The organism is Streptococcus sp. ELY_90 (assembly GCF_058314475.1).
The window spans coordinates 1-115,343 of sequence record NZ_JBZFUJ010000007.1 but is presented as its reverse complement, the minus strand read 5'-3'; the positions used below and the strand labels follow the sequence as shown (position 1 = coordinate 115,343).

The following is a 115,343-nucleotide window of genomic DNA, read 5'->3' as shown; positions in this document are numbered from 1 at the left end:
CCAATATTGTTCACCAGTCGGCGCAGACAAAAGTGTCTCTAGCTCTGGAAAAGTGACTGGCAAGACCTTGTGTAGACGGTTTTTAGCGCAGACAATATCCTCAGTAAGATTTTGATAGAAACGGCTGAGGTCACGTAATTCTTGATAAAGTGCTTCTTGGACATAGCTTGGTTTGCGATTGAGGATGAACTGAGACGCAGCTAGTTTTTCAGCGTCAATCTGGTCGGTTTTACGAACTCGTAAGCTATCCAACTGCTTTTTGGCCTCTAAGGGATTGAGGCGTGTATAAGCGTAGCTATTGGCCTCAAAGAAGGCCTGAAGACGACGAGAGTAGACACCAGTCGCCTCGAAGACAATTTCAGGCCTATGGACAGTCCTCAGATCTCCAAGTAGCCGATTAAATCCGATGGCATCATTGGGCATGGTATAGCTATGTACTTTCTCGCCATTGACCAAAATGGACACTTCTGAACTTGCTTTACTCACATCAATTCCAAAAACAGTACGCATGATAATTCCCTCTTTGTCTTGAATGATTCCTTGTTTTAGCGATGTCGTTTTCAATACGCGACGTCTTGTGTCCCACATACTTTGATAACATTCTGATAAAACAGGTGTCTTGCCAGTTTTAGTTACGACGTCTAGCGCCAAAGGACTCAGCGACTTAACAAGACACCTCTACTTTAACATAACGAAAAAGTAGTGAGTACTTTCTCCCGTCGCAGATTTCCTCACTACTAATCTTAGTATGTTTTGGTTTATACGCTTGTTGTATACGCCAATTTCATAATAAAAGCACCTCCACTTGTTAGAATTTTATCTAACTTTTGGAGATGCAGCTCATGCTCAGAGCTTTTTATACGAATTTTTCAATGATACCGTGAATAGTACGTCCGCAAGTAATTGACATTTCTTCGGGAGAAATGGAGCACTCAGGAGAAATATAGTAATAAATAAATTCTAGCAGCAGCGCAGAAATAGCACGTAATACTAAAGTTTTATTTTTAACTTTGATGTTATTGTTTAGTATAAGTTTATCGAAATAACGAACAATTATTTCTTTCCATTCAAGAACAAATCCCAAATCTCCATTACTAGATAATAAAGCTGAAATAGATTTTTTGTTCTGTTCTATCCAAATATAAGTTTCTAAGAAAAAAGGATAAGGATGATTAGGGTCAAGTGTATTGAACTTTAAAGTATCTAGATTTCGGTTAATTGCCTGCAATTCATCTAAAAGTCTCTTTTTTAGTTCTTCTAAAACTTGATATTTATCATCGAAATGAAGGTAAAAAGTACCTCTATTGATCTTTGCATGATTTGCAATTTCATTAATAGAAATTTTGTCAATACTTTTCCGTGCGAGGAGTTCAACAGTTGCTTCAATAATCAAATTTTCTTTTGTCAGATAATCTTTTCTTTTGTCTAATTTACTATCCAATTTTTTCTTCTCCTTCAATTACTGAAAAACTTTGGGCATAACTACCATCATGCGTTATAGAAAGATGAACTTTAGTATCCGAATATAAAGATAGCACATCAGATACTGGAGAAATTATAGAGACAATCGGTTGACCGGTTTCATTAGAGAGAATTTCTATTTTTCTGAAGTCTAAAAGAGTCTCCCGCAAGATTGGAGCAAGAGCCTTTAAAACAGCTTCTTTTGCGGCAAATCGTCCGCCGAAATATTCAATTCTCCTGTTTTCTGAATAATTTTCTGCTTGCTTGATTTCCTTAGACGTAAATGTTTGATGCATGAATGATTTTGTTTGAAAAATTTGTTTAAACTCTTCAAGATTAACTAAATCAGTGCCGATACCTAAAATCATATACTATTTCCAATGTCATATAATAAATTAAAAAAGAATTTTTTCTTTATTATAGCATATTTAAATTAACCAGATATGGAAATAGTGACATGTATTGGTTTAAATCTGAAGAATTACTTTTTATACATTGTAGTATAATGTCTCTGATCCAGCATAATCACTAAAAGTGCACTATTCAGGGGATCAGCGCCCCCAGAAATGGTATTACCAGCTTAGACGGGATGCATGGTTAAGTTCGCTATTGTAGCTTTTAAGCAAGTTTTTATTTCGGATAGAATTGGTTTTCAAAAACCGGACAAAACCTTTAATCGTTATATTGTTAGTAATATTATCCATTTTAATCCTAATAAAGGCGATATTCTCTTTGCTGATATCAAGGTGGTCATAATACTGACAATGACACTATTTGGTACAACCCTGCTTTTAAAATTAATGAAACTAGTATAAAACCCACTTATGAAGTTAGTGATTATAAACAACTACTTGCTTACATAAGATGAAAAAGCTGAATCTATCGGAAGATTCAGCTTTTATATCACCTATTTTAAGAAAAATCCCTGAGATTTTGGGTTGGATCGGGATGCGGGACATTGTGGCGCTCGCGTGAGCGATGGCGGTTGGCCATATTGATGCGCATCATCAGCCGGTTTTGCAGGAATAGAATAATTGCCAGGGCAATCAGATGCTGTCTTAGAAAGATCATAGCGATAGTGCCGATAAGAATTGTCAGTGCATACTCTATCCAAGCCTTCAGGTCAAAGCGGTAGAGGTCTTTATTGTAGCGAGAGGTGGCCAGAACTCCTGTGTAAAAGCTGAGAATACCGGCCAAAAAGAGGATAAAGCCGATAGTAACATGGTGTGAATCTGCTAAAAATTCAATGCCTACGGTGAAAATATTGATACCGATAAAGATAGGCAGGTGGGCATAAAAAAGGGTTGCAGCGGTGGTTTCCTGATGGTGATTGATATTTAGGAAAGTCTGTCCCATATAAAAGACAAAGAGTGTTGCCATCCCTAAAAATAAGGTAGCTCCGGTAAAGGGGCTTGACATAATCGGATAGGTTTTTATAATACCGATCACAGCCTCGCCAAAGCTGAGAATAGTCACCAAGTGCAGCCGTTCAATAACATGAGGGAAGTTAACCAGCTGACGATCGTAAAATTTAAGCCGGTAAACAGGCAGAATATTTGGCAGCAAGTAAACGAGAATGGTCCATCCGTTAATGGACAGAAGTCCCAGAGCAAAACCGGTTAAAGACAGGCTGTAAAGAAGCTGGGTAACGATATCCAGCTTGAAATTATGGGTGAATCCTAATTTCCGTCCCTTTAAAAAATACTGCAGGGCAATGATCGCATAAGCTATCATCAAAAGCAGATTAAAAAGCATGGCTTTAGGGCTTCCGGCATGGTATTGGCTGAGATCGAGGTTAAAATTGAGAGCGATATTGCCGACCACAAACATCAGTGCGATGACAGTATAGATGTCAATCAGCCGAGAGTCGCCGTACTTATTGAAATAAAAGACTTCATTGTGCCAAATGTTGAATATAATGATATTGGTCGTGATGAAGGCGACAATTTCCCAAAGACCGATATGATTGAGATGAATGGCTGATGTGAGCTGGCCCAGAGCCAGGACAACGGCTAAATCAAAAAACAATTCATAATTAGAGACGCGTTTGGCTAAAAACTGAGACATGTAATTTCCTTTCTGTCAAAAAGTCACATGATATTCTACCAAAAAGCTGGCGGAAAGAAAAGCAAAATCAACTGTAACAAAATTCAGAAAACCTCTCTTGTTTTTGTTATAATAACATTATGAATCAATTGATACAGCATAAATTAGAACTTTTGCCGGACAGTCCCGGCTGCTATCTCCATAAGGATAAAAAAGGAACGATTATTTATGTGGGGAAGGCTAAAAATTTAAAGAACCGCGTGCGCAGCTATTTTCACGGCAGCCATGACACTAAGACAGAGATGCTGGTGTCAGAAATCGCTGATTTTGAATACATCGTGACGGGTTCCAATATCGAAGCCCTGCTTTTAGAAATTAACCTCATTCAGGAAAATCATCCTAAATACAATATCAGGCTGAGAGATGATAAGTCTTATCCTTTCATTAAGATTACCAATGAACGCTATCCTCGTTTGTTGATTACCCGTCAGGTTAAAAAGGACAAGGGGCATTATTTCGGTCCTTATCCTGATGTCGGTGCTGCCAATGAAATTAAACGGCTGCTGGACAGGATTTTCCCTTTTAAGAAATGTACCAATCCTCCGGAAAAAGTCTGCTTTTACTATCATATCGGCCAGTGTTCGGCCCACACTGTCTGCCATACGGACAAGGCCTATTACGATAAGATGATAGAAGATGTCGGCAATTTTTTAAATGGCTATGACGATAAGATTGTCAACGGCCTCAAAGAGAAAATGCAGACCATGGCTGAAAACATGGAGTTTGAACGGGCTGCAGAGTACCGCGATTTGATCAGTGCTATCGGTGTTCTAAGAACCAAGCAGCGGGTGATGGCGCAGGATCTGATTGACCGGGATATTTTTGGTTATTATGTGGATAAGGGCTGGATGTGCGTGCAGGTCTTTTTTGTCCGTCAGGGCAAGCTCATTCAGCGTGATGTCAACATGTTTCCTTATTACAATGAACCTGAGGAAGATTTTTTGACCTATTTGGGACAGTTTTATCAGGACAGGCGCCATATTATCCCCAAGGAGATTTTTATTCCCAGCGATATTGATGAGGACTTCGTCAAAGCATTGGTGGATGCTAAGGTTATCAAGCCTAAGCGCGGTGAGAAAAAGCAGCTGGTTAATCTGGCTGTGAAAAATGCGCGGGTCAGCCTGCAGCAAAAATTTGATTTGCTGGAAAAGGATCTGAAAAAAACGCAAGGGGCAATTGACAATCTGGGAGAGCTGCTGGCTATTGACAAGCCTGTTCGAATCGAAGCTTTTGATAATTCCAATATTCAAGGGACCAGTCCGGTTGCGGCTATGGTGGTTTTTGAAAACGGCAAGCCCAACAAAAAGGAATACCGCAAATATAAGATCAAAACAGTTACCGGTCCCGATGACTATGCATCTATGCGCGAAGTCATTCGCCGCAGATACGGCCGTGTTAAACGCGATGGTCTCAGAGCTCCTGATCTGATTATCATTGATGGCGGTCAAGGACAGGTTAACATTGCTAAAGATGTTGTCAGAAAAGAGCTGGGGCTTGCGATTCCTATTGCCGGGCTCCAAAAAAATGACAAGCACCAAACGCAGGAGCTGCTGTTCGGTGATCCTTTAGAAGTGATTGATCTGCCCAGAAATTCAGAAGAATTTTTTCTTCTGCAGCGCATTCAAGACGAAGTGCACCGCTTTGCCATTACCTTTCACAGACAAGTCCGCAGCAAGAACAGTTTCAGCTCCAAGCTGGACGGTATTGCAGGTCTCGGGCCCAAACGCAAACAGCTGCTCTTGAAGCATTTTAAGAGTTTGACTAAGATTAAAGCAGCCGATTTAGATGAGCTGACAGCCTTAGGCATTCCGCAGAAGGTAGCAGAAAATGTGAAAGAAAAGCTGCAGGAAAAAGCATAAGAAACCGTGAAAATGAAACCCCGTTAAATGACAGTAAATAAGGAGACCGCTATGCCAACAAACATTTTTGACCAGCCAATTGGAGAACCAGTTTTTGATTTTAAGCCCGGTCAGCAGCCAACTATCAAGCAGCTGACAGGAAACTATACCATTGTTGAGCCTTTGAATGCTGATAAGCATTTTGAAGACGCCTATGCTTTTTACGGTCCTGACAGTCCCAAAGAGCAGTGGACCTATTTGCCGATTGAGCGTTTTGAAAATAAAGAAGATTTTAGAGCCTATTTTGAAGGGATGGTTGATTCCAAGGATCCTTATTATTTAGCTATTTTAGATAAGGAAAGCCATAGGGTCATCGGAACGTTTTCTCTCATGCGAATAGATCCTAAAAACCGTGTGGTGGAAATGGGCCGGGTTCTTTACGGGTCGGAGCTGAAACACTCACGAATAGCAACTGAGGCGCAATATCTGGTAATGAAATATGTTTTTGAGGAACTCCGTTACCGCCGCTATGAATGGAAGTGCGACAGCCTGAATGCGCCTTCTAATCATGCGGCTAAGCGTCTGGGCTTTACCTTTGAAGGCACCTTTCGGCGGGCAGTAGTTTATAAAAACCGCAGCCGTGATACCAATTGGTATTCCATGCTGGAAGAAGAGTACCAAACTATGAAAACTAAGTTTGACAACTGGCTGAATCCGGCAAATTTTGATGACCAAGGCCGTCAGATCACCTCTTTGAACACAAACTACTAATCTTGTGTGACCTCAAACCCTGAGATTGCCCGCAGGATGATAATCAAGGAAAAAGAAACCTCAAACAATAAAAAAGTGTGAGTTTTATTTTGGAAAAGTTTTCATTATATTTTTCCCTGTTTTTATGATAAACTGAAGGCAGTTTTTGAAAATACGATTTTCAAAGCCAATCATGCTGATGATTATCTTTCAGTGAAAGGGGCTCATGAATGACGAAAAAAAAAGCGATAGCGAAAAGCAAAAGCAAGTCATGACAGACTGCTACAATCTTTTGCTCAATCCGGATATTTATCCGGAAGAACGTGAGCTGCTGTTGGATTATAAGCAGGAAGTGGAGGCTGGAGGTGATTTTTCAAGACAGTCTTACCGTCTCTGCAGAGAGTTAGAGCGCTTGTCATTGAAGTATTTGCAGAGAAAAAAGGGCTTATCAGAACCTGTTAAAGCTTTTTATGGTTCGCTTAACGGTTTAGAGGCATCAGAATTGAGAAACAATGAAATTGCCAAAGGCATCATCGTGGCCTCGGGCACTTGGTTATAAATGCACGCAGCAGATTTTCAATCTGCTGTTTTAATGTCTCGAGTTTTTTATATATTTTAAAAAATGCTGAAAAAGCTGAAAACAGTTTCAAAAAGTGGTAAAATAAAAAAGTAACTATTAACACATTAGAAGGATTATTCGTTTATGAAATTTTTAGAGTTAAATAAAAAGCGGCATGCCACTAAGCACTTTAATAATCAGGCAGTTGATTTTAAAGATGTCAGAACAGCGATTGAAATTGCCCAGTTAGCTCCCAGTGCCAATAATATTCAGCCTTGGAAATTTGTGATTGTCAAGGATAGAAAAGCTGCTTTGGCTGAAGACCTGCCTGCTTTGAATAAGGCTCAAGTCGAAGGGGCGCAGTATGTTATTGCCTTGTTTACCGATACCGATTTGGTTCAGCGCTCCCGCAAGATTGCGCGGATTGGCAGCAAGAATCTTCCAGATGATATGATTGCCTACTATATGGAAACGCTGCCGGCTCGTTTTGCAGGATTTGATGATAAAAAAACAGGTGAATACCTGGCTTTGAATGCCGGTTTGGTGGCTATGAACCTGGTTTTAGCCCTGACAGATCAAGGCATTTCATCGAATATTATTCTTGGTTTTGATAAGACTAAGACCAATGCTGTTTTAGATATTGATGAGCGTTTCCGTCCTGAACTCCTGATTACCGTAGGATACACGGATGAAAAGATTGAACCAAGCTATCGTTTGCCGGTAGATACAATTATTGAAGAAAGATAGGAGCTGTGAGTAAGATGTTTGTAGATTTTCAAAAAGAAGTAGATAAACGCCGGGGAGATATTTTAGCGGATCTTTTTCGAATTTTACAGATCAATTCAGAGCGTGATGACAGCAAGGCTGATGCCAAACATCCTTTTGGTCCGGGTCCTGCTCAGGCTCTGCAGCATTTTTTAAAAATGGCAGAGCGAGATGGCTATGAAACTAAAAATATCAATAATTACGCCGGTCATTTTGAATACGGTCAGGGAGATGAAGTTTTAGGCATCTTTGCCCATTTGGATGTTGTGCCGGCTGGCAGCGGCTGGAAAACCGAGCCTTACCTGCCTGAAATTATCAACGGCAAGCTTTATGCGCGCGGCGCCAGTGATGATAAAGGACCGACTATTGCCTGCTACTATGGCTTAAAGATCATCAAGGATTTGGGTCTGCCGGTATCTAAAAAGGTTCGCTTTGTTGTCGGTACGGACGAAGAGTCCGGCTGGGCGGATATGGATTATTATTTTGAGCATGTCGGTCTGCCGGAACCTGATTTTGGTTTCTCACCGGATGCGTATTTCCCTATTATCAATGGTGAAAAGGGAAATATCACAGAGTATCTGCACTTTGGCAATAGCAACGGCGGCTCTTTCACGCTCAAATCTTTCAAAGGCGGCCTGCGTGAAAATATGGTGCCGGAGTCAGCAACGGCTGTTTTTAAAGGCAATAGTAGCTTAGAAGATCTGCAGCTGTCTTTAGATACCTTTGCTGAATCTCACAATCTTAAAGCCAGTCTGACTGAAAACGAAGGTCGTTTTCACTTGACGGTTCATGGAAAATCCGCTCACGGCTCAACGCCGGAAGCTGGTATCAATGGTGCTACTTATCTGGCTCTCTTTTTATCTCGTTTTGATTTTGCCGGTGATGCCAAAGCCTACCTTGATTTAGCAGGTAAGATATTGCTGAACGACCATGCGGGTGAAAAACTAGGTGTTGCTTTTGTCGATAAACAGATGGGAGCCCTATCTATGAATGCGGGTGTCTTTGATTTTGATGTAGAAGCAGAGGACAATACCATTGCTCTTAATTTCCGCTATCCGCAAGGAACGGATGCACAAACCATTAAAGCAAAACTGGAGCAGTTAGAGGGTGTCAAAGAAGTCACTCTGTCTGAACACGAGCACACGCCTCACTATGTACCTATGGATGATCCTTTGGTGTCAACACTTTTAGCTGTTTATGAAAAACATACCGGCGAAAAAGGCAAAGAATGGGTTATCGGCGGCGGTACTTTCGGACGTCTGCTGAAACGCGGTGTTGCTTACGGCGCCATGTTCCCTCATTCTGAGGATACCATGCATCAGGCCAACGAATTTGTCGAAGTAGACGATCTCTACAAGGCAGCAGCCATCTATGCTGAAGCTATTTATGAGTTAATCAAATAAGCCAACGCAGCTCCGTCATAACGGTTTACATAATTAAAAGGGAGTGGGAAAGAACCCAAAAATTGAAAATTTTGGTTCTCACCACTCCCTGATTTTAAGGTGGTGAGCTGAAACGGTCTCTCCGCAGACTGTTTCACTCCCAACCACTGCGCCAAGAGTTTATTCCAAAACAGGAATACTGGACGAGTTTTTGCCCGGCCTCTTTACCAAAGGAGAGAGACGATGACAAGTATTGAGGAAATTACCAAGTCCATTATGGCAGACAGCCAAAATAAAGCATTCACTGAACAAGGCATTGAACCTCTTTTTACAGCACCAAAAACAGCGCGTATTAATATTGTCGGTCAGGCACCGGGCATTAAGGCTCAGGAATCGCGTCTCTATTGGAATGATAAGAGCGGTGATCGCCTGCGTGAGTGGATGGGGGTTGATTATGACACCTTTTATCATTCGGGGTATTTTGCTGCCATTCCTATGGATTTTTACTATCCCGGTAAGGGAAAATCAGGCGATCTGCCGCCGCGTAAGGGCTTTGCCCAGAAGTGGCATCAGCCAATTTTGGATTTGTTGCCGGATATTGAGCTGACTGTTTTGATTGGCAATTATGCTCAAAAGTATTATTTAGAGCAAAAAGCTTCAGTCAAACTGACAGATACAGTTGAACACTACAAGGATTACCTGCCTGAATATTTCCCGCTTGTTCACCCCTCTCCCAGAAATCAAATCTGGATGGCTAAGCATCCTTGGTTTGAAGAGCAGGTCGTGCCGGATCTAAGAAAGATTGTTCAAGCTATTCTTAAATCGTAACAATAGGAGAAATCACAGAAAAACTCTTTGCCGCCCAAAAGCTGCAAAGAGTTTTTCTTTTTATAAGAGCTTCAATCGTTTGCCTGCCGGCAGCTGTCCCTAAAGGATTAGCTTATTTGCCCAAACAAAATTGGCTGAACAGCTGAGTAATCAGCTCATCGGGAGCAGCATCACCTGTGATTTCTCCCAAAATCTCCCAAGTGCGGGTCATATCAACCTGCAAGAGATCCACCGGCATGCCGAGTTCCAATCCTTCATTAACCGCATGGAGGCTTTCAAGGGCCTGCTCAATCAGCGTGATGTGCCGGGCATTGGAGAGGTAAGTAGCGTCTTTTTCAACAATGCCTGCATTGTCAAAGAAAATCTGGTTGATCCGCTCTTCGATAAGGTCGATGTTTTGATTTTTTAAAACGGAGATTTTAATAACATCGTCCGGCAGCTGATCGCTTTCGATTTGCTGCGGCAGATCAGTCTTATTGAGCAAGATAAGCCGGTTGGTATTTTGGCTGATTTCAAGCAGTGCGCGATCCTGATCGGTCAGCTTTTCGGCGCTGTTGAGAACCAGAAGAACCAGATCGGCTTCTTCAAGCGCCTTTTTGGAGCGTTCAACGCCGATTTTTTCAACCAGATCATCTGTTTCGCGAATACCTGCGGTGTCAATCAGTTTGAGAGGGACGCCTTTGATGTTAACGTATTCTTCGATGACATCACGGGTTGTGCCTTCAACATCGGTGACAATGGCTTTGTCTTCGCGCAACAGGTTGTTAAGGAGACTTGATTTACCGACATTGGGGCGGCCGATGATAGCAGTGGACAGGCCTTCGCGCAAAATCTTGCCGCGGCGGGCAGTTTTTAAGAGATTGGTCAGCAGGTTTTCAAATTCCTGCGTTTTTTCGCGCATGAGAGCTGTTGTCATTTCCTCAACGTCATCATACTCGGGATAGTCAATATTGACTTCGACCTGAGCCAGAGTGTTTAGGATTTCTTTGCGGATACTGTTGATAAGATCAGAAAGGGAGCCCTCCAGCTGTTTGACCGCTACCGCCATGGCCTTATCGGTTTTGGCACGAATCAAATCCATAACAGCCTCTGCCTGAGCTAAGTCAACCCGGCCATTTAAAAAGGCTCGCTTGGTAAATTCACCGGGCTCGGCCATCCGGGCACCCGAGCGAATGACCAGCTGCAAAATTTCATTAGTGACCGCCACACCGCCGTGGGTGTTGATCTCAATCACATCTTCGCGGGTGAAAGTCTTTGGCGCCCGCATGACTGAAACCATGACCTCATCGATGATTTCGTCACCTTCTGCGATATGGCCATAGTTAATCGTATGGGAAGCAGCTTTGCTTAGATCTTTGCCCTTGAAAATTTTTTGAGCGATGGCAAGTGCTTCAGAGCCCGAAAGCCGGACAATGCCAATAGCGCCTTCTCCCAGAGGGGTCGCGATAGCCGCAATAGTGTCAAATTCTTTAGTAATCATAGCTTAATTGTAGCGCAAAAAAAGGGAAGCTGCAAGATTTTGAGATAGCCAGAAAAGATTAACAAGTATGCGATTTCATGTTATAATAAGATGATTATGTGTGAAAGAGGAACCTTTATGGAAGAACTCAAAAAAATTGCTGGCGTCAAAGCAGCAGAATATGTCAAAGACGGCATGATTGTGGGACTGGGAACAGGGTCGACAGCCTATTATTTTGTGGAAGAAATCGGCCGCCGTGTTCAAGAAGAGGGACTGCAGGTTGTCGGGGTCACAACCTCAAGCCGAACAACTGCCCAGGCTGAGGGCCTCGGCATTCCGCTCAAGTCTATTGATGAGATTGACTCTATCGATGTGACCGTTGACGGTGCCGACGAGGTGGATTCGCAGTTCAACGGCATCAAAGGCGGCGGCGGTGCGTTGCTCATGGAAAAAGTTGTTGCAACCCCGACCAAAGATTATATCTGGGTTGTTGATGAGAGTAAGTTGGTGGAGACTCTGGGAGCCTTTAAACTGCCGGTTGAAGTTGTTCAGTACGGTGCTGAGCACTTGTTCAGAGAGTTTAAGAAAAAAGGCTATCGGCCTTCTTTTAGAGAATATGACGGTGTTCGTTTTATCACTGATATGGGCAATTTCATTATTGATTTAGATTTAGGAAGCATTCCCAATCCTCTTGAATTTGGCCGCAAAATGGATCACCAAGTCGGCCTTGTTGAGCACGGCCTTTTTTGCGGTATGGTTAACCGTGTGATTGTTGCCGGAAAAGACAGCGTCCGGATTTTAGAAGCCGATAATTTATAGTTGATAGCAGAGCTATCTTAGAGATGAGGAATATCATGTCAACATTTGATCGTATTCATTTAGTGGTTTTAGATTCTGTGGGAATCGGGGCAGCGCCCGATGCTAATAATTTCTCCAATGCCGGTGTGCCGGACGGTGCTTCGGACACACTGGGGCATATTGCAAAAACGGTTGGGCTTAATGTGCCAAATATGGCTAAAATTGGTTTAGGAAACATCCCGCGTCCGCAGGCCTTAAAAACGGTACCTGCCGAAAGCAGCCCGACTGGCTATGCGACAAAGCTGGAAGAAGTGTCACTGGGCAAGGATACTATGACCGGTCACTGGGAAATCATGGGGCTTAACATTACTGAACCTTTTGATACCTTTTGGGATGGCTTTCCAGAGGAAATTATCACAAAGATCGAAGAGTTTTCGGGACGTAAGGTTATTCGTGAAGCCAACAAGCCCTATTCCGGCACACAGGTGATTGCTGACTTTGGCCCCCGCCAAATGGAAACAGGCGAGCTGATTATCTATACGTCGGCCGATCCTGTTTTACAGATTGCGGCGCATGAAGATGTGATTCCGTTGGATGAACTCTACAAGATTTGCGAATATGCACGTTCGATTACCTTGGAACGTCCGGCTCTGCTCGGCCGCATTATCGCCCGTCCTTATGTGGGTGAGCCCGGTAACTTTACGCGGACGGCCAATCGCCGCGATTTAGCCGTTTCTCCCTTTGCCCCAACTGTTTTGAACAAACTGGATGAAGCAGGGATTGATACTTACGCGGTCGGTAAAATCAATGATATCTTCAACGGTTCCGGCATCAATCATGACATGGGCCACAATAAGTCTAACAGCCACGGAATAGACACTCTGCTGAAAACCATGAACCTGCCTGAATTTACCCGCGGTTTCTCCTTTACCAACTTAGTAGACTTTGACGCTCTTTACGGCCATCGCCGCAATGCGCATGGCTATCGCGACTGTCTCCATGAATTTGATGGACGTTTGCCTGAAATCACCGCTGCCATGCGTGAAAATGATTTGCTGTTAATCACAGCCGACCACGGCAATGACCCTACCTATGCCGGTACCGACCACACCCGTGAATACGTGCCGCTTCTGGCTTACAGCCCGGCCTTTAAGGGTCATGGCGTGATTCCAGTCGGCCACTATGCAGACATCTCAGCCACTGTTGCCGATAACTTCGGCGTGGAAACAGCCATGATTGGTGAAAGTTTCTTGAATCAGTTGGTGTAAAAAAATCTTAGCCTTCTTACAATCTTGACTAAAAGAAAAAATTAAAATTTGCAGAAAGGATTGTTCAGTTGGGGTGATATATCTAACTGAATATGGGCTACGGACTTCTGCAGAAAGATAAACAGACCTAGGCGCAAACGCCGTCGGTCTGTTTCCTATTTTGCTATTGTCCGTTTAACGCCCTTTATATCTTAATTTATGACACTACTAGAAAAAATTAACGAAACACGCGACTTTCTGACAGCACAAGGCGTCCAAGAGCCAGAGTTTGGTCTGATTTTAGGCTCTGGCCTCGGTGAGTTGGCAGAAGAGATCGAAAACGCCGTCCTATTGGACTACGCTGACATTCCCAATTGGGGACGCTCGACCGTTACTGGTCATGCTGGCAAGTTAGTCTATGGTGATTTGGCTGGCCGTAAGGTCTTAGCGCTTCAGGGCCGTTTTCATTTCTACGAAGGCAATCCTTTGGAAGTAGTGACCTTTCCTGTGCGAATCATGAAAGCTCTGGGCTGCCAGGGCGTTTTGGTCACCAATGCGGCCGGCGGTATCGGCTTTGGTCCAGGAACACTCATGGCTATTGCTGATCATATCAACCTGACAGGACAGAATCCTTTGATCGGTGCTAATATAGATGAGTTCGGTCCGCGCTTTCCGGATATGTCCAATGCCTACAGCAAGGACTATCGAGAGACAGCTCATCAAGTGGCTGATAAACTCGGTATCAAGCTGGATGAGGGCGTTTATATCGGCGTATCAGGCCCTTCCTATGAAACGCCGGCCGAAATCCGTGCCTTTAAGACGATGGGAGCTGATGCTGTTGGTATGTCAACAGTCCCAGAAGTTATTGTCGCGGCTCATTCAGGTTTGAAAGTCTTGGGGATTTCAGCCATCACCAACCATGCAGCCGGCTTCCAAGATGAACTCAATCACGATGAAGTTGTCGCTGTGACCGAACGCATCAAGGAAGATTTCAAGAGTTTGGTAAAAGCTGTCCTAGCAGAGCTGTAGGAGGCTTGGTGGTGAGAATTCATTTTGTCATTCAAGACTTTAATGACAGGGAAATGAATGACAAACTCTTTTCATTTCTGGATAGTTTCAATGCTTAAATCAGATAAATCTTATAGTCGTCAATTGTTGACCGCCTTTATTCTGACCAGTTTACTGACGGGCTGCGGCGGTATATTGCTGCATGAGCTGCAAAAGCTGGTGGAAAAGCTGGTTTTTGGACAAGCAGAAGCGTCTTCGCAGCTGCAGCTCTTTAATCATCTTCCTTCTGAACGGCGTTTTCTGGCAGTTTTTGGTGCGGGAGTCCTTTCAGCCCTGATGTGGTATTTCATACAAAGGAAAAACCGGCGGATTATTTCAGTCAGGTCTCAGATAGCACTTGATAATAAGGCTGACTTCAAACCAGTCATTTGGGTGCACCTCTGCAATATTTTCCTGCAGATTGCTTCTGTCGCAGCAGGCTCCCCTATTGGCAAAGAAGGAGCGCCTCGTGAGCTGGGGGCTTTGACAGCAGGGCGAATTTCAGATTATTTTCATCTGCGTCTGCCCGACCGTAAACTCTTGATTGCCTGCGGAGCGGCAGCAGGGCTGGCAGCGGTTTACCAAGTTCCTTTTGCCAGTGTTTTCTTTGTCTTTGAGACGCTGGCTGTCGGTTTTTCTTTGCGCAATGGTTTGCTTGCCCTTCTTTCTACGGTTTTAGCGGCAGCAGTCGCCCAGCTGGCTATTCCTGATGTTCCGCTCTATAGGACAGGACAGCTGACAACTGACTGGTCCACGCTTTTACTGGCTGTTGTAATGGGAGCTGCCATTGGGCCTGCGGCCGGACTCTTTCGTCAGCTGACCGCTTGGGCGCAATCTCATAAAGATAAAAGCAGAGCTGTCCTTTGGCAGCTGCCCTTGAGTTTTCTCATCTTGGCTGCGGTATCGGTTGTTTTTCCTGAGGTTTTGGGAAATGGCGGCGCTTTAGCACAGAAAGTCTTCTCTGCTATGTCACCGGTTCAGGCAATGGTGGTTTTGCCTATTAAAGCCTTCCTTGTTTTGCTTGTCTTAAAATCAGGAGCCTACGGCGGAACCCTGACACCATCGTTTTCGATGGGAGCTGTTTTAGCTTTCATCTTAGTTTCTGGTCTGCACGTTATTAGTCCCAATCTGCCAATAACAGCAGCTTCTCTATTGGGTGCAGCCGTATTTTTGGCGGTAACCATGAAGGCACCCCTGACTGCCGTTGGCTTGGTTATCTCTTTTACAGGACAGTCGTATCCGTCTTATTTACCGTTTTTATTGGCAGTCGCGACTGCTTATATTGTCAATACTTATTTATCAAAACTAAAGAAAGGCAGGGTATAGCTTGTACTCAGTGTAACTGAATACGGGCTAAGGACTGGGACAAAAAGATAAATCGCCAGCGAAAATCAGGATTTTCGAGCGATTTCCTATTTTGTCTGTGTCCTTTTAACGCCCTTTATATCTTAATTATGTCTATTCATATCGAAGCAAAACAAGGTCAAATTGCTGATAATATTCTTTTGCCGGGAGATCCGCTGCGCGCTAAATTCATTGCCGAAAACTTTTTAGAGGATGCCCGGTGTTTTAACAATGTCCGCGGTATGCTGGGTTATACGGGAACGTATAAGGGCCATCGCGTCTCCGTCATGGGAACTGGAATGGGGATGCCGTCCATCTCTATCTATGCTAGCGAATTAATCACCTCTTACGGCGTTAAAAAACTCATTCGTGTCGGAACCGCAGGCTCGCTCAATCAAGATGTTCATGTCCGTGATTTGGTATTGGCACAGGCTGCCGCCACCACATCCAGCATGATAAAAAACGAATGGCCGCAGTATGATTTCCCGCAAATTGCAGACTTCAGTATGTTAGATAAGGCCTACCATATTACTGAGGATATGGGGCTGACAGCGCATGTCGGAAGTGTTTTATCTATCGATGCCTTTTATTCTGATTTTGCCGAGAATAATATTAAACTGGGACAATTGGGTGTCAAGGCTGTTGAAATGGAAGCAGCAGCGCTTTATTACCTTGCGGCTAAACACGGCGTGCAGGCATTGGGCATTATGACCATTTCAGACAGTCTGGTCGCAGATGAAGACACGACAGCCCAAGAACGTGAAACAACCTTCACCGATATGATGAAGGTAGGCTTAGAAACATTGATTGCTTAACATGACAGAAAAAGAAACATTGGACATTCTGCTGAATGTTTACGCTTATCACCATGCTTATCAGATTGTAAAGGCCAGCCGGGAGTTTTCTGACGACATTGACTTTCTTTTGGAGCTCTTGAAGGAAAGACGCGAACTCAATGTTGATTTTCTCTTTGAGCACCAAGCGCGTCTGAAAGAACTGGAAAGTGCCCATCAGATTTCTCTTTTGGATAATGCTTACGAAGAAGAATTGCTGGCAAACTATATCATGGATTTGGAAGCAAAGCTGCGCAATGATAACATTATCGACTTTGTCAGGAGTGTCAGTCCGATTTTATATCGGCTGTTCATGCGTTTGCTGAACAGTCAGATTCCAGATATTGAGGATTATATCTATGATGCCAAAAATGACCAATATGATCTCTGGGAATTTGACAAGATGCATCAGTCTTCAAATCCCTTTGTTCAGGATTTTGTCGCTAAGAGAAGAGACAGCAAGGTAACTTCCAAAAGCTTGGTTGACTTTATCCAGCTGACTGATCTGCCTGAAGAAATTAAGGCTGCTGTTTTGCTCTTGCGGGACTTTGAAAAATCAGCCCGCAACCCTCTGGCTCACCTCATTAAGCCGTTTGATGAAGAGGAACTCCACCGGACAACAGGCTTTTCGTCCAAAACATTTTTAGAGAAGATAATTGCTTTGGCTGTTTTTTCAGGAGTCATTTATGACAGTCAGACCTTTTATTTTGACAAGGTCAATGCCTTAATTAAGAATCTTTATTAGGCCAGCTTATTTAAAAAACAGTCTGACAAAAAAGAACTTGCCGGCTCTCAGGCTGTAGACAAACCTCCGTTTGCTTACCCTGATAAGCAAAAAGAACTGCAGACTGCCATATAAATTGACACGAGCGCAAGCAAGCTAACTAAAGGATACTTCCGCCGTGATGAAAGTGGCAGAAATGGTGAATGTAAGCCGATTCTGCCACTCGGAAACTTTGAGACCACGGCTCAAAGTTTAGGCATGGAATTCCGCAGGAAGTCGCTGTGACGATTGCCGTTAGAAATCGATACTATTTCTAACGGCAATCTAATGCAAAACCTAGTCAAGAGCTATAGCGTTGGCGTTTGGTTTTGCCGTCCGACATCACCTAAGGAAGTATCAAAGAAAAGAGACTTTTTCTGCAAACTGAAAAGAGCCGTCAGGCTCTTTTTTACTTATTAAATTTAACTTCTTCAAGAAGGTAGTCGATGAATTTTTCGCCCATTTTGGAGAGATTGGCTTTTTCATGTTTGAGATAGATAATGTCAATCTCATCTTCAACATCAAGGGGAATGGAAACAATATTGTCGCCGTTGAGATTGCTGTTTAAGATACCGGTCGCGATGGTGTAGCCGTCCAGCCCGATCATGAGATTAAAGAGTGTAGCCCGGTCGGATACGACGATAGATTTTTTGTGGGAAATCTGCGACATGATTTCTTCTGAGAAGTAAAAGGAATTGTGAATCCCTTGATCATAGCTGAGATAGGGGAAATCTTCCAAATCGCTCATGGAAACCATTTTTCTATCGGCCAGAGGGTTGGACTTGCTGACAAAGATATGCGGATGGGCCTTGAAAAGATTGGTATAAGTCAAGTGATTGTCATCAAACATCTTGGTCAAAACATCATGATTATAGCTGTTTAAAAAGAGCACGCCGATTTCTGAACGAAAGTTTTTCACATCGTCAATGATTTCGTAGGTTCTGGTTTCACGCAGAAAAAGCTCATAGCGGGTCATGTCTGTTTCCTTCAGCAGACTGACAAAGGCATTGACAACAAAAGCGTAGTGCTGAGATGAAACACTGAAGAGTTCGCGCGTGTGCCCCTGGCTTTTGTAGCGCTCTTCCAGCAAGGCTGTCTGTTCAACCACCTGACGGGCATAAGATAAAAACTCTACACCGTCCTTAGTCAGCGTGATGCCTTTAGGATTGCGGATAAAGATTTCAATGCCCATTTCCCGTTCCAGATCACGAACTGCATTGGACAGCGACGGCTGAGTAATAAAGAGCTGTTTGGCAGCCTCGTTCATGCTGCCGGTTTCGACAATTTTGATAATGTAATGTAATTGTTGGATACGCATATGCTTATTGTAACACAAATGAGGCTGTTAATAAATACAGCCTGCTTACAGGCGGCTTTTTGCTTAAAGCTCATCATTGCAAAGGAGCTCTTGAAATGGTATAATGAACAGGTTAATATTACCTATCAAATAAATTATAGTTTTGGAGAAGAAAAGCATGGTTAGTCGCTCAAATAGAAGTCAACAGAGTCATTCTACAGGAAATCATAAAAAGCTAAGTGTTATTAACAGTATCCTCTTAGTTCTTTTTACCGTCCTGTCTGCTGTGACTCTCTTTTTTGTTTTTGCCTATGATTTCTTAGCTTTCAGAAGTCTGAATGTGATTGCAGCAGTGGTCTTGATTGCAATTGTTTTGCTGTCGCTGGTCTTGATTTTGAAAAAACGTGCCGTCAAATTCACCTTTGTTCTTCTTTTGCTGGGAAGCTTAGCGGCTTCAGGCGCTCTATACTTTCTGAAATCAGCCATTGATGTATCTGACAGGATGAATCAAACGGCTTCCTATTCAGAAGTTAAAATGAGCGTCGTTGTTCCTAAGGACAGCTCAGTGTCCAAGGTCTCTGATTTAAAGAGTGTTTTAGCACCAACCGGCAATGACGGAACTAACATTGCCTCTCTTATCAGTAAGATTCAAACTGATAAAGGTGTTGATTTGACCACAGAAGCGACTGATTCTTATCAGAGTGCTTATCAAAGCCTGCAGGAAGACTCCAGCAAGGCTATGGTTTTAAACAGCGCCTACAGTGATTTGCTGTCACAGACTGATGAAAATTATAAAGATAAGCTAAAGACAATTTACACTTACACGATTAAACAAAAGGTAGCCTCAGCTCGAAAGAAAACCAATAAAGATGTCTTTAATCTTTATATCAGCGGTATTGACAGCTATGGTTCTATCTCATCGGTTTCACGCTCAGATGTCAATATCATTATGACGGTCAACCGTAAGACCAATAAGATTCTTCTGACAACAACACCGCGTGATGCCTATGTTCCGATTGCTGACGGCGGCAACAACCAAAAAGATAAATTGACGCATGCAGGGATTTATGGTATTGATTCATCAATCCACACCCTAGAAAACCTCTATGACATTGATATTGATTACTATGCCAGAATTAACTTTACGTCTTTCCTGACCTTGGTCGATTTGCTGGGCGGCATTGAGGTCTACAATGACCAAGCCTTTACTAGCCATATCGGTCACTATGATTTTCCGGTTGGAAAGCTGAAATTGGATTCTGAAAAAGCCTTGGCTTTTGTCCGCGAACGCTATTCACTGGAAGCAGGGGACAATGACCGCGGCAAAAACCAAGAAAAAGTCATCGCAGCTATTGTTGACAAACTGTCTTCTATGAAAGCTGTATCCAATTACAACAGCATCATCAAAGGACTTGGCAAATCCATTCAAACCAACATGTCCTTAAATACCATGATGTCTCTGGTGAACTCACAGCTCGAGTCCGGTTCAAAATACACGGTCAAATCACAAGCACTCACCGGCACAGGCTCAACCGGAGAACTGACATCTTACGCCATGCCTAATGCCAGTCTTTATATGCTGTCTATTGATGAATCTAGTCTGACAAAGGCTAAAGATGCCATCAATGACACCATGGACGGGAAATAAACACTGAAACTTGAAGATAAAGCTATTTTTTCTAGACTATGTTTTGAAGTTCTAAAATGCCAATTTAAATAGCATTTATCTGTGAGCGGAGCGAGCTCTAACTGAGACTTTGTCTGCACTCTGAGCCGTTCCAAAGAATCGGCCAAACCCATGATTTATGAAAAAGCAAAGAAGGAGGGGATTATTTGACTGAGAATGACCTTGAGGAGGTTCATCGGTTTTATTTATATGTCAAGCGTCTGCTGGATATTATTATCGGTCTTTTGGGCGCCGTTTTTCTCCTGCTTCCGGTTTCGGTGATTATTGCTGTTTTCTATCTTTTTGGCAGAGACAAGGGCGGTATCTTTTTTACCCAGGAAAGAATGGGCAAGGGAAGAAAGGCCTTTAAAATCATAAAATTCCGCTCCATGGTTGTCAATGCTGAGGACGTTTTGAAAACAAATCCTGAACTCTACCAGCAATACCTTGATAACAGCTACAAACTGCTGCCTGAAGAAGATCCAAGACTAACCCGAATCGGCCATTTTATCCGAAAAACCAGTATTGATGAATTGCCGCAGTTTATCAACCTGATTAAGGGAGATATGAGCTTTATCGGTCCCAGACCTATTTTGGCTTCTGAGTTAGACGAGTACACACCGAGTGAACAGGCTGAACTTCTGTCTATCAAGCCCGGAGCAACAGGTTGGTGGCAGGTTTCCGGCAGAAGCGAGGTCTTATATCCCGAGCGCTGTCAGCTGGAGCTCTATTATGTCAGAAATTTCTCTTTTAAGTTGGATTTGAAAATTTTCTTTTTGACGATCAAAAAAGTTTTCACAGGTGAAGGAGCCCATTAGGCAGGAGTCTGAACCTTTGATAGCATTAAACCAGATTATCCGTAAATGGAGTAGTATATACAGTGAACCGCTATAATTCCGTCAGATTTAATTTCGTGATGAACTTTATTCTGACCATCTCAAACTTTATTTTTCCTCTGATAACCTTTCCCTATGCGTCCAGAGTTTTACAGGCTCAAGGGGTCGGAACGGTATCGTTTGCGACGTCCATCATCACTTACTTCACCATGGTAGGCATGATGGGGATTCCGACTTATGGGATCAGAGCCTGTGCCAAAATCAGAGATGATCAGGCAAAATTACGGAAAACCGTTCAGGAAATTTTTCTGCTCAATGCCATCGTCATGCTGATTGCTTTGGCGGGCCTGGGCATCTCGGTTTTAATGATTCCCAAACTGTCCCAGGAAAAATTGCTCTACTTGATCATGTCCTCAACATTGATTTTTAATGTTTTAGGCGTAGAGTGGCTCTATAAGGCTTTGGAAAAATATTCCTATATTACAGTTCGGTCCATTATTTTCAAATTTCTGTCGCTGATTTTACTGCTCCTTTTGGTGAAAAACAAAGAAGACTATGTCATTTACGGCGCCATAACCGTATTTGCAGGCGTAGGTTCCAACTTGATGAACTTCTTAAATTTAAGAAGACTGATCGACCTCAAACCTCTCAAAAATTTGGATTTAAAACAGCACATCAAGCCCTGTCTGACCTTTTTCCTCTTAACGGTATCAACAACCATTTATCTCAATGTCGATACTACTTTACTGGGATTTATCAAAGGGGACCATCAGGTCGGCTACTATACTGCCGCTGTAAAGATCAAGCAGATTCTTGTCAGCATCGTAACATCACTGGGAACGGTTTTGCTGCCCCGTTTGTCCTTTTACCATGAGCAGGAACGCCACACGGAATTCAGAACCCTTGTTGAGAAGGCTCTCAGTTTTGTTTTTGTCCTGGCAGTGCCTTTGACGGTGTTCTTTGTGCTTGATGCTAAGGAAAGCATTCTCTTTTTATCGGGAGACAATTTCCTGCCTGCGGTTCTTCCCATGCAGCTGATTATGCCGACGGTTATTTTTATCGGTATTTCCAATTTAATGGGCATCCAGATTTTGGTTCCCATGCAAAAAGAAATGCTGGTGGTGGTATCCACAATCATCGGAGCAGCAGCTGATGTTTTGATTAATGTCATCACCATTCCTTTATTCGGTGCTGCAGGGGCGGCCTTTGCCGGCAGCATTGCAGAGCTGACAGTTGTTTTGGTTCAGCTGTATTTCTTACGTGATTTGATTGTGCCCATGCTCAGGCGAATCGGTCTATGGAAGATCATCTTAAGCACACTGGCAGCAGTCTGTATCACCTTAGTTTTAAAAGGCTTCTTGTCGTTTGGAACCTTCTTAACCCTTGCTGTGACAGCGCTTGTCTTTTTTGCTGTTTATGGTCTGTTTTTGCTTATCACAAGAGAAAAGTTTACGTTAGATACCCTTCAATCATTATTGCTGCGGTTTAAATAGGAGATTCACATGTCACATTATGATTACTTAGTAGTAGGGGCAGGCTTATTCGGTGCCGTTTTTGCTCATGAGGCAGCCCTCAAGGGCAAAAAAATCAAGGTCATTGAAAAGCGCAGCCACATTGCCGGCAATATCTATACCAAAGAAATGCACGGCATTCAGGTTCATGAATACGGTGCCCATATTTTCCATACATCAGATAAAGAAATTTGGGATTATATCAATCAGTTTGCGGAGTTCAACCGCTATACCAACTCACCCATTGCCAACTATAAAGGGGAGATTTACAATCTTCCCTTCAATATGAATACCTTCAATAAGCTGTGGGGCGTTGTAACGCCTCAGGAGGCACAGGCAAAGATCGAAGAGCAGCGCGCCGTTTTGGGCGGCAAAAAGCCGGAAAATCTGGAAGAACAGGCTATCTCTCTTGTCGGCACGGACATCTATGAAAAGCTCATCAAAGATTATACCGAAAAGCAGTGGGGCAAGGCCTGCCGGGATCTGCCGGCTTTCATTATCCGCCGGCTGCCGGTCCGTCTGACCTATGATAATAATTATTTCAACGACACCTATCAAGGCATTCCTATCGGCGGCTACACACAGATTGTTGAGAAAATGCTGGCTCATGATAATATCGATGTTGAAGTGGGTGTGGACTTCTTTGCGGATAAGGAAGGCTATCTGGCAGATTTTCCTAAGATTGTCTTTACCGGGATGATCGATCAGTTCTTTGATTATCAGCTGGGAGAGCTGGAATACCGGAGCCTTCGTTTTGAGACGGAGACACTTGATATGGAAAATTATCAGGGCAATGCCGTGGTCAATTACACGGACAGTGAAACACCTTATACACGGATCATTGAGCACAAGCATTTTGAATTTGGCACTCAGGAAAAAACGATTATCACCAAAGAGTATTCCAAGACCTGGCAAAAGGGAGATGAGCCTTACTATCCTGTCAATAACGACCGCAACAACCATCTCTACAGTGCTTATAAAGCCATGGCGGATAAGGAAAGTAAGGTTATCTTCGGCGGCCGCTTGGGGCAGTACCGCTATTATGATATGCATCAGGTGATTGCTGCAGCTCTTCAATGTGTCAGAAAAGAAGTAAAGTAGAGGATTAGCGTGAAAGACATTAAATTAATTGTGGCAACACACAAGCAATTTAAAATGCCCAAGGATCAAAATCTTTATCTTCCCCTGCATGTCGGCCGGGAGGGTAAGGAAGATCTCGGTTATACAGGGGACAATACGGGCGATAATATTTCGCGCTTAAATCCCTATTACTGTGAGCTGACCGGCCTTTACTGGGCATGGAAAAATCTGGACTGTGACTATCTGGGTTTAGTCCACTATCGGCGCTATTTCACCAAAAAGAAACAGTCTTATAAAGAAGACCTAAAGATTGATGAGGTCATTCTTTCGCAGTCGGATACAGAAAAGCTCCTTGATGAGGTGGATATTGTGGTACCTAAGAAGCGCAAGTACTATATTGAGACCCTTTATTCCCACTATGCCCATACCCATGATGCCAAGCATCTGGATGTCACCAGAGAGATAATGGCAGAGCTGTATCCGGATTATCTCCCAGCTTTTGACAGCGTCATGAAGCAGCGCAGCGGCTATATGTTCAATATGTTCATCATGAAAAAAGAGCTGTCTGATGCCTACTGCACATGGCTGTTTGCCATTATTGACGAACTCTACAAACGTTTGGATCTGGCGGGCTATTCGAGCTTTGATGCGCGCTTGTTTGGCCGTGTCAGCGAGCGTCTCTTTAATGTCTGGCTAGCTCAGCAAAAAGAGCTTACCATCAAAGAAGTTCCTTTCATGTATATGGAAAAAATCGACCTTTTCCAAAAAGGGAAGTCCTTCTTAGCCGCTAAATTTTTAGGAAAGAAATACGGGAAAAGTTTTTAGGAGAGGAGAAGAAGGAGATGATGCTCTTTTTAATAATACTGATAGCATCAGTATCATTAGCAGTCAATTTCAGAATTTCAAATAAAGACTTCATGAATCCGGCTGTCATTTTTTCATTAATATTTTTAGCACAGGCTGTCATGTGTGTTCTGGCACTCACTTATATGCGGCTGACCTTTCATATCGAAACGGTTCTTATTTTAACGGTCGCTTTTGCCATATTTACGCTGTTTAATTTCTATTATTCAAGGTCGTCTTCGAAAAAACAAGCAGCTGCTGCAACGCAAATAAAAAACAGTGAGCTGAAGTATATTCATTTACCAATGCTGGTTTCACTTGCTTTTATTGGATTGCTGTTGGTTGTTATTTTCCTCAAATATCAGCATTTAACACAGCTGGCAAATGCTTTGGATCATTCGGACTATTCCCTGTCTCAAAAGATTTCTTTTTTCAACGATATGTCTAAATTTCATTCAGACCATTATCGTGAACTAGGAATTATACCGCCGCGATATTATAATATTTTTAAAACAGTATCCTTTTCTTTTGGCTACCTCACGCTATTTGTTGCTATCAACAACTTTGTAGCCTATAAAAAAATAAGGATTGAACAAGTAATAACACTTCTTTTAATGTGTTTTGCCATTTATCTTGCCGGAAGTAGATCTCCGCTTTTGCGTATGCTAACATTCGCAATTTGTGTTTATTATATTTTGTATCTCAAAAAAGATTCAGGCATTGGCATCAAAAAACAATTACTTAAAAGATTTCTGATTATCGGTGTTATCACTGTTGCTTTGTCCTTAGTAACCATGGGCATTTTTGGCCGTTCAAGTCATTACAACCTTTTTCATTACTTGTTCATTTATACAGGTGCTCCGCTTTATAATTTAGATGTCTTTATTCAAACCTATGCTTTGCCGATACCGCAAGAATATCTGGGACAGCAGACCTTCTCGACCTTATATAACTATGTGTTTGCCAAAGTCGGCAACGATGACCGTATTTATACCCTGGATATTCCTTTTGTCAGATACAGTGTGAAATACGGTCTCGGCAATGTCTACACAACTTTTTATCAGTTTATCTATGACTTTGGTCTGTTTTTCTGGCTGCCTGCCTTTGCAGTCATTCCATGGTACTATTCTAAATTTTATGATAAAATTGTTAACCATCCGGCTGCTCATTCCATAATTGATTTCAGACTGTTTATTTACGCGTATTTATTTAATGATTTGTGCATGCTGTTCTTTTCTAACCGTTTTTATGAAGCAGTTTTAAATATTACAAATTTGGAAATCTTTATTATTGCCTATGTATTAAGTTCTCTCATTTTCACGAGATCTTTAGGAATTGGAAAGTATAAGCTACAGTTTTAAATAAAAGAATTTCTACCGGTAGTATTACTGGTAAATATGAAAATTTTAGGAGTACAGAGTGCAAAAATTATTAACCATATCCATTGCAGCTTATAATGTTGAAGATTATATTAAAGAGACACTGGACTCGCTGGTGGCTTCCAAATATTGTGACCGTTTGGAAATCTTTGTTGTCGATGATGGCGGAAGCGACCGAACATATGAAATTGCCCAAAAATATCAAAAACAATATCCTTCTGTCATTCCTGTTCACAAAGAAAATGGGGGATACGGAACAACTGTTAATTACAGCATGGCGCATGCGACGGGCAAATACTTTAAGTTATTAGATGGTGATGATTGGTTTGATACTGAGAGCTTGGATCAGCTCATCGAATTATTAGATCACAGTCAGACGGATGTCCTGGTGACACCCTTTAACTGGGGTCCAAATAAAAATGAATTACAAAAGAAAAGTTTGACGGCTTATCCCCAAGAACCAACTCTGTTTTCTCATCTCAAAAACTACCAAACGATCAGTATGTGGAGTTTATGCTATCGAACGGATATTTTGCGGCAAGCCTCTTTTGAATTGCCGGGCAGAACCCTATATACCGATATTTTGTATGCAACCATTCCTTTTGCCTACATTAAAACTATTCAATATGTTGATTTGCCGGTCTATGGCTATCGTGTAGGACGTGATGGCCAAAGTGTCAGCCGTGAATCAAGGATTAAAAATGCGGAAATGATGCTGGGAATCAGTGAACGGTTAGCGCAATTCTACGCTAATAAGAAAACGAATGAGAATGCTTCTTATCTCTTGCATCGGGCAACATCGGCTTACCTGCAGGGAGTTAAAACCCTATTTCTCTTGGATGTCACGAAAGAAACCAAACAGCGTCTGAAAACCTTTGATCAGGCCATTCACTCGGCTTCTTCTGAAGTTTATGAAGGGATTTTGGCCTTGGGCAAACTGGGTAAATTTTTAAAATTAGTTCGCATGACAAACTATCAGGCTTATTACTTATTAAAAGTTTTATACCCTAAAGGATTTCCTAATTGGATTTAGTAAGGGACTGAGCATGACAGATAAAACATTACGAGATTTACAGCTGGCCGAAATTGAAATTTTCAAAGTGTTTCAAACCATCTGTGAAGCCCATCAGTTACATTATTTTATTATCGGGGGGACGCTGATCGGTGCTGTACGCCATGGCGGCTTTATTCCTTGGGATGATGATATTGATGTAGCTATGCCGCGTGAAGATTATGAAAAGTTTATCCGTATTTTTAAGGAACAAAATGTCCGGCCTATTGACATAGCGTATTATAAAGATAATCCTAGCTTGTATTTTTACCCTATTCGTTTGGTTAATACCCAAGTTCAGATTACTGACCCCAGAACTAACCGGCCTGCTCCGGTATGGATGGACATTTTACCTATTGACGGTTTGCCAAACCAAGCCATGAAGCGAAGACTTTTTAAATTAAAGATGGACAGCTACCGGCTGGCTCTTGGCCTGCATTATATTGATCAATTGCGTGATACCAAAAGAGATTGGAAGCAACGCTTTGCAATTACTTTTGGTAAAGTGACTAAAATTGGTAAACTTTTTAATCCGACCAAGGTAAAAAATCGCTTAGATGCCACTTTAAAATCACATTCAATTGAGCAGTGTGACGTCATTGGTACTTGTATGGGTGCCTACTATTTTAAAGAATTTGTACCGAAGGATTATTTTGGTTCAGGCACAACCATTGCATTTGAAGGGATGCAGGTAAAAGCACCTGAACAAGTTGATGCCTATTTGACTCATATGTATGGTGATTATATGAAATTGCCGCCGGAACATGAGCAGCTGGCACAGCATATTAACGTAAAAACAGAAATAGGAGAGCAGTGATTATGAAGAAGGTAATTACTTATGGAACATTTGATTTGCTGCATTATGGGCATATCGAATTATTGCGAAGAGCCAGCAAGTTAGGAGACTGTCTGATTGTTGCCTTATCAACTGATGAATTTAATTCACGTGAGAAAAATAAGAAAACGTATTTTTCCTACGAGGAACGTAAAAAAATGTTAGAGGCGATTCGTTATGTAGATAAGGTGATTCCTGAGGAAAATTGGGAACAAAAGCGTACGGATATAGTAGACTTTGACATTGATGTATTTGTTATCGGCAATGACTGGACCGGGCATTTTGATGATTTAAAAGATTTGTGCGAAGTGGTGTATTTGGAAAGAACGCCGGATATTTCGACCAGCCAAATCAAGGAGGATCTCAATGACAAAAAAACTGACGCTTAGGGAGATCCAGCTATTAGAGTTGGATATGCTGAAAGCTGTTGTTGCATTTTGTGATCGTCATCAATTAACCTATGTTTTATGCGGTGGTACTTTATTAGGAGCTGTCCGACATCAGGGATTTATTCCGTGGGATGATGATATTGATTTGTTGATGCCGCGGGAAGACTACGAAAAATTTTTAGCGTTGCACAGTACTTTTGAGGAAGAATTTCCTTTTACAGTGGCCAGCAATCGTCTTAATAATTTAAAAAGACCATACTGCCGCATCTTAAATAAAAAAACAATCTGCAATAGGCAATTTATTGACGATCCGCAAGAGAATTTTCTATGGATTGATATTTTTCCTTTGGATGGTTTGCCTAGTGATAAACAAAAAGTACAATCCTATTTGAATCAGATGGGCAGATTAAACAAACTCTTAGTCATTGCACTGTCCAGAACTGGCGAAGGCAAGTCTAAGCTTAAAAAAATAGTCAAACCGGTAGCTAAAAGCTTGCTGAAAGCAGTAGGTGTCAAACGTCTGGTTGACCATACGGATAAAGTTTGCCGGCGTTATACTATTGCAGACAGCGATTTTGTCGGTGAGAATATCATGGCCAGAAAAGCGCAGGAAATGATGCCGAAAGAGGCTTTTTTGACAACTGTTGATGTTAACTTTGAAGGTTTGACCGTTAAGGGACCTTCCAATTGGGATTACTATCTAGAAAAGAAGTATGGCGACTATATGCAATTGCCGCCGGAAAGCGAACAAGTCAACCACACGGCAGATATTTATTTGGTGGAAGACTGAGTTTTCACAACCGACTTGACAATTTCCTTTAAAACAGTGTTTAAGTGGGATGTTTAATGTTGCTGTATCTGTTTACGACTGGATAGTAGGAATTGCACTTAATACTATGTTTATGATACAATGATAGACAATCAGTCAATCTTTAGTTGTTAAGTAAGATAGTTTAAGATGATACATTGATATTCGATGGAGTTATAGAATTAATAAATGAAATTGGTCAACTGCATCAACGTTTCTCAGAGGAATTTTTTGAAAAACATGTTCCTTATAATTTAAAAAAGATGCGAGTTGACAGTGTTTTATACGAAGAAAATTATGATGAGAAATTTATTACTCTAGTAGACGAGTACATAGAGGAGCTTGCTTTTTGGCAGATTTTTCTTGAATTTGATTCTAATTCACCCGTGATTGAAACGCGGTTTCGAGGTAAAAATAAAGAGTCCGCTCTAAATAAACTGTATTATTATCGTTTTGGCAGAAATGTTTCTGAAATCCCCATTCAGAAATGTTTGAACGACTTACTGGGATTTCGTATTGTCATTGATGGTAATGTTGATTATGAGCAGTTATTAGCTGACATTAGAAATTCTGATGCTTTGGAGGTTGAACTTTTTCGTCCATATGTCCGACAAGATAAAGATTACATAGGAATTCATATTTATTTTAAAAGCGGTCATAATCAGTATTTTCCGTGGGAGCTTCAAATTTGGGAGAAATCTGATGAAATATTAAACGAAAAGTCTCATAGGGATCATAAGGAAAAGCGCCAGTATATTAGTTGGACTGAAATTTATAAAGGTAATAAGCATAGAGAGGAGTAAGAGGCTATGGTGCAGCATGTCATTGTTATCGCTAGTTCTTATCGGCTTGGCAAGCGTATTGCTTGGCATTACGCAGCTGATGTTATTGATAAAAGTGTTTTAAAAGGGCTGGAAGATAAAACCAGAACTTTATTAGGGCGACCAGATTATGCTATTCATAAATTGACAACTGATTCAAAAGACTGGAGCAGTGTTGTTAATAAAGACAGCTTTTTTGAAGGAATTAAAATTTATAGCAGTCTAGATAAATTCTTAAAAGAAATTTCAAGCGATAAAAAAATAACAGCTCTTGATATTGCAAAGTATCTTCTTTCTGTTCAGCCAATGTCAAATCTTAAGCTGCAAAAGATGATCTATTTGATCTATGCTGATTATCTTACTAGAACTGGGAAGAAACTTTTTGATGATAAAATTATTGCTATGCAATATGGACCAGTTATACGAGAGGTTTATGACTTTTACAAAGGGCATGGTCGCGAAGAAATTGATGAAAGAAGCGACGAACATGTGGTAACGTTAAATGAAATTACGATGCCGCTTGCTTTAGCTAAAATTCTTCAATCAGATGATGAAAAATCTATTATTTCTTCGATTAAGTCCACTATTGAGACGTTTAGTAAAAAGACAGCTTCGCAATTAGTGACAATTACGCATAAAGAGGGAAGTCCGTGGAGTAGGGCTAAGGATGTAGGCCTTTATTCAGAGATTACAGATGATCTTATTCTAACTTATCATGCTGTTGAGATGATTTAATCACTGATAAATGGACTAAAATGTTCTAATCCATTCTTTAATTCCCCATTTGACATCTATCTGATTTCAAGCTATAATGAGAAAAAATGAAATAACCTTTAATGGAGTCCAGAGAGGCTGTCAAGGGAATCGCGTTTAAAAGTGGCTGAGTCAAAGGGTGGTGTTGATTCCATAGTCCATGAGAATGACTTTTTAGCGCAGTGGCTGGCTGTTCTTATCCCTTGCAGGGCAAGCGATAGCGACCAACCTAGCCAACTGTGCGGGGGTGGGACAACAAAGTCTATTCTTTAAATGACTGACTTTTGTCCCACTCCCCCGCTTTTTGTGCAACCTTGCCTTGCCGGTAAGGTTTTTTTGTTAGAAAGGTGCTTATGATTTTAAAAGAAGACATGACGGTGGTCCGCCAGAGGGAGATTGCGCCGCGTATTTTTGAGATGGTGCTGACAGGTGAGTTAGTCAGCCAAATGCAGGTCGGTCAGTTTTTGCATCTGCGTGTGCCGGACAAAAGCAAACTGCTGCGGCGGCCGATTTCCATATCTGAAATTGACAAATCCAAAAAAGAGGCTACCATTGTTTATCGGATTGAAGGTGAAGGAACGGCTACCTTTTCGCAGCTCCAAGCCGGTGACACTCTTGACTGTCTGGGGCCTCAGGGCAATGGTTTTGATGTGTCTGTTATGAGTTCCGGCCAGACTGCCCTGCTTATCGGCGGCGGCATCGGTGTTCCGCCTTTGGTAGAGCTGGCAAAAGAGCTTAAAAATAAAGGCGTGGCTGTTTTTGCAGTGCTGGGTTTTGCGACGAAAGATGCCGTTATTCTTGAGGAGAAGATGCGCTTATATGCGGACGTTGTCGTAACGACCGATGATGGCTCTTACGGTCAAAAAGGCTATGTGTCAACTGTAGTTGATGAGCTGACATTTAGCCCTGATGCGGTTTATGCCTGCGGCGCTCCCGGTATGCTCAAATATGTGGATACTAAATTTGAAGACCACCCTCATGCTTATCTGTCGACAGAATCCCGCATGGCCTGCGGTATGGGAGCCTGCTATGCCTGTGTTGTCCACCTCAAAGGGCAAACAGAGGATCGCAATTTGCGTGTTTGTGAAGATGGTCCGGTTTTTAAGACCGGTCAGATTATCTTGGATTAGGAGGAGACTGTGACAAATAGACTTGCTGTTAAGCTGCCGGGATTGGAGCTGAAAAATCCGATTATTCCGGCGTCCGGCTGCTTTGGCTTCGGCCAGGAGTATGCTAAGTATTATGATTTGAACCGGCTTGGATCGATCATGATCAAGGCGACTACTCAGCACCCTCGTTTTGGCAATCCGACACCCCGTGTGGCAGAGACCCCTTCGGGCATGCTCAATGCTATCGGCTTACAGAATCCCGGGGTGGATGCGGTTATCGCTGAAAAACTGCCCTGGCTGGCTAAGCATTATCCTGAACTGCCTATCATTGCCAATGTTGCCGGTTTTTCTAACGAAGAGTATGCCTATGTTTCTGAAAAAATCTCTCAGGCGGATAATGTGGCGGCTATTGAGCTCAATATTTCCTGTCCTAATGTTGATCATGGCAATGACGGTCTGCTGATTGGGCAGGTACCCGAGCTGGCTTACAAGGCTGTTAAAGCCAGTGTCAATCATTCAGATGTTCCTGTCTATGTCAAGCTGACACCCAGTGTAGCTGATATTATAACGGTTGCTAAGGCTGCAGAAGATGCCGGTGCGGCCGGTTTTACCATGATTAATACCTTGGTGGGTATGCGTTTTGATTTAAAGACAAGAAAACCGATCATCGCTAATGGCACAGGCGGCATGAGCGGACCTGCTGTTTTTCCTGTGGCGCTTAAACTAATTCATCAGGTCGCTCGTTTCTCAAAGCTCCCCATCATTGGCATGGGCGGTGTTGATTCGGCTGAGGCTGCGCTGGAAATGATGATAGCCGGAGCCTCTGCCGTTGCTGTGGGAACTGCTAATTTTACCGATCCTTATGCCTGTCCGACAATTATTGACAATCTGCCAAGCGTCATGGATAAATACGGGATTTCAGATCTGGAAACTCTCCGTCAGGAAATTCGGAACAGCTTGCGGTCAAATTAAGTTTTGGGACAGCAGTGATAATTAAACATTTATGATATAATAACGTTGAGGTGATTCCATGAGTGAGAATTTTTCCCTAATTTATGCTAAGGCACATAAAGAAGATTTTTTAAAAACAATTATCACAGGAAAAACAGTCTCAGAAACTAAAGATGTTTTGTTTATGGCAGGCAGCCCAGGAGCAGGAAAGATTGAAGTAGCTGAAACTTTCTCAGAGTTACTTGGAAACTTGATTACAATTGATGCTGACTTTTTTCGAAGTCAGTTTCCACATTATAATGGGAAAAATTCTAGTCAATTTCAAAGAGGGGCGGCATATCTGGTAGATTATTCTTTGACAAAATTATTGAAAAAAGGATATTCATTCATTTTAGATGGTACCTTTGCCGTTTCGAAAGCAAAACAAAATGTTGAACGTTCTTTGAATCGCGGCTATAATGTTTCTATTTATTATGTTTATCAGAATCCTTTAATAGCCTGGAATTTTACAAAGTTACGTGAACAAGTAGAAGGAAGAATTGTTCCAAAGGAAACGTTTATTAATGCTTATTTAAATCACGTCAAAATATTGAAGAAGTCATAAAACACTTTGGTGATAAAATTTCTTTAAATATTGTGTTTAAGGATTATCAAAATAACATTTCAGATATTCAATTTGATGTGGATTCAATTGAACTTACTCTGCCAGATAAATATACTAGAAAAGAATTAGAGGAACAGTTATTATGACGGACAAAAAAGAAATTCAAGAAATTCTCAAAAAATATGATGATAGTATTGGTGAACTTTTTAATAAGGGAACTATCCGTGAAAATAAAAAGGTCTTAAAATGGGTAGCTGATGAATCTAATCGAAAACAAAGAAAATTGGTTGGTTTAGAATAGAGCATCTGCAGCCAAATTAAGTTTTAGGATTTTTCAAAAACATAGATGGTTTTTTGACTTTGAAGCTGAAAAAAGCTATAATAAGACAAAATAGAATAACCTTTAATTGAGTCCAGAGAGGCGAGGAAGGTTGACAGCGAATGAAGGAGTTTTTCTCCGCATAAAAGGGGGCCAGCCCTCTGTTTTCGTGTAACCTTGCTCCTTTGGGCAGGGTTATTTTTCTATTATAGAGGTTAAATAGACTGATGCTTGAAAGCTCTCTATTTTAATCACTGTAATGATATGCTAGGTAAAAAGGAGAAAACATGCGCGAAGAACGCCCCATTATTGCTCTGGATTTTCCGTCATTTGAACAGGTGAAATCATTTCTGGCTCTCTTTCCGGCTGAGGAAAAGCTTTACGTTAAGATCGGTATGGAACTTTACTATGCGGCAGGTCCCGAGATTGTCCGCTATGTGAAGAGCCTTGGGCATTCCGTCTTTTTGGATTTGAAACTGCACGATATTCCTCATACGGTTCAGTCGGCCATGGCTGTGCTGGCAGGTTTAGGCGTTGACATGACCAATGTCCATGCTGCTGGCGGCCTTGAAATGATGAAAGCTGCGCGTGAAGGCTTGGGGGCAGGCCCCAAGCTGCTGGCGGTAACGCAGCTGACCTCAACTTCTGAAGAACAAATGAGGCAGGACCAAAACATTCAGACCAGCCTTGCTGACTCCGTCGTGCACTATGCTCAAAGAGCTGCGGCAGCCGGTCTTGACGGAGTTGTCTGCTCTGCTCATGAAGCCGCAAAAATCAAGACAGCAACCTCAGCCAGCTTTGTCTGCCTGACGCCGGGCATCCGCTCTAAAGGCTCTGCTGTCGGTGATCAAAAGCGTGTCATGACGCCGAGCGATGCCAGAAAAATCGGCTCTGATTATATCGTTGTCGGCCGCCCGATTACGCAGGCTGAAAATCCTGTTGCGGCCTATCAGGCGATTAAAGCAGAGTGGGCGGGCTTATAAAAGAAACATCGAGTACTCATCATTTTTGAAAATCAGATTAATCAATATGTTTAAAACAGCAGAGTGTGCTGCATTTGGAAAAGAAAAGAGGAATGTTATGACATTAGCAAAAGACATTGCACGTGACTTATTGGATATCAAGGCGGTTTATTTGAAACCCGAGGATCCTTTTACCTGGGCGTCCGGCATTAAATCGCCGATTTATACGGATAACCGCATTACGCTGTCTTATCCTGAGACGCGTACCTTGATTGAGAATGGGTTTGTGGAGGCCATCAAAGAAACTTTTCCGGAAGCAGAGGTTATTGCCGGAACTGCGACGGCCGGGATTCCTCACGGAGCCATTATTGCGGACAAGATGAACCTGCCTTTTGCTTATATCCGCAGCAAGCCTAAAGACCATGGTGCCGGCAATCAGATTGAAGGCCGTGTCGTTAAAGGGCAAAAAATGGTTATTGTTGAGGATCTGATTTCAACAGGCGGATCGGTCCTTGATGCGGTTGCCGCAGCCAAAAGAGAAGGAGCCGATGTACTCGGTGTTGTCGCTATTTTTACTTATGAACTGCCAAAAGCTGCTGAAAATTTTGACAAAGCCGGGGTCAAATTGGTAACCCTGTCCAATTATTCTGAGCTGATCAAAGTGGCTAAAGTCCAAGGCTATATTGATGCAGATGGTCTGCAGCTTTTAAAGAAATTCAAAGAAAATCAAGAAACCTGGCAGGACTAAATCTTGGCGGGTTGCACAGCAATCGCAAGAAACGAACAATACGGAGGTATCCTATGAAAATTACAGTTCCGTTTGACAATCAGATTATCCCGGATGCTTATGGGAAAAAAGCCAGCGATACCAACAAAGGCTACGCTGTCAAATCTTTTCCTTTTGAGCTTTTAGAGATTCCTAAAGAGGCTAAAACACTGGCCTGGTCTTTTGTCGATTACGATTCTATCCCAGTTTGCGGCTTTGCTTACATTCACTGGGCAGTTGCTAACGTTCCTGCTGATAAAACATCTATTTCAGAAGACTTTGCCAGACGTGATCAGCATCACATCAAAGGCAAAAATTCACTGGTCAGCAAGTTTTTGCAGACGGATTATTCCGACATGGAAAATGGTTACTTGGGACCATATCCGCCGGATAAGGATCATCAGTACACGCTAACTGTTTATGCTCTGGATGAAGAGCTGCCTTTGTCAGACGGCTTTTACCTGAATGATCTTCGGCATGCGGCTAAAGGTCACATCATTGATCAGGCTGAAATTGATCTGATAGGAAAATGTTAAGGTGTATTTGGAGCTCTTAGAAGGGGAAGAAAGCTTATGCAACACTCAGCTTGGCATGATTTGATCAAAAAAGAGCTGCCGGATGGCTATTTTGCGCAGATCAATCATTTTATGGATGAGGTTTACAGCCGCGGAACAATCTATCCGCCGCGGGAGAAAGTTTTTAACGCTATTCAGACTACTCCTTTAGAAGAAGTGAAAGCGGTTATTATCGGTCAGGATCCTTATCACGGCCCCAATCAGGCTCAGGGACTGTCCTTTTCGGTGCCCGATCAGATTCCTGCACCGCCGTCTTTGCAAAATATTTTGCAGGAACTGGCTGCAGATATTGGGGAGAAAAAGAATCATGACCTGACCTCTTGGGCGCAGCAGGGTGTGCTTTTGCTCAATGCCAGTCTGACAGTGCCTGAACATCAGGCCAATGCTCATGCCAACGGCATCTGGGAACCCTTTACCGATGCGGTGATTAAGGTGGTCAATCAAAAGGATACACCGGTTGTCTTTATTCTTTGGGGCGGTTTTGCGCGCCGCAAAAAGGCCCTTATTACCAATCCGATTCACCATATTATTGAGTCGCCTCACCCCAGCCCCCTGTCTGCTCACAGAGGTTTCTTTGGCAGCAAGCCTTTTTCACGAACCAATGATTTTTTGCAGGCTCAAGGAATTGAGCCGATTGATTGGCTGCAATAATTAGATGTAAGGGAGAAAATAAAATGATACTTATCAAAAACGGCCGTTTGGTTGACCCAAAATCTCAGACAGACAAGATCTGCGATCTGCTGCTTGATGGTCAAAAAGTGGTGAAAATAGCAGAGAAAATTGAAGCGCCTGAGGCTGAAATCATTGATGCAGCAGGGCTGGTAGTTGCTCCCGGTCTGGTTGATGTTCACGTGCATTTTCGTGAACCGGGGCAAACGCACAAGGAAGACATTCACACAGGAGCTCTGGCAGCAGCAGCGGGAGGTGTGACAACCGTTGTCATGATGGCCAACACCACACCGACTATCTCTGATGTGGCAACACTGACAGAAGTTTTGGACAGTGCGGCTAAGGAAAAGATTCACATTAAGTCTGCAGCGACTATTACCAAAAATTTTGACGGGCAGCAGCTGACAGATTTTGAGGCTTTGTTAAAAGCGGGTGCCGTCAGCTTTTCGGATGATGGTATTCCTCTGACGAGCTCCAAGGTTGTTAAAGAGGCTCTGGACTTAGCCAAAAAATACGGAACCTTTATCAGTCTGCATGAGGAGGATCCTGAATTAAACGGTATCCTTGGTTTTAACGAAACCATCGCTAAAGAGCACTTTAATTTTTGCGGTGCAACCGGCGTGGCTGAGTACAGCATGATTGCGCGTGATGTCATGATTGCCTACGACAGGCAGGCTCATATTCATATTCAGCACTTATCTAAGGCGGAGTCTGTCAAAGTGGTGGAATTTGCCCAAAAATTAGGGGCTCAGGTAACTGCAGAAGCAGCGCCGCAGCATTTTTCAAAAACAGAAAATCTGCTGCTGGAAAAAGGAGCCAATGCCAAGATGAACCCGCCTCTGCGCTCAGAATCAGATCGATTGGCGGTGATTGAAGGGCTTAAATCGGGTGTCATCTCGGTGATTGCTACCGACCATGCACCCCATCATGCTGATGAAAAAAATGTAGCTGACATGACCAAGGCACCGTCCGGCATGACAGGCCTTGAAACATCACTGTCGCTTGGTTTGACCTATTTGGTTCAAGCAGGTCATCTTAGTTTAATGGATTTCTTGGCCAAAATGACCGTTAATCCAGCACAGCTGTATGATTTTGATGCCGGCTATCTGGCTGAAGGCGGCCCTGCCGACCTTGTCATCTTTGCAGATAAGGAAGACCGTTTGATTGGAGAAAACTTTGCGTCTAAAGCTGCCAACTCACCTTTCATCGGAGAAAGGGTGAAAGGCCAAGTCAAATATACCATCTGCGGCGGCCAAATCGTCTATCAAGTCTAATTCATGAAACCCTTTTGCCGTTTTCAGCAAAAAGGTTGTTTTTATAGAGCTTAGCCCTTGTCCGCAGGTTTTAACAGCTGGCACGGCATGGGTCTGCTCTCTTTTAAACCGTTAAAAAAATTAGTATAATATGTTACAGATTAACAAGGAGGGATTGTATGAAAAGAAAAGCTTTAATTCTACCAACCTTGTTCTTATCGACAGCTCTTTTATCCATGCATGCGTATGCCGATGAGGCGTCTCCGGCAGTCAATGCCAGTAGCGAACAGCTTCCAGCCGTCAGCGCCCAGACAGAACAAACGCAAGCTGTGAGCATTCCGTCAAACACGGTTACAACTGCTAGGATCCAGCCGTCAGCGCCGAACACAGTCAGCCAGCCGCAAGCATCAAGTGTTTCAGAAGAAGCTCAGCCGGCGGAAGCAGTGACTGCTGCTTCAGAACCAACAACCCTCGCAGCTCCAGAGGCTGCTTCTAAAGATGATGAGACTGTCACTATTTTGCATACCAATGATATCCATGGCCGTTTTCTTGAAGACAGCCGTAATGGTGTTGTCGGTATGCCTAAACTAGCAGGGCTTGCCAATGATTATCGGCAGCAGGGCACCACTTTGTTGTTAGATTCGGGAGATGCCACCCAAGGCCTGCCGATTACCAATAACAGTCAGGGAACAGATGCGGTTGCTCTCATGAATGCTGCCGGATACGATGCCATGACGGTCGGCAATCATGAATTTGATTTTGGCTTAGATCAGCTGAAAACACTGAGCCAGAAGATGACCTTTCCTATTATCAGCTCTAATATTTATGTCAACGGTGCGCGGCTTTTCGAGGCTTCGACCGTTATTGACAAAAATAAAAAAATTGAAGGCGATGAGTATGTGGTTATCGGAGTCACAACGCCTGAAACATCCACAAAGACCCACCCCCGCAATGTTGTCGGTGTGACTTTTACCGATCCTATTACCGAAGTTACTAATGTTATTGCTCAAACGGAAGCCCAGGCCAGAGCAGCAGGGAAAACTTATCAGCATTACATCATTCTGGCTCATCTGGGAGTGGATACGACCACGAAAGCACAGTGGCGCGGAGACAGTCTGGCTCAAGCCCTGTCCCAAAACAGCCTTTTGGCCGGAAAAAATGTTATCGTTCTTGACGGGCATTCTCATACAGCAAAGACGGCTGTTTATGGCAATGTCATCTATAATCAGACGGGCAGTTATTTAAACAATGTCGGTCTCATCAAGTTAAGTTCCAAAGAAGTGCTGAGCAATGCCTTGCTGAGTGCCGACGATACAAGCGCAGTGCACCCTGATCCAACTGTTCAGGCTATGGTAGACAAGATTGATGCTGCTTACAAGGCCGACAGTGCTACAGTTGTGATTCCTAACAGCCCTATTGAACTCAATGGTGAGCGTACAAATGTACGTGTCCGGGAGACCAATCTTGGCAATGCTGTCGCAGATGCCCTGCTGAACTATGGTCAAACAGGCTTTTCACACAAATCACATTTGGCAGTGACCAACGGCGGCGGTCTGCGTGAGACGATTGCTAAGGACAAGCCGGTGACAAAAGGTGATATTATTGCCGTATTGCCTTTCGGCAACACCGTTTCGCAGATAACTGTGCAAGGACAAGCGATCAAAGAGATGTTTCTTAAGTCATTGGGATCCATTTTGCAAGTTGATGAAAATGGCGATGAGGTCCTTGATGAAAACGGCCAGCCTTTGATGGAACCAAGCGGTGGCTTTTTACAAATTGCAGGAGCTAAAGTATACTATGACACTTCTTTAGAGCCGCAAAAGAGGCTGCTTCACATTGACATCTTAGATCCGGAATCAAAGACTTATAAACCTTTGGATTTGGCAGCCACCTATTATCTGGTGACCAATGATTTCTTAGCAGCAGGCGGCGATGGTTATACCATGTTGGGCGGCAGCCGGGAAGAAGGACCGTCTATGGATACTGTATTTGCAGATTATCTGGCCAAGGCTGATTTGATGCAATACGCTGTCATCAATCCTAATTCTCGTGTTATTTCACTGTCTTCGGTAAAAGACAGCGATGGTGATGGCTTCACCGATTTGGCTGAAGTACTTGTGGGAACATCTTTTAAAGATCCAAAGAATTACCCAAGTCAAGGGGCTATGCAGCCTCAGCCTGATTTACCTAAACAGAAAAGGCATGTTGATCCTGCTGCTGTTTTAGCAGTGAATGAGCCGGTAAAACTTTCTGTCCGCTACAGCAAAAGCCAAAAAGCAGTTATCAATCCCCCTGCCTATTCTTATCAAAATGGGTCTTATCAACTCAGCAGGCAACTGCCGCAGACAGGCAATCAAGGTTCGGCCTTAGCCGTTTTAGCAGGTATTTCTTTAATGGGGTACGGCTTGTACGGTATTCGCCGCAAGGTTGGCAGCAAATAAAGCTGGCTTTTGATGCGAATTTGCCTAGACTGCTCTTTTAAACATTAAAAGAAGGCAGACTAACCTTCTTTCAGGTTGTAGACAAACTCCCAACACTAAATTCTCTCTAAAATTTCATCATAGAATTGTATCACTTTTCGCTTTTGTAAGATGATATAGAAATAATCAAAGCCTAATCCGATACTTTCCCATGTAGCAAAAGAGGCAGAAACTCAATGTTTCTGCCTCTCGGAGATTTTGAGACTTAGGCTCAAAATCTTAACTGAACACGGGCTGCGGATTGTGGCAAAAAGATGAGTCCGCCTAGAATCTTAACGATTCCGCATCGCACTCCCTATTTTGCCTTTATCCGCAGACGCCCTTTGTATCTTGAACTTAGGTTTGGAATTCCGAAGGAAGTCGCTATGACGATTGCCGTTAGAAATCGATACTATTTCTAACGGCAATCTAATGCAAAACCTAGTCAAGAGCTATAGCCTTGGCGTTTGGTTTTGCCATCCGTGCTACTAAGGAAAGTATCATAACAAAATATTACTTTTTGAGAAAATAGACTTTTTCTTTAGTTTAAAAAGAAGGCTAGTCAGCCTTCTTTTTTTGATGTGTCAGGTTTAATCCCCAGGGGACGAGATTTTCATTTTTTTCTTTGATGCGGATCATATTATCCTTGTGACGGACAATGATAATGCCCGCAATCAGAATAATAATACCTGTAAAAAGCCAGTCGTAAAATGGTAGGAGAAAATGAAAGGCAGGGAAAATTAAAGCACTGATAATAGCTGCGCTTGCTGCTGTTACGCTGGCCAGCGAAATCATGCTGGACAGGTAAAGAACAAGGGCAAAAATAATCAGCAGGTAAATAAGAAAGAGCGGTGCTAAGCCCAGCAAAATTCCTGCACTGGTTGCGACAGCTTTGCCGCCTTTGAATCCGGCAAAAATGGGAAAGGTATGGCCCAAAATGGCAAAAAAGCCAAAGAGAAGAGGTGTCACGCCGCTGACGCCAAAAATCATGGGCAGTACAGTAGCCAGAGTTCCTTTCAGCATATCAATGATAAAGGTTGCAGAACCTGCCTTAGGACCAAGAACACGAAAGGTATTGGTCGTTCCCATGTTTCCGCTGCCATAGTCTCTTAGATTTTTTCCGTAAAAATACTTACCAATCCACAGTCCGGTAGGAATAGAGCCCAGCAAGTAGGCAATGATTAAAAAAATAACGACTTTCATAGTCTCATTATACCAAATCCTCTGGGGAAAATCTCTTGATTTTCAAAAATAACTTTGCAAAATTTCCAAAAAACTTGTAAGATAAAAAAGATGAAATAATCGGAGGTCAGTTTTGGCTAAGAAAGAAATTACAATCACTAATTATAATGATGATGCCATTCAGGTACTGGAGGGCTTAGATGCTGTCCGCAAGCGTCCGGGAATGTATATCGGATCAACCGATGGCACCGGCCTGCACCACTTGGTATGGGAAATCGTAGACAATGCGGTTGACGAAGCCCTGTCAGGTTTCGGTGAGCGCATTGATGTGACGATTAATAAAGATGGTTCCTTAACTGTTTCTGACAGCGGCCGCGGTATGCCGACAGGGATGCACGCCATGGGGATTCCAACCGTGGAAGTGATTTTTACAGTCCTCCATGCCGGCGGTAAATTCGGTCAGGGCGGCTACAAGACATCCGGCGGTCTGCACGGTGTCGGCTCTTCTGTCGTTAATGCCTTATCCAGCTGGTTAGAAGTTGAGATTACTAGGGACGGTACGGTTTATAAGCAGCGTTTTGAAAATGGCGGCAAACCGGCAACAACCTTGAAAAAAGTTGGTACAGCACCCAAATCTAAAACCGGCACTAAGGTCACTTTTATGCCGGATGCAGGTATTTTTTCAACAACTGATTTTGTTTATAATACGATTGCTGAACGCCTGAATGAGTCTGCCTTCCTGCTCAAAAATGTGACGCTGACACTGACAGATAAGCGTCCGGAAGAAGCACAGCATGTGGAATTTCATTATGAAAATGGTGTGCAGGACTTTGTTGAGTACCTCAATGAAGACAAGGAAACACTAACACCGGTGATTTACTTTGAGGGCGAAGAGTCCGATTTTCAGGTCGAAGTTGCTCTGCAGTATAATGACGGTTTTTCAGATAATATCCTGTCTTTTGTTAATAACGTTCGGACCAAGGACGGCGGAACCCATGAAACGGGGCTCAAATCTGCTATTACCAAGGCTATGAACGATTATGCCAGAAAGACCGGTCTGCTGAAAGAAAAGGACAAAAACTTAGAGGGCTCTGATTACCGTGAAGGCTTGTCAGCGGTGCTGTCTGTTTTGGTTCCGGAAGAGCATTTGCAGTTTGAAGGACAGACCAAGGATAAATTGGGCAGCCCTTTGGCACGGCCGATTGTTGACAGTTTGGTTTCTGATAAGCTGACTTTCTTTCTCATGGAAAATGGGGAGCTGGCTTCCAATCTGGTCCGTAAGGCTATTAAGGCCAGAGATGCCAGAGAAGCAGCGCGCAAGGCGCGTGATGAATCCCGCAATGGCAAGAAAAATAAAAAAGACAAGGGGCTCTTATCCGGCAAGCTGACTCCGGCTCAGTCCAAGAATCCTAAGAAAAACGAACTCTACTTGGTCGAAGGAGACTCTGCCGGCGGATCAGCCAAGCAAGGACGGGATCGGAAATTTCAGGCCATTCTGCCTCTGCGCGGTAAGGTTCTCAATACTGCTAAGGCTAAGATGGCAGACATTATCAAAAATGAAGAAATCAACACCATGATTTATACCATCGGTGCCGGTGTCGGAGCCGATTTCAAGGCGGAAGACTCCAACTATGATAAAATTATTATCATGACCGATGCTGATACGGACGGTGCCCATATCCAAACCCTGCTGTTAACCTTCTTTTACCGTTATATGCGGCCGCTGGTTGAGACAGGCCATGTCTACATTGCTCTGCCGCCGCTCTATAAAATGTCCAAAGGCAAAGGAGCAAAAGAAGTCGTCGAATATGCATGGACCGACCAAGAGCTCGAAGACCTGCGTAAGAAGTTCGGCAAGGGGGCTGTCCTTCAGCGCTACAAAGGGTTAGGCGAAATGAATGCCGACCAGCTCTGGGAAACCACTATGAACCCTGACAGCCGCACCCTCATCCGCGTTACCATTGAAGACTTGGCGCGTGCCGAACGCCGCGTCTCTGTCCTTATGGGCGACAAGGTTGAACCCCGCCGCAAATGGATTGAAGACAATGTCAAGTTTACCTTGGAAGAGAGTACGGTGTTTTGATCGGCTATTTGAAAATGATGCTAAAGCATCTAATGAAAAGACGCTTGCCGCTAAGACGAATAAGCTAACTCGCTCACTAGCTCGAAAACAAAATAGTATTGATTTTGTTGTCTCATGTCGTAGAACGATTATCTTCGAGGGGATTTGAGAGACTTTGGCTCTCAAATTAGGAATGGAACTGTAGGTTCGCTTCCGCCCCACTACTTAAAGGAACTTTCAAAAAACAAAGTAAAGAAAGATATTTAGAAAATGTCAAACATTCAAAACATATCCTTAGAGGATATCATGGGAGAGCGCTTTGGGCGCTACTCCAAGTATATCATTCAGGAGCGGGCGCTGCCTGATATTCGTGATGGGTTGAAACCTGTTCAGCGCCGCATTCTTTATTCCATGAATAAAGATGGCAATACGCATGACAAAGGCTTCCGTAAGTCTGCCAAATCTGTCGGGAATGTCATGGGGAATTTCCACCCGCACGGCGACTCATCTATCTATGATGCCATGGTGCGCATGAGCCAGGACTGGAAAAACCGGGAAACCTTGATTGAAATGCACGGGAACAACGGTTCCATGGATGGCGATCCGGCCGCTGCCATGCGTTACACAGAGGCTAGATTGTCAGAAATTGCAGGCTACTTGCTGCAGGATATTGACAAAAATACCGTGCCTTGGGCTTGGAATTTTGATGATACGGAGAAAGAGCCGACTGTTTTGCCGGCTGCTTTCCCAAATCTCCTCGTCAATGGTGCAACTGGGATTTCTGCAGGTTATGCAACCGATATTCCGCCTCACAATTTAGCCGAAGTCATTGATGCGGTCGTTTACATGATTGACCATCCAAAGGCCAAGCTAGACAAACTCATGGAATTTCTGCCCGGTCCGGATTTTCCGACAGGAGCTATTATCCAGGGTAAGGATGAGATTCGCAAGGCCTACGAAACCGGCAAAGGCCGCGTAGCAGTCCGCTCGCGGACGGAGATTGAAAGTCTTAAAGGCGGCAAAAAGCAGATTGTTGTAACAGAAATTCCTTATGAGGTCAATAAGGCTGTGCTGGTCAAAAAGATTGACGATGTCCGCATTAACAACAAGGTGCCCGGTATTGCTGAAGTCCGCGACGAATCCGACCGTGACGGTCTGCGCATTGCTATTGAGCTCAAAAAAGATGCCGATGAAGAGATTATTTTAAACTATCTTTTCAAATATACGGATCTGCAGATCAATTATAACTTTAACATGGTGGCTATTGACAATTATACGCCGCGTCAAGTCGGCATTATTCCTATGCTGTCCAGCTATATTGCCCACCGCAAGGATATTATTGTTGCGCGCTCTAAATTTGACAAGGAAAAGGCAGAAAAGCGCCTGCACATCGTTGAGGGACTTATCAGGGTCTTATCCATTTTAGATGAAGTTATCGCGCTTATCCGTGCGTCTGAGAATAAGGCTGATGCCAAGGAAAATCTTAAAGTCAGCTATGAGTTTACCGAGGAGCAGGCCGAAGCGATTGTCACCCTGCAGCTTTATCGCTTAACCAATACCGATATTGTGACCTTGCAAGAAGAAGACGCAGCCCTGCGTGAACAAATCACGACCCTGTCTGCAATCATTGGTGATGAGCGGACCATGTACAATGTCATGAAGCGCGAGCTGCGTGAGGTCAAAAAGAAATTTGCCAGCCCGCGTTTGACCGAATTACAGGCCGAAGCGCAGACAATAGAGATTGACACAGCCAGCCTCATTGTTGAGGAAGAAACTTTTGTCAGTGTTACCCGCGGCGGTTATATCAAACGGACCAGCCCGCGTTCTTTCAATGCGTCAACGATTGAGGAGTTGGGCAAGCGCAACGATGATGACGCTGTCTTTATTAAAAACGCTAAAACGACTCAAAGTCTGCTTTTATTTACCAGTCTGGGCAATGTTATTTACCGGCCTGTTCATGAATTAGCGGATATCCGCTGGAAAGAAATCGGTGAACACCTCAGTCAGACGGTTACTAATTTTGCCACAGACGAAGAGATTCTCTATGTTGATTTGGTGGATCATTTTGAAGAAGGCACTTATTATGCGGCTACCCGGTTGGGGCAAATTAAGCGTTTCGAGCGTAAAGATTTAACCCCATGGCGCAGCTATAAAACAAAATCCGTCAAGTATGCTAAATTAAAAAATGATGACGATTGCATCGTCGCCATCTCACCAATCAAACTGGACGATATCATGCTGGTTACCAACAAAGGTTACGCTCTGCGTTTCAATATCGAGGAAGTACCGATTGTAGGGCCTAAGGCTGCAGGTGTCAAAGCTGTCAATCTCAAAGATGGCGATTATGTGGCCAGTGCCTTTATCGCTAATACGGACAGCATCTATATTTTGACCCAGCGAGGCAGCTTAAAACGAATGGCTGTCAGCCTTATTCCGCTTACCGGCCGGGCTAAAAGAGGCCTGCAGCTACTGCGCGAACTCAAGAACAAGCCGCACCGTGTTTTTGCGGCCGGACCAGTTTTTTCTGAGACAAAAGCAGGAGAGCTTGATTTGTTTACGACAGCAGATCCCAGCAGCGGGCAGACAGAAATTCTTGAGGTCACCTCACAGACTTTGGCAGCTTACGACGTCAATCTGGCTGAACTGTCCCTGTCTGAGCGCACCAGCAACGGCAGCTTCATTTCAGATACCATTTCCGATGAGGGCGTGCTTTCTGCCAGAATAAACTCATACTGAGAATATTTCCATGATTCTGTGCGCTGACGGAAGGACTGAAATCTTTGAAATAATATGATAAAGCTAGGCAGAAGCTGTGATGTGACTGTCTGGTTTTATTTCTTTAAGGAATTTTCAGAATTTTACGAAAAAATACTTGAAAATTTTTGGGAAAAGCGTACAATAGAAAAAGAAAAAAGGAAGAAAGAGGAATTTAACATGACAGTAGATTTAGACTGGGAAAACCTTGGATTTGAATACCACAAACTTCCATTTCGTTACATCTCTTATTATAAAGATGGCAAGTGGGACGAAGGCAGACTGACAGAAGATGCAACTCTTCATATTTCAGAAAGCTCACCGGCTCTTCATTACGGACAGCAGGCTTTCGAAGGACTAAAAGCCTATCGCACCAAAGATGGTTCCGTGCAATTATTCCGTCCGAATATGAACGCTGAGCGTCTGCAGCGGACTTCTGACCGCCTTTTAATGCCTCAGGTACCAACCGATAAATTTATTGACGCCGTCAAACAAGTAGTACGTGCCAATGATGACTATGTACCGCCATACGGTACTGGTGCAACACTTTATCTGCGCCCTTTGCTGATTGGTGTTGGTGATGTTATCGGTGTTCATCCGGCCAGTGAATACATTTTTACCGTTTTTGCCATGCCGGTCGGGAACTATTTCAAAGGCGGATTGGCACCGACTAATTTCCTGATTCAGGATGATTACGATCGTGCAGCGCCTCATGGAACGGGTGCCGCTAAGGTCGGCGGTAACTACGCAGCCAGCCTCTTACCGGGCAAGGTTGCTCAGGATCATAAGTTCTCAGATGTTATCTATCTTGATCCGGCTACCCACACTAAGATTGAAGAAGTGGGTTCGGCAAACTTCTTTGGCATTACAAAAGATAATGAATTTATCACACCGCTCAGCCCATCCATTCTGCCATCAATCACTAAATACTCCCTCCTTTATTTGGCTAAAGAACGCTTCGGTATGAAGGCCACCGAAGGAGATGTCAGAATTGATGATTTGGATAAATTTGTTGAAGCAGGTGCCTGCGGTACAGCAGCCGTTATCTCACCAATCGGCGGCGTTCAGCACGGCGATGATTTCCATGTTTTCTACAGTGAAACAGAAGTAGGACCTGTAACACGTAAGCTCTATGATGAGCTGACAGGTATCCAGTTTGGTGACGTTGAAGCACCGGAAGGATGGATTTACAAGGTCAATGACTAAAAAGAAAAATTTGCTTGCTCTTGCAAGCTTTTCTTTTTTTTTGTAAAATATTTGAGAGGTAAATTATGCGTAAAAAAGATAAGAAAATTGAAATCCAGATCAGCGATGTTCAAGTCGAAGTCAATGGTGCGAAAATGACAGGCTATCAGCTGACAGTCGGGAAAAGAGTTATCGGTGAAATTGCTGAGATTGATGAAAAATATGCAGCAGTGAAAAACGGTGAGGCTGTTGATTTTCATAAAAATTTAGAAGCCGCTGTAGAAGCTGTTATTGAGGCCTACAATTTGAATAACTAAACTAAGAAAAGGCTTGATTTTGACATAAGATTATGATAAACTAATCTTTAGTTGTCACTGGAAGGGTAGCGAAGAGGCTAAACGCGGCGGACTGTAAATCCGCTCCTTCGGGTTCGGGGGTTCGAATCCCTCCCCTTCCATACTCAGGATACAAAGACCGTTAAAAAATCCGTATGAAAATAGAAAACTGACGAAGCGTTGCTAAAAACGCTAGGAAGTTTGTCTTTTTCACTAGGATTTTAGGTCGTGTTCAACTTCGTTTTACGAGTTTTCTGAGTGTGAATGATTTAGTTTGGGGTATAGCCAAGCGGTAAGGCAAGGGACTTTGACTCCCTCATGCGCTGGTTCGAATCCAGCTACCCCAGTCAGAGGTATTAGACCGAGTCTAAGGCCGTCAGTGATATGCGTCTTGTTGTTTGTCCTTGCGGGTTACCTTGTGAAAATATATTGTTATCAAGAGATAAGATTTCTTATTTCTTGTCGGAGGTTTTTTTAGAATGAATGAATTTGAAGATTTGCTCAACAGTGTTAGTGAAGTAAATCCAGGTGATGTTGTTACTGCAGAAGTGTTAACTGTAGATGGTGAACAGGCAAACCTTGTTATTGATGGAACAGGTGTTGAAGCTGTATTGACGCTTCGCGAACTGACTAATGATCGCAATGCGGATATTAACGATTTGGTTAAACCGGGCGATAAAGTTGAAGTGCTTGTCCTTCGTCAAGTTGTCGGAAAAGATACAGATACAGTGACTTTCCTTGTCTCTAAAAAACGTCTGGAAGCTCGCAAAGCTTGGGATAAACTTGTCGGCCGCGAAGGCGAAGTTGTGACTGTCAAGGGAACACGTGCTGTTAAAGGCGGACTTTCAGTTGAGTTTGAAGGATTACGCGGCTTTATTCCAGCATCAATGATTGATACACGTTTTGTACGCAACACCGAAAAATTTGTCGGTCAAGAGTTTGAAGCTAAAATCAAAGAGGTTGATCCTGCAGAAAATCGCTTCATCCTTTCACGCCGTGATGTTGTTGAAGCAGCAGCAGAAGAAGCTCGCAAAGAAGTCTTCTCAAAACTTGCTGTTGGCGATATTGTTACTGGTACTGTTGCTCGTTTGACAAGTTTTGGTGCCTTCATCGATCTTGGCGGAGTTGACGGATTGGTACACGTTACCGAATTATCACATGACCGCAATGTGTCACCAAAATCAGTTGTCACAGTCGGTGAAGAAATTCAAGTTAAAGTTCTTGCTATCGATGAAGAAGCAGGCCGTGTGTCACTTTCTCTTAAGGCGACAACTCCTGGACCATGGGATGGTGTTGAACAAAAACTTGCTGCAGGCGATGTTATCGAAGGCAAAGTTAAACGTTTGACAGACTTTGGTGCTTTTGTTGAAGTTCTTCCAGGTATTGACGGTTTGGTTCACATTTCACAGATTTCACACAAACGTGTTGAAAATCCAAAAGATGTTCTTTCAGTCGGTCAAGATGTTACTGTCAAAGTTCTTGATGTTAACACTGCTGATGAACGTGTATCACTTTCAATCAAGGCTCTTGAAGAGCGCCCAGCTCAGGATGAAAACAGCGGTGAAAAACGTCAATCACGTCCTCGCCGTCCAAAACGTCAGGATAGACAAGACTATGAACTTCCAGAAACACAAACTGGATTCTCAATGGCTGACTTGTTTGGTGATATTGAATTGTAATTCATATATAGAATTTTCTATAGGACCGGAAAACTAGTATTTCCAGTCCTTTTTTGCTCCAATGGTTAGCATGGTTTGACTTGCTTTTTGATCAATCAAAGAGCTGACAGCGTCTCATGTTAAAATGGCATAGTCTTTATAAGTTTGAGATGCTTACTAGGAGCTGCTAGTTAAAAAAGCCTGCCCTTTTCATTTTTAGGGTAGGGTAAACAAGAGTTTTGATAAGGAGGAAATGGATGATTAGACCTTTGCTGGCCCAAATAAAAGAGTACAAGAAACCTTCTTTGCTGGCCTCATTGTTCATGTTTTTTGAAGTCATTTTTGAAATAGCCCTGCCCTTTTTGATGTCTTATATTATTGATTACGGCGTTAATAAACAGGATATGGAAAATATTATCAAGTATGGCATACTTATGGTTGTTTTGGCTTTGCTGTCTTTGGCCTGCGGCATGCAGTCTGCTCGCTATGGGGCACTTGGTTCTGCCGGCTTTGCCAAAAATCTGCGGCGTGCCCTCTACAACAAGGTACAGACTTTCTCATTTGAAAATATAGACCGTTTTTCATCGGGCGGTTTGGTAACACGGATGATGACTGATGTCACCAATGTACAAAATGCCTATCAGATGATTATTCGTGTCTGCGTGCGTGCACCGCTCAATCTGATTTTTGCCATTACCGTCTCTTTTTTTATCAATGCTAAGATGGCCATGATCTTTGTCTATGTGGCTGTGTTTCTGGCTCTTGTTTTGGCAGGCGTATTGAAGTTTGCTTTTCCGCTTTTTCGGAAAGTCTTCAATGCCTATGATGAATTGAATTCCAGTGTACAGGAAAATATCACCAATATGCGGGTTGTAAAATCTTATGTTAAAGAGGAAGAAGAAACTAAGAAATTTCAAGGCGCTTCCCGCAAGATTTATGGAATGTTTGTCAAGGCAATCCGCATTGTCATCATCAATAATCCTGCGATGATGCTGTCCATGTATTCGTCCTTCATCATGATTTCCTGGCTGGGCGCTCATTTGATTGTTGCCAAAGAATTTACGACAGGTGAGCTGACTTCCATGTTTTCCTACACGATAACGATTTTGATGTCACTGATGATGTTCACCATGATTTTTGTCATGCTGACCATATCAATGGCATCGGTGGAGCGGATTTCAGAGGTTCTGACGACACAGGCAACGATCGTCTCACCTCCAAACGGACTGACAGAAGTAAAAGACGGCTCTATCACATTTGAACATGTTGATTTTGGCTATGAAACGTCTGAAGAAAAATTGGTTTTAAGGGATGTCAATCTTTCGATCAAATCTGGTGAAGTCATTGGAATTTTAGGCGGAACAGGCTCCGGCAAGTCCAGTCTTGTGCAGCTTTTGGCACGCATGTATGATGTTGATGGCGGTTCTGTAAAGGTCGGCGGCCGAGATGTCCGCGACTATAATCTGGATGCTCTCCGGCGCAAGGTAGCCATGGTCTTACAAACCAATGTCCTATTTTCCGGAACAATCAAAGAAAACATGCGCTGGGGCAATAAAGAGGCGACAGATGAAGAAATTATTGCTGCCTGTAAAATTGCGCAGGCAGATGAATTTATTGCCCAGTTTGAAGACGGCTATGATACAATGATCGAGCGAGGCGGTGCCAATGTATCCGGAGGACAACGCCAGCGTTTATGTATTGCCCGCGCTTTGCTGACCAATCCTAAAATTTTGATTTTGGATGATTCGACATCGGCTGTTGATACCAAAACGGATAAATTAATTCGGGAGGGCTTGGCTGCCAGTCTTCAGGGAACAACTAAAATCATTATTTCTCAGAGAATCTCATCTGTTGAAGATGCTGATCGAATCATTGTTCTGGACGATGGAAAAATCAATGGTCTGGGCAGCCATGAAGAACTGCTGCAAACCAATAAAATCTACCAGGAAGTTTATGAAACCCAAACGAAAGGAAGTGACCAAGATGAGTAAAAAACAAAGACCTGATAATTCTTGGGCTTCTATCCGCCGAGTTTTCATCTACATTTGGCAAAGATACAAACTGCGCCTGCTGATTTCCTTTCTTTTAATTGTTGTTTCATCTTTGGCAACGGTCTATCTGACAGCCTCTATTCAAACCTTGATTGATCATTATATTATCCCCATTTCACAGAGCAAGGATAAAAACTTTGCCCCGCTGTTTTACTTTTTAGTTCGTTTGGGCATTTTCTGTTTGGCGGGTGTTCTGGCTAACTATGCTTTTAGTTTGATTTTGGCTATTGTCAGCCAAGATACCCTGCGGACGCTGCGAGATCAGCTCTTTGCCCGCATGCAAAAGCTCCCCGTTAGATATTTTGATCAGCACCAGCATGGGGATATCATGTCCGTTTATACTAATGATATTGATACCCTGCGTCAGGCTATCGAGCAGTCTCTTCCGCAGCTTTTGGCATCCTCCATTACAATCATTGGTGTGACCGTATCAATGCTGCTGGTAAGCCCGCTCTTGTTTTTAGTAGTTGCTGCTATGATTGTTATCATTGTGATTACTATTCGCACGATTTCTGCCAAATCCAAATTTTATTTTGGCCAGCAGCAAAAAAATCTGGGGGCCGAAAATGGTTATATAGAAGAGATGATGGCCGGTCAAAAGGTAGTAAAAGCCTTTGTATATGAGCAGGAATCTGCTAAAAAATTCGATGCCATCAATGAGGAACTCTTTGAATCCTCCTATAAAGCTAATGCCTATGCCAATATCCTGATGCCTACCCTTGCAAATCTGGGGAATATGTCTTATGTATTGGTAGCGATTATCGGAGGAACCTTTACGATTTCCGGACTGGGCGGGCTGACAATCGGCGGATTGATATCATTTTTGCAGCTGACCAAATCTTTCACCCAGCCAATCGCTCAGGTATCGCAGCAGCTGAATTTTATTCTAATGGCTCTGGCCGGTGCGGACCGCATTTTCCGCTTGCTCGATGAAAAAGAAGAAGTGGATGACGGGATTGTTACTCTGGTCAATTATGAACTGATTGACGGTCAGATGACAGTGACCGATAAGGAGACCAATCTTTGGGCTTGGAAGCATCCGCGTGAAAATGGCGGCTTTGCCTTAGTGCCTTTGGTCGGCAATGTTAATTTTAAGAATGTAAATTTTTCCTACGATGATAACAAGCAGATTCTCTACGATATCAATCTTGAAGCTAAACAAGGGCAGAAAATTGCCTTTGTCGGAGCTACGGGAGCCGGGAAAACAACCATTACCAACCTGATTAACCGCTTCTACGATATTCAGTCAGGCTCTATTACTTATGACGGTATTGATATCAAGCTGATAAAGAAAGCTTCGCTGCGAAAATCCTTGGGCATTGTTCTGCAGGATACGCATTTATTTACAGGAACTATTGCTGAAAATATCGCCTATGGCCGTGAAAATGCCTCTCAGGAAGAGATTTTAGAAGCAGCTAGCATTTCCAATGTTGACAGTTTTGTTCACCATTTGGACCATGGTTATGAAACCCTGCTGAAATCAGACGGTGCCAGCCTGTCCAACGGTCAGCGGCAGCTGATTGCCATTGGCCGTGCAGCTTTAGCCAACGCTCCGGTGCTGATTTTGGATGAAGCCACGTCGTCTATCGATTCCCGAACGGAAAAAATGGTACAGGACGGTATGGACAAATTGATGGAAGGGCGAACTGTTTTTGTCATTGCCCACCGGCTGTCTACCATTGTAAATTCAGATCTGATCATGGTCATGGATCACGGGCGTATTATCGAACGGGGCAGCCATGAAGAGCTGATGAAGCAAAAAGGTACCTATTATCGTCTCTATACAGGCGGTTTGGAGCTGGATTAAAAAACATTGATGAACAGATAAAATAATTTTGCTAAATTTGCAGTCAAATTGGCAAAACTATGGTATAATTATCAGTGTTGTCCACCTTTAGTGTAATGGATATCACGTAAGATTCCGGTTCTTGAGATGGGGGTTCGATTCCCTCAAGGTGGATTTTTGATAAAGAAACAGCAAAGCGAGTCTGGAATACATTTTCCAGACTCGCTTTGCATGTATGGGGGAATTTTATGAGCTTTCCCATTTTGATTATTTAAAAAGATGTTCTAAGAATTTGCTGCCGTAAATCCAAAAATAACTGTATGAAATGATGGATAAAGGTTTAGTGATGGCGATAATCGTTGTAAAACGCTTGAGAGTCATATTAGTCAAACCGGTGATCATAACCATGATGTCGGCCGGTGAAACCGGAGACAGCATACAAAAAATGAAGAGCTTTTCGTAAGTCTCGCTTTCCAATTTGGCTTCATACTTATAAAAGGTTTCTTTTTTCATAAAGAGCAGAATAAATTTTCGGCCAAACCATTTAACCAGAAGAAAAAGCATGACGCTGCCGATGATAATACCAATGTAATTTAAAATGAAACCAAGCCAGGTATCGAAAATCAGAAATCCGGCAACCGTAGTAACGCCGCCCGGAATAACGGGAAAAACAATTTGGAAAACCTGCACGAGTATAAAAATCAAAGGTCCTATGACTCTGTGACGGTGAACCAGATCTTTTAAGGCATTGCTGTCATTTAAAATGCCCAATTTATAGAACCAGATAACCAGAATGACAGAAGCAATTAAGGCTAAAACGCCTAAAATCTGGATAATCTTTTGCAGTATCAGGTAGCGCCTGCTTAATTTCATTTTCATAATATTATGATAACATATTAGGGTATTTTTTTGCTATTTTTTCTGTATTTTGCTATACTATTTTCACGGATAATGTTTGGGGTCGTTACGGATTCGACAGGCATTATGCGGCTTATTTTGCGACTCATCGGCAGATGTAAAAATGCCAGTTAAATATAACTGCAAAAAATACAAATTCTTACGCAGTAGCTGCCTAAAACCCAGCCTGTGTGACTTCCACGAGATTGCTTGTGTTTCGGCGGAAGTCTTATGATTAGCAAGCTACGTTTAACCATTGTCTGGCTGGTTAAAAAGAGATTGACAGACTCGCTGAGGAAAGATTTGAGCTATGTACCGTTTCTCAGTTAAATCAAGACATAGCCTATGGTTGTAGACAAATAAGCTGGCAGGTGTTTGGACGTGGGTTCGACTCCCACCGGCTCCATAAACGAAAACGCATAGGCGTTTTTTTATTTAAAGGAGATTTTGGCTGTTATGAAAGGATTGAGGAAAGTGCTGCAGGCAGGAGCAGCCGCTATATGCTGTTTGCTGATGCTGGGCTGTCAGGCTAGAGAGTTTCAGCAAAAATCAGCGCAGCCATCTGATGAGGCTTTGCTGATGAAAACAGAGAATGCGGACTTTCGTTTGCATTTTAACAAGATTAACGTTTCTGAGGACAGGACTGCCTTTACAGGCGGGACAAGTCTGGAAGAATTAAAAAAGCTTCTGGGTGAGCCCGTTAAACATGAGCAAAAGCCGGCAGGGGATGTCACTTTAGACAGCTATACTTGGGAAAGAGATGGTGCGGTCATCGTCGTTCATCTGTATGAGAACAGTACAGTAGCACGCTCTATCACCAATTTTTCATTTAAGCGCAAGGCAAAAATTTCTCAGTCTGATTTTCAAAAACTGCAGACACGGACCAGTTACAAGCAAGTCATTGAACAGTTGGGCGAGCCTGATGTTCTTTCTCAGTCTGTGTCGTCGGATAAGTCAGAAATTCAGGCAGTCTGGACCAGCGGTTTACAAGCAGAATCCGAATCGGCAGATATTACATTGTATTTTGAAAACGGCCTCTTAAAAAATAAATTTCAAAATGGGTTAAAGTAAATAATAAAGGAGATTAGAAAAACTAATCTCCTTTGCTTTTGTGGCAGCAAATTTTACTGGATGTTCAATTTGTTTTTGATAATGTAGTGTGTTCCGAAGTAGAAAATGAGACCGTAAATGACAGTAACGACAATATTTAGAGTCAGCTGATAATAGTCTTCAAAAATACTATCACTGCCCGAAATCATGGCATTAATCAAACCGGTTCCGGCACCAGTTGCAAGATAATCTAAAAAACTGCGGGTAAGATTGATAACAAAGTAAAAGGCAAAAGCAAGCAAACCGCGGTAATCCTGAAAAAGCTGGCCTAAAGAAATGGCAAAGTAAATTTCTAAAATACTGGTGAAAATTCCTGCGATTATAAGAAGAATGAACAATCCAAATTTAGGAGAGAGGAGAGCGTCCTTGGCGGCATTCATCACGTCGGACAGATACGTAGGCTGTAATTGTTTGAGAGCGGGAAAGGCTAATAGGAAGACACTGATTATGAAAATCATGCCGCTGCAGACATTCCAAATAAAACCGGTCAGTAATTTAGCCAAAATCGTTTTGTGCGTTGATACCGGCAGGGTTAAGGTCAGATAGCCTTCTCTGCCGAAAATATTATTGTAAAAGCGGCGAATAATAATTAGCAGGGTGGCGATAAAAATAGCAATAAAAACGGCTACCAATGCACTTGATAAAGCAAAAAGCAAAATATCCTGCGTATCTGAGTTAAAACTGGTCTCCTTTTGAAGCTTGATATTGCGGCTGAACCAAAAGCCCAAGCCCAAGGAAATAAATACAGCTAATCCATACAAGCCGAAAAACCAAGCTCCGACTGATTTAAATTCATATTTTAATAATTTTCCAAACATGACATCCTCCTAAGCTTTGAATCGTTCTCTAAAGATCTGATCGATTGACTGTGCATATTTCTCACGTAAATCATCAACAGTTTCCTGCAAAACAATCTTTCCTTGATTGATAAAAATAACGTCATCTAAAATTTGTTCAACATCAGCAATCAGGTGTGTTGAAATGAGAACAGAAGCATCTTCTGAGTAATTATTAACGATTGTTCTTAAGATGTAGTCACGGGCAGCGGGATCAACACCGCCGATGGGCTCATCCAGAATATACAGCTGTGCTTTGCGGCTCATTACAAGAATCAGCTGTACCTTTTCTTTATTGCCTTTAGAGAGATTTTTTAATTTCTCATCCTGACCGATGGCTAAATCTTCCAATAACCGTTCAGCTTTTTGCCTGTCAAAGTCACTGTAAAAGTCTTCAAACAGACGCAAAATATCACTGACCCGCATTTTATCGCTGAGATAGCTCGTATCAGGGAGGTAAGAAACCATTGATTTTGTTTGAGGACAGGGTCTCAGTCCGTTCACTACGATTTCACCTGAGGTTGGCTGCAAAAGGCCGTTAGCCAGTTTGATAAGTGTCGTCTTGCCGCTTCCGTTTGGACCCAATAAGCCGATAATTTTCCCTTTTGGCAGTTTGAAGGAAATATCATCAAGGGCAGCTTTTTTCCCGAATTTTTTGGTAACGTGGTGCAGTTGCAGCAGGGGCAGTTGTTCTGTCATTGCGACTCTCCTTTAATATATTGTTCTAATACTGTTACTAGATTATCTTTACTAAAACCGAGTTTGGTCATCTTGTCAATAAAACCTTTGAGCTCTGTCTGTGCCAGTTTATGGCGTTCCTCTTCAATAAGCTGTAAGTCTTCTGTGACAAAACGTCCGGAAGTTCTGACCGAAAAAACCATATTTTCCTGTTCCAGCGATGTAAAAGCACGCTGCATGGTGTTAGGATTAACACCGGCTTCTTCGGCCAGATCTCTGACTGTGGGCAGCTGTTGACCGGGCTTTATTTCCTGACTGATAATCTGCATTTTAATATGATTAGCAATCTGAAGATAGATAGGCGATTTTTCATCAAATTTCCAAGCCATCTTTTCTCCCTTCTAAATGTATAATTGTGTTATATCTATAATACAATTATAAAAAAGCAATGTCAAGAAATAATTCAGAAGTTTATGACAGACGCTGAAAATTAAAGATTATTAAGCTGGCGGCTTTTTTATAGTTCAGTGAACGCTGCTGGAATTTTCTCGCTAGTTTTGATCTTTAAATCATGCCATGACAGAATGAGAAGAGAATTATAAGGATTTATAGTATAATAGAAAATAAGAGGATTTTAAGGAGAAAGCTATGTTTGCACAGTTAGATACTAAAACCGTTTATAGTTTTATGGATAGTTTGATTGACTTAAAGTCTTATATCAAAAAGGCCAAGGAATTGGGGTATTCACATATCGGGATTATGGATAAGGATAATCTCTATGCTGCCTTTCATTTTATCAAAATGGCACAGCGGGAAAATCTGGTGCCGGTTTTAGGGCTTGAGACGGACTTGATGCTGCTTGGCGAGCAGGTGACCATGTGCTTTATTGCTCAAGATACTGCAGGTTATCAAAATCTGCTTAAGATTTCAACAGCAAAAATGACCGACCATCATCTGTTTTCTGATGTAGAAGAATTTATGGAGGGAGTGGCTGTTGTCGTTCCTTATTTTGAAGGAATTGAAAACATGGATTTGCCTGATTCTTTCTACATTGGTGTCAGACCGGACACGCCGCAGCTGAATTTTACACATCAAATCCTGCCTCTTTACACTGTGCGCTACTATGAAAATGCTGAAACGGAAACGCTGCAGATTCTGCATGCTATCAGAGATAATCTTCCTTTGAGGGATGTGGAGCCGGTCGCTAAAAATCAATATCTGTTTTCTGAAAGTGAGATGGAAGCTCTTTTTGCTCAACGTTTTCCGCAAAGTCTTGTGAATTTAGAAAAACTGGTCGCTTCTGTTTCTTATCAATTTAATACTGACTTAAAGCTGCCGCGTTTTAACCGTCACAAGCCTGCTGCTGAAGAGTTGAGAGAACTGGCACAGCAAGGACTGAAAGCTAAAAATCTTACAGGCAGGAGCTATCAGGAACGTTTGAGAACTGAACTGGCTGTCATTCATAAAATGGGATTTGATGACTACTTTTTGATTGTTTGGGATCTGCTGCGCTTCGGCCGTTCTCAAAACTATTATATGGGAATGGGACGGGGATCTGCTGCGGGAAGTCTGGTAGCTTTTGCTTTGGATATCACCGGCATTGATCCTGTGAAAAATGATCTCCTTTTTGAACGTTTCCTTAATGAAGAGCGCTACAGCATGCCGGATATTGATATTGATCTTCCTGATATTTACCGCAGTCAGTTTTTGAGTTATGTTCGTGACCGCTATGGTTCAACGCATTCTGCCCAAATTGTTACTTTTTCAACATTTGGAGCCAGACAAGCCATACGAGATGTCTTCAAACGCTTCGGAGCAACGGAGTACGAACTCAGCAATATCACTAAAAAGATTAGTTTTCGGGATACGCTGACCAGTGTGTATGAAAAAAATATTGCCTTTCGTCAGATTATTAACAGCAAAGAAGAGTACCGTAGGGCCTTTGAAATTGCCCGAAAAATAGAAGGGAATCCTCGCCAGACCTCTATCCATGCAGCCGGAATCGTAATGAGTGATGATAATTTAACGGATCACATTCCTCTCAAGTCTGGTGAGGAAATGATGATTACCCAGTACGATGCACCGGCAGTTGAAGCTAACGGACTGCTGAAAATGGACTTTTTAGGCCTTAGAAATCTGACCTTTGTTCAAAAGATGCAGGAAAAAGCAGCCAAGGATTACGGCCAAATTATTGATATCAGATCCATTGATTTGGAAGACAAAGAAACATTAGCTCTGTTTGCTGCCGGCAATACAAAAGGAATTTTTCAATTTGAAGCTGCCGGTGCCATCAATCTCTTAAAGCGCATTAAGCCGTCCCGTTTTGAAGAAGTCGTGGCAGCAACCAGTCTTAACCGCCCCGGTGCCAGTGATTATACGGAAAACTTCATTCGACGCAAGTACGGCCGGGAAAAAGTTGACCTGATTGATCCTGTAGTTGCACCTATTTTGGAGTCAACCTACGGCATCATGCTTTATCAGGAGCAGGTCATGCAGATTGCTCAGGTATTTGCCGGCTTCACGCTGGGGAAAGCTGACTTGCTGCGCCGTGCCATGTCAAAGAAAAATGCGGCTGAGATGCAAAAGATGGAAAAAGATTTTTTGTCAGGTGCCGAACATCTTGGACGAAATCCGAAAGTAGCCAAGGATTTATTTGCCAGAATGGCTAAGTTCGCAGGCTACGGCTTTAACAGAAGCCATGCCTATGCTTACTCGGCTTTGGCTTTTCAGATGGCTTATTTCAAGGCGCATTATCCGGCTGTTTTCTTTGATATTATGCTGAACTATTCCAGCAGTGACTATCTTGACAATGCCTTGGAAGCAGGATTTAAAATAGGATCCTTGTCGATCAATACGATTCCTTATTCTGATAAAATAAAGCAGAATCAGATTTATTTAGGTCTGAAAAACGTCAAAGGAATAGCGCGTGATTTTGCTTATTGGATTATTGAAAATCGTCCCTTCTCAAGTGTAGAGGATTTTCTGACCAGAATGCCGGAAAAATACCAGAAGACTGAGATCATCAGTCCTTTGGTTCAAATCGGACTGTTTGACCAGTTTGAAAAAAACCGCCAAAAAATTGTTGTGAATTTGGAACATCTCTTTACTTTTGTCAATGAGCTGGGGAGTTTGTTTGCGGATTCTTCTTACAATTGGCTGGAAGAAGAGGATTACACCAATGCAGAAAAATACCAGATGGAGCAGGACATTATCGGAGCAGGCATCAGCCCCCATCCATTGGTTGAGATCGCTAAGCACTCATCGAAAAACTTGGTGGGGATAAGTGATCTTGTTGAAGGAAGTGAGGTCACTCTGCTTGCACAAATCGATACCATCAAGATCATCAGAACAAAGTCAAAAGGGGAGCAGATGGCTTTTCTCAGTGTCACTGATACCAAGAAAAAGCTTGATATTACTCTTTTCCCTGACGTTTATCAGAAATACAGACAGATTCTGGCTGAGAAGACAATCTACTATTTCACCGGCAAAATTCAAGAGCGGGATCAGCGCCTGCAGATGATTTTGCACCAGCTGGAGCCTGCTTTGATGGAGAAATTTTGGATAAAGCTGCAAAATCATGCCTATGATAAAGAAGTTTCTGCTATTTTGGCGGATTATCCCGGAAATATTCCGGTTGTGTTGCATTATGCAGAAAGCAAAGAAACGCTGCAAAGCAGCCGTCATTTTGTTGCCAAAAGCCCGGAGCTGGAAGAAAAACTGGCGAATTATGCGCTGAAAACGCTTTTTCGCTAAAAAGTGGGAAAGAAAGTGAACATTTTACCAAGGTTTGTGCTATAATAATAACGTTAATTTAAATAAAGGAGTATCAAGCAAAATGAAACGTATTGCTGTTTTAACCAGCGGCGGAGACGCCCCTGGTATGAATGCTGCTGTTCGTGCAGTCGTTCGTAAAGCAATTTCTGAGGGAATGGAAGTTTGCGGCATCAACCGTGGCTATGCTGGTATGGTTGAGGGTGATATTTTCCCGCTTGACGCCAAAGGAGTATCAAACATCCTTTCTCGCGGAGGAACTTTCCTCCAATCTGCACGTTATCCTGAATTTGCTAAGCTTGAAGGGCAATTAAAAGGTATTGAACAACTCAAAAAGCATGGAATTGAAGGTGTTGTTGTTATCGGCGGCGATGGTTCTTACCACGGCGCTATGCGCTTAACCGAACACGGTTTCCCTGCTATCGGTCTTCCTGGAACGATTGATAACGATATTGTCGGAACTGATTACACGATCGGTTTTGATACCGCTGTTAATACGGCAATGGAAGCTCTTGACAAAATTCGCGACACGTCATTCAGTCACGGACGTACCTTTGTTGTTGAAGTGATGGGACGCAATGCAGGTGATATCGCACTTTGGTCTGGAATCGCGGCCGGCGCTGACCAAATCATCATCCCTGAGGAAGACTACGATATCAGCGAAGTTGTAGCCCAGGTTAAAGACGGGTATGCCACTAAAGGCAAAAACCACCACTTAATCGTTCTTGCTGAGGGTGTTATGCATGGTGAGGCATTTGCTGCCAAGATGAAAGAAGCAGGAGATGACAGCGATCTTCGGGTGACAAACCTTGGTCACATTCTTCGCGGCGGAGCACCAACTCCTCGTGACCGTGTGATTGCTTCATGGATGGGAGCACATGCAGTCGAGTTGCTGAAAGCCGGCAAGGGCGGTCTGGCCGTCGGCATTCAGAATGAAAAACTGGTTGAGCATCCAATTCTTGGAACAGCAGAAGAAGGTGCCCTCTTTAGTTTGACAGAAGCAGGGGATATTGTTGTGAACAATCCTCACAAAGCACGCCTTGACTTTGCGGCTTTAAATCGTGACTTAGCTCACTAAGACTGCGGTATAGTTTTTAATAATCAATGATTGACAGAAAATAAGGGAGTTTCATAAAAAATGAATAAACGCGTAAAAATTGTTGCAACATTAGGTCCGGCGGTTGAAATCCGCGGCGGTAAAAGATTCGGTGAGGATGGTTATTGGGATGAAAAGCTTGATGTCGAAGCTTCAGCTGCCAAGATTGCTGAATTGATTACTGAAGGGGCTAATGTCTTTCGTTTCAACTTCTCACATGGAGACCATGCTGAGCAGGGTGAACGTATGGCAACTGTACGCCGTGCCGAAGAATTGGCACGCCAAAAGGTTGGATTCCTTCTTGATACTAAGGGACCTGAAATGCGTACAGAATTGTTTGAAGATGGTTCAAAAGAATTTTCTTACAAGACTGGCGATAAGCTTCGTGTAGCGACTAAGCAAGGTATCCAATCTACAAAAGATGTTATTGCTTTGAATGTTGCCGGCGGTCTTGATATTTATGATGACGTTGCTGTCGGTCAAACCATTCTTATTGATGACGGGAAACTTGGTCTTACGGTAACAGCTAAGGATATTACTAACCGTGAGTTTGAAGTCGTTGTTGAAAATGACGGCACTATCGCTAAGCAAAAAGGTGTTAACATTCCTAACACTAAGATTCCTTTCCCAGCACTTGCTGAACGTGACAATGCTGATATTCGTTTTGGTTTGGAACAAGGACTTAACTTCATTGCTATTTCGTTTGTTCGTACGGCAAAAGATGTTAATGAAGTGCGTGCTATCTGTAAAGAAACCGGCAATGATCATGTTAAATTGTTTGCTAAAATCGAAAACCAACAAGGTATTGATAACATTGATGAAATTATTGATGCTGCAGACGGTATCATGATTGCCCGCGGTGATATGGGTATTGAAGTTCCGTTTGAAATGGTTCCGGTTTACCAAAAAATGATTATCACTAAGGTCAATGCAGCCGGCAAGGCAGTTATCACAGCAACAAACATGCTTGAAACAATGACTGACAAACCGCGTGCAACGCGTTCAGAAGTATCTGACGTTTTCAATGCGGTTATTGACGGTACAGATGCAACAATGCTTTCCGGAGAATCTGCTAACGGTAAATATCCGGTTGAATCAGTACGTACAATGGCAACTATTGATAAAAACGCTCAAACGCTTCTTAACGAATACGGCCGCTTGAACTCAGACAATCTGCCTCGTACAAACAAAACAGAAGTTGTTGCCTCAGCTGTTAAAGATGCAACCAGATCAATGGATATTAAATTGGTTGTTACCATCACTGAAACCGGTAATACAGCCCGTTTAATCTCTAAATACCGTCCGGATACTGACATCTTAGCTTTAACATTTGATGAAAAGATTCAAAAATCATTGATGATCAACTGGGGTGTGATTCCAATTTTGACGAAGAAACCTGCATCTACTGATGACATGTTCGAAATTGCTGAAAAAGCAGCGCTTAAATCAGGTTTGGTTGAATCTGGTGATAACATTGTTATCGTTGCCGGTGTACCGGTTGGTTCAGGCGGAACAAACACCATGCGTGTCCGTACAGTAAAATAAGAATTGCATACAGAGGCTGGGCAAAAACTCATCAAATATTCTTGTTTTGGAATAAGCTCTTGACGCAGTGGTTGGGAGTAAGACTTGTTGGCTAGGCCAAGAAGTCTTACTCCTGCACAGTTCATTAGGTGCTTTAGCACCAATGAACCATTGCTGGCTGGCTTTCCTTTTGCCACAAGGCCAAAGCGGAAAACCTAGCCAACTGTGCGGGGTGGGAGTGAAACGGTCTGGGGAGAGACCGTTTCAGGTCACCACCTTGAAACTAGGGAGTGGTGGGAACCAAAATTTTCAATTTTTAGGTTCTTTCCCACTCCCTTTTTCTTTGGAATGTGATTTGCAAAGTATTGACTGCCGGGGATAAAAGCAATTTTCTTGGCATTTAGGGATTTTCCTGTTAAACTAGATATAATTCTTATACAGAAAGGCAGTAATTATGGGATTGATTTGGTCGTTGATTGTCGGAGCTATTATTGGAGCTATTGCCGGTGCTCTGACAAACAGAGGAAAAACGATGGGCTGTTTTGCCAATATTTTTGCAGGTCTGGTGGGTTCTTGGGCAGGTCAGGCTCTGTTTGGCAGCTGGGGACCCAGTCTGGCCGGTATGGCTTTGGTTCCGTCTATCTTAGGAGCAGTTATTGTTGTGGCTGTAGTGTCCTTCTTTTTAGGTGAAAATTAAGCAGATAGTTCTATTGTAAGTATAATCAGAGAGTGATGATGAGGCATTTAACTGCTGGTCATGATTTTAAAATCGCTCTCTTTTTTTATTGTCTGAAACATGCTATAATAAAGAGCAACAACTTAAGGAGAGATCTATGGTTAAACGTGACTTTATCAGAAATATTCTTCTGGCCGTGCTGGCAGTTTTCATCCTGCTTTTATTGCGGATTTTTGTTTTTTCTACCTATCGGGTAGCACAAGATGATGCAAACAGTTATTTGAAAACAGGTGATCTCATTACGATTTCCAAAAAAGAAAAACCGGATTATAAAGAATTTGTCGTTTATCAGGCTGCCGGTAAATCTCATATCGGCCGTATCGTTGGCGAACCTGCAGACAGTATCACATATATGGATGATATTTTTTATCTCAACAACAAGGTAGAAGATCAGACCTATATCGAGAAACTGAAAAACAGCTATCATGCCAAAAACGCAGACAATCCTTTCACAGCTGACTTTACTGTTGCCACTGTCACTAAAGGAAAATATCAGGAAATTCCTAAGGGACAATATTTGATTTTAAATGATGACCGCACAAATACCAAGGACAGCCGGACATTTGGCCTTATCAAAAAATCACAGATTAAAGGTGTTGTAACCTTTAGACTTTTGCCATTAAAAACCTTTGGGTTTGTCCGCAAAGAGTAGCACAAGCTGCTCTTTTTTCTTGCTTTGTGCCATCAAATAAGACTAGACCAATTTTGTTGTTGACTTTAGAAGAATAAAGTTATATACTGGTTTTGTTGATTTTTTGGAGGCCTAATTAGGCTATACCAATTATAAAAATTTAAGGAGGAAGCAGCAGGAAAGACTCTGCTGCAAGAAAACTATGTGTGGTATTGTAGGTGTTGTAGGAAATCGTAATGCAACAGATATTTTGATGCAAGGATTAGAAAAATTAGAGTATCGCGGATATGATTCTGCCGGAATTTATGTTATTGATAAAGCTGAAAACGGACGTTTGATTAAGTCAGTCGGCCGTATTGCCGATTTGCGGGCTAAAATTGGTATTGACGTAGCTGGTTCTACAGGAATCGGTCACACGCGCTGGGCGACTCACGGTCAGGCTACAGAGGCCAACGCTCACCCGCATACATCAGCAACAGGACGCTTTGTTTTAGTCCATAACGGCGTTATTGAGAATTATTTGCAAATTAAAGAGGAGTACTTGGCTGGCCATACTTTAAAGGGTGAAACTGATACTGAAATTGCCGTCCATTTAATTGGTCAGTTCGTTGAAGACGGTTTGTCTGTACTTGAGGCTTTTAAAAAAGCTCTCCATATTATTGAAGGTTCTTACGCTTTTGCCTTGGTTGATTCACAAAATCCGGATACTATTTATGTTGCTAAGAACAAATCGCCGCTTTTGATCGGTCTTGGCGACGGCTACAATATGGTCTGCTCAGATGCCATGGCTATGATTCGTGAAACCAATCAATTCATGGAAATCCATGACAAAGAATTGGTTGTCTTGACCAAGGATAATGTAGAAGTGACAGACTACGACGGTAATGCTGTTGAACGTGAAGCCTACACAGCTGAGCTTGACCTGTCAGATATCGGTAAGGGGACATATCCTTATTATATGCTCAAGGAAATTGATGAGCAGCCGACTGTTATGCGCAAATTGATTTCAACTTATGCAGATGATAAAGGGAATATCACGGTTGACCCTGCTATTGTCAAATCTGTTCAGGAGGCTGACCGCATTTATATCTTAGCTGCCGGAACATCTTACAATGCTGGTTTTGCTTCAAAATCAATGATTGAAACACTGACGGATACTCCGGTTGAATTGGGAATTGCTTCTGAGTGGGGCTATAACATGCCATTGCTGAGCAAAAAACCGATGTTTATCCTGCTTAGCCAATCCGGCGAAACGGCTGACAGCCGTCAGGTACTGGTCAAGGCCAATGCTATGGGAATTCCTAGTCTGACGATCACAAACGTGCCTGGTTCAACCCTGTCTCGTGAAGCAACTTACACAATGCTACTCCATGCCGGTCCTGAGATAGCAGTAGCTTCAACGAAAGCTTATACGGCACAAATTGCAGCGCTTGCTTTCTTGTCAAAAGCAGTTGGTGAAGCTAATGGCAAAAAAGAAGCTTTGGAATTTGATTTAGTGCATGAACTGTCCATCGTTGCTCAGTCTATTGAAGCCAGCCTTTCTGAGCGAGAAGTTATTGAAGAAAAAGTTTCTCATCTTTTGGCAACATCACGAAATGCTTTTTATATCGGCCGCGGCAACGATCACTATGTGGCTATGGAAGCTTCTTTAAAACTCAAAGAAATTTCCTATATCCAGTGTGAAGGCTTTGCTGCCGGAGAATTAAAACACGGAACCATTTCACTGATTGAAGATGGCACCCCTGTTCTTGCCTTGATTTCATCAAGTGAGACTGTTGCTGCCCATACCCGCGGTAATATTCAGGAAGTTGCAGCACGCGGTGCTAATGTCCTGACAGTGGTTGAAGAAGGACTGGATAAGGAAGGCGATGACATTGTTGTCAATCAGGTGCATCCTTACCTGTCAAGCATTTCAATGGTTATTCCGACACAGCTGATTGCTTACTATGCTTCGCTGCAGCGCGGGCTTGATGTTGATAAACCTCGTAATCTGGCTAAGGCCGTTACCGTTGAATAGTTTAAAACCTGGGACGATGTTCCGGGTTTTTTCATGTGCTTAAGCTTTAGTTAGCTGTTAATTGAAATAAAATAATCCAAATATTCCAGACAATGACTGCAAAAACATAGGTTTATATTTTGACGGCTTACTGATGTAAACACCTGCTGCATGTTTGATGCAGTCTGACCGGACAGCACTTTAATTTTAAATTGTCACAGGAAGCCATAAATGTCAAAAACATTTTGCCAAAGTTTGAGTTTCATTGGAAAAAGGATGGTGGTATAGTAGTATCAGAATAAAAAGGAGGCGTTCTGATGGAACAAAAATCTTCACTAAAGGTTCGGATACAAAAACTCGGAACCTCATTATCAAACATGGTTATGCCTAATATTGGCGCCTTTATTGCTTGGGGGGTTGCAGCTTCGCTGTTTATCGCAACCGGCTATCTGCCTAATAAAGATCTGGATGCCAATGTTGTCGGACCAATGCTCAAATATGTGCTGCCCCTCTTAATCGGTTATACCGGAGGGTATAATATTCACAAGCAGCGCGGCGGCGTTATTGGTGCGATTGCTTCCTTTGGTGCGATTGCAGGGTCAACAGTAACCATGTTCATTGGTGCTATGGTCATGGGGCCTTTATCAGCTTGGCTTTTGAAAAAATTCGATGAAAAAGTTCAGCCGAAAATCAGAACCGGTTTTGAAATGCTGGTCAACAACTTTTCACTTGGCTTGATTGGTTTTGCCCTGATGGTGCTTGCCTTCTTTATCATCGGACCGGTTGTTGCCCAATTAACAGAATGGGTAGGCCTGGGAGTTGAAGCGATTGTCAAAGTCCATCTCCTGCCGTTAGCAAATCTGATTATTGAACCGGCTAAAATTCTCTTCTTGAACAATGCACTTAACCATGGTATCTTTACTCCTCTTGGTACTGAACAAGTGGCTAAGGTCGGTAAGTCCGTTCTCTTCTTGCTGGAAGCTAATCCGGGACCTGGTCTTGGTGTTTTGGTTGCTTATGCAATGTTTGGCAAAGGTTCTGCCAAATCCACTTCTTGGGGAGCTATGATTATCCACTTCTTTGGGGGTATCCATGAAATCTACTTCCCATACGTTATGATGAAACCAGCGATGTTCTTAGCTGTTATTGCCGGCGGTCTTACTGGTACCTTTACTTTCCAAACCCTTGGTGCCGGACTGACAGCGCCTGCTTCACCGGGATCAATCATCGCTATCATGGGGATGGCACCTAAAGGCTGGGGCCCTCACTTGGTCGTTCTTGCCGGTGTCTTCGCAGCAGCGATTGTATCTTTCTTAGTAGGTTCAGTGATTCTCAAGGCCGACAAATCTGATGATGGTTCCCTTGAAGCAGCACAGGAAGCTACTCAGGCAGCAAAAGCTGAGTCTAAAGGAAAAGCAGTTAAAGCAGAACCGCTCAATGCAGACATTACAACGGATAATATTCACCAAATCATTTTTGCCTGTGATGCCGGTATGGGCAGCTCAGCTATGGGAGCATCCATTCTTCGTGACAAGGTGAAAAAAGCAGGTTTGGACATTCCTGTAACCAACCAAGCTATTTCTAATTTGCAGGATACTGCTAATACATTGATTGTAACACAAGAAGAGCTGGCTGACCGTGCGGGACAAAAAACACCGCGTGCGGTACATGTCGCTGTAGATAATTTCTTGGCAACTCCTAAATATGATGAAATTGTTGCCAATCTGACAAATGATTCTGCTGTTTCTCAAACAAGCGACAGTTCTGCAGCAGACGCTGACAGCAATACAGAAATTGATTTAAACCATATTGATGCCGTGGTCTTTGCTTATGGAAAAGCTAAAGGTTCAGCAACCATGGGACAGGAAACACTTCGTTCAATCTTTAAAAACAATGAGGTCAGAATTCCGGTTTCAACAGCAGCGTATAAGGATTTAAATGAGTACAATGCTAAAAATATTTTAGTGGTAACAACGATTGCGCATCAAGGAGAAGCACAGCAGTCGGCTCCTCATGCTCAGCTCTTGGTCGTTGACAGCCTTGTGACCACACCGGAATACGATAAGCTTGTTGCCAGAATGCATAAGTAAATGAAACCGGAATAGTGTATAATAAGTTTATGCTACTAACAAAACGAGAAGAACAACTGCTGAAAGCTTTCCAAGATTATGGGAAGCTTTCAATCAAGCAGCTGGCAGATTTGCTGAAGGTATCGCAGCGGACCGTGTATCGGGTTATTTCTGATTTAACAAAAAGTCTTAATGCCATTAACATCAGTATCATCAAAGAAGATCAGTATTATTTTTTAGTGGGAGAATTAGAAAATTTAGCTGACTTTCATTATTTGGATACTTACGAGCAGTATGAGCGGCTGAATTTGATTACTTATAAGCTCTTACTGACTGCTGACAGAATTACCAACGAGCAGCTGCAGGCTGATTTTAAGGTATCAAATGTGACCATCATCCAGGATATCGCAGAAATAGAAAAACGTTTAGCCGATTTTAATGTACACTTAGAGCGTAAAAAAGGCTATCAGCTGCTAGGCGACAGGAACGCTCTGCGGCGTTTGCTGGCTGTTCTCTTAACAAATAATATCTCTGTTTCTGATTTTTGGGCCGGGAAATACGGACGTTTTACAGATATTGACAGTACTAAGCTTGCCATTGCCAAGCAGATTTTTCAGGCCTCACAGACTGACCTGCCTGATTTGGATGCTAAGATGAATGAATTTTTTACCATTCTCTTAGCCCTGTCGGGCTGGCAGGACGGTGAGCCGGTCGGGCCAAACATCAGCAAAGCTGCACTTGATTTTTCACAGAAAATCTACACAGAATTTTCACAGCAAACCAATCAGTTTTACAATATTCAGGAGATTCTTTACTATGCGAGCGTACTGGATGAATTGGTTATCAAAAGACAGGAAACGCCTCTCTTTCATGAAAAGTTTGACAGTGCCTTTTACTATAATATATCCAATCTCATTGATAAGGTGTCGCTTTATACCAAAATCAATTTTGCAAAGGATAAGACACTGTTTCATTTTCTGTTTAACCATATTCGTCTGAATTTGGCAGTTCCGCAGATTTTTGAGGATAAATCCAAAGTCAGCATCGCTCATGATGCGGCAGCCGGCAATGACTACCTTCATCGGGTTGTCAGTCTTTTGGTTCAGGATATCTTTCCCAAATACCTGCAAAAAGAGTCTGAATACGAGCTGATCACACTGCATTTTGCTTCCAGCCTGAGACGAAGTCCGGATATCTATCCGATTAAGATTTTGCTTTTGACAGATGAGCGGCCTTTGGCGAGAGAACTTTTGATTACCCGCATTAAGACCATAGCGCCTTTTGTTGATAAGGTTGATGTTAAGGCTTTAAATCAGTATGAAGCAACAGATCAGGATTATTATAACTGTGTCTTAGCGACTAAACCTTTGCCGGATAAAGACGTCAAGCATGTCCCTATTTATCCCGATGCCAAGGAAATCTTACAGCTTCAGGAGTATCTGCAGGATACGCAGGCCCATCAAAAGATTATTATCCGCAATGAACCCCAAAGGTCAGCCGGTTATGATTTGCAAACGTATTTTGCAGCTGCCCAGCAGCTTTTGCAGGAATTTTCCTATCAACGGATTGACAATCCGGATCAATTTGAGACCAGCGTTCCTAAGATTATTGATACTTTGGATATGGTATCAGACAAAAGTTATCTGTCTGATAAACTGCTGAGACGTTTTGCAGTCAGTCCCTTAGCAATTCCGGAAACAAATTTGGCTCTTTTGCATACGCAGTCCAGCAAAGTAGAGAGGTCCTGTTTTAAAATTTATGACTTAAAAAGGCCTGTTAAAGCACTTTCTATGAATTATCAGGAAGAGACGGTCAACAGAATTTTGGTTATGCTGACTAAGATGGACGAATCGAGTGAAATCAGAGATTTAATGACAGCAATCAGTCAGTCCATTATTGAAAATCACCTCTATACGGAAATCTATAAAACAGGAAATAAAGATATTATTTATCAGTTGTTGAATCAAATATTTACAGAAAAAATAAAGAAATTGGAGACCTAAGATGGAATTTCAAAAAGACTTAATCAAACTGAATCAGCATTTTGCAGATAAGGAAGAAGCCATCCGTTTTTGCGGTCAGCTCCTGCTTGACGGTGGTTATGTAGAGCCTGCTTATGTTGATGCTATGATACAGCGCGATAAAGAATTGTCTGTTTACATGGGCAACTTTATTGCTATTCCGCATGGAACCGATGATGCTAAGAAAAACGTTCTGAAATCTGGTATCACGGTTGTTCAGGTACCTGACGGCGTGAATTTCGGAACAGAAGAAGATCCTCAGGTTGCTACAGTGCTGTTTGGTATTGCAGGAATCGGTGATGAGCACCTGCAAATGATTCAGAATATCTCTATCTTTTGTGCAGATGTCGACAATGTTGTCAAATTAGCTGATGCACAGACAGAAGATGACGTTATCAAACTGTTGAGCAATGTGAACTAAATACGGGCTTTGACACTGAGCAAAAAGACAGCTTCGCTTAGAGTTTTTGCGACGCTTGGGTTTAAATTCGTCGTAGACGTCTGAACTCTCTGCGCCTTGCAGGCATTGAGAGTTCTAGTCGTCCTGACGAGGGTGCGTCAACGAAATCTCAGATTTCTGACTTACCGCTTATTTTGCTTTGTGTCGCTGACGCCTTTGTATCTTAAATAAAGGAGAAACCATGAAAAAAGCAGTACATTTTGGTGCCGGAAATATTGGACGCGGCTTTATCGGGCAAATTTTATTTGAAAATGGCTTTGCCATTGATTTTGTTGATGTCAATGAGAAGATTATTGACGCTCTCAATGAACGGCACGCTTATGAGATTGAAATTGCCGAAGACGGCAAACGCCATATTGCTGTGTCAAATGTTTCGGGAATTAATAATAAGGATAACCCTCAGGACGTTGTAGAAGCGGTAGCGCAGGCTGATTTGGTAACGACTGCTATCGGTCCTAATATTTTGCCTTTGATTGCAGAATTGATTGCCAAAGGGATTGAAACACGCCGTGAAAATAATAACCGGCAGCCCCTTGATGTTATTGCCTGTGAGAATATGATCGGAGGCTCCGCTTTTCTTTGGGAAGAAGTGCAAAAATACCTGAGCACTGAGGGCCTTGCTTTTGCTGAAAACTATATCGGTTTTCCAAATGCAGCGGTGGATCGCATCGTTCCTGCTCAGACCCACGAAGATTCTCTCTTTGTCGTGGTTGAGCCTTTCTCTGAATGGGTTGTCGAAACAGCAGCCATGAAGAATCCTGATCTGAAACTCTCAGAGGTTCACTATGAGGAAAACCTGGAACCGTTTATCGAAAGAAAACTGTTCTCGGTTAATTCGGGTCATGCGACAACAGCCTATACCGGTGCTTATTTTGGCGCTAAAACAGTCTTAGAAGCCCTTCAAAATCAGCAGGTCAAAGAGCAGGTCAAGGCTGTTCTGGGAGAAATTCGGCAGCTCTTGATAGCTAAATGGAATTTCAAGGAAGAGGATTTAAAAGCTTATCACGATATCATCATCAGTCGTTTTGAAAATCCTTATATTGTTGATGATGTCACCCGTGTGGCTCGCACACCGATTCGAAAATTAGGTTATGATGAACGGTTTATCCGTCCTATCCGTGAACTAAAGGAACGTCAGCTGTCCTATGACAATCTTTTGCAAACTGTTGCCTATGTCTTCCAATATAAGGACGAAACAGATGAACAAAGCGTTCAGCTGCAAAAACTCTTGCAGGAAAAACCGCTGGAAGAGGTTATTAAAGAAGTAACAGGATTAACAGATACCATCTTGGTAAAAGAAGTGGCAGCCAGTATTCAATCTTTAGCATAAAAATAAAAAGCAGCTAGATTCAAAACGTTAGCTGCTTTTTTAACAGCCTGCCGGCTTATTCGGAAATGAGGAATTTAGGGCTTGCCAAGCGGTAAAAACTCAGGTAAACTTAGATAGTAATAAAACAACTAAGGAGTTTATATGTCTTTACCAAATTGTCCAAAGTGCCAGTCAGAATATGTTTATGAGGATGGTCTTCTTTTAGTCTGCCCTGAATGTGCTTATGAATGGAATCCGGCAGAAGCAGATGCTGATGAAGACCTTGTCGTTCTTGATGCCAACGGCAATAAACTGGCAGACGGTGATACTGTCAGCCTGATTAAAGATCTTAAAGTTAAAGGGGCACCAAAGGACCTGAAACAAGGAACGCGTGTCAAAAATATCCGTATTGTTGAAGGGGATCACAATATTGACTGTAAGATAGAGGGTTTTGGCGCCATGAAATTAAAATCGGAATTCGTTAAAAAGCTGTAGACCACAGCAAATGTTTTTTTGAGGGAAACTGAAAAATTCCCCTGCTCTTATTTAGTTTTTAAAATGGATTATCCTCTTCAATGATTTGGCTGATAAAATACGGTTAAAGATTCAAATCTGCCTATCAAACTTTCAGAAAATTTGGTATAATAAGAAATGATTATCTTTACAGGAGCGGTTATGTCTTATATATCGGAAGTTTTACCCAGTCTTTTAGATGGGGCGCTTATTACATTACAGGTTTTTTTTATTGTCATTGTCCTGTCTATTCCTTTAGGAGCTGTTTTGGCTTTTCTGATGCAGATTAGGTTCAAGCCCTTACGCTGGCTGCTCAATCTGTATGTCTGGGTCATGCGCGGAACACCGCTTCTGCTGCAGCTGATTTTTGTTTATTATGTACTGCCGAGTGCAGGGGTCACTTTTGACCGTATGCCGGCAGCAATTTTGGCTTTTACCCTGAATTACGCTGCTTATTTTGCGGAAATCTTCCGCGGCGGTATTGAAGCTATTCCTAAGGGGCAGTATGAAGCGGCAAAGGTGTTAAAACTGAGTCAGCTGCAGACAATCCGTTATATTATCCTGCCGCAAGTGGTTAAGATTGTTCTACCCAGTGTTTTTAATGAGATTATTAACTTGGTTAAGGATTCCTCGCTGGTTTATGTTCTGGGAGTGGGAGATCTGCTTTTGGCCAGCAAAACAGCAGCCAACCGTGATGCAACTTTAGCACCGATGTTTATTGCCGGCGGTATTTATTTGATTTTGATTGGTATCGTCACGATCTTGTCTAAGTATGTTGAGAAGAAATTTAGCTATTACAAGTAAGGGTGAATCATGTTAGAATTAAAAAATATATCCAAACGATTTGGTCAGAAAGTGATTTTCGATCAGTTTAATTTAAGCATTCCTGAAGGCAAGATTCTGTCGTTAGTGGGACCGTCCGGCGGCGGCAAGACCACCCTTCTTCGGATGCTGGCAGGGCTTGAAAAAATTGACTCCGGTCAGGTTATCTATAATGACGAGGAAGTTCCCATCAATCATTTAGAAAATCGCAATTTGCTGGGCTTTGTTTTTCAGGATTTTCAGCTGTTTCCGCATCTGACGGTTTTAGATAATTTGATTTTGTCACCGACTAAAACGATGAACATGTCAAAAGAAGAGGCTAAACAAAAAGCCAGAGAGCTTTTGAAACGCTTAGGACTGCAAGAGCATGAGAATGCTTATCCTTATTCTCTGTCGGGCGGACAAAAGCAGCGGGTGGCTTTGGCGCGTGCCATGATGGTTAATCCAAAAATTATCGGTTACGATGAGCCGACCAGTGCCCTTGATCCGGAGCTGCGCCAGGAAGTAGAGAAGCTGATTCTGCAAAATCAGGAAATAGGGATTACGCAGATTGTTGTCACGCATGATATGCAGTTTGCGCAAACTATCTCTGATGAGATTATTAAAATCAATCCAAAATAAAAAGAAGGTTTAGGTAGTAAAATGACGTTTAAGAAAATAATTTTGGGATTTTTTGCCGTCTTTTTGGCGGTCACTTTGGCAGCCTGCGGCAAAAAAGACAGCAATGCTAAGGATAACTGGAAAAAATTTGAATCAAAGCAAACCATCACCATCGGTTTTGACAACACCTTTGTTCCTATGGGATTCAAGGATAAAAACGGAAAGAACGTTGGTTTTGACATTGACTTAGCCAATGCCGTCTTTGCCGAATACGGAATCAAGGTTAAATGGCAGCCTATCAACTGGGATTTGAAAGAAACTGAGTTAAAAAACGGGAAGATTGATTTGATCTGGAACGGTTATTCAAAAACAAAGGAACGTGCCCGTAAGGTCAGCTTTACAGAACCCTACATGAAAAATGATCAGGTTCTGGTTGCTAAGAAATCCTCCAGCATTGCCAGCTTTTCTGACATGAAAGGAAAGGCTCTGGGAGCGCAGTCCGGATCATCCGGTTATGATGCTTTCACGGCTAATCCAAAGGTTTTAAAGGATATTGTCAAGGATAATGATGCTACTCAGTATGAAACCTTCACACAGGCCTTTATTGATTTGAAAAATGACCGCATCGACGGCCTCCTGATTGACCGTGTCTATGCCAATTACTATCTTAAGCAGGAAGAAGAGCTGGAAAATTATAACATCATCAAAGGTAAATATGCCAGCGAAGATTTTTCAGTCGGCGTGCGTAAGTCAGACAAGACCTTGGTCAAAAAGATTAACCAAGCCTTCAAGAAACTTTACAAAGAGGGCAAATTCCAAGAAATATCTAAGAAATGGTTTGGCGAAGACGTCGCAAGCAAGGCCATAAAAAAATAAGTCCCACGGGACTTATTTTTTTAGTTTAAGGATCGGTGTGATCTGGTGATAAATGAGCAGCCATTGTTCATGCCTGCGCCAGAGACTGCTGTGACGATAGCCATCAAGTTCATAGGTAATGAGCTTGGTTTTCTGGCTGATGGTAATCATTTTAAAATAAGTGAAATTGCTTGCTCTGCTTTGCCGTGATTGAAGAAAATTCTTTTTGGTAGTGATATGGCCGTCTTCATCAATCAGGGCAAAATGTTCTGCCAGCAGATCTTCATAATCGGGAATCTTGGATAAGATGATTTTTTCATATTTGTGAAGCTTATGATAAACATTTTCAAAGATTTCATCCTCTGGAATGGCGGCAGGCTCAACGTGTATGTCAATATCATAGACATTGAAACGTTCCTGCAGGAGATTTTCTACCCTCTCTGTAATGTCATGGCTCTCATAAACAGATAAATCCGGATTCATTTCTAAAACCAAATCTAAATAAACATTGCTGCCGTAGGTCCGTCCGCGCTGGGATTTAACCGCGGAAATTTTGGGGATTTCTAAAATAGCTTTTTCGTATTCCTGCAGCTGTTTGTCATCAAAGCCATCAGAAAGGCTGAAAGCACTGGTCATAAAGATATCGTAAGCTGTCTTTAAAATCAAAAAGGTAATGATAATAGCAGCGATTTTGTCAATAATCGGGAGGCTGAAGCTGCTGGCTGTGACAGCGATGGTTGTTCCAAGTGAAGTCAGAGCATCAGAGAGATTGTCTTTGGCAGCTGCTCTGAGAGCTCCGGATTTCAGCCGTTTGGCTAAACTAATGTTATAGCTGTAAACCAAAAGCATAAGAGCGGCCGATATGAGACCGACAAACGCTGCAAGAGGATCGATTCTGACGTGATCATCGTGGAGCAATTTATGGATGGTTTCAAGAAGCACTTGAAAACCTACGGTAAACATGATAAAAGAGGTCACGAGGCTGGCCAGATCTTCTATTTTCCAGTGACCGAATTTGTGGTCGCGGTCTGCGGGTTTGCTGGCTAAGTGCAGTCCAATGAGAATCGTTGCATTTCCGACAATGTCTGAAGCATTGTTAAAGCCATCCGCCGTTAAGGATGCCGAATGCAGAAAATGTCCAGCAAGAAGCTTAAATACAGTTAATAATAAATAAACAATGATACTGAGCACAGGACCGCGCTGTGCCAGTTTGAGATTATCTGCCGGTGTCGCCATAATGTTCTCCCGAAAGTTGTTAATAGTCCTTATTATAACACGTTTACGGCAAAACAAAAACCATTTAAAAAATGGTTTTTGCGCTTTATTTTTTAGTAGCAAAATATGTCTTTGTCTCTTTAATAATAATCGGTGAAAGCATGAGCAGAGCGATTAAATTCGGAAGAGCCATCAACCCGTTGACAATATCTGCGATAATCCAGATTAGTTCCAGCTTGAGGAAGCCGCCGAGGCTGACCATGATAACGAAAATAGTGCGATAAACCGCGATGTATTTTGTTCCAAAGAGAAATTCAAAACAGCGTTCCCCATAATAAGACCAGCCAAGAATCGTGGTAAAGGCAAAGAGGACCAGACAAAGTGTCAGGGCAATGGCTCCCGGTGTTCCAAAAACAGTTGAAAACGCAGCCTGAGTCAAAGGTGCACCTTCCAAGCCTGCAACTGTCCATTTACCCGTTACCAGAATAGAAATCCCTGTCAAAGTACAGATAATCAGCGTATCAATAAAAGTTCCTGTCATTGAGATAAGACCTTGTTCGACAGGCTGTTCAGTCTTGGCAGCAGCAGCGGCAATCGGTGCAGAACCAAGTCCTGATTCATTGGAGAAAACACCGCGGGCAATCCCTTTTTGGATAGCTTCTTTGACAACAGCTCCGGTAAAGCCGCCGACAGCAGCAGTTCCGGTAAAGGCTCCGGTGAAAATGGCCTTAAAGGCCGGTATAATCTGATCGGCATTAACGAAAATGACACTCAGAGTAGCAATGATATAGATGACTGCCATGAAAGGAACGATTTTTTCAGACACCTTGGAGATAGACTGAATACCGCCAAAGATAATAACAGCAACAATAACAGCGACAATGATACTGACAATTTTTGGTGAAAAATGAAAGCTGTTTTCAAGAGAAGAGGTAATGGAGTTTACCTGCGAGAAGGTTCCGATTCCTAGGAAAGCAACAAGAATGCCGGCAACAGCAAAGAATACTGCTAAGGGTTTCCAGTGTTTGCCCATCCCGTTAGTGATATAGTACATCGGGCCGCCTGAGATTTCACCGTTAGCATCTTTGGAACGGTATTTAATAGCCAAGAGCCCTTCTGAATATTTGGTTGCCATACCAAAGAAGGCAGCAACCCACATCCAAAACAAAGCGCCAGGTCCGCCGGCTTTGATAGCTGTGGCAACCCCAACAATATTCCCTGTTCCGACAGTAGCTGCAAGAGCTGTTGCCAGTGCCGCAAAACTTGAGATATCCCCTTCACCTTTGTCATCGGTAAAGATGAGTTTAAAAGCTTTGGGAAGTTTTAAAATCTGCAAAAGTCCCAACCGCATACTGAGATAGATACCGGTACCTACCAAGAGAATCAGCAAGGGTGCGCCCCAGACGATATTGTCAAGGGCTTTAAAAAAATCCAACATGAAAACATATCTCCTTTAGCGATTGCGTTTTTTCACAGAAAAAAGAAGCTGTCTGCAAACAACTTCTGTGAGTACATGATAAGCAAGACCAAGAAAAACTCTAAAAACCTACTTATCTTCTGTCCTTTTGCCTGAGAGATTGAGCATATGCCTTGCCCCTTCGGCGCCTAAAAAGGTCTCTCCAGAAGTCCGTCAGTTTATCAGTCCTGTCTTCAGACACCTGAAAGTATTACTCCTTCGGTGAAAGATGGTCAGCCATCTTTTCTCTCCTGAAAAACGTCAATCGGCTTTAATATAGTAAAATTATAATATAATAAAAGTCGAATGATGTCAAGGCAGCTTTCCTGTTTTCTTGGTTAAAAGCCGAATGATTATCAAAAAGACAGCTTTGCTTGGCCTGTCTGTTGCTGATTCCGTAGCAGATATATGACAAAAGCTCTGTGACTTGGTAGAATGGCATTATTAGAATAAGAGGGAGACAAATATGAAAACATATGACTTATTGGTTATTGGTTTTGGCAAGGCCGGAAAGACCTTGGCAGCTAAGATGAGCAGCTTAGGCAAAAAAGTTGCCCTGGTGGAAAAAGATGCACAGATGTATGGCGGAACCTGCATCAATGTTGCCTGTATTCCAACCAAAACCTTAATCCATGCGGCCGAGAAGAATTTGTCTTTTGCTCAGGCAATGGAGCTGAAAGATACTGTCACAGCACGCCTGCGGCAAAAAAATCAGGCTGCACTGACAGGTTCTGGTGCAGATCTCTATACAGCCAAAGCCAAATTTCTTTCTAATAAAGTGGTAGAACTCTCTGCCGGCGATGAACGTGAACAGCTGAGTGCTGAAGTCATTGTCATCAATACAGGTGCCGTTTCCAACCAGCTGCCTGTTGAAGGCTTGGCAGAAAGCCGCCATGTCTATGACAGCACAGGCATTCAGCAGTTGGAGAGTCAGCCTGAGCGTTTGGGGATTATTGGCGGCGGCAATATCGGTTTAGAGTTTGCCAGTCTCTATGCTCATTTAGGCAGTCAGGTGACGGTCTTTGAAAACTCACCGATGATTCTCGGCCGTGCCGATGAAACAGTGGCACAGCTGGCCAAATCTTACTTAGAAGAAGACGGAGTGAATTTTGTCTTATCGGCTCAGGTAGAAAAGGTAAGCAACCAAGGTGACGCAGTGCTTGTAAGGTCAAACGGCCAAACGTATGAATTTGATGCGGTCCTTTATGCCACAGGACGAAAGCCTAACGTCGAGGACTTAGGACTTGAAAATACCGATATCCAATTAACTGAGCGCGGTGCTGTGCAGGTGGATGATTTTTGTGAGACGACCGTGGAAAATGTCTATGCGGTGGGGGATGTCCACGGCGGTCTTCAGTTTACTTATACGTCGCTTGATGATTTTCGGATTGTGTTTGGAAAACTGACCGGCCAAGGCAGCTACAGCTTGAAAGAGCGCCACAATGTTCCTGCTACCATCTTTATTCAGCCGCCCCTGTCTCAGGTTGGTTTGACTGAAAAAGAGGCTCAGGCCGCAGGCCTGCTTTATCAGAGCAAAGAATTAGCTGTTGCCGCTATGCCGCGTGCTCATGTCAATAATAATCTGCGCGGTCTCTATAAGGTGGTGGTCAATCCAGAAACTAAGGACATTCTCGGTGCTACACTTTTTGGTGAGGCTTCTCAGGAAAATATTAATCTGATCAAGATGGCCATGGACAATCAGATTCCCTATACCTATCTTAAAAATCAAATTTTTACCCATCCGACAATGGCTGAAAACCTCAATGATGTTTTTAATTTTTAAAAAGAGAGGATGGCAAAAGTCCAATCTCCCCATTTAGAGTTCATTTTAACCTCCTAACGCGGGGGTGAGAAGATGAACTCTTTTATTATTTCCTGAGTTCTTTTCTTTTTAGCTTTAAAAATGGTACAATAGACAGGCATCATTATAGGAAAGAAAGGAATAAAACAGCAGAGTCAGATTTGTCTGCTTGTGCAGAATTCGCTAATCCTGAAGAAGACTGTATTTGCGAAAAGTCAAAAGACTGGCTCTTGGTTAAGTGCAATGAATCCTTTATTAAACGGAATGAATGAAAGACAGGCAGAGGCTGTTAAAACGACAGAAGGACCGCTTTTGATTATGGCGGGAGCAGGTTCCGGTAAAACACGGGTGCTGACTCACCGTATCGCTTATCTGATTGATGAAAAAATGGTCAATCCTTGGAATATTTTAGCCATCACCTTTACCAATAAAGCAGCGCGTGAGATGAGAGAGCGGGCTATGCTGCTGAATCCGGCAACCAGTGATACTTTGATTGCGACCTTTCACTCGATGTGTGTGCGGATTCTGCGCCGTGAAGCAGACCATATCGGCTATAATCGTAATTTCACTATTGTTGATCCGGGTGAGCAGCGCACGCTTATGAAACGCATCATCAAGAATCTTAATCTTGATTCTAAGAAATGGAATGAACGAGCCATTTTGGGAACCATTTCCAATGCTAAAAATGATCTCATAGATGAAGCAGCGTATGAAAATCTAGCCGGCGATATGTACACGCAAATTGTGGCCAAGTGCTATAAGGTCTATCAGGAAGAGCTGCGCCGCAGTGAAGCTATGGACTTTGATGATTTAATCATGCTGACGCTGCGTCTCTTTGATAAAAATCCTGATGTATTGGCTTACTACCAGCAGCGTTATCAGTATATCCATGTCGATGAGTATCAGGATACCAACCATGCCCAGTATCAGCTGGTTAAGCTTTTGGCTTCCCGCTTTAAAAACATCTGTGTGGTCGGTGATGCGGATCAGTCAATCTATGGCTGGCGCGGTGCTGATATGCAAAATATCTTGGATTTTGAAAAGGATTATCCACAAGCCAAGGTTGTTCTTTTAGAGGAAAATTACCGTTCGACTAAAAAAATTCTGCAGGCGGCTAATGAAGTCATTAAAAACAATCGCAACCGCCGTCCTAAAAAACTCTGGACCCAAAATGCCGACGGTGAGAAGATTGTTTATTATCGGGCTGAAGATGAGCGCGATGAAGCTGTCTTTGTCGCCTCAACGATTGACAGCATTGTGCGAGAGACGGATCATAATTTTAAAGATTTCGCTGTTCTCTACCGTACCAATGCCCAGTCACGGACCATTGAAGAAGCCCTGCTCAAATCTAATATTCCCTATACCATGGTCGGAGGAACCAAGTTCTACAGCCGCAAGGAAATCCGTGATGTCATTGCTTATCTTAATGTCATCGCCAACGGTGCAGACAATATTTCTTTTGAACGCATTGTCAATGAACCTAAGCGCGGTGTCGGTCCCGGGACCTTAGAAAAAATCCGATCTTTTGCGGCTGCTCAAAACATGAGTCTGCTGGAAGCTTCAGAACAAATCATGCTCTCAAATATTAAGGGGAAGGCTGCTCAGGCTGTCTGGGATCTGGCCAATACCTTGCTTAGTTTGCGGGCTGATTTGGATCAGTACAGCATAACTGAACTGGTCGAAGAGGTCTTGGAAAAGACAGGCTATATGGAGGCTCTGCAGCTGCAAAATACACTGGAAAGTCAGGCTCGGATTGAAAATATTGAAGAATTTTTATCGGTTACCAAAAATTTTGATGACAGTATCCAAGATGCTCCTGAGGATGAAACAGGTCTTGATAAGCTCAGCCGTTTCCTCAACGATTTGGCCTTGATTGCCGATACGGATGAAGGCGATGCTGAAGCAGCTGAAGTGACCTTGATGACTCTGCATGCCGCCAAAGGCTTGGAATTTCCGGTTGTCTTTATCATCGGTCTTGAAGAAGGTGTCTTTCCTTTGTCGCGGTCTATTGAAGAAGCTGATGAATTAGAAGAAGAGCGCCGTTTGGCCTATGTTGGCATTACCCGTGCAGAAGAGCTCTTGTTCATTACTAATGCCAATGCCCGTACCCTTTATGGACGGACGGATTATAACCGCGAAAGCCGATTTATTAAGGAAATTTCAGAAGATTTGCTGACTTATCAAGGCTTGGCCCGTCCTGCGGCAACATCCTTTAAAGCCAGTTATGCTGATGGCAGACCTGCTAAATTCGGTCAAGGCATGAGTCTTGCTCAGGCTTTGCAGGCGCGCAAAACCGCAGCACAGCCGACAAACACCAAATTGCCTCTGGCAAACGCTGCCGCACATTCAGACGCTAAAGCAGAGATTGATTGGCAGATTGGTGATACTGCCTGCCATCGCAAATGGGGGGACGGTACAGTTCTTGAAGTGACCGGCAGCGGTAAAAATCAGGAGCTTAAAATCAAGTTTCCGGAAATCGGCCTGAAAAAGGTTTTAGCCAGTGTTGCACCCATTGAAAAGAAATGATACGCTCTTGAGCGACAAGCTTTTGTTTTTGAGAGGTGTTTTATCGGTGCAGGGCATTTCTGTCCTGTACAATAACTGCAGTGGGGTATAGTTTTCGGCTATACCCCTTTTAGACGGATAACTATTAGCCAGTGAGGCATTTTAGGTGTACAATAACTCTAGTTATGTTTTTGGAGGAAAGCTTATGACGAAAGACTATTCATTTGAGACCCTGCAGCTGCATGCAGGTCAAACGGTTGATCCGACGACTAAGTCGCGGGCTCTGCCCATTTATCAAACCACATCTTATGTTTTCAACGATTCGCAGGATGCTGAGGACTCTTTTGCCCTGCGCACAGAGGGCAATATCTATACACGAATTACCAATCCAACGACTGCCGTTTTTGAAGAACGCATGGCTGCTCTTGAAGGCGGTGTCGGTGCTTTGGCGACAGCTTCTGGAATGGCAGCCATTACCTACACTGCCTTGGCCTTGGCTCATGCCGGAGACCACATTGTGTCAGCAACCACTGTATACGGCGGGACCTTTAACCTGCTCAAAGAAACGCTGCCGCGCTATGGGATTACGACCAGCTTTGTGGATGTGGCTGATTTTGAAGCTATTGAAGCAGCTGTCAAGGATAATACCAAGTTTATTTTGGCTGAGACATTGGGAAATCCTTTAGGCAATGTTGCCGATCTTGAAAAATTGGCAGAGATTGCCCACCGCCACAGCATTCCTTTGGTTATTGACAATACCTTTGGCACCCCTTATCTGATCAATGTTTTTTCTTACGGTGCAGATATTGCCGTGCACTCGGCCACTAAATTTATCGGCGGTCACGGCACGTCTATCGGCGGTGTAATCGTGGACTCGGGCAAATTTGACTGGGAAAAATCCGGCAAGTTCCCGCAGTTTGTCGATGAAGATCCGTCTTACCACAATCTCAGCTATACCCGTGATATCGGGGCAGCAGCCTTTATTACAGCTGTTCGCACACAGTTGCTGCGCGATACCGGAGCCTGCCTGTCCCCTTTTAACGCTTTTCTGCTGACACAGGGTCTAGAAACTCTGTCTTTGCGGGTTGAACGCCATGTCGAAAATGCCAAGAAAATCGCGGAATATCTGGAAAAACATCCTAAGGTAACCAAAGTCAACTATGCCAGCCTGCCATCAAGCCCTTATTACGAACTGGCACAAAAATACCTGCCAAAGGGTGCCAGCTCCATCTTTACCTTCAATGTTGCTGGAGGAGCAGAAGCTGCTCGCAAGGTCATTGACAGCTTAGAAATCTTTTCGGATCTTGCCAATGTCGCTGATGCCAAATCTCTTGTGGTGCATCCTGCAACCACAACTCACGGCCAGATGAGCCCGGAAGATCTTCTTGCCTGCGGCATCGAACCTAATCAAATCCGTGTCTCTATCGGACTGGAAAATGCTGATGATTTAATTGAGGATTTAGGCTCAGCCTTAGACAATATTTGATCACATAACCGGATTGAGAAAGCTTTGTATGAACTAATGACTATCCCCTGTCTGTCAGACAGGGGATGCTTGTATTTTTAAGTGCCTTGGCAACAGCCTCTGCTAATCAAGACTCTATCTGCAATTTTTAAGGGAATTGTCAGACATCGCTGCCGGTTTTATTTTTTGCTATAATAGAGCTATAAATTTTATAGGGGTGTAGTCATGAATAATATCAAATGTCCGCACTGCGGGACAGTTTTTACCATCAATGAAACAGAATACAGCCAGCTTTTGGCGCAGGTGCGCAGCAGTGAATTTGATAAAGAACTGCATGATCGCTTAGCGCGTGAGACGCAGCTTTTGGAAGAAAAGTCGAAAAACAATCTGCAGCAGGAATTAGGGAAGAAAGATGCTGAAATTGCTGAATTAAAGGCAGAAATTGAGAACTTATCCTCTGTCAATGCCCTTGAAATGGCTAAGGCTCTCTCTGAAAAGGAAAAAGAAGTTACGGATTTGCAAAACCGCTTGGATAAGCTGTCTTTAGAAAAGGACAACGAGCTGCAGACGGCTCTTTCAAAGGTTGAAAAAGAGCGTGATGAGGCTAAAAATCAGCTGACACTGCAGGAAAAAGAAAGTGAGCTGCAACTTTCGTCAGTGCGCAGCGACTATGAAAGTCAGCTTAAGGCGGCCAATGAACAAGTAGAATTTTATAAGAATTTCAAAGCGCAGCAATCCACCAAGGCTATCGGCGAAAGCTTAGAAAATTATGCAGAAACAGAATTCAACAAGGTGCGCAGCTATGCCTTCCCTAATGCCTATTTTGCTAAGGATAATGAGGTTTCCGGCCGCGGTTCCAAGGGGGATTTTATTTTTCGCGAGGCCGATGAAAACGGTGTTGAATTTTTGTCCATCATGTTTGAGATGAAAAATGAGGCGGATACGACCAAAACCAAGCATAAGAATGCTGATTTCTTTAAGGAGCTTGATAAGGACCGCCGGGAGAAAAAGTGTGAGTATGCTGTCTTAGTGACGATGCTTGAGGCTGAGAATGATTACTATAATACAGGCATTGTCGATGTCAGCCATGAATATGAGAAGATGTATGTGGTTCGGCCGCAGTTCTTTATCCAGCTGATCGGGCTTTTGCGAAATGCTGCGCTCAATTCACTCAAGTACAAGCAGGAGCTGGCTTTGGTGCGTGAACAAAACATTGACATCACGCATTTCGAAGAAGATCTGGAAAGCTTTAAAAATGCTTTTGCCAAACACTATACCAACGCCAGCACACAGTTTGAAGAGGCCATCAAACGCATCGATGAATCCATCAAGCAGATGGAAAAGGTAAAAGAAGCGCTGCGTATCAGCTCAGGGCATCTCAGCAAGGCTAATAATAAACTGGACGACGTTTCGGTTAAAAAACTGACTCGCAAAAATCCAACCATGAAGGCAAAATTTGCTGCTTTAGATAACGATTAAACAAAGAAAGAAGGCTTTAACGATGGAAATCACTATTGAACGGGATGGTTTAAGTCTATTTGGCTTATTGGAAGGAACTCAGACGATCGAGAACGATAGAATTGCCATTTTAATGCACGGTTTCAAAGGAGATCTGGGTTATCAAAAAGGAAAGCTGCTCAATGACTTGGTTCAGTCACTAAATGCTGCTGGTCTCCCCACTCTTCGTTTTGATTTTAACGGCTGCGGCAGAAGCGGCGGGCGCTTTGAGGACATGACTGTTTTAAGTGAACTGCTCGATGGTCTGAAGATTATTGATTATGCCCGCCATACTGTAAAGGCTAAAGAAATTTACCTGGTCGGGCATTCTCAAGGCGGTGTGGTTGCCAGTATGTTGGCAGGCTATTTCCCAGATGTTATTGATAAGCTGGTCCTGCTTGCACCCGCTGCAACTCTCAAGGATGATGCGCTTAAGGGGGAATGCCAGGGTGTTGTCTATGATCCGCATCGTATTCCCGACAGTATTGTGATCGATGGTTTTACTGTTGGCGGGGATTATTTCAGAACGGCTCAGACCCTGCCGATTTATGAGGTGGCACAGGTTTACCAAGGACCAACTTTACTGGTGCATGGTGATGCTGATCAGGTTGTCAGTCCTCTTGCTTCGAATCGCTATCATGCTGTTTATAGGAATGACGAGTACCATTTAATTGAGGGAGCCGATCACGGCCTGTCTGGTGAAAACAATCAGCGGCAGACAGTGCTTGATTTGGTCAGCCGTTTTTTAGAAAAATAAAACTTTTTAAAAGGGCAAGGGTACTAACTCAGGCTGGTTCGGATTTTGGATATGAATTCTCGCTTGATTTTCGTTATAATAGGGTTATCACCATATTATGAGGTATAATCATGAACAATACGATAGATTTATCAAAACCCGTTGCACAGACCATTAAGGAGCATCCCGAGGTCAAGGCTATTCTGGTGGAACTGGGCTTTAAGCCCTTGGCTAATTCTGCCATGCTCAATACCGTTGGCAAGGTGACAACGCTGGCGGCAGGCTCTAAGATGACCGGCATTTCCCTTGCTGAAATTAAACGGACGTTGGAATTTAATGGCTATGAAGTGATTGGAGACAAATGATGGCTGATGAAAGAATTGAAGTCTTAAAAGATATTTTATTGGAACTCCACCACGGTGCCAGTGCTGAGTCTGTGCAAGAGCGGTTTAATCGGCATTTCAAAGGTGTTTCTGCCATTGAAATTTCCATGATGGAACATGAGCTGATGAATGCGGATACCGGTATTACCTTTGAAGATGTTATGGATCTGTGCAATGTCCATGCCAATCTTTTTAAGGGAGCCGTTTCTGGCGTTGATGTACCTGACAGTGAGCAGGAGGGGCATCCGGTCAAAGTGTTTAAGGATGAAAATTTGGCTCTGCGTGCCGCTCTTATGCGGATTCGCCGGATTATCGCCAATTACGGTAAACCTGAAAATACGGACTTTCGCAAAGAAATGTTAAAAGGTCTCAGGCATCAGTTTGCTTTACTGGGGCAGTTTGACAATCACTATACCCGCAAGGAAAAACTCTTCTTTCCTATTATGGAAGGCTATGGGCACGATGCGCCGCCCAAAGTGATGTGGGGAGTGGATGATAATATTCGTCAGCTCTTTAAAAACGCTAAGACGGCTCTGGAGAAGCTGCCAGAGGGTTCTATTGAGGAGGTTTCTGAGCAATTCGAGATTTTTGCTGATGAATTTGAAGAAATGATCTTCAAAGAAGAAGCTATCTTGCTGATGATTCTTCTGGAATCTTTCACACAGGACGATTGGCTGCAGATTGCTGATGAAAGTGATGCTTACGGCTATGCTATTCTCAAACCGGCTGAAAAATGGCGCCCTCAGCGTGTATCCTTTGATGATGCTGAAAGAAAAAATGACGGAGAGCCGCAGGCGGAATCTTCAGCGGCGCCGTCATTGGAAGAATCTGGCAATAAGCGCATCATTGAGACACCGGAAGGTCAGTTCACTATTACCTTTACACCTAAGGAAAGCACCGCAGCTGACCGCACGGCTCAGCAGCCTTTTGGCAATGGCTATCTGTCGGTTGAACAGGCCAACCTTATTTTGAATCATTTACCTTTGGAGATTACTTTTGTCAATAAGGATGATATCTTTCAATATTACAATGACAGTGTTCCGGCTGCCGAGATGGTTTTTAAACGTACACCCAGCCAAATAGGGCGCAATGTCGAACTCTGCCATCCACCCAAAGTATTGGACAAGGTCAAGAAAGTTTTTGAAGTCCTGCGTTCCGGTCAAAAAGATAAGGTGGAGATGTGGTTTCAGTCTGAGCGTCTGGGCAAATTTGTCTATGTTACCTATGCTGCGGTTCGTGATGAACAAGGGATTTTTCAGGGAGTTTTGGAATACGTCCAAGATATCAAGCCTTTCTTTGAATTGGACAGCGACAGCAAGCGCGATGTATAATTAAAAAATTAAGGAAACAGAAGTCAAAAAAATAGCTGTCTGGTGAATGTCCAAACAGCTATTCGTTTTTATGTCAGTGACTTTAGTAATTATGAAAAAAGCAAAGCTGCTGATAAGCTTTTGCTTAGCCCTGCAATGATTTATGTGTCTTATCCAGATAGGCCAGTAAAAATTTTTCGGCTAAACTGCCGTCTTTAATTTCTTTTTTGGCTCTGTCAAAGTCAAACCAGGCCCAATCATCAATTTCACTGTTGGGAGTAAGACTGCCTGAAACAGTAACAGCGAAATTAAGCATGAGCGTGTTGGATTTTTCAAAATACTGACTCTGGTTAAAATGAAGCGATGTCACCTTAAGACCGGTTTCCTCTTTAATTTCACGCTTGACAGCTGTTTCGGCACTTTCGCCTTGAGAGATGTAACCGGCAACCAGAATGTAATCCGGTCTGCTGTATTGCTTGATGAGCAGTATTTTAGTTTGATCTTCGTTTTGAACAATCATGCTGCAGGCTGTATTAAAAATAGGGAAGCGAAAGGCCTGACACTTCTCGCAGTATGGAATGAGGCCTTCGTTTTCTAAGAACTTAGGCTGTAATTTTGTTCCGCATTCTGTGCAAAATTTCTGAATAGGATAAGTCATAAGAGCTCCTTTGCCCTTATTTTAACAGAAAAAACAGCTCTCGTAAATTATTCCAGGTTTTGCTGCTGCTGCTTTAAGCCTGCAGAGCACAAATAAAATTGTTCCATTAGGTAAGAGCTGTGAGTGCAGGTGGCTGCTAAAAGTTTTCAATTGGCCGGCTGTCAGCAATCTATGCTATAATAGGAATTATGATTTCAGGAATTATCAATCTCAAAAAAGAAGCAGGAATGACTTCGCATGATGCGGTCTTTAAGCTTCGAAAAATATTGCAGGAAAAGAAAATCGGCCACGGGGGGACGCTTGATCCCGATGTCGTTGGCGTGCTGCCTGTTGCTTTGGGCAAGGCGACCCGTGTTTTGGAATATATGACAGACTCCGGCAAGGTCTATGAGGGGCAGATAACCCTTGGTTTTTCGACAACGACAGAAGATGCCGGCGGTGAAATTGTTGAGAGAACGCCGGTTGATAAAAATTTAACAGCAGAAGCTGTTGATACAGCCATGTCAGCCTTTGTCGGGCAGATCAATCAGATTCCTCCTATGTATTCGGCTGTGAAAGTCAACGGCCGTAAACTTTATGACTATGCGCGTGCCGGTGAAACTGTTGAGCGGCCCGAGCGTCAGGTGACCATTTATGAATTTAAGCGTATCGGTGATTTGATTTTTAAAGACGGTCTGTGTTCTTTTGCTTTCAGAGCTGTCTGCAGCAAAGGAACTTATGTCAGGACTTTGGCCGTTGATTTAGGAGCCAGGCTCGGCTATGCCAGCCACATATCTTTCCTTAAAAGGACTGCTTCAGCCGGTTTAAAATTAGAAGATGCTTTGAGTTTAAATGAGATTGCTGACAAGGCAGCAGCCGGTGATTTTTCTTTTATTTTGCCCATTGAATACGGTGTTTTATCTTTGCCGCAGGCAGAATTAAGTAAGGAACAAGTTAAAGAGATCTCTTTTGGCAGACGAATCAGTCTGCTCCAAAAAGATGAGCTGCTGGCTGCCTTTTATGAAAATAAGCTTGTCGCTGTTTTAGAAAAACGAGAATCTTTTTATAAACCCAAAAAGGTTTTTCTGTAAAAATGTGCTTTAGAAAGATGATAGAAGATGAATATTTTTAGAATTCGCAGCCATAAGGATATCCGCCGCAAGGAGCCTTCAGTTTTGGTTTTAGGTTATTTTGATGCCCTTCATAAGGGACACAGGAAACTGTTTGAGGAAGCAAAAATATTGGCGGAGAAGGAAAAACTGAAAATCACTGTGCTTACTTTTCCGGAATCTCCTCAGCTGGCTTTTTCGCGTTTCAGTCCGGAGCTGCTTAATCATATCAATTATCCCGAAAAACGTTATGCCAAGTTTGCAGAGTATGGGGTTGATGATCTTTATCTGACTGATTTTACTTCGGCCTTTGCCAAAACCAGTTCGGATGATTTTATCAATGACTATATCAATGCCCTTCAAGCCAGAGCTGTTGTTGTCGGCTTTGACTATAAGTTCGGGCACAATAAAACAGACGCTGATTACCTTAAACGCAATTTTTCCGGTCAAGTCATCACGGTGCCTGAGGTACAGTATAAGCGGGAAAAAATCAGCTCAACTCGAGTGCGCCGCTTGATCAGTCAGGGAGATGTTGCTCAGGTTAATCAGCTTTTAGGCTATGAGTTTTCAACAAGAGGGATTGTTGTGCACGGTGATGCCAGAGGACGGACGATCGGATTTCCGACGGCCAATCTGGCACCTATTGATCGCACCTATCTGCCGGCAGACGGCGTTTATGTGGCCGATGTTTTGGTGGGGGAAAAACGGTACCGCTCCATGACCAGCATCGGCAAAAATGTGACCTTTGGCGGAACAGAGCTGCGCTTAGAAGCCAATATATTTGACTTTGACGGAGATATCTACGGAGAAACAATTGAAGTCTTATGGCTGGATAAAATCCGTGAAATGGTCAAATTTAACGGTATTGATGACTTAGTTAAACAGCTTGAAATAGATAAAGAATTTGCCCTAAATTGGGGAAAAGCATAGCCAAGTCACTTAAAATCTTGTATAATAAAAAGCGAGTATGAATAAAGGGGTAGGTTATGATTACCTTATTTTTATCGCCCAGCTGTACAAGCTGCCGCAAGGCAAGGGCTTGGTTAAATAGACACGATGTTGCCTTTCGAGAGCACAATATCATCACAAGCCCTTTAAGCCGTGATGATTTACTGAAAATTCTTTCTTATACAGAAAACGGAACCGAAGACATTATTTCAACCCGGTCAAAAGTTTTTCAAAAATTAAATATTGATGTGGATGAATTGTCTGTCTCTGAGTTGATCAACCTTATTTCTAAAAATCCCAGTCTGCTTCGGCGTCCCATTATTATGGATGATAAGCGCATGCAGATTGGTTTTAATGAAGATGAGATTCGGGCTTTTTTACCACGAGATTACCGCAAGCAGGAACTGCGTCAGGCAACGATTAAAGCAGAAACAGAGGAAGAAGATGAGTCATAAAAACTATTCTTATCCTTTAGATTTATCGTGGAGCACTGAAGAAATAACCTCAGTGCTTTCTTTTTTAAATTTAATCGAAAAGGCTTACGAAAGCAAGGTTGAGGCTGCCCTCCTTTTAGAAGGCTACAGGACATATAAGACAGTTGTCAGCACTAAATCGCAGGAAAAGCAAATCGACCGTGAGTTTGAGAAGGTCAGCGGCTATTCTGTCTACCGTGCAGTTCAGGCGGCAAAGGCTAAAGAGAAAGGATTTATCTCTATTGGAAACTAAATTTCAATTTGCAAAAGAACTGATTTATGAAGCAGGACGCTATATTCGTGATAACATGACGCACGATTTGGTGATTGAAGAAAAGTCACGCTTTGACGATCTGGTTACCGATTTAGATAAGGCTGTTCAGGAATTAATGGTTGAACGGATTCACAGTCTTTATCCGGAGGATCATTTTTTTGCAGAAGAGGACGGTCTTGTGTCAGATATCAAGGATGGCCGTGTCTGGGTTTTGGATCCGATTGACGGAACCGTTAATTTTATCGTCCAGGGCTGCGATTTTGCTGTTATGATTGCTTATTATGAAAATGGCGTCGGTCAATTCGGACTCATTTATGATGTTATGAATGATGTTCTTTACAGCGGCGGCGGTCAATTTGAAGTGACTGCTAATGCTAAGCCTTTGCGTTCTTTTCAAGACAGACCCTTCAAGCGTTCGTTAATCGGCGCCAACAGTGCCATGTGTGCCCAAAATATTATGGGTATAGCTGATTTAGGCCGCCATACGTTGGGAATCCGCGGGATTGGCAGTGCCGGGCTCAGCATTTGCCGCGTCTTAGAAGGACGTTTTATGGCCTATTTTTCCAATATTGCTCCCTGGGATTATGCTGCAGGCAGTATCATGGGGGAAAAACTGGGCTACACTGTTCTTGATTTGTACGGTCATAAACCCGACTACAAAAGCCGGCAGATGGTCATGTTTGTTCCTAAGGCTAAATTAAACGAAATCCAAAACTATATTAAATAGTATCTTATCCGACAGGGGATTTGTCTTGGATAGGAATAAAAGTAGATTATTTATATGTTATTACCTGAAAAATTTGTAGAAAAATATCAAAACATTCTAGGAAGCGAAGCCGAAGATTTTTTCGCAAGTTTCAAAGAAGAAGCAGTTGCTGCTTTTCGAACCAATCCTTTAAAGAGCAGTCAGATTCCATTTGAGGATCCGATTCCCACTACAGCTTGGGGTCATTACGGCAAGGTTTCCGGCCGGTCTGCTGAGCATGTTTCAGGACTGGTCTATTCTCAAGAACCGGCTGCCCAAATGGTTGCCCAGGCAGCAGCACCTGCAAAAGGAATGAAAGTACTTGATTTGGCAGCGGCACCGGGAGGAAAAACGACGCACCTGCTTTCTTATCTGGATAATACGGGCATTTTGGTGAGCAATGAGATTTCTAAAAAGCGCAGCAAAGTTCTCGTAGAAAATGTAGAGCGTTTTGGTGCCAGAAATGTCATTGTTACCAATGAAAGTCCTCAAAATCTGGCGCAGACCTTTGACCATTATTTTGATCTTATTGTTTTAGATGCACCCTGCTCGGGTGAAGGAATGTTCCGAAAAGACCCGTCCGCTATAAACTATTGGCATGAAGATTACCCGGCAGAATGTGCCGAACTTCAAAAAGAGATTCTGCAGGAAGCTGTAAAAATGCTGGCTTTTGGTGGCAGTTTGCTTTATTCAACCTGCACTTGGGCGCCGGAAGAAAACGAGGATGTTGTCCGCTGGCTGCTCTCACAGTATGATTATCTGGAGCTGGAAGACATTCCCAAAATCAATGGTATGACCGAAGGCATTGATATGCCAGAAGCTGCCAGGATGTATCCCCATCGCTTTAAAGGGGAAGGCCAGTTTGTGGCTAAGCTTCGGGATAAACGGCCGTCTCAGCCCTCTGCTCTGTCAAAAACTGCTAAGACGCATTTGAAAAAAGATCAGGAAAAACTCTGGAAGACCTTTGCTGATAAACATCTTAAAGTTAAATTAGAAGGCCTATACCAAACCTTTGGCAGCCAGCTTTATTTACTACCGCAAGGGCTGCCCGACCTGTCCAAATTGAAGATTGCAAGAAACGGCCTGCATTTAGGGACCTTTAAGAAAGACCGGTTTGAGCCGTCTTTCGCCCTGGGGCTGGCATTGAAAAAAGATGAGGTGGTACAGTCTCTTGAAATTGATGTAGAACAGTTTGGAATTTACGCTTCCGGAAATGTTCTGCCCCTCTCGCACGATTATGAAAAGGGCTGGTATCAAATTCTTATAAATGGGAATGGCTTGGGTTTTGCCAAGGTAACAGGCAATACGCTAAAGAATTATTTTCCTAAAGGGCTTCGTTTTCAAGTATAAATGTTATAGAATACATTTTAAAAAAATTTTACAATTGCAAACCGTTTCATTTATTTTATTGTTATAATTGATTAGGAAAGGAAAGCAAGTAAATGAGAAAGAAAAAAATAGTTTTATCCTTGGTACTGGCCGCAGTCAGTCTGAGCTTAGCAGCCTGTTCCAGCTGGATTGATAAGGGACAGTCGATCACCAGTGTCGGCTCAACAGCCCTTCAGCCCTTAGTAGAGGCTTCTTCAGATGAGTTTGCTCAGTCTAATTTAGGTAAAACTATCAATGTCCAAGGCGGCGGTTCCGGTACAGGACTTTCGCAGGTGCAGTCAGGTGCTGTTCAGATTGGCAACAGTGACCTTTTTGCCGAAGAAAAAGACGGAATCAATGCCAAGGAGCTGGTTGACCATCAGGTTGCAGTTGCCGGAATTGCTGTTATTGCCAACAAAAATGTTAAAGTTTCAAATTTAACTGTTGAACAGCTGCGAAAAATTTTTACCGGTGAATATACCAACTGGAAACAAGTCGGCGGTCAGAATTTAGAAATTTCGATTATTAACCGAGCTGCGAGCTCCGGTTCTCGGGCAACCTTTGACAGTGTCATCATGGACGGAAAAGATGCCAAGCAAAGTCAGGAACAAGATTCCAACGGTATGGTAAAATCAATTGTTTCACAGACTCCGGGTGCGATTTCCTATCTGGCATTTGCTTATGTTGATCATTCAGTAAAATCGATACAATTGAATGGTTTTAAACCAACTGTAAAAAATGTAACCACCAACGACTGGCCGCTTTGGTCTTATGAACACATGTATACCAAAGGAAAAGCTAAAGGTCTAACCAAGGAATTTTTGGAATTCATGATGAGTGATGAGGTGCAAAAGAGCATCGTCCCTCGAATGGGTTACATTTCTGTTAATGACATGAAAGTTGTTAAGAGTGCAGACGGTACTATAATAGCTAAATAATAAATGATACAAGTGAAAGGCGTAAAAGCTGCTTAGCCGAATTGCTCAGCTGCTTTTATTGCTTTTCAAAGTCCTTATCTTGATGTATGGAGGAATCATGAAAAATCAAGAACTGGTTAAAAAGCTGACATCCCCTTCTAAAAATTCCCGCTTAGAAAAATTCGGTAAGACAATTACCTTTTGCTGTCTGGCTTTGATTGTCCTTATCGTTGCAATGATTCTTATTTTTGTTGCTCAAAAAGGTCTGTCGACTTTCTTTGTGGATAAAATCAGTCCTCTCAAATTTCTTTTTGGGAAGGAGTGGCAGCCTAATGTTAAAGGACCGGACGGAAAACCCTTGCTGGGAGCTCTGCCGATGATCTTAGGATCTTTCATCGTTACCATTTTATCCGCTTTGATTGCAACACCTTTTGCCATCGGAGCAGCAGTTTTTATGACTGAAATTTCGCCTAAATACGGTGCTAAAATTCTTCAGCCTGTTGTAGAACTGCTTGTTGGGATTCCATCTGTTGTTTATGGTTTTATCGGTTTGCAGGTTGTCGTACCTTTTGTCAGAACCTTATTTGGCGGCACAGGATTTGGTATTTTGTCCGGGGTCTTTGTTCTGTTCGTTATGATTTTGCCGACGGTAACCTTTATGACTGTTGACAGTTTAAAGGCTGTTCCAAGGCACTATAAGGAAGCCAGTCTTGCTATGGGGGCAACCCGCTGGCAAACGATTTGGCGTGTTATTTTAAATGCAGCAAAACCAGGTATCTTTACCGCAGTCATTTTTGGAATGGCTCGCGCCTTTGGTGAAGCCTTGGCTATTCAGATGGTTGTCGGAAATTCAGCAGTCATCCCAACTTCTCTGACAACACCTGCGGCTACTCTGACGTCTGTTCTAACAATGGGCATCGGAAATACAGTCATGGGAACCGTTCAAAATAATGTTCTTTGGTCGCTGGCCCTAGTCCTTCTGATTATGAGTTTGGCCTTTAATATGCTGATGAAATTTATTACGAGGGAAGGTAAGAAAAATTATGCACGCTAAACAACTGGATAAATTAGTTACTGGTATTTTATATACCATTGCCGGTATTATTATTGCGATTTTGGCATCGCTCCTGCTTTTTATTCTTGTTCGGGGCATTCCAAGCATTGACTGGCACTTCCTGACAGGCCGCTCATCTTCTTATGAAGCCGGCGGCGGTATCGGCATTCAGCTTTATAATTCCTTCTTTCTTTTAATAGTAACACTGATTATCTCCATCCCTTTGTCATTGGGAGCAGGTGTTTATCTGTCTGAGTATGCTAAAAAAGGCCGCCTGACAGACTTTATCCGTACTTGTATTGAAATTTTGTCTTCTTTGCCATCCGTGGTTGTCGGCCTTTTTGGATATTTAATTTTTGTTGTCCAGTTTCAATATGGCTTTTCCATCATTTCAGGTGCCTTGGCACTGACCGTTTTCAATTTACCGCAGATGACGCGCAATATTGAAGACAGTTTGAGAAATGTTCACCACACTCAGCGCGAAGCTGGTCTGGCTTTGGGAATCTCACGCTGGGAAACAGTGCTTCATGTCGTTATTCCTGAAGCACTTCCCGGTATTGTAACTGGTATTGTACTTGCTTCCGGCCGTATTTTCGGGGAAGCAGCAGCACTGATTTATACAGCAGGTCAGTCTGCGCCGGCTCTGGATTGGGGAAACTGGAATCCGCTCAGTACAACGAGTCCGATTTCAATTTTCCGTCAGGCGGAAACCTTGGCTGTCCATATCTGGAAGGTTAATAGTGAAGGAACGATTCCGGACGCAACTAAAGTATCTGAAGGCAGTGCGGCAGTTTTACTTGTTTTTATCCTTATCTTTAATGTGTCAGCACGCTATATTGGTAAAAAACTGCATGCTAAGCTGACCTCAGCAGCCTAAAGGAGGACAAATGGCAGATTATAATTGGAATGAACGGCATATTATTACTTTCCCGGAAGGGAACCTTGCTTTGTCAACCAAAGACCTGCACGTCTATTACGGTGACAATGAGGCTATCAACGGGATTGATATGCAGTTTGAAAAGAATAAAATTACAGCTTTAATCGGTCCGTCAGGCTGTGGTAAGTCGACTTTTCTCCGCAGTCTCAATCGAATGAATGATACTATCGATATTGCCAAAGTAACCGGAGAAATCATGTATGAGGGGATTGACGTCAATGCTCCCAATATCAATGTTTATGAAATGCGCAAGCACATTGGCATGGTTTTCCAAAGACCGAATCCTTTTGCTAAATCGATTTATAAAAATATCACATTTGCTTATGAACGTGCCGGTATCAAAGATAAGAAAGTCTTGGATGAAATTGTTGAGACTTCTCTTAAACAGGCGGCGCTTTGGGAGCAAGTTAAGGATGATTTGCATAAGTCTGCTTTTACTCTTTCCGGAGGACAGCAGCAGCGCTTGTGCATCGCTCGGGCGATTGCGGTGAAACCTGATATTCTTTTAATGGACGAACCGGCTTCGGCTCTTGATCCAGTGGCAACAATGCAGCTGGAAGAAACGATGTTTGATCTAAAGAAAAACTATACGATTATCATCGTAACTCACAACATGCAGCAGGCTGCCCGCGCCAGTGATTATACAGCCTTTTTCTATTTGGGAGATTTGATTGAGTATGATACGACAAATAATATTTTCCAGAATGCGAAATTAAAATCAACCAGCGATTATGTGTCCGGACACTTTGGATAGAAAGGAAAGCGATGACAGAAGAACCTATTTTAAAAGTAACTGATTTGTCTGTTTATTATGGTAAAAAGAAAGCACTTAATAATGTCTCCATTGATTTCTATCCTAAGGAAATCACTGCTTTGATCGGTCCGTCAGGGTCCGGCAAATCAACTTTGCTGCGTGCCATCAACCGCATGGGAGATATCAATCCTGAAGTAACTGTCACAGGTTCTATTATGTACAATGGACACAATATTTACAGTCCGCGGACAGATACTGTAGAGCTGCGCAAGGAAATCGGTATGGTTTTCCAGCAGCCCAATCCCTTTCCGATGACCATCTATGAAAATGTTGTTTACGGCTTGCGTTTAAAGGGGATCAAGGACAAGAAAGTTCTTGATGAAGCTGTTGAAAAATCTTTAAACGGTGCTTCAATTTGGGATGAAGTTAAAGACCGCCTGCACGATTCGGCCATTGGTTTGTCCGGCGGGCAGCAGCAGCGCGTTTGCATTGCCAGAGTTTTGGCAACCAGCCCGCAGATTATTCTGCTGGACGAGCCGACTTCGGCCTTGGATCCTATTTCGGCAGGAAAAATCGAAGATACGCTGTATGATCTGAAAAAAAGGTATACGATGATTGTCGTTACGCGTTCCATGCAGCAGGCTTCGCGTATTTCAGACCGAACCGGCTTTTTCCTTGCGGGAGATTTGATTGAGTACGGCAATACCAAAGAAATGTTTTTGAATCCACAGAAAAAAGAAACCGAAGATTACATTACAGGTAAGTTTGGATAAAAGTAACAATAGAAAAGAGATGAGAAAATGTTAAGATCGCAATTTGAAGAAGAATTAGATAAATTACACAATCAATTTTACGCGATGGGTACAGAAGTACTGGCACAGATCAATAAGACTGTGCGAGCTTTTGTCAGCCACGACCGCGATTTGGCCAAAGAAGTTATTGCTGATGACGATGTGGTAAATGAATATGAAACGAAACTTGAAAAAAAGTCTCTGGAAATCATTGCCTTGCAGCAGCCTGTCTCTAATGATTTGAGAACAGTTATCACTGTCCTCAAAGCTTCGAGCGATATTGAACGAATGGGAGACCATGCTTCGTCAATCGCTAAGGCGACTATCCGCATGAAGGGCGAAGAGCGTCTGCTTGATGTAGAAGAAAAAATCAGTGAAATGGGCAAGGCTGTTAAGCGTATGGTAGAGGATGCCTTGAATGCCTATATCAACGGTGATGACAATAAAGCCTATGAAATCGCAGCAACGGATGAAGTGATTGATAATTATTTTAAAGATATCCAAAATCTGGCAGTCGAAGAAATTAAGCAGACACCAGATGCTGCTTTTGCGGGCAAGGAGTATTTCCAAGTGCTGATGTACCTGGAACGAATCGGTGATTACGCACGCAATATCTGTGAATGGATTGTCTATCTTAAAACTGGAAAAATCATTGAATTATGATACAATAATAATTTAGAAATTTTGAAATAATAAGGGAGATACATGGAATCTGTAGAACACTTTATTGAAAAGTTTGTGCCTGAAAATTATAATATTTTTCTAGACATTAACCGCCAGCAAAGAACTTTCTCCGGTAACGTAGCCATTAACGGAGAAGCACTTGACAATGTGATTTCGCTGCATCAGAAAAATTTGACGATTAGCTCTGTTCTTTTGGATAATACTGAGTTGGTTTACGAACTGGACAATGACCGTGAGGCTGTTCATATTGAGCTCCCTGAAACCGGCAGCATGACTCTGGTATTGGAATTTGCAGGTGAGATTACAGATAATATGACAGGCATCTATCCTTCTTATTATACTGTTAACGGGATTAAAAAGGAGATTGTTTCAACGCAGTTTGAAAGCCACTTTGCCCGTGAAGCATTTCCAAGCATTGATGAACCGGAAGCAAAGGCTACCTTTGATTTAGCACTGAAATTTGATCAGGAAGAGGGCGATATCGCCCTCTCTAATATGCCCGAAATTAATATCAGCCGCCGTGAGGAAACGGGTGTCTGGACCTTTGATACAACTCCAAGAATGTCTTCTTATCTTTTGGCTTTTGCTGTTGGCAGTCTTCATGGGAAAAAGGCTCGCACAAAGAATGGTACAGAAGTGGGTGTCTTTGCAACTGAAGCCCAAAACAGCGACTCAGTTGATTTTGCCTTAGACGTTGCTGTTCGTGTGATTGATTTTTACGAAGGCTACTTTGGCGTTAAGTACCCAATTCCGCAGTCTTATCATCTGGCTCTTCCGGATTTTTCTGCCGGGGCTATGGAAAATTGGGGACTGATTACCTACCGAGAAGTTTATCTCTTAGTTGACGACAATTCAACAGCAAGCAGCCGCCAGCAAGTGGCGCTTGTTATTGCGCATGAGCTGGCCCACCAATGGTTCGGCAACTTAGTTACCATGAGATGGTGGGATGATCTTTGGCTTAATGAAAGTTTTGCCAATATGATGGAATACGTCGCTGTCGATGCGATCGAACCCAGCTGGAATATTTTTGAGGACTTCCAGACAAGCGGTGTTCCGCATGCCCTCAAACGTGATGCGACAGATGGAGTTCAGTCTGTGCATGTCACTGTTAATCATCCGGATGAGATTAATACCATCTTTGATGCAGCCATTGTCTATGCTAAGGGAAGCCGCTTAATGCACATGCTTCGCCGCTGGCTGGGAGATAAAGACTTTGCCGCCGGCTTGAAGAATTATTTTGAAAAATATCAGTATGCCAATACTGTCGGACGCGACCTCTGGAATGCGCTGTCTGCTGCTTCCGGCAAAGATGTTGCCGGTTTTATGGATGCTTGGTTGGAACAGCCGGGCTATCCTTTAGTAACATTGACCGTCCAAGATGACAAACTTCGTATTTCGCAAAAACAATTTTTTATCGGTGATTATGAAGAAGCCGGACGTCTTTGGCCAATTCCGCTTAACAGTAATTGGTCCGGTCTGCCTGATACCTTGGAAGAAGAGACAGTTGAAATTCCTAACTTTAGTCAGCTGTCTGCTGCCAATAAGGATAAAGGGCCTTTGCGTTTGAATACAGGCAACACTGCTCACTATATCAGTAATTATGATGGTCAGCTTTTAGAGGCTGTTCTGGCGGATTTTGACCGTCTTGATCACACTTCCAAACTTCAGATTATTCAAGAGCGCCGTCTGCTGGCAGAGAGCGGTCAGATTTCTTACGCGGAACTGGTGGCGCTTTTGTCAGGCCTGTCAGATGAAACTTCTTATATGGTCATGTCGGCAAGCCATCAGTTGGTAGCCGGTATCGAAAGATTCTTAGAGGAAGGCAGCCAAATCGAAGCAGATTTTAAATCCTTGGTTCGTGATGTTTATCAGGCTAATTATCAGCGCCTCGGTTTTGAAAAATCAGATCAGGAGAATAACGAGGACGAGATGGTCCGTCAGATTGTCCTGGCTAATATGATTTATGCCGATGATCCTGACGCCAATGAAAAAGCGCAGGCGCTTTTTGAAAGGCACAAAGGCAACATCGAATCTATCCCGGCTGCAGTCCGGCTCGCTGTCTTGACCAATCAAATCAAGCATGCTGAAACTGATGATCTGGTAACACTTTATTTGGATACTTATGTGCTGACCAACGACGGGAATTTCCGCAGGCAGTTAGCCGCTGCCTTGGCGCAAACAAAATCACAAACAACGCTTGAGAGGATTTTGAGTCAGCTGAAAAATAAGGATGTCATTAAACCTCAGGACCTGTCGCTCTGGTACAGACTTTTCCTTAGTGAACCTTTCACACAGGAAGCATTTTGGACATGGGCACGCGATAATTGGGCGTGGATCAAGGATACGCTTGGCGGTGATATGAGTTTTGACAGCTTTGTCATTATTCCGGCCAATATCTTTAAAACCAAACACCGTTTAGAAGAATATAAAGCTTTCTTTGAACCACAGTTGGATAATTTGGCTATCAGCCGTAATATTACGATGGGAATCAAAGAAATAGCAGCCAGAACAGCTTTGATTGAAAGAGAAAAAGCTGCTGTTTGGCAAGCCGTTACTGGTCATTTTTGATGGGCTGAGAAACTTGAAAATAAGATCAGCTGAAACAGACTTTTATTTTAGCTCATTGTCAAGGCTCATTGTCAACTGTAGCGGATGATTTATTTTAATGCATGGAGAAAATCAATTTGGTTTTCTCTTTTTTGATACTCAGAGTGATGAGAATTTTAAAATTTTGTAAAGATAAAGAATTGGATTTTTGAGAAAGTACTGAGAATAAAGTTATATGCTTGAGGAAAAATAGGAAGTATGATAGGATGAAACAAAAAAGGAATATAAAAGTGATATTGAATATGAAACCAAGCGTTAAAACGCTAGAAGGCAAACACGATTTTTAAAAATAAAATATTCATAATGATCTTTGCTGTGTCCCAGCTGTACTACTGCAGAATTATTCTTCTGGGAGGTTGCTATGAGTAAAAGTAGGCTATTTACATCTATATTTATCCTATTAATTGATATATTTTTGTTAATTTGGGGATTGAAAAATAGCAATGCTATATTAGTAATTGCTGGAATAATAGGCTTAGGGATTTTTATTTCTTATTTTAGGAAGGAGTAGCAATATGAAAATGAAACGAAATATCTTCGGTTTTATGGTCGTCTTATTATATGGTATGATTTGCTTTATCATTGCAAATACCACATATGCAGATACATATAATATTGATGGTTATACAGTATCACAAAATAATAACATTATTTCTGTTACTGATTACTGATAGTCAAACAGGATTATCAGCTTATTTAGACATTACTACAGGAACACTGACTGATATTGATGGTACTGTGTCTAATGTTGAAGTTAATAATAGTCATGATTATATTCCAGATGTTTCTAATGGAAATTCATATTCCAGAGCAACTGCCGGTTTTCGCCGAGGAGCATGGAATTATGTTACATCCACGACGTATAATTTAGGATATGTTCAGTCTGTACAAGCTGCCATGCTTAAAATTATGGCTCTTGTTGCCGGCCCAGCAAAACCATTTATAAATGCTGCAGGTGCAGGTTTAGGATTAGCTGCGGCGGTTAATAAAAATGTAACTGTAAAACTTAGTCAGTATTACGATCCGGCTCAACCTACAAAAATAAAAGAAGTTGTTGTTACTTATGCTAATGGCAAACAAATTGGTTCAACTTCTTACGTACGTAATATTTATTAGTTTTAAAATCCCTTTGCTTAATAATTATTTGAAAGCTCTTTGTAAAACTGGGACACTTTTTTAGATATTATAGAACTCAAAAGATTTGGTCCTGTATCGGTCAGGACTGAGTTTTTTTTTATTTTTTGAATAACAATATTCAGTGTTAATCTTTCTGCAAAGATATTTTTTACTTTCTCCGTAATGTAATGTATCTGCTGTCTCAATAGAACTATTCGTAAATCCTCATTGACTTTTTTCAAACAGCCGTATTTTTGTCATTATCAAATCAACCCTAGTTATCATTAAGCCTCTTTTAAGAATGGTAGGTTAGACTGAGTTTATGCTGAAAGAAAGAAGAGGTCTACCTATGAAAAAAGTATTTACTAACCCCATTTTTCTCTCATTGGCAGCAAAATCTGCCTTAACTGCATTGATTGCAGTTCTTGCCGACGCCTGATTTAAAGGAGCTTCCCCTTTCTGTAAATAATTAGTCGAAAACTTCTAAGTCATGCTATAATAGAAAGGAAGAAAAGGAGCCGAAACATGATAAAGATATTATTAGTAGAAGATGATTTAAGTCTGTCAAACTCTATCTTTGATTTTCTGGATGATTTTGCTGACGTTATGCAGGTTTTTGATGGGGAAGAGGGACTTTATGAAGCTGAAAGCGGCGTTTATGATCTGATTTTATTGGATTTGATGCTGCCGGAAAAAAGCGGTTTTCAAGTTTTGAAAGAACTGCGTGAAAAAGGGATTACAACTCCTGTTTTGATCATGACAGCCAAAGAAGGTTTAGACGATAAGGGCCACGGCTTTGAGCTGGGTGCTGATGACTATCTGACAAAACCGTTTTATTTGGAAGAGCTGAAAATGCGTATTCAGGCTCTTCTCAAGCGCTCAGGGAAATTCAGTGATAAAAGCCTTGTTTATGGTGATTTAACGGTAGACACATCTACCAATACAACTAAGGTAAACGGCAAAGAAGTAGAGCTGCTCGGCAAGGAGTTCGATTTGCTGGTTTATTTCCTGCAGAATCAAAATGTTATTTTGCCTAAATCACAGATTTTTGACCGAATCTGGGGTTTTGACAGCGACACGACAATTTCTGTCGTTGAAGTTTATGTGTCTAAAATCAGAAAAAAACTTAAAGATACACAGTTTGGAAAAAATTTGCAGACATTACGCAGTGTGGGATATATTTTAAAGGATGCTAAATAAACTAAGACAAAAAAACAGGCATGGCGAGAATGCCTCCTTTTTCAGCCATTTCTTTGGCGTATTTACGGGAATATTCCTTGTGATGACTGTCATTATCATACAAATCATGCGCTTTGGTATCTATTCTTCGGTTGATGACAGTCTCAAAAAGGCGACTAAAAATATCGATGATTATGTCAATATGGCAATGGTCAGAAATACCATGATCAGTGATACGATGGACGAAGACAACGAAGGATCTCCCTTTAAAATCAAGCCGGATGGCCAAATGGCTGCCAATACCGATACCATTCTTTATGATAAAAAGCATCGTGTTGTCAATAACATCAATGTCTTTTCACCCTTATACCGCATCCACCCAAAACTGAACAACTTGGGTGCCATTGCCGAACAAAAGGCCAAGAATATCTATGGTCAGACGGAAAAATACAGGACTGTGACGGTTAAAGTGGATAATAGTTTTTATCCGCAGGTAAAATTTGCAACGATTGTTATCAACACAACACAGCTGGAAGAAGCCAATAAACGTTATGTGACAATTATCATCAGTGTTATGATTGTTTTTTGGCTGATTTCAGTGATTGCCAGTGTCTATTTAGCCAAATGGAGCCGCAAACCCATTTTAGAGAATTACGAAAAGCAGAAGTCCTTCGTGGAAAATGCCAGTCATGAACTGCGCACACCGCTGGCCGTTTTGCAAAATCGTTTGGAAAGTCTGTTTAGAAAGCCTGAGGCTACTATTTTAGAGTCATCAGAATCCATCGCTTCCAGTTTAGAAGAAGTCAGAAATATGAGGATATTGACAACGAATCTCCTCAATCTGGCTCGCCGTGATGATGGTATTAAGCCTGAGATAACAGAAGTTAACCCCAGTTTTTTTGATGATACCTTTAAAAACTATGCGATGATTGCACAGGAAAACGGCAAAAGGCTGCATATTACAAATAAGGTCAGCCGTCAGATTAAAACAGATAAAACCCTCCTTAAACAATTGATGACCATTCTTTTTGACAATGCGGTCAAATACACGGATCAAGCAGGAGAAATTTGGATTGATGTTAAAACAACAGATCGCAGCCTGATTTTATCGGTGGCTGACAACGGTCAAGGAATTTCAGATACGGATAAGAAGAGAATTTTCGATCGCTTTTATCGTGTTGATAAGGCGAGAACCCGGCAAAAGGGCGGTTTTGGTCTGGGCTTGTCTCTGGCAAAACAAATCACCGACAGCTTAAAAGGCAGTATCATTGTCAAAGATAAGAAACCGCAGGGAGCTATTTTTGAAGTTCGTTTGTCAGCCGGTAAATAAAAAGCAGATTCTGTGTCCCATAACTATTAGGACAAAAAACACCTCCGGAGTATTTCACTTTGCCAAAAGGCTTCGGAGGTGTTTTTATGTACTCTAAATGCATTCCAGTCGGATTTTTCAAAAAGAAAAAAGCCGGACTAGTCCGACTTCTTAGTTAGCTAATTGACGTGCAAGACGTGCTTTATCGCGGCTTGCTTTATTTTTATGAATCAAACCTTTTGATTTAGCTTTGTCAATGCTGGAAGAAGCAGCACGGAACAGTTCTTCGGTTGGGTTTGCTTCAAAAGCCTTAACAGCAGAGCGCATAGCTGATTTTTGAGCTGAATTGCGGCTGTTTTGCTTAACGTTGAGTTCAGCGCGTTTAATCGCTGATTTAATATTTGCCAATGTCTTTACCTCCAAATTATGATAACTACACTATTATATAGAAATTCTGAGCATTTGACAAGCCTTTATCACTTTTTCAGGTAAATTTCATCTATTTTATGGTCGTTGGCCTTATGGAGAATCAACTCAGCGCGATTTCGCGTCGGTTCAATATACCTTTCCAGATTGACGAGATTAATATTTTTCCAGATTTCTCTGGCAAAATCAAGAGCCCCTTCTTTGCCCATTTTTAAGAAGCGGTGGTAGTAGTTCTCTTCATCATTCTCAGCCAGATCCAGCAAGGCGGAGAAGCGTTCAAGGTACCAATTTTCAATATGGCTGCTGTCAGCGTCGATATAGATTGAAAAATCAAAGTAATCACTCATATAAAGACGATTGTTTACAGGATTTTGAAAAACATTGATTCCTTCTACAATCAGAAAATCAGGTGCTTCTATCGTCTGGCTTTTATCTGGAACAATATCATAAATTTCATGTGAGTAAACAGGAATCTCTGCAGTCTCCCCGTTTTTCATCCTGTCTAAAAAGTTGAGCAAAAGCTCCATATCATAGCTCTCAGGGAAGCCTTTGCGATTGAGCATGTCTTTGGCAGAAAGAACGGCATTGGGGTATAAGAAACCATCAGTAGTGACCATTTCAACACGGGAATTTTTAAATGTTCTGGCCAGCAAAAGCTGCAAGAGCCGGCTGGTAGTAGATTTACCGACGGCAACAGAGCCCGAAACTCCGATAATAAAGGGACGGTTATTGAGATCTTTCTGCAAAAAAATACTTTTGGAAAAGCTGAGATTTTCCTGAGCTCTTTTATAGATTTTAACCAGACTGACCAAGGGCAGATAGATGTCTGTGACATCTTGAATGCTGATTTGGTCGTTGAGACTTTTAATAGAGTTTAATTCTGTCTCATTTAAAGGCGGCTGTGATTTTTGATGCAGGTGCTGCCAGGTATGGCGGGAAATTTTTTCAAAATTAATAAACTCGTTTGCCATGAAATCCTCCTTCAAAGAACATTATATCATATTGAATTGAAAACCGTTTCAAAGTATGCTAAAATTGATTAGCGTAAAACAGGAGTTAACAATACGATGAATAACATGTACTATACAGAAAACCCTGACAGCAGACACGCATTAAAAGAAATAGATGTCAGTTTGCTGGGGCAGACTTTCCATTTTCTGACGGATTCGGGTGTTTTTAGCAAAAAGATGGTTGATTACGGCAGTCAGGTTCTTTTAAACAGCCTTGATTTAAAAAAGGAAAAGACCTTGCTTGATGTCGGCTGCGGCTACGGACCTTTGGGCATTTCGCTGGCTAAAGTCTACAATCTTGATGTCACTATGGTTGATGTTAATAGGCGGGCATTGGATTTAGCTGAGAGAAATGCTGAAAGAAATGGGGTTAGGGCCAATATTTTTCAGTCAAATATTTATGAAAATGTTTCAGAACCTTTCGATGCAGTCATCAGCAATCCTCCTATAAGAGCCGGCAAAGAGGTTGTTCATGCTATCATTGAAGGCAGTATTGAGCATCTGAATACAGGCGGCAGTCTGACAATCGTCATTCAGAAAAAACAAGGGGCTCCCAGTGCTAAAGCAAAGATGGAGCAGGTTTTTGGCAATGCTGATATTTTAAAGAGAGACAAGGGCTATTATGTCCTCAGAAGCACAAAAGAAAGGTAATACATGCAAGAGAGCTGTCAGAGTGCAGAGGATTTGTCCCAGAAAACAAATATTTTCGGGAGATATTCTGGATTCAGCCACTTTCTAAGCGTTTTGGGTATTTAGATGATAAGAGCAGTTGATTTGATTCAGAAAAAACGAGACGGTCATGAACTGACAAAACAGGAAATAAACTGGCTTATTGAAGCCTACACTGACGGCCGAGTGCCTGATTATCAGATGTCAGCTTTTGCCATGGCCGTCTATTTCAGAGGAATGACGACCAGAGAAACACATGATTTGACCATGGCTATGGTTCATTCGGGTGAGGAAATTGATCTGTCTGCTATTCCTGGAATAAAAGCAGATAAGCATTCAACCGGCGGTGTCGGTGACAAGGTGACTTTGATATTAGTACCGCTGGTAGCGAGCTTTGGCGTCCCTGTTGCTAAAATGAGCGGCCGCGGTCTCGGACATACCGGCGGAACACTTGATAAGCTGGAATCCATTAAGGGCTATCAGATTGAGCTGTCTCAGGCAGAGTTTATCCAACAGGTCCAAAAGATTGGCTTGGCAGTTATCGGTCAGTCTGACAATTTGGTCAAGGCTGACAAGATGCTTTATGCCCTGCGCGATGTTACAGCGACAGTTGATATCATTCCCTTGATTGCCAGTTCTATCATGAGCAAAAAAATTGCTGCCGGAGCAGACCGTATTTTACTGGATGTGACTGTTGGCGATGGTGCTTTTATGAAGAGTTTGGAAGATGCAGAAACTTTATCCAAAACCATGGTTGCTCTGGGGAAGGAAATGGGACGGCAAACAATTGCTGTCATTACTGACATGAGTCAGCCTCTGGGTCAGGCTATTGGCAATCGTTTAGAAGTTCTGGAAGCTTTGCAGATCATGCAGGGGAAAGGACGAAAGGATCTGACAGATTTTATCTGTGAGCTGGCTCAGCTGATGTTGGAATTAGCCGGAAAGCAAGAGAGTCTGGCAGATATTCGCGATCATTTGACAAACGGTCAGGCACTGAAAAAATTCGAAGAAATGGTTGTCTGCCAAGGCGGTGATTTAAAAGATTTGTACCGACCGTCATCAGCACCGGTTGTTACTGAAATTGCTGCAGATGAGGCAGGCTATATCAAAGAACTGCCGGCTTTAGCCTTTGGACTTTTTGCCATGCGTCTGGGCGCCGGCCGGGCGGTTAAAACAGATAAGCTGGACTATGAAACAGGAATTGTTTTCGAGAAGAAGGTAGGCGATTCTGTTCAAAAAGGAGATCTGATTGCAAGGGTTTACTCCAATGAAAAATTATCTGAAAACATGCTTACAGAATTCAAAAAAAATGTTAAAATAGATAAGGATGAATTGAGAGTAAATGAGATTTTAAGAATCATTACTTAATTATTAAGAAAGGGTAACATGGAAATCAATCAATATATTGACCACACTTTATTAAAACCAGAAAGTACTCAGGCTCAGATTGACAAGCTCATTCAGGAAGCCAAGCAGTATCATTTTGCCAGTGTCTGTGTTAATCCTACCTGGGTTTCTCATGCGGCTGCGTCTCTCAAAGAAAGTGATGTTAAGGTTTGTACCGTCATCGGTTTTCCTTTGGGAGCAACGACCAGTGCTGTAAAAGCATTTGAAACAAAAGATGCCATTAGCAACGGTGCTGATGAAATTGACATGGTCATTAATATCGGGCAGGCAAAATCCGGAAACTTTGATTTTGTTGAAAAGGATATTCGAGCAGTTGTAGAAGCTAGCGCAGACAAGCTGGTTAAGGTTATTATCGAAGCCTGTCTTTTGACCGACGACGAAAAGGTTAAAGCCTGTCAGGCGGCTAAAGCAGCAGGAGCAGATTTTGTTAAGACTTCAACCGGCTTTTCTACAGGAGGAGCTGCAGTAGAAGATGTTCGTCTCATGCGTCAGACAGTGGGACCTGAATTCGGTGTTAAGGCGGCTGGCGGAGCGCGTACCTTGAAAGATGCTCAAGCCTTCATCGAAGCAGGAGCGACCCGCATTGGAACATCTGCCGGGATTGCAATCGTCGAAGGGAAAGAAGCAAAAGGTGGCTACTGATTTAGTATCTCTTGCTATAAAAGCCAGCCAAAATGCCTATGTACCGTATTCACATTTTCCCATTGGTGCTGCGGTCAGAACCAAATCCGGCGATGTTTATCTGGGCTGCAATGTTGAAAATGCCAGTTTTGGGCTGACCAACTGCGGCGAACGGACGGCCATTTTCAAAGCTATTTCTGAAGGCCATCGCGATTTCGAAGAGATTGCTGTCTATGGTGAAACCGAGGAGCCGATATCTCCGTGCGGTGCCTGCCGTCAGGTCATGGCTGAATTTTTTGAGCCGACCGCCCGGGTTACTTTGATTGCCAAGGATGGTAAGACGGTCGTGATGACGGTCGATGAGTTATTGCCTTATTCGTTTACAGAGTTGAGGTAAAGCTGTTTTATTGGTCTGTTAAGCCTTTAGGTTTAATATTAATTTTTCGGCAACATTTGTTGTATATAAAACTTAGGAGGGTTCATCTTTATGAACAAGAAAATTGTTGGTTTAGGTTTAACTGCTATAGCAGTATTAGGGCTTGCAGCCTGCGGCAATCGCGCTGCTAAAAACAATGGCAAGGCCAAAACAGATTTAAAAGTTGCTATTGTAACTGATACTGGTGGTGTTGATGACAAGTCATTTAACCAATCAGCATGGGAAGGCTTACAGGCATGGGGCAAGGACAAAGGCCTCAGTAAGGGAAATGGTTTTGATTATTTCCAATCAGCCAATGAATCTGATTATGCTACCAATCTGGATACAGCTTCATCAAGCGGCTATAAATTAGTTTTTGGTATCGGTTATGCTCTGCATGATGCTATTGAAAAAACAGCAACTGATAATGAAGATGTCAACTATGTTATCATTGATGACGTTATTGAAAATAAAGACAATGTTGCCAGCGTTACCTTTGCTGATAATGAAGCAGCCTATCTTGCAGGAATTGCTGCTGCTAAGACAACAAAAACCAAGAAAGTCGGTTTTGTAGGCGGTGTTAAATCAGAAGTTATCACCCGTTTTGAAAAAGGTTTTGAAGCCGGTGTTAAATCAGTAGATAAATCTATCCAAATTCAAGTTGATTACGCAGGCTCATTTGGCGATGCAGCCAAAGGTAAAACAATTGCGGCTGCTCAATATGCCGGCGGCGCTGATGTCGTTTACCAAGCGGCAGGCGGTACAGGTGCCGGTGTCTTCAGCGAAGCCAAAGCTTTGAATGAGAAGAAAGCTGAAGCTAAAAAAGTTTGGGTTATCGGGGTTGACCGTGACCAAGCTGCTGAAGGCAAGTACACTTCAAAAGACGGTAAAAAATCTAACTTTGTCCTCGCATCTTCATTAAAAGAAGTCGGAAAGGCTGTTCAGCTTATCTCCAACAACACTGTAGATAAGAAATTCCCAGGCGGTAAAGTAACAACTTACGGACTTAAAGATAAAGGGGTGGACCTTGCGTCAACAAACTTGTCTGACGATGCTAAAAAAGCTGTCGATGATGCTAAGAAACAAATTGTATCAGGTGACATCAAAGTTCCAGAAAAATAAGGGTTTAAGGGCGACCTCAGCCGGTCGCCTTTTTAACACTGAGATCTTTATATCTCAGTAGAGAACAGAACGTGATTGTCAGTGATTTTCGTACTGCTCTCTACTGAAGTATAAAATTTCTGAAAGGAAAAGACTATGACGCAACATGTCATTGAAATGAGAGAAATTACCAAAAAATTTGGCGATTTTGTGGCTAATGATCATATCAATCTCAATCTCAGAAAAGGTGAGATCCATGCTCTGCTTGGTGAAAACGGAGCCGGAAAGTCAACCTTGATGAATATGCTTGCCGGTCTGCTTGAGCCGACCAGCGGTGAGATTGCTATTAACGGTAAGACTGTTACGATTGATTCTCCCTCTAAATCGGCTCAGTTAGGTATTGGGATGGTACACCAGCATTTTATGCTGGTTGAGGCATTTACAGTGACTGAAAATATTATTTTAGGAAATGAAATTCTTAAAAACGGTATTTTGGACTTGAAAAAAGCCAGTCAGGAAATTAAAGATTTGTCTGAGAAATACGGTTTGGCTGTTGATCCTAATGCCAAAATTGCTGATATTTCTGTCGGAGCTCAGCAGCGGGTTGAAATTTTAAAGACGCTTTACCGCGGTGCCGATATTCTGATCTTTGATGAACCGACTGCTGTTTTGACGCCTTCTGAAATTCAGGAATTGATGAGCATTATGAAAAGCCTTGTCAAAGAAGGCAAATCGATTATTTTGATTACACATAAGCTGGATGAGATTCGCTCGGTTGCTGACCGCGTGACTGTTATCAGACGCGGTAAGAGCATTGAAACCGTGGATGTGGCAGGAGCAACCTCTCAGGACTTAGCTGAAATGATGGTCGGCCGCTCGGTTTCCTTTACGACGGAAAAAGCAGCTGCTGATCCTAAAGAAGTCACACTGGCAATTAAGGATTTAGAAGTCAATGAAAACCGCGGGATTCCAGCTGTCAAAGGACTTTCCTTGGATGTCAGAGCCGGCGAAATTGTCGGTATTGCCGGAATTGACGGCAACGGTCAAAGTGAATTGATTCAGGCGATTACAGGTTTGCGTAAGATTAAATCAGGAACCATTACCATTAAAGGTCAGGACGTGACTAAACTGTCAGCTCGTAAGATTACAGAATTGAGTGTGGGGCATGTTCCAGAGGACAGGCACCGTGACGGCTTGATTCTTGAGCTGACACTGGCAGAAAATATGGCTCTGCAGACTTATTACAAACAGCCGCTGAGTAAAAATGGCGTTTTAAATTATAATAAAATAAATGAACACGGGCGCCAGCTGATGGAAGAATTTGATGTCCGCGCCGCTAGCGAATTTGTTCCGGCTAAGGGACTGTCAGGCGGTAATCAGCAGAAGGCGATTATTGCCCGTGAAGTTGACCGCGATCCGGATTTGCTGATTGTCAGCCAGCCGACACGTGGGTTGGACGTTGGAGCTATCGAATATATTCATAAACGCTTAATGGAAGAACGCGATAAAGGGAAAGCAGTGCTGCTGGTCAGTTTCGAATTGGACGAAATTCTTAATCTGTCCGATCGTATTGCCGTTATTCATGACGGTCAAATTCAAGGCATTGTAAGGCCGGAAACCACTAACAAACAAGAACTGGGAATTTTAATGGCCGGCGGAAGTATTGAAAAGGAGGAAGCAAATGTCTAAGAAAACACAGCAAATTGTCGTTCCTCTGGTTTCGGTTGTCTTGGGAATTGTACTCGGAGCCATTATCATGCTTATTTTTGGCTACGATCCGGTATGGGCCTATGAAGGTCTCTTCCAAAAGGCTTTCGGCAGTCTGAAAGATATTGGAGAAATATTCCGTGCAATGAGCCCGCTGATTTTAATTGCACTTGGTTTTGCAGTTGCCAGCCGCGCCGGCTTCTTCAATATCGGTCTGTCAGGTCAGGCTTATGCCGGCTGGATAGCTGCCGGTTGGTTTGCTTTAGCCAATCCTGGTTTGCCGCGCCCTGTCATGCTCATAATGACTGTTCTTATCGGAGCAGCAGCAGGGGGTGTTGTGGGTGCTATCCCGGGATTCTTGCGAGCTTATCTGGGTACCAGTGAAGTTATCGTCACTATTATGATGAATTATATTGTGCTTTATATCGGCAATGCCATTATTCAGGATGGTTTTTCAAAGAGTGTCATGCGCAATTCTGACTCCAGTATCTATGTTGGTAAAAATGCCAGCTATCAAACGGATTGGCTGCGGGCACTGACAGATAATTCACGGATGAATATCGGCTTTTTCCTGGCCCTGATTGCCATCTTAGTTGTTTGGTATTTGCTCAACAAAACAACACTCGGTTTTGAAATACGGTCAGTCGGTCTTAACCCTCATGCCAGTGAGTATGCAGGTATGTCAGCCAAACGAACCATTGTTCTGTCCATGATCATCTCAGGAGCTCTGGCAGGGCTTGGCGGTGTTGTCGAGGGACTCGGAACTTTTGGCAATGTCTATGTACAGACCACCTCTCTTGCAATCGGCTTTGACGGTATGGCGGTCAGTCTTCTGGCTTCTAATTCTCCAATTGGTATTTTGCTTTCGGCCTTCTTATTCGGAGCGCTCAGCGTTGGGGCACCGGGTATGAGTATTAGTGATGCAACTCATGTCGGAACGCCGCCTGAGTTGATCAAAGTGGTGACCGCCCTGATTATCTTCTTTGTCGGTGCTCACTATGTTATTGAACGTTATATTAAACCTAAAAAACAAGTGAAAGGCGGTCAGTAAAATGAGTTTAGAAAGTATTTTAGCTCTTTTAGTATCATCAATGCTGGTTTATGCGACCCCTCTCATCTTTACCAGTATAGGCGGTGTTTTTTCTGAAAGATCCGGTGTTGTTAACGTCGGACTTGAAGGTATCATGGTCATGGGGGCTTTCGCCGGAATTGTTTTCAATTTGGAATTTGCTGAGTCTTTCGGCAGAGCAACACCATGGATAGCAGCTCTTATCGGCGGAGCGGTCGGTCTGTTGTTCTCCTTGATTCATGCCATGGCTACCGTCAATTTTCGGGCTGATCATATTGTTTCTGGTACAGTCCTCAATCTTTTAGCCCCTTCGTTAGCGGTTTTCTTTGTTAAATCCATATATAATAAAGGACAGACAGATAATATCCGTCAATCTTTTGGTAAGTTTGATTTTCCGATTTTGTCTGACATTCCTTTTATTGGACCGATTTTCTTTGAAGGAACCAGCTTGGTTGCTTATATCGCCATCCTCTTTTCCGTTTTTGCCTGGTTTATCCTGACTAAGACAAGATTCGGACTGCGTCTGCGTTCAGTCGGTGAACATCCTCAGGCTGCTGATACTTTGGGAATAAATGTTTACCTGATGCGCTACTGGGGCGTGATGATTTCAGGCTTTTTAGGAGGAATCGGCGGAGCGATTTATGCACAGTCAATTTCAGTTAACTTTGCAGGGACAACTATTTTAGGACCGGGCTTTATTGCTTTGGCAGCTATGATTTTTGGTAAATGGAATCCGATAGGAGCAATGCTGTCAAGCCTGTTTTTCGGGCTGTCACAAAGTTTGGCGGTTATTGGCAATCAGCTGCCTTTCCTGTCAAACATTCCGACAGTTTACCTGCAGATTGCACCTTATGTATTAACTATCTTAGTATTGGCCGTTTTCTTTGGACAGGCAGTTGCCCCCAAAGCAGATGGTGTCAATTATATCAAGTCAAAATAAGACCTTTCAATCACTCATGCAAATGGGTGATTTTTTCGTGAAGAAATGAGCATATTCTTTGTAAGCGTTTCAATATCATGGTATACTGATAAAGTAACTAAATTAGATTATAGTGAAAAGAGGATTTGCTTATGAGTAAAATCGTTGTTGTTGGTGCTAACCATGCGGGTACATCTAGTGTTAATACCATTTTGGATAATTACGGCAGTGAAAACGAAGTTGTTGTTTTCGACCAAAATTCCAATATTTCTTTCTTAGGATGCGGAATGGCTCTTTGGATTGGTAAACAAATATCAGGACCTCAGGGACTTTTCTATGCAGACAAAGAGATGCTGGAATCAAAGGGTGCAAAAGTTTACATGGAGTCACCGGTAACAGCTATAGATTATGATGCTAAAACAGTTACTGCCTTGGTTAATGGCAAGGAGCACGTCGAAAACTACGATAAACTCATCTTAGCAACAGGTTCAACACCAATTTTACCGCCTATTGAAGGAGCAGCGATTAAAGAAGGCAGCCGCGAATTTGAAGCGACGCTTGAAAATCTGCAGTTTGTTAAACTTTATCAAAATGCTGAAGATGTCATCAATAAACTGCAGGACAAGAGTAAAAATCTTAACCGTGTTGCTGTTGTGGGAGCAGGCTATATCGGTGTAGAACTGGCTGAAGCTTTTAAACGGCTCGGTAAGGACGTTACGCTGATTGATGTTGTTGACACCTGCTTAGCCGGTTATTATGACCGCGACCTTTCAGATATGATGCGCCAAAACTTAGAAGATCACGGAATTGAATTGGCTTTCGGTGAAACCGTTAAAGCGATTGAAGGTGACGGCAAGGTAGAGCGTATTGTGACCGATAAAGCCAGCCGTGATGTTGATATGGTCATTTTAGCCGTAGGATTCCGTCCTAATACGGCATTGGGCAATGGCAGACTGGAAACTTTCCGCAACGGTGCCTTCCTTGTTAATAAAAAACAAGAAACAAGCCTGCCGGATGTCTATGCTGTTGGCGACTGTGCTACGGTTTACGACAATGCTATCAACGATACTAACTATATTGCTTTGGCATCAAATGCCCTGCGTTCAGGCATTGTAGCGGGACACAATGCGGCTGGCCACGAATTAGAGTCTCTGGGGGTACAAGGTTCAAATGGTATTTCTATCTTCGGACTGAATATGGTATCAACCGGATTGACGGCTGAAAAAGCCAAACGCTTTGGTTACAACCCAGAAGTAACAGAATTTACTGATAGTCAAAAAGCAACCTTTATCGAACACGATAACTATCCGGTTACTCTTAAGATTGTCTATGATAAGGACAGCCGTCTGATCCTCGGTGCACAAATGGCATCTAAAGAGGATATGTCAATGGGAATCCACATGTTTTCACTGGCTATTCAGGAAAAAGTTACTATCGATCGGTTAGCGCTCTTAGATTTCTTCTTCCTGCCTCATTTCAATCAGCCATACAACTACATCACAAAGGCAGCACTTAATGCTAAATAAGCTTGAGCTGAGATATAATCTCAGCTCAGACTGAAGACAAACTTCTTTTTGGAGGTTTGTCTTTTTTTAAAATTCTCCAGAAAGTATGTCCTGAGGTGACAATAACTAAGGCATTTACTTGAATTTGACCAAAATAAAAAGGCCTTCCTG

The 115,343-nt window shown here is 42.6% G+C and carries 104 protein-coding genes, 3 tRNA genes, 1 other RNA gene, 1 pseudogene and 1 riboswitch (1 of these 110 running past the window's edge); of the genes and pseudogenes, 93 read left to right on the top strand and 16 right to left on the bottom strand.

The window, feature by feature from the left end; genetic code table 11:
* The 3 genes from AC4HAF_RS06045 to acpS all read right to left on the bottom strand — a co-directional run.
* Nucleotides 1-510: part of an IS110 family transposase coding region (locus tag AC4HAF_RS06045; RefSeq protein WP_491097064.1), annotated on the bottom strand (this coding region is incomplete at its 3' end). Its footprint begins 259 nt before the window's first position; the window shows 510 of its 769 annotated nt.
* A gap of 346 nt (nucleotides 511-856) precedes the next feature.
* The gene (locus tag AC4HAF_RS06040; protein WP_491097061.1) at nucleotides 857-1,441 is read right to left on the bottom strand and encodes a TetR/AcrR family transcriptional regulator; all 585 of its coding nucleotides are present in this window, start codon (nucleotides 1,439-1,441) and stop codon (nucleotides 857-859) included.
* Nucleotides 1,434-1,829 (bottom strand): holo-ACP synthase, encoded by a 396-nt coding sequence (acpS, locus tag AC4HAF_RS06035; RefSeq protein ID WP_491097060.1) that lies wholly within the window; start codon nucleotides 1,827-1,829, stop codon nucleotides 1,434-1,436. Before acpS ends, AC4HAF_RS06040 begins: the two co-directional genes overlap by 8 nt.
* A gap of 225 nt (nucleotides 1,830-2,054) precedes the next feature.
* Between acpS and AC4HAF_RS06030 the strand changes: the two genes are divergently transcribed.
* Nucleotides 2,055-2,276 carry a hypothetical protein gene (locus AC4HAF_RS06030; protein WP_491097059.1) on the top strand — a complete coding sequence of 74 codons (222 nt, stop codon included), beginning with the start codon at nucleotides 2,055-2,057 and terminating at the stop codon, nucleotides 2,274-2,276.
* A gap of 97 nt (nucleotides 2,277-2,373) precedes the next feature.
* Here AC4HAF_RS06030 and AC4HAF_RS06025 read toward each other — a convergent pair whose 3' ends face one another.
* A complete protein-coding gene (locus tag AC4HAF_RS06025; RefSeq protein WP_491097058.1) occupies nucleotides 2,374-3,528 on the bottom strand; it encodes a low temperature requirement protein A in 1,155 nt (384 codons plus the stop codon).
* 119 nt (nucleotides 3,529-3,647) lie between these two features.
* On the opposite strand from AC4HAF_RS06025, the gene uvrC reads away from it, so the two are divergent.
* The 6 genes from uvrC to AC4HAF_RS05995 all read left to right on the top strand — a co-directional run bounded on the left by uvrC (nucleotide 3,648) and on the right by AC4HAF_RS05995 (nucleotide 9,689).
* Nucleotides 3,648-5,426, top strand: a complete 1,779-nt coding sequence (gene uvrC, locus AC4HAF_RS06020; RefSeq protein WP_491097057.1) for an excinuclease ABC subunit UvrC — start codon at nucleotides 3,648-3,650, stop codon at nucleotides 5,424-5,426.
* Between the two features lie 51 nt (nucleotides 5,427-5,477).
* Complete coding sequence (locus AC4HAF_RS06015; RefSeq protein WP_491097056.1) at nucleotides 5,478-6,176, top strand: GNAT family N-acetyltransferase; 699 nt, start codon at nucleotides 5,478-5,480, stop codon at nucleotides 6,174-6,176.
* 205 nt (nucleotides 6,177-6,381) lie between these two features.
* On the top strand, nucleotides 6,382-6,714 hold the full coding sequence (locus AC4HAF_RS06010; protein ID WP_491097055.1) for a bacteriocin immunity family protein: 333 nt from the start codon (nucleotides 6,382-6,384) through the stop codon (nucleotides 6,712-6,714).
* 144 nt (nucleotides 6,715-6,858) lie between these two features.
* On the top strand, nucleotides 6,859-7,461 hold the full coding sequence (locus AC4HAF_RS06005) for a nitroreductase family protein (protein ID WP_491097054.1): 603 nt from the start codon (nucleotides 6,859-6,861) through the stop codon (nucleotides 7,459-7,461).
* 14 nt (nucleotides 7,462-7,475) lie between these two features.
* The gene (gene pepV, locus AC4HAF_RS06000) at nucleotides 7,476-8,882 is read left to right on the top strand and encodes a dipeptidase PepV (RefSeq protein ID WP_491097063.1); all 1,407 of its coding nucleotides are present in this window, start codon (nucleotides 7,476-7,478) and stop codon (nucleotides 8,880-8,882) included.
* Between the two features lie 222 nt (nucleotides 8,883-9,104).
* Entirely contained in the window at nucleotides 9,105-9,689 is a 585-nt protein-coding gene (locus tag AC4HAF_RS05995) for a uracil-DNA glycosylase family protein (RefSeq protein ID WP_491097053.1), read from the top strand.
* Between the two features lie 112 nt (nucleotides 9,690-9,801).
* Here AC4HAF_RS05995 and mnmE read toward each other — a convergent pair whose 3' ends face one another.
* Nucleotides 9,802-11,169, bottom strand: a complete 1,368-nt coding sequence (mnmE, locus tag AC4HAF_RS05990; protein ID WP_491097052.1) for a tRNA uridine-5-carboxymethylaminomethyl(34) synthesis GTPase MnmE — start codon at nucleotides 11,167-11,169, stop codon at nucleotides 9,802-9,804.
* Nucleotides 11,170-11,286: 117 nt separating this feature from the next.
* Between mnmE and rpiA the strand changes: the two genes are divergently transcribed.
* From rpiA to AC4HAF_RS05960, 6 genes are all read left to right on the top strand, one after another.
* Nucleotides 11,287-11,967 (top strand): ribose-5-phosphate isomerase RpiA, encoded by a 681-nt coding sequence (rpiA, locus tag AC4HAF_RS05985; RefSeq protein WP_491097051.1) that lies wholly within the window; start codon nucleotides 11,287-11,289, stop codon nucleotides 11,965-11,967.
* Nucleotides 11,968-12,002: 35 nt separating this feature from the next.
* A complete protein-coding gene (locus AC4HAF_RS05980; protein ID WP_491097050.1) occupies nucleotides 12,003-13,214 on the top strand; it encodes a phosphopentomutase in 1,212 nt (403 codons plus the stop codon).
* Between the two features lie 198 nt (nucleotides 13,215-13,412).
* Nucleotides 13,413-14,222 carry a purine-nucleoside phosphorylase gene (locus AC4HAF_RS05975; protein ID WP_491097049.1) on the top strand — a complete coding sequence of 270 codons (810 nt, stop codon included), beginning with the start codon at nucleotides 13,413-13,415 and terminating at the stop codon, nucleotides 14,220-14,222.
* Between the two features lie 90 nt (nucleotides 14,223-14,312).
* Nucleotides 14,313-15,566 carry a chloride channel protein gene (locus tag AC4HAF_RS05970; RefSeq protein WP_491097048.1) on the top strand — a complete coding sequence of 418 codons (1,254 nt, stop codon included), beginning with the start codon at nucleotides 14,313-14,315 and terminating at the stop codon, nucleotides 15,564-15,566.
* Between the two features lie 128 nt (nucleotides 15,567-15,694).
* Complete coding sequence (deoD, locus tag AC4HAF_RS05965; RefSeq protein ID WP_491097047.1) at nucleotides 15,695-16,399, top strand: purine-nucleoside phosphorylase; 705 nt, start codon at nucleotides 15,695-15,697, stop codon at nucleotides 16,397-16,399.
* A gap of 1 nt (nucleotide 16,400) precedes the next feature.
* A complete protein-coding gene (locus AC4HAF_RS05960; protein ID WP_491097046.1) occupies nucleotides 16,401-17,162 on the top strand; it encodes a LytR family transcriptional regulator in 762 nt (253 codons plus the stop codon).
* Nucleotides 17,163-17,589: 427 nt separating this feature from the next.
* On the opposite strand, the gene AC4HAF_RS05955 is transcribed toward AC4HAF_RS05960, so the two are convergent.
* Nucleotides 17,590-18,498 (bottom strand): LysR family transcriptional regulator, encoded by a 909-nt coding sequence (locus AC4HAF_RS05955; protein WP_491097045.1) that lies wholly within the window; start codon nucleotides 18,496-18,498, stop codon nucleotides 17,590-17,592.
* A 157-nt stretch (nucleotides 18,499-18,655) separates the two neighbouring features.
* On the opposite strand from AC4HAF_RS05955, the gene cpsA reads away from it, so the two are divergent.
* The 22 genes and pseudogenes from cpsA (at nucleotide 18,656) to nt5e (ending at nucleotide 40,098) form a co-directional block, all read left to right on the top strand.
* A complete protein-coding gene (gene cpsA, locus AC4HAF_RS05950; RefSeq protein ID WP_491097044.1) occupies nucleotides 18,656-20,125 on the top strand; it encodes an LCP family glycopolymer transferase CpsA in 1,470 nt (489 codons plus the stop codon).
* A gap of 185 nt (nucleotides 20,126-20,310) precedes the next feature.
* Nucleotides 20,311-20,961, top strand: a complete 651-nt coding sequence (locus AC4HAF_RS05945) for a sugar transferase (protein WP_491091196.1) — start codon at nucleotides 20,311-20,313, stop codon at nucleotides 20,959-20,961.
* Between the two features lie 98 nt (nucleotides 20,962-21,059).
* Complete coding sequence (locus AC4HAF_RS05940; protein ID WP_491097043.1) at nucleotides 21,060-22,472, top strand: flippase; 1,413 nt, start codon at nucleotides 21,060-21,062, stop codon at nucleotides 22,470-22,472.
* Between the two features lie 9 nt (nucleotides 22,473-22,481).
* Complete coding sequence (gene glf / locus AC4HAF_RS05935; RefSeq protein ID WP_491097042.1) at nucleotides 22,482-23,591, top strand: UDP-galactopyranose mutase; 1,110 nt, start codon at nucleotides 22,482-22,484, stop codon at nucleotides 23,589-23,591.
* Between the two features lie 9 nt (nucleotides 23,592-23,600).
* Nucleotides 23,601-24,395: a DUF4422 domain-containing protein gene (locus AC4HAF_RS05930; protein WP_491097041.1), complete on the top strand. Its 795-nt coding sequence runs from the start codon at nucleotides 23,601-23,603 to the stop codon at nucleotides 24,393-24,395.
* Nucleotides 24,396-24,412: 17 nt separating this feature from the next.
* Complete coding sequence (locus AC4HAF_RS05925; protein WP_491097040.1) at nucleotides 24,413-25,774, top strand: O-antigen polymerase; 1,362 nt, start codon at nucleotides 24,413-24,415, stop codon at nucleotides 25,772-25,774.
* Between the two features lie 58 nt (nucleotides 25,775-25,832).
* Nucleotides 25,833-26,825 carry a glycosyltransferase family 2 protein gene (locus AC4HAF_RS05920; RefSeq protein ID WP_491097039.1) on the top strand — a complete coding sequence of 331 codons (993 nt, stop codon included), beginning with the start codon at nucleotides 25,833-25,835 and terminating at the stop codon, nucleotides 26,823-26,825.
* Between the two features lie 13 nt (nucleotides 26,826-26,838).
* On the top strand, nucleotides 26,839-27,660 hold the full coding sequence (locus AC4HAF_RS05915) for a LicD family protein (RefSeq protein ID WP_491097038.1): 822 nt from the start codon (nucleotides 26,839-26,841) through the stop codon (nucleotides 27,658-27,660).
* A gap of 2 nt (nucleotides 27,661-27,662) precedes the next feature.
* Nucleotides 27,663-28,067 (top strand): glycerol-3-phosphate cytidylyltransferase, encoded by a 405-nt coding sequence (gene tagD / locus AC4HAF_RS05910; protein ID WP_491097037.1) that lies wholly within the window; start codon nucleotides 27,663-27,665, stop codon nucleotides 28,065-28,067.
* Nucleotides 28,045-28,857 (top strand): LicD family protein, encoded by an 813-nt coding sequence (locus AC4HAF_RS05905; RefSeq protein WP_491097036.1) that lies wholly within the window; start codon nucleotides 28,045-28,047, stop codon nucleotides 28,855-28,857. Before tagD ends, AC4HAF_RS05905 begins: the two co-directional genes overlap by 23 nt.
* A 176-nt stretch (nucleotides 28,858-29,033) precedes the next feature.
* Nucleotides 29,034-29,678: a hypothetical protein gene (locus AC4HAF_RS05900; RefSeq protein WP_491097035.1), complete on the top strand. Its 645-nt coding sequence runs from the start codon at nucleotides 29,034-29,036 to the stop codon at nucleotides 29,676-29,678.
* 6 nt (nucleotides 29,679-29,684) lie between these two features.
* The gene (locus tag AC4HAF_RS05895; protein WP_491097034.1) at nucleotides 29,685-30,431 is read left to right on the top strand and encodes a Panacea domain-containing protein; all 747 of its coding nucleotides are present in this window, start codon (nucleotides 29,685-29,687) and stop codon (nucleotides 30,429-30,431) included.
* A 371-nt stretch (nucleotides 30,432-30,802) separates the two neighbouring features.
* A complete protein-coding gene (locus AC4HAF_RS05890; protein WP_491097033.1) occupies nucleotides 30,803-31,579 on the top strand; it encodes a dihydroorotate dehydrogenase electron transfer subunit in 777 nt (258 codons plus the stop codon).
* A gap of 9 nt (nucleotides 31,580-31,588) precedes the next feature.
* Nucleotides 31,589-32,530, top strand: a complete 942-nt coding sequence (locus AC4HAF_RS05885; RefSeq protein WP_491097032.1) for a dihydroorotate dehydrogenase — start codon at nucleotides 31,589-31,591, stop codon at nucleotides 32,528-32,530.
* A 58-nt stretch (nucleotides 32,531-32,588) separates the two neighbouring features.
* A pseudogene (locus AC4HAF_RS05880) lies at nucleotides 32,589-33,259 on the top strand (zeta toxin family protein).
* On the top strand, nucleotides 33,256-33,414 hold the full coding sequence (locus AC4HAF_RS05875; protein WP_491091183.1) for a hypothetical protein: 159 nt from the start codon (nucleotides 33,256-33,258) through the stop codon (nucleotides 33,412-33,414). The pseudogene AC4HAF_RS05880 and the gene AC4HAF_RS05875 overlap by 4 nt, the downstream one beginning before the upstream one ends.
* A gap of 305 nt (nucleotides 33,415-33,719) precedes the next feature.
* Nucleotides 33,720-34,415 carry an orotidine-5'-phosphate decarboxylase gene (gene pyrF, locus AC4HAF_RS05870; RefSeq protein WP_491097031.1) on the top strand — a complete coding sequence of 232 codons (696 nt, stop codon included), beginning with the start codon at nucleotides 33,720-33,722 and terminating at the stop codon, nucleotides 34,413-34,415.
* 97 nt (nucleotides 34,416-34,512) lie between these two features.
* Entirely contained in the window at nucleotides 34,513-35,142 is a 630-nt protein-coding gene (gene pyrE, locus AC4HAF_RS05865; RefSeq protein ID WP_491097030.1) for an orotate phosphoribosyltransferase, read from the top strand.
* A gap of 53 nt (nucleotides 35,143-35,195) precedes the next feature.
* Nucleotides 35,196-35,696, top strand: a complete 501-nt coding sequence (locus tag AC4HAF_RS05860) for a YbhB/YbcL family Raf kinase inhibitor-like protein (RefSeq protein WP_491097029.1) — start codon at nucleotides 35,196-35,198, stop codon at nucleotides 35,694-35,696.
* A 36-nt stretch (nucleotides 35,697-35,732) separates the two neighbouring features.
* Entirely contained in the window at nucleotides 35,733-36,386 is a 654-nt protein-coding gene (locus AC4HAF_RS05855) for a uracil-DNA glycosylase (protein ID WP_491097028.1), read from the top strand.
* Between the two features lie 23 nt (nucleotides 36,387-36,409).
* Nucleotides 36,410-37,678: a dihydroorotase gene (locus AC4HAF_RS05850; protein ID WP_491097027.1), complete on the top strand. Its 1,269-nt coding sequence runs from the start codon at nucleotides 36,410-36,412 to the stop codon at nucleotides 37,676-37,678.
* Between the two features lie 158 nt (nucleotides 37,679-37,836).
* Nucleotides 37,837-40,098: a cell surface ecto-5'-nucleotidase Nt5e gene (nt5e, locus tag AC4HAF_RS05845; RefSeq protein ID WP_491097026.1), complete on the top strand. Its 2,262-nt coding sequence runs from the start codon at nucleotides 37,837-37,839 to the stop codon at nucleotides 40,096-40,098.
* Nucleotides 40,099-40,674: 576 nt separating this feature from the next.
* Here the strand turns inward: nt5e and plsY are convergent.
* The gene (plsY, locus tag AC4HAF_RS05840) at nucleotides 40,675-41,319 is read right to left on the bottom strand and encodes a glycerol-3-phosphate 1-O-acyltransferase PlsY (protein WP_491097025.1); all 645 of its coding nucleotides are present in this window, start codon (nucleotides 41,317-41,319) and stop codon (nucleotides 40,675-40,677) included.
* A 112-nt stretch (nucleotides 41,320-41,431) separates the two neighbouring features.
* On the opposite strand from plsY, the gene parE reads away from it, so the two are divergent.
* The 10 genes from parE (at nucleotide 41,432) to AC4HAF_RS05790 (ending at nucleotide 53,303) form a co-directional block, all read left to right on the top strand.
* Entirely contained in the window at nucleotides 41,432-43,381 is a 1,950-nt protein-coding gene (gene parE / locus AC4HAF_RS05835; protein WP_491097024.1) for a DNA topoisomerase IV subunit B, read from the top strand.
* A 249-nt stretch (nucleotides 43,382-43,630) separates the two neighbouring features.
* Nucleotides 43,631-46,096: a DNA topoisomerase IV subunit A gene (gene parC / locus AC4HAF_RS05830; protein WP_491097023.1), complete on the top strand. Its 2,466-nt coding sequence runs from the start codon at nucleotides 43,631-43,633 to the stop codon at nucleotides 46,094-46,096.
* Nucleotides 46,097-46,150: 54 nt separating this feature from the next.
* Nucleotides 46,151-47,320, top strand: coding sequence for a branched-chain amino acid aminotransferase (locus AC4HAF_RS05825; RefSeq protein WP_491097022.1), 1,170 nt, complete (start codon nucleotides 46,151-46,153; stop codon nucleotides 47,318-47,320).
* Between the two features lie 65 nt (nucleotides 47,321-47,385).
* A complete protein-coding gene (locus AC4HAF_RS05820) occupies nucleotides 47,386-47,616 on the top strand; it encodes a DUF2969 domain-containing protein (protein WP_491097021.1) in 231 nt (76 codons plus the stop codon).
* Nucleotides 47,617-47,675: 59 nt separating this feature from the next.
* Nucleotides 47,676-47,756 (top strand) — tRNA-Tyr (locus AC4HAF_RS05815).
* A gap of 153 nt (nucleotides 47,757-47,909) precedes the next feature.
* Nucleotides 47,910-47,981 (top strand) — tRNA-Gln (locus AC4HAF_RS05810).
* A gap of 132 nt (nucleotides 47,982-48,113) precedes the next feature.
* Nucleotides 48,114-49,313, top strand: coding sequence for a 30S ribosomal protein S1 (gene rpsA, locus AC4HAF_RS05805; RefSeq protein WP_027975957.1), 1,200 nt, complete (start codon nucleotides 48,114-48,116; stop codon nucleotides 49,311-49,313).
* 236 nt (nucleotides 49,314-49,549) lie between these two features.
* Nucleotides 49,550-51,283 carry an ABC transporter ATP-binding protein gene (locus tag AC4HAF_RS05800; protein WP_491097020.1) on the top strand — a complete coding sequence of 578 codons (1,734 nt, stop codon included), beginning with the start codon at nucleotides 49,550-49,552 and terminating at the stop codon, nucleotides 51,281-51,283.
* Nucleotides 51,246-53,150 carry an ABC transporter ATP-binding protein gene (locus AC4HAF_RS05795; RefSeq protein ID WP_491097019.1) on the top strand — a complete coding sequence of 635 codons (1,905 nt, stop codon included), beginning with the start codon at nucleotides 51,246-51,248 and terminating at the stop codon, nucleotides 53,148-53,150. Before AC4HAF_RS05800 ends, AC4HAF_RS05795 begins: the two co-directional genes overlap by 38 nt.
* An 81-nt stretch (nucleotides 53,151-53,231) precedes the next feature.
* Nucleotides 53,232-53,303, top strand: a tRNA-Arg gene (locus AC4HAF_RS05790).
* A 93-nt stretch (nucleotides 53,304-53,396) separates the two neighbouring features.
* Here the strand turns inward: AC4HAF_RS05790 and AC4HAF_RS05785 are convergent.
* Complete coding sequence (locus AC4HAF_RS05785) at nucleotides 53,397-54,008, bottom strand: TVP38/TMEM64 family protein (protein WP_491091167.1); 612 nt, start codon at nucleotides 54,006-54,008, stop codon at nucleotides 53,397-53,399.
* Between the two features lie 78 nt (nucleotides 54,009-54,086).
* Here AC4HAF_RS05785 and ssrA point away from each other — a divergent pair.
* Nucleotides 54,087-54,435: a transfer-messenger RNA gene (gene ssrA, locus AC4HAF_RS05780) on the top strand.
* A gap of 47 nt (nucleotides 54,436-54,482) precedes the next feature.
* Entirely contained in the window at nucleotides 54,483-55,097 is a 615-nt protein-coding gene (locus AC4HAF_RS05775) for a DUF3862 domain-containing protein (protein ID WP_491097018.1), read from the top strand.
* Between the two features lie 53 nt (nucleotides 55,098-55,150).
* Here AC4HAF_RS05775 and AC4HAF_RS05770 read toward each other — a convergent pair whose 3' ends face one another.
* From AC4HAF_RS05770 to AC4HAF_RS05760, 3 genes are read right to left on the bottom strand one after another with little or no spacing between them, the layout of a single operon-like run.
* Nucleotides 55,151-55,954 (bottom strand): permease, encoded by an 804-nt coding sequence (locus AC4HAF_RS05770; RefSeq protein WP_491091165.1) that lies wholly within the window; start codon nucleotides 55,952-55,954, stop codon nucleotides 55,151-55,153.
* A 9-nt stretch (nucleotides 55,955-55,963) separates the two neighbouring features.
* Nucleotides 55,964-56,671, bottom strand: a complete 708-nt coding sequence (locus AC4HAF_RS05765; RefSeq protein WP_491091164.1) for an ABC transporter ATP-binding protein — start codon at nucleotides 56,669-56,671, stop codon at nucleotides 55,964-55,966.
* Nucleotides 56,668-57,039, bottom strand: coding sequence for a GntR family transcriptional regulator (locus AC4HAF_RS05760; protein ID WP_491097017.1), 372 nt, complete (start codon nucleotides 57,037-57,039; stop codon nucleotides 56,668-56,670). Before AC4HAF_RS05760 ends, AC4HAF_RS05765 begins: the two co-directional genes overlap by 4 nt.
* Before the next feature lie 259 nt (nucleotides 57,040-57,298).
* Between AC4HAF_RS05760 and AC4HAF_RS05755 the strand changes: the two genes are divergently transcribed.
* The 14 genes from AC4HAF_RS05755 (at nucleotide 57,299) to AC4HAF_RS05690 (ending at nucleotide 75,074) form a co-directional block, all read left to right on the top strand.
* Entirely contained in the window at nucleotides 57,299-60,403 is a 3,105-nt protein-coding gene (locus AC4HAF_RS05755; protein WP_491097016.1) for a DNA polymerase III subunit alpha, read from the top strand.
* 82 nt (nucleotides 60,404-60,485) lie between these two features.
* Nucleotides 60,486-61,499 (top strand): 6-phosphofructokinase, encoded by a 1,014-nt coding sequence (gene pfkA / locus AC4HAF_RS05750; RefSeq protein WP_491091161.1) that lies wholly within the window; start codon nucleotides 60,486-60,488, stop codon nucleotides 61,497-61,499.
* A 60-nt stretch (nucleotides 61,500-61,559) separates the two neighbouring features.
* Nucleotides 61,560-63,062 (top strand): pyruvate kinase, encoded by a 1,503-nt coding sequence (pyk, locus tag AC4HAF_RS05745; RefSeq protein WP_491091160.1) that lies wholly within the window; start codon nucleotides 61,560-61,562, stop codon nucleotides 63,060-63,062.
* Nucleotides 63,063-63,495: 433 nt separating this feature from the next.
* The gene (locus tag AC4HAF_RS05740; protein ID WP_027975968.1) at nucleotides 63,496-63,738 is read left to right on the top strand and encodes a GlsB/YeaQ/YmgE family stress response membrane protein; all 243 of its coding nucleotides are present in this window, start codon (nucleotides 63,496-63,498) and stop codon (nucleotides 63,736-63,738) included.
* A 136-nt stretch (nucleotides 63,739-63,874) separates the two neighbouring features.
* The gene (lepB, locus tag AC4HAF_RS05735; RefSeq protein ID WP_491091159.1) at nucleotides 63,875-64,429 is read left to right on the top strand and encodes a signal peptidase I; all 555 of its coding nucleotides are present in this window, start codon (nucleotides 63,875-63,877) and stop codon (nucleotides 64,427-64,429) included.
* A gap of 181 nt (nucleotides 64,430-64,610) precedes the next feature.
* Entirely contained in the window at nucleotides 64,611-66,425 is a 1,815-nt protein-coding gene (glmS, locus tag AC4HAF_RS05730) for a glutamine--fructose-6-phosphate transaminase (isomerizing) (protein WP_491097015.1), read from the top strand.
* Nucleotides 66,426-66,721: 296 nt separating this feature from the next.
* Nucleotides 66,722-68,494 (top strand): PTS mannitol transporter subunit IIBC, encoded by a 1,773-nt coding sequence (locus AC4HAF_RS05725; RefSeq protein WP_491091157.1) that lies wholly within the window; start codon nucleotides 66,722-66,724, stop codon nucleotides 68,492-68,494.
* Between the two features lie 29 nt (nucleotides 68,495-68,523).
* Nucleotides 68,524-70,476, top strand: a complete 1,953-nt coding sequence (locus AC4HAF_RS05720; RefSeq protein WP_491097014.1) for a BglG family transcription antiterminator — start codon at nucleotides 68,524-68,526, stop codon at nucleotides 70,474-70,476.
* 1 nt (nucleotide 70,477) lies between these two features.
* Nucleotides 70,478-70,915, top strand: a complete 438-nt coding sequence (locus tag AC4HAF_RS05715) for a PTS mannitol transporter subunit IIA (protein WP_491097013.1) — start codon at nucleotides 70,478-70,480, stop codon at nucleotides 70,913-70,915.
* 220 nt (nucleotides 70,916-71,135) lie between these two features.
* Nucleotides 71,136-72,284: a mannitol-1-phosphate 5-dehydrogenase gene (locus AC4HAF_RS05710; protein ID WP_491097012.1), complete on the top strand. Its 1,149-nt coding sequence runs from the start codon at nucleotides 71,136-71,138 to the stop codon at nucleotides 72,282-72,284.
* A gap of 141 nt (nucleotides 72,285-72,425) precedes the next feature.
* Nucleotides 72,426-72,758, top strand: coding sequence for a zinc ribbon domain-containing protein YjdM (locus AC4HAF_RS05705; protein ID WP_491097011.1), 333 nt, complete (start codon nucleotides 72,426-72,428; stop codon nucleotides 72,756-72,758).
* Between the two features lie 180 nt (nucleotides 72,759-72,938).
* Entirely contained in the window at nucleotides 72,939-73,580 is a 642-nt protein-coding gene (locus AC4HAF_RS05700) for an amino acid ABC transporter permease (RefSeq protein ID WP_491091152.1), read from the top strand.
* A 9-nt stretch (nucleotides 73,581-73,589) separates the two neighbouring features.
* Nucleotides 73,590-74,219, top strand: coding sequence for an amino acid ABC transporter ATP-binding protein (locus AC4HAF_RS05695; RefSeq protein WP_491097010.1), 630 nt, complete (start codon nucleotides 73,590-73,592; stop codon nucleotides 74,217-74,219).
* Nucleotides 74,220-74,240: 21 nt separating this feature from the next.
* Complete coding sequence (locus AC4HAF_RS05690) at nucleotides 74,241-75,074, top strand: amino acid ABC transporter substrate-binding protein (protein ID WP_491097009.1); 834 nt, start codon at nucleotides 74,241-74,243, stop codon at nucleotides 75,072-75,074.
* A gap of 12 nt (nucleotides 75,075-75,086) precedes the next feature.
* Here the strand turns inward: AC4HAF_RS05690 and AC4HAF_RS05685 are convergent, their stop codons facing one another.
* Nucleotides 75,087-76,289, bottom strand: a complete 1,203-nt coding sequence (locus AC4HAF_RS05685) for a cation diffusion facilitator family transporter (RefSeq protein ID WP_491097008.1) — start codon at nucleotides 76,287-76,289, stop codon at nucleotides 75,087-75,089.
* Between the two features lie 85 nt (nucleotides 76,290-76,374).
* Nucleotides 76,375-77,706 (bottom strand): alanine/glycine:cation symporter family protein, encoded by a 1,332-nt coding sequence (locus AC4HAF_RS05680; protein ID WP_491091148.1) that lies wholly within the window; start codon nucleotides 77,704-77,706, stop codon nucleotides 76,375-76,377.
* Nucleotides 77,707-77,815: 109 nt separating this feature from the next.
* A riboswitch (glycine riboswitch) is annotated at nucleotides 77,816-77,901 on the bottom strand.
* A 289-nt stretch (nucleotides 77,902-78,190) separates the two neighbouring features.
* Here AC4HAF_RS05680 and AC4HAF_RS05675 point away from each other — a divergent pair.
* The 7 genes from AC4HAF_RS05675 to AC4HAF_RS05645 all read left to right on the top strand — a co-directional run bounded on the left by AC4HAF_RS05675 (nucleotide 78,191) and on the right by AC4HAF_RS05645 (nucleotide 87,442).
* The gene (locus AC4HAF_RS05675; RefSeq protein ID WP_491097007.1) at nucleotides 78,191-79,507 is read left to right on the top strand and encodes an FAD-containing oxidoreductase; all 1,317 of its coding nucleotides are present in this window, start codon (nucleotides 78,191-78,193) and stop codon (nucleotides 79,505-79,507) included.
* 261 nt (nucleotides 79,508-79,768) lie between these two features.
* Nucleotides 79,769-82,051: a DNA helicase PcrA gene (gene pcrA / locus AC4HAF_RS05670; RefSeq protein ID WP_491097006.1), complete on the top strand. Its 2,283-nt coding sequence runs from the start codon at nucleotides 79,769-79,771 to the stop codon at nucleotides 82,049-82,051.
* A gap of 184 nt (nucleotides 82,052-82,235) precedes the next feature.
* A complete protein-coding gene (locus tag AC4HAF_RS05665; RefSeq protein ID WP_491097005.1) occupies nucleotides 82,236-83,516 on the top strand; it encodes an O-acetylhomoserine aminocarboxypropyltransferase/cysteine synthase family protein in 1,281 nt (426 codons plus the stop codon).
* Nucleotides 83,517-83,720: 204 nt separating this feature from the next.
* Nucleotides 83,721-84,974 (top strand): DUF2130 domain-containing protein, encoded by a 1,254-nt coding sequence (locus AC4HAF_RS05660; protein ID WP_491097004.1) that lies wholly within the window; start codon nucleotides 83,721-83,723, stop codon nucleotides 84,972-84,974.
* 22 nt (nucleotides 84,975-84,996) lie between these two features.
* Nucleotides 84,997-85,749 (top strand): alpha/beta hydrolase, encoded by a 753-nt coding sequence (locus AC4HAF_RS05655; RefSeq protein ID WP_491097003.1) that lies wholly within the window; start codon nucleotides 84,997-84,999, stop codon nucleotides 85,747-85,749.
* A gap of 110 nt (nucleotides 85,750-85,859) precedes the next feature.
* Nucleotides 85,860-86,093 carry a DUF1858 domain-containing protein gene (locus tag AC4HAF_RS05650; RefSeq protein WP_491091142.1) on the top strand — a complete coding sequence of 78 codons (234 nt, stop codon included), beginning with the start codon at nucleotides 85,860-85,862 and terminating at the stop codon, nucleotides 86,091-86,093.
* Entirely contained in the window at nucleotides 86,093-87,442 is a 1,350-nt protein-coding gene (locus AC4HAF_RS05645; protein WP_491097002.1) for a DUF438 domain-containing protein, read from the top strand. The genes AC4HAF_RS05650 and AC4HAF_RS05645 overlap by 1 nt, the downstream gene beginning before the upstream one ends.
* A gap of 124 nt (nucleotides 87,443-87,566) precedes the next feature.
* Here the strand turns inward: AC4HAF_RS05645 and AC4HAF_RS05640 are convergent, their stop codons facing one another.
* Nucleotides 87,567-88,079 carry an NAD(+) diphosphatase gene (locus tag AC4HAF_RS05640; RefSeq protein ID WP_491097001.1) on the bottom strand — a complete coding sequence of 171 codons (513 nt, stop codon included), beginning with the start codon at nucleotides 88,077-88,079 and terminating at the stop codon, nucleotides 87,567-87,569.
* Between the two features lie 188 nt (nucleotides 88,080-88,267).
* Here AC4HAF_RS05640 and truB point away from each other — a divergent pair, with 188 nt between their 5' ends.
* The 16 genes from truB to AC4HAF_RS05560 all read left to right on the top strand — a co-directional run bounded on the left by truB (nucleotide 88,268) and on the right by AC4HAF_RS05560 (nucleotide 104,344).
* Complete coding sequence (truB, locus tag AC4HAF_RS05635; protein WP_491097000.1) at nucleotides 88,268-89,149, top strand: tRNA pseudouridine(55) synthase TruB; 882 nt, start codon at nucleotides 88,268-88,270, stop codon at nucleotides 89,147-89,149.
* Between the two features lie 27 nt (nucleotides 89,150-89,176).
* Nucleotides 89,177-90,097, top strand: a complete 921-nt coding sequence (locus AC4HAF_RS05630) for a bifunctional riboflavin kinase/FAD synthetase (protein ID WP_491096999.1) — start codon at nucleotides 89,177-89,179, stop codon at nucleotides 90,095-90,097.
* A gap of 56 nt (nucleotides 90,098-90,153) precedes the next feature.
* Nucleotides 90,154-90,570 carry a Spx/MgsR family RNA polymerase-binding regulatory protein gene (locus tag AC4HAF_RS05625; RefSeq protein WP_491091138.1) on the top strand — a complete coding sequence of 139 codons (417 nt, stop codon included), beginning with the start codon at nucleotides 90,154-90,156 and terminating at the stop codon, nucleotides 90,568-90,570.
* Complete coding sequence (locus AC4HAF_RS05620) at nucleotides 90,560-90,841, top strand: UPF0223 family protein (RefSeq protein WP_491091137.1); 282 nt, start codon at nucleotides 90,560-90,562, stop codon at nucleotides 90,839-90,841. Before AC4HAF_RS05625 ends, AC4HAF_RS05620 begins: the two co-directional genes overlap by 11 nt.
* Complete coding sequence (locus tag AC4HAF_RS05615; protein ID WP_491091136.1) at nucleotides 90,831-91,589, top strand: inositol monophosphatase family protein; 759 nt, start codon at nucleotides 90,831-90,833, stop codon at nucleotides 91,587-91,589. The genes AC4HAF_RS05620 and AC4HAF_RS05615 overlap by 11 nt, the downstream gene beginning before the upstream one ends.
* Before the next feature lie 54 nt (nucleotides 91,590-91,643).
* Nucleotides 91,644-92,957 carry an RsmF rRNA methyltransferase first C-terminal domain-containing protein gene (locus AC4HAF_RS05610; protein WP_491096998.1) on the top strand — a complete coding sequence of 438 codons (1,314 nt, stop codon included), beginning with the start codon at nucleotides 91,644-91,646 and terminating at the stop codon, nucleotides 92,955-92,957.
* A 92-nt stretch (nucleotides 92,958-93,049) separates the two neighbouring features.
* Nucleotides 93,050-93,913 (top strand): phosphate ABC transporter substrate-binding protein PstS family protein, encoded by an 864-nt coding sequence (locus AC4HAF_RS05605; protein WP_491096997.1) that lies wholly within the window; start codon nucleotides 93,050-93,052, stop codon nucleotides 93,911-93,913.
* 97 nt (nucleotides 93,914-94,010) lie between these two features.
* Nucleotides 94,011-94,946, top strand: a complete 936-nt coding sequence (gene pstC, locus AC4HAF_RS05600; RefSeq protein ID WP_491091133.1) for a phosphate ABC transporter permease subunit PstC — start codon at nucleotides 94,011-94,013, stop codon at nucleotides 94,944-94,946.
* Entirely contained in the window at nucleotides 94,936-95,823 is an 888-nt protein-coding gene (gene pstA / locus AC4HAF_RS05595) for a phosphate ABC transporter permease PstA (protein WP_491091132.1), read from the top strand. Before pstC ends, pstA begins: the two co-directional genes overlap by 11 nt.
* A gap of 10 nt (nucleotides 95,824-95,833) precedes the next feature.
* The gene (gene pstB, locus AC4HAF_RS05590; RefSeq protein ID WP_491091131.1) at nucleotides 95,834-96,637 is read left to right on the top strand and encodes a phosphate ABC transporter ATP-binding protein PstB; all 804 of its coding nucleotides are present in this window, start codon (nucleotides 95,834-95,836) and stop codon (nucleotides 96,635-96,637) included.
* Nucleotides 96,638-96,648: 11 nt separating this feature from the next.
* The gene (gene pstB, locus AC4HAF_RS05585; RefSeq protein WP_491091130.1) at nucleotides 96,649-97,410 is read left to right on the top strand and encodes a phosphate ABC transporter ATP-binding protein PstB; all 762 of its coding nucleotides are present in this window, start codon (nucleotides 96,649-96,651) and stop codon (nucleotides 97,408-97,410) included.
* 27 nt (nucleotides 97,411-97,437) lie between these two features.
* Entirely contained in the window at nucleotides 97,438-98,091 is a 654-nt protein-coding gene (gene phoU, locus AC4HAF_RS05580) for a phosphate signaling complex protein PhoU (RefSeq protein ID WP_491091129.1), read from the top strand.
* A gap of 42 nt (nucleotides 98,092-98,133) precedes the next feature.
* Complete coding sequence (locus AC4HAF_RS05575; RefSeq protein WP_491096996.1) at nucleotides 98,134-100,680, top strand: M1 family metallopeptidase; 2,547 nt, start codon at nucleotides 98,134-98,136, stop codon at nucleotides 100,678-100,680.
* A gap of 657 nt (nucleotides 100,681-101,337) precedes the next feature.
* The gene (locus tag AC4HAF_RS05570) at nucleotides 101,338-101,835 is read left to right on the top strand and encodes a hypothetical protein (RefSeq protein ID WP_491096995.1); all 498 of its coding nucleotides are present in this window, start codon (nucleotides 101,338-101,340) and stop codon (nucleotides 101,833-101,835) included.
* A gap of 525 nt (nucleotides 101,836-102,360) precedes the next feature.
* On the top strand, nucleotides 102,361-103,035 hold the full coding sequence (gene ciaR, locus AC4HAF_RS05565) for a three-component system response regulator CiaR (RefSeq protein ID WP_491090361.1): 675 nt from the start codon (nucleotides 102,361-102,363) through the stop codon (nucleotides 103,033-103,035).
* Nucleotides 103,025-104,344 carry a sensor histidine kinase gene (locus AC4HAF_RS05560; RefSeq protein WP_491096994.1) on the top strand — a complete coding sequence of 440 codons (1,320 nt, stop codon included), beginning with the start codon at nucleotides 103,025-103,027 and terminating at the stop codon, nucleotides 104,342-104,344. The genes ciaR and AC4HAF_RS05560 overlap by 11 nt, the downstream gene beginning before the upstream one ends.
* 150 nt (nucleotides 104,345-104,494) lie before the next feature.
* On the opposite strand, the gene rpsT is transcribed toward AC4HAF_RS05560, so the two are convergent.
* A complete protein-coding gene (rpsT, locus tag AC4HAF_RS05555; protein ID WP_084522383.1) occupies nucleotides 104,495-104,746 on the bottom strand; it encodes a 30S ribosomal protein S20 in 252 nt (83 codons plus the stop codon).
* A 53-nt stretch (nucleotides 104,747-104,799) separates the two neighbouring features.
* The gene (gene coaA, locus AC4HAF_RS05550) at nucleotides 104,800-105,720 is read right to left on the bottom strand and encodes a type I pantothenate kinase (protein ID WP_491090364.1); all 921 of its coding nucleotides are present in this window, start codon (nucleotides 105,718-105,720) and stop codon (nucleotides 104,800-104,802) included.
* A 96-nt stretch (nucleotides 105,721-105,816) separates the two neighbouring features.
* On the opposite strand from coaA, the gene AC4HAF_RS05545 reads away from it, so the two are divergent.
* The 9 genes from AC4HAF_RS05545 to nox all read left to right on the top strand — a co-directional run bounded on the left by AC4HAF_RS05545 (nucleotide 105,817) and on the right by nox (nucleotide 115,193).
* Nucleotides 105,817-106,410, top strand: coding sequence for a class I SAM-dependent methyltransferase (locus tag AC4HAF_RS05545; protein WP_491096993.1), 594 nt, complete (start codon nucleotides 105,817-105,819; stop codon nucleotides 106,408-106,410).
* Nucleotides 106,411-106,518: 108 nt separating this feature from the next.
* Complete coding sequence (locus AC4HAF_RS05540; RefSeq protein ID WP_491097062.1) at nucleotides 106,519-107,796, top strand: pyrimidine-nucleoside phosphorylase; 1,278 nt, start codon at nucleotides 106,519-106,521, stop codon at nucleotides 107,794-107,796.
* A gap of 18 nt (nucleotides 107,797-107,814) precedes the next feature.
* Entirely contained in the window at nucleotides 107,815-108,477 is a 663-nt protein-coding gene (gene deoC, locus AC4HAF_RS05535) for a deoxyribose-phosphate aldolase (RefSeq protein WP_491096992.1), read from the top strand.
* On the top strand, nucleotides 108,467-108,853 hold the full coding sequence (locus AC4HAF_RS05530; RefSeq protein ID WP_491096991.1) for a cytidine deaminase: 387 nt from the start codon (nucleotides 108,467-108,469) through the stop codon (nucleotides 108,851-108,853). Before deoC ends, AC4HAF_RS05530 begins: the two co-directional genes overlap by 11 nt.
* Nucleotides 108,854-108,943: 90 nt before the next feature.
* Nucleotides 108,944-109,993, top strand: coding sequence for a BMP family lipoprotein (locus tag AC4HAF_RS05525; RefSeq protein ID WP_491096990.1), 1,050 nt, complete (start codon nucleotides 108,944-108,946; stop codon nucleotides 109,991-109,993).
* A gap of 135 nt (nucleotides 109,994-110,128) precedes the next feature.
* Entirely contained in the window at nucleotides 110,129-111,661 is a 1,533-nt protein-coding gene (locus tag AC4HAF_RS05520) for an ABC transporter ATP-binding protein (RefSeq protein ID WP_491096989.1), read from the top strand.
* Complete coding sequence (locus AC4HAF_RS05515) at nucleotides 111,654-112,730, top strand: ABC transporter permease (protein WP_491096988.1); 1,077 nt, start codon at nucleotides 111,654-111,656, stop codon at nucleotides 112,728-112,730. Before AC4HAF_RS05520 ends, AC4HAF_RS05515 begins: the two co-directional genes overlap by 8 nt.
* Before the next feature lies 1 nt (nucleotide 112,731).
* Nucleotides 112,732-113,688, top strand: a complete 957-nt coding sequence (locus AC4HAF_RS05510; protein WP_491096987.1) for an ABC transporter permease — start codon at nucleotides 112,732-112,734, stop codon at nucleotides 113,686-113,688.
* Nucleotides 113,689-113,819: 131 nt separating this feature from the next.
* Nucleotides 113,820-115,193, top strand: a complete 1,374-nt coding sequence (gene nox / locus AC4HAF_RS05505) for a H2O-forming NADH oxidase (RefSeq protein WP_491096986.1) — start codon at nucleotides 113,820-113,822, stop codon at nucleotides 115,191-115,193.
* The last annotated feature ends 150 nt before the right edge of the window (nucleotides 115,194-115,343 follow it).

Excerpts from the sequence above, each read along its gene's own strand:
- acpS (WP_491097060.1), bottom strand. The coding sequence starts at position 1,829 with ATGATTTTAGGTATCGGCACTGATTTAGTTAATCTTGAAGAGTTTAAA.
- AC4HAF_RS06030 (WP_491097059.1), top strand. The coding sequence starts at position 2,055 with ATGGTTAAGTTCGCTATTGTAGCTTTTAAGCAAGTTTTTATTTCGGAT.
- AC4HAF_RS06025 (WP_491097058.1), bottom strand. The coding sequence starts at position 3,528 with ATGTCTCAGTTTTTAGCCAAACGCGTCTCTAATTATGAATTGTTTTTT.
- uvrC (WP_491097057.1), top strand. The coding sequence starts at position 3,648 with ATGAATCAATTGATACAGCATAAATTAGAACTTTTGCCGGACAGTCCC.
- AC4HAF_RS06015 (WP_491097056.1), top strand. The coding sequence starts at position 5,478 with ATGCCAACAAACATTTTTGACCAGCCAATTGGAGAACCAGTTTTTGAT.
- AC4HAF_RS06010 (WP_491097055.1), top strand. The coding sequence starts at position 6,382 with ATGAATGACGAAAAAAAAAGCGATAGCGAAAAGCAAAAGCAAGTCATG.
- AC4HAF_RS06005 (WP_491097054.1), top strand. The coding sequence starts at position 6,859 with ATGAAATTTTTAGAGTTAAATAAAAAGCGGCATGCCACTAAGCACTTT.
- pepV (WP_491097063.1), top strand. The coding sequence starts at position 7,476 with ATGTTTGTAGATTTTCAAAAAGAAGTAGATAAACGCCGGGGAGATATT.
- AC4HAF_RS05995 (WP_491097053.1), top strand. The coding sequence starts at position 9,105 with ATGACAAGTATTGAGGAAATTACCAAGTCCATTATGGCAGACAGCCAA.
- mnmE (WP_491097052.1), bottom strand. The coding sequence starts at position 11,169 with ATGATTACTAAAGAATTTGACACTATTGCGGCTATCGCGACCCCTCTG.
- rpiA (WP_491097051.1), top strand. The coding sequence starts at position 11,287 with ATGGAAGAACTCAAAAAAATTGCTGGCGTCAAAGCAGCAGAATATGTC.
- AC4HAF_RS05980 (WP_491097050.1), top strand. The coding sequence starts at position 12,003 with ATGTCAACATTTGATCGTATTCATTTAGTGGTTTTAGATTCTGTGGGA.
- AC4HAF_RS05975 (WP_491097049.1), top strand. The coding sequence starts at position 13,413 with ATGACACTACTAGAAAAAATTAACGAAACACGCGACTTTCTGACAGCA.
- AC4HAF_RS05970 (WP_491097048.1), top strand. The coding sequence starts at position 14,313 with ATGCTTAAATCAGATAAATCTTATAGTCGTCAATTGTTGACCGCCTTT.
- deoD (WP_491097047.1), top strand. The coding sequence starts at position 15,695 with ATGTCTATTCATATCGAAGCAAAACAAGGTCAAATTGCTGATAATATT.
- AC4HAF_RS05960 (WP_491097046.1), top strand. The coding sequence starts at position 16,401 with ATGACAGAAAAAGAAACATTGGACATTCTGCTGAATGTTTACGCTTAT.
- AC4HAF_RS05955 (WP_491097045.1), bottom strand. The coding sequence starts at position 18,498 with ATGCGTATCCAACAATTACATTACATTATCAAAATTGTCGAAACCGGC.
- cpsA (WP_491097044.1), top strand. The coding sequence starts at position 18,656 with ATGGTTAGTCGCTCAAATAGAAGTCAACAGAGTCATTCTACAGGAAAT.
- AC4HAF_RS05940 (WP_491097043.1), top strand. The coding sequence starts at position 21,060 with ATGAACTTTATTCTGACCATCTCAAACTTTATTTTTCCTCTGATAACC.
- glf (WP_491097042.1), top strand. The coding sequence starts at position 22,482 with ATGTCACATTATGATTACTTAGTAGTAGGGGCAGGCTTATTCGGTGCC.
- AC4HAF_RS05925 (WP_491097040.1), top strand. The coding sequence starts at position 24,413 with ATGATGCTCTTTTTAATAATACTGATAGCATCAGTATCATTAGCAGTC.
- AC4HAF_RS05915 (WP_491097038.1), top strand. The coding sequence starts at position 26,839 with ATGACAGATAAAACATTACGAGATTTACAGCTGGCCGAAATTGAAATT.
- tagD (WP_491097037.1), top strand. The coding sequence starts at position 27,663 with ATGAAGAAGGTAATTACTTATGGAACATTTGATTTGCTGCATTATGGG.
- AC4HAF_RS05905 (WP_491097036.1), top strand. The coding sequence starts at position 28,045 with ATGACAAAAAAACTGACGCTTAGGGAGATCCAGCTATTAGAGTTGGAT.
- AC4HAF_RS05895 (WP_491097034.1), top strand. The coding sequence starts at position 29,685 with ATGGTGCAGCATGTCATTGTTATCGCTAGTTCTTATCGGCTTGGCAAG.
- AC4HAF_RS05890 (WP_491097033.1), top strand. The coding sequence starts at position 30,803 with ATGATTTTAAAAGAAGACATGACGGTGGTCCGCCAGAGGGAGATTGCG.
- AC4HAF_RS05875 (WP_491091183.1), top strand. The coding sequence starts at position 33,256 with ATGACGGACAAAAAAGAAATTCAAGAAATTCTCAAAAAATATGATGAT.
- pyrF (WP_491097031.1), top strand. The coding sequence starts at position 33,720 with ATGCGCGAAGAACGCCCCATTATTGCTCTGGATTTTCCGTCATTTGAA.
- pyrE (WP_491097030.1), top strand. The coding sequence starts at position 34,513 with ATGACATTAGCAAAAGACATTGCACGTGACTTATTGGATATCAAGGCG.
- AC4HAF_RS05860 (WP_491097029.1), top strand. The coding sequence starts at position 35,196 with ATGAAAATTACAGTTCCGTTTGACAATCAGATTATCCCGGATGCTTAT.
- AC4HAF_RS05855 (WP_491097028.1), top strand. The coding sequence starts at position 35,733 with ATGCAACACTCAGCTTGGCATGATTTGATCAAAAAAGAGCTGCCGGAT.
- AC4HAF_RS05850 (WP_491097027.1), top strand. The coding sequence starts at position 36,410 with ATGATACTTATCAAAAACGGCCGTTTGGTTGACCCAAAATCTCAGACA.
- nt5e (WP_491097026.1), top strand. The coding sequence starts at position 37,837 with ATGAAAAGAAAAGCTTTAATTCTACCAACCTTGTTCTTATCGACAGCT.
- plsY (WP_491097025.1), bottom strand. The coding sequence starts at position 41,319 with ATGAAAGTCGTTATTTTTTTAATCATTGCCTACTTGCTGGGCTCTATT.
- parC (WP_491097023.1), top strand. The coding sequence starts at position 43,631 with ATGTCAAACATTCAAAACATATCCTTAGAGGATATCATGGGAGAGCGC.
- AC4HAF_RS05825 (WP_491097022.1), top strand. The coding sequence starts at position 46,151 with ATGATAAAGCTAGGCAGAAGCTGTGATGTGACTGTCTGGTTTTATTTC.
- AC4HAF_RS05820 (WP_491097021.1), top strand. The coding sequence starts at position 47,386 with ATGCGTAAAAAAGATAAGAAAATTGAAATCCAGATCAGCGATGTTCAA.
- rpsA (WP_027975957.1), top strand. The coding sequence starts at position 48,114 with ATGAATGAATTTGAAGATTTGCTCAACAGTGTTAGTGAAGTAAATCCA.
- AC4HAF_RS05800 (WP_491097020.1), top strand. The coding sequence starts at position 49,550 with ATGATTAGACCTTTGCTGGCCCAAATAAAAGAGTACAAGAAACCTTCT.
- AC4HAF_RS05795 (WP_491097019.1), top strand. The coding sequence starts at position 51,246 with ATGAAACCCAAACGAAAGGAAGTGACCAAGATGAGTAAAAAACAAAGA.
- AC4HAF_RS05785 (WP_491091167.1), bottom strand. The coding sequence starts at position 54,008 with ATGAAAATGAAATTAAGCAGGCGCTACCTGATACTGCAAAAGATTATC.
- AC4HAF_RS05775 (WP_491097018.1), top strand. The coding sequence starts at position 54,483 with ATGAAAGGATTGAGGAAAGTGCTGCAGGCAGGAGCAGCCGCTATATGC.
- AC4HAF_RS05770 (WP_491091165.1), bottom strand. The coding sequence starts at position 55,954 with ATGTTTGGAAAATTATTAAAATATGAATTTAAATCAGTCGGAGCTTGG.
- AC4HAF_RS05765 (WP_491091164.1), bottom strand. The coding sequence starts at position 56,671 with ATGACAGAACAACTGCCCCTGCTGCAACTGCACCACGTTACCAAAAAA.
- AC4HAF_RS05760 (WP_491097017.1), bottom strand. The coding sequence starts at position 57,039 with ATGGCTTGGAAATTTGATGAAAAATCGCCTATCTATCTTCAGATTGCT.
- AC4HAF_RS05755 (WP_491097016.1), top strand. The coding sequence starts at position 57,299 with ATGTTTGCACAGTTAGATACTAAAACCGTTTATAGTTTTATGGATAGT.
- pfkA (WP_491091161.1), top strand. The coding sequence starts at position 60,486 with ATGAAACGTATTGCTGTTTTAACCAGCGGCGGAGACGCCCCTGGTATG.
- pyk (WP_491091160.1), top strand. The coding sequence starts at position 61,560 with ATGAATAAACGCGTAAAAATTGTTGCAACATTAGGTCCGGCGGTTGAA.
- AC4HAF_RS05740 (WP_027975968.1), top strand. The coding sequence starts at position 63,496 with ATGGGATTGATTTGGTCGTTGATTGTCGGAGCTATTATTGGAGCTATT.
- lepB (WP_491091159.1), top strand. The coding sequence starts at position 63,875 with ATGGTTAAACGTGACTTTATCAGAAATATTCTTCTGGCCGTGCTGGCA.
- glmS (WP_491097015.1), top strand. The coding sequence starts at position 64,611 with ATGTGTGGTATTGTAGGTGTTGTAGGAAATCGTAATGCAACAGATATT.
- AC4HAF_RS05725 (WP_491091157.1), top strand. The coding sequence starts at position 66,722 with ATGGAACAAAAATCTTCACTAAAGGTTCGGATACAAAAACTCGGAACC.
- AC4HAF_RS05720 (WP_491097014.1), top strand. The coding sequence starts at position 68,524 with ATGCTACTAACAAAACGAGAAGAACAACTGCTGAAAGCTTTCCAAGAT.
- AC4HAF_RS05715 (WP_491097013.1), top strand. The coding sequence starts at position 70,478 with ATGGAATTTCAAAAAGACTTAATCAAACTGAATCAGCATTTTGCAGAT.
- AC4HAF_RS05710 (WP_491097012.1), top strand. The coding sequence starts at position 71,136 with ATGAAAAAAGCAGTACATTTTGGTGCCGGAAATATTGGACGCGGCTTT.
- AC4HAF_RS05705 (WP_491097011.1), top strand. The coding sequence starts at position 72,426 with ATGTCTTTACCAAATTGTCCAAAGTGCCAGTCAGAATATGTTTATGAG.
- AC4HAF_RS05700 (WP_491091152.1), top strand. The coding sequence starts at position 72,939 with ATGTCTTATATATCGGAAGTTTTACCCAGTCTTTTAGATGGGGCGCTT.
- AC4HAF_RS05695 (WP_491097010.1), top strand. The coding sequence starts at position 73,590 with ATGTTAGAATTAAAAAATATATCCAAACGATTTGGTCAGAAAGTGATT.
- AC4HAF_RS05690 (WP_491097009.1), top strand. The coding sequence starts at position 74,241 with ATGACGTTTAAGAAAATAATTTTGGGATTTTTTGCCGTCTTTTTGGCG.
- AC4HAF_RS05685 (WP_491097008.1), bottom strand. The coding sequence starts at position 76,289 with ATGGCGACACCGGCAGATAATCTCAAACTGGCACAGCGCGGTCCTGTG.
- AC4HAF_RS05680 (WP_491091148.1), bottom strand. The coding sequence starts at position 77,706 with ATGTTGGATTTTTTTAAAGCCCTTGACAATATCGTCTGGGGCGCACCC.
- AC4HAF_RS05675 (WP_491097007.1), top strand. The coding sequence starts at position 78,191 with ATGAAAACATATGACTTATTGGTTATTGGTTTTGGCAAGGCCGGAAAG.
- pcrA (WP_491097006.1), top strand. The coding sequence starts at position 79,769 with ATGAATCCTTTATTAAACGGAATGAATGAAAGACAGGCAGAGGCTGTT.
- AC4HAF_RS05665 (WP_491097005.1), top strand. The coding sequence starts at position 82,236 with ATGACGAAAGACTATTCATTTGAGACCCTGCAGCTGCATGCAGGTCAA.
- AC4HAF_RS05660 (WP_491097004.1), top strand. The coding sequence starts at position 83,721 with ATGAATAATATCAAATGTCCGCACTGCGGGACAGTTTTTACCATCAAT.
- AC4HAF_RS05655 (WP_491097003.1), top strand. The coding sequence starts at position 84,997 with ATGGAAATCACTATTGAACGGGATGGTTTAAGTCTATTTGGCTTATTG.
- AC4HAF_RS05650 (WP_491091142.1), top strand. The coding sequence starts at position 85,860 with ATGAACAATACGATAGATTTATCAAAACCCGTTGCACAGACCATTAAG.
- AC4HAF_RS05645 (WP_491097002.1), top strand. The coding sequence starts at position 86,093 with ATGGCTGATGAAAGAATTGAAGTCTTAAAAGATATTTTATTGGAACTC.
- AC4HAF_RS05640 (WP_491097001.1), bottom strand. The coding sequence starts at position 88,079 with ATGACTTATCCTATTCAGAAATTTTGCACAGAATGCGGAACAAAATTA.
- truB (WP_491097000.1), top strand. The coding sequence starts at position 88,268 with ATGATTTCAGGAATTATCAATCTCAAAAAAGAAGCAGGAATGACTTCG.
- AC4HAF_RS05630 (WP_491096999.1), top strand. The coding sequence starts at position 89,177 with ATGAATATTTTTAGAATTCGCAGCCATAAGGATATCCGCCGCAAGGAG.
- AC4HAF_RS05625 (WP_491091138.1), top strand. The coding sequence starts at position 90,154 with ATGATTACCTTATTTTTATCGCCCAGCTGTACAAGCTGCCGCAAGGCA.
- AC4HAF_RS05620 (WP_491091137.1), top strand. The coding sequence starts at position 90,560 with ATGAGTCATAAAAACTATTCTTATCCTTTAGATTTATCGTGGAGCACT.
- AC4HAF_RS05610 (WP_491096998.1), top strand. The coding sequence starts at position 91,644 with ATGTTATTACCTGAAAAATTTGTAGAAAAATATCAAAACATTCTAGGA.
- AC4HAF_RS05605 (WP_491096997.1), top strand. The coding sequence starts at position 93,050 with ATGAGAAAGAAAAAAATAGTTTTATCCTTGGTACTGGCCGCAGTCAGT.
- pstC (WP_491091133.1), top strand. The coding sequence starts at position 94,011 with ATGAAAAATCAAGAACTGGTTAAAAAGCTGACATCCCCTTCTAAAAAT.
- pstA (WP_491091132.1), top strand. The coding sequence starts at position 94,936 with ATGCACGCTAAACAACTGGATAAATTAGTTACTGGTATTTTATATACC.
- pstB (WP_491091131.1), top strand. The coding sequence starts at position 95,834 with ATGGCAGATTATAATTGGAATGAACGGCATATTATTACTTTCCCGGAA.
- pstB (WP_491091130.1), top strand. The coding sequence starts at position 96,649 with ATGACAGAAGAACCTATTTTAAAAGTAACTGATTTGTCTGTTTATTAT.
- phoU (WP_491091129.1), top strand. The coding sequence starts at position 97,438 with ATGTTAAGATCGCAATTTGAAGAAGAATTAGATAAATTACACAATCAA.
- AC4HAF_RS05575 (WP_491096996.1), top strand. The coding sequence starts at position 98,134 with ATGGAATCTGTAGAACACTTTATTGAAAAGTTTGTGCCTGAAAATTAT.
- AC4HAF_RS05570 (WP_491096995.1), top strand. The coding sequence starts at position 101,338 with ATGGTTATACAGTATCACAAAATAATAACATTATTTCTGTTACTGATT.
- ciaR (WP_491090361.1), top strand. The coding sequence starts at position 102,361 with ATGATAAAGATATTATTAGTAGAAGATGATTTAAGTCTGTCAAACTCT.
- AC4HAF_RS05560 (WP_491096994.1), top strand. The coding sequence starts at position 103,025 with ATGCTAAATAAACTAAGACAAAAAAACAGGCATGGCGAGAATGCCTCC.
- coaA (WP_491090364.1), bottom strand. The coding sequence starts at position 105,720 with ATGGCAAACGAGTTTATTAATTTTGAAAAAATTTCCCGCCATACCTGG.
- AC4HAF_RS05545 (WP_491096993.1), top strand. The coding sequence starts at position 105,817 with ATGAATAACATGTACTATACAGAAAACCCTGACAGCAGACACGCATTA.
- deoC (WP_491096992.1), top strand. The coding sequence starts at position 107,815 with ATGGAAATCAATCAATATATTGACCACACTTTATTAAAACCAGAAAGT.
- AC4HAF_RS05525 (WP_491096990.1), top strand. The coding sequence starts at position 108,944 with ATGAACAAGAAAATTGTTGGTTTAGGTTTAACTGCTATAGCAGTATTA.
- AC4HAF_RS05520 (WP_491096989.1), top strand. The coding sequence starts at position 110,129 with ATGACGCAACATGTCATTGAAATGAGAGAAATTACCAAAAAATTTGGC.
- AC4HAF_RS05515 (WP_491096988.1), top strand. The coding sequence starts at position 111,654 with ATGTCTAAGAAAACACAGCAAATTGTCGTTCCTCTGGTTTCGGTTGTC.
- AC4HAF_RS05510 (WP_491096987.1), top strand. The coding sequence starts at position 112,732 with ATGAGTTTAGAAAGTATTTTAGCTCTTTTAGTATCATCAATGCTGGTT.
- nox (WP_491096986.1), top strand. The coding sequence starts at position 113,820 with ATGAGTAAAATCGTTGTTGTTGGTGCTAACCATGCGGGTACATCTAGT.